At 65.0% G+C, this 112,497-nt stretch carries 112 protein-coding genes (2 of these 112 only partly in view); 72 read left to right on the plus strand and 40 right to left on the minus strand.

Annotated elements, in window-relative coordinates; translation table 11 throughout:
- Positions 1-1,282, minus strand: partial view of a flagellin gene (locus tag IB257_RS31800; RefSeq protein WP_192491745.1) — the 5' portion only. It extends 227 nt beyond the left edge of the window; the window shows 1,282 of its 1,509 coding nt (coding positions 1-1,282); its start codon is at positions 1,280-1,282; the stop codon falls past the left edge of the window.
- A gap of 423 nt (positions 1,283-1,705) precedes the next feature.
- A complete protein-coding gene (locus IB257_RS01230; RefSeq protein WP_088140089.1) occupies positions 1,706-2,461 on the minus strand; it encodes an RNA polymerase sigma factor FliA in 756 nt (251 codons plus the stop codon).
- 431 nt (positions 2,462-2,892) lie between these two features.
- Here IB257_RS01230 and flhD point away from each other — a divergent pair, with 431 nt between their 5' ends.
- The 16 genes from flhD (at position 2,893) to flhF (ending at position 21,732) form a co-directional block, all read left to right on the plus strand.
- Complete coding sequence (gene flhD / locus IB257_RS01235; RefSeq protein WP_013393369.1) at positions 2,893-3,216, plus strand: flagellar transcriptional regulator FlhD; 324 nt, start codon at positions 2,893-2,895, stop codon at positions 3,214-3,216.
- Between the two features lie 32 nt (positions 3,217-3,248).
- Positions 3,249-3,830, plus strand: a complete 582-nt coding sequence (flhC, locus tag IB257_RS01240; RefSeq protein WP_118934083.1) for a flagellar transcriptional regulator FlhC — start codon at positions 3,249-3,251, stop codon at positions 3,828-3,830.
- 118 nt (positions 3,831-3,948) lie between these two features.
- Entirely contained in the window at positions 3,949-4,824 is an 876-nt protein-coding gene (gene motA / locus IB257_RS01245) for a flagellar motor stator protein MotA (protein ID WP_054456657.1), read from the plus strand.
- A gap of 11 nt (positions 4,825-4,835) precedes the next feature.
- The gene (gene motB / locus IB257_RS01250; RefSeq protein ID WP_054456658.1) at positions 4,836-5,825 is read left to right on the plus strand and encodes a flagellar motor protein MotB; all 990 of its coding nucleotides are present in this window, start codon (positions 4,836-4,838) and stop codon (positions 5,823-5,825) included.
- A 2-nt stretch (positions 5,826-5,827) separates the two neighbouring features.
- Positions 5,828-6,208 carry a response regulator gene (locus IB257_RS01255; RefSeq protein ID WP_054456659.1) on the plus strand — a complete coding sequence of 127 codons (381 nt, stop codon included), beginning with the start codon at positions 5,828-5,830 and terminating at the stop codon, positions 6,206-6,208.
- Positions 6,209-6,237: 29 nt separating this feature from the next.
- Positions 6,238-8,358, plus strand: a complete 2,121-nt coding sequence (gene cheA, locus IB257_RS01260; RefSeq protein WP_119451935.1) for a chemotaxis protein CheA — start codon at positions 6,238-6,240, stop codon at positions 8,356-8,358.
- Between the two features lie 16 nt (positions 8,359-8,374).
- Positions 8,375-8,875, plus strand: coding sequence for a chemotaxis protein CheW (gene cheW, locus IB257_RS01265; RefSeq protein WP_056570175.1), 501 nt, complete (start codon positions 8,375-8,377; stop codon positions 8,873-8,875).
- Positions 8,876-8,965: 90 nt separating this feature from the next.
- Entirely contained in the window at positions 8,966-10,669 is a 1,704-nt protein-coding gene (locus IB257_RS01270) for a methyl-accepting chemotaxis protein (protein WP_192492140.1), read from the plus strand.
- 8 nt (positions 10,670-10,677) lie between these two features.
- Positions 10,678-11,535: a CheR family methyltransferase gene (locus IB257_RS01275; RefSeq protein ID WP_054456662.1), complete on the plus strand. Its 858-nt coding sequence runs from the start codon at positions 10,678-10,680 to the stop codon at positions 11,533-11,535.
- Between the two features lie 20 nt (positions 11,536-11,555).
- Positions 11,556-12,614, plus strand: coding sequence for a chemotaxis response regulator protein-glutamate methylesterase (locus IB257_RS01280; RefSeq protein WP_013393378.1), 1,059 nt, complete (start codon positions 11,556-11,558; stop codon positions 12,612-12,614).
- 50 nt (positions 12,615-12,664) lie between these two features.
- Positions 12,665-13,054 (plus strand): chemotaxis response regulator CheY, encoded by a 390-nt coding sequence (gene cheY, locus IB257_RS01285; RefSeq protein WP_013393379.1) that lies wholly within the window; start codon positions 12,665-12,667, stop codon positions 13,052-13,054.
- Between the two features lie 8 nt (positions 13,055-13,062).
- Positions 13,063-13,695, plus strand: a complete 633-nt coding sequence (gene cheZ, locus IB257_RS01290; protein WP_054456663.1) for a protein phosphatase CheZ — start codon at positions 13,063-13,065, stop codon at positions 13,693-13,695.
- Between the two features lie 220 nt (positions 13,696-13,915).
- Complete coding sequence (locus tag IB257_RS01295) at positions 13,916-15,463, plus strand: methyl-accepting chemotaxis protein (RefSeq protein WP_225588712.1); 1,548 nt, start codon at positions 13,916-13,918, stop codon at positions 15,461-15,463.
- A gap of 186 nt (positions 15,464-15,649) precedes the next feature.
- On the plus strand, positions 15,650-16,804 hold the full coding sequence (gene flhB, locus IB257_RS01300; RefSeq protein ID WP_054456664.1) for a flagellar biosynthesis protein FlhB: 1,155 nt from the start codon (positions 15,650-15,652) through the stop codon (positions 16,802-16,804).
- Positions 16,805-16,807: 3 nt separating this feature from the next.
- Complete coding sequence (flhA, locus tag IB257_RS01305; protein WP_192491746.1) at positions 16,808-18,928, plus strand: flagellar biosynthesis protein FlhA; 2,121 nt, start codon at positions 16,808-16,810, stop codon at positions 18,926-18,928.
- Positions 18,925-21,732, plus strand: coding sequence for a flagellar biosynthesis protein FlhF (flhF, locus tag IB257_RS01310; RefSeq protein ID WP_192491747.1), 2,808 nt, complete (start codon positions 18,925-18,927; stop codon positions 21,730-21,732). Before flhA ends, flhF begins: the two co-directional genes overlap by 4 nt.
- Positions 21,733-21,839: 107 nt before the next feature.
- Here flhF and IB257_RS01315 read toward each other — a convergent pair whose 3' ends face one another.
- From IB257_RS01315 to flgA, 3 genes are all read right to left on the minus strand, one after another.
- Complete coding sequence (locus IB257_RS01315) at positions 21,840-22,319, minus strand: flagella synthesis protein FlgN (protein ID WP_054456868.1); 480 nt, start codon at positions 22,317-22,319, stop codon at positions 21,840-21,842.
- Positions 22,320-22,350: 31 nt separating this feature from the next.
- Entirely contained in the window at positions 22,351-22,644 is a 294-nt protein-coding gene (gene flgM, locus IB257_RS01320) for a flagellar biosynthesis anti-sigma factor FlgM (protein WP_192491748.1), read from the minus strand.
- 129 nt (positions 22,645-22,773) lie between these two features.
- Positions 22,774-23,487 carry a flagellar basal body P-ring formation chaperone FlgA gene (flgA, locus tag IB257_RS01325; RefSeq protein ID WP_192491749.1) on the minus strand — a complete coding sequence of 238 codons (714 nt, stop codon included), beginning with the start codon at positions 23,485-23,487 and terminating at the stop codon, positions 22,774-22,776.
- 177 nt (positions 23,488-23,664) lie between these two features.
- Here flgA and flgB point away from each other — a divergent pair, with 177 nt between their 5' ends.
- From flgB to IB257_RS01405, 16 genes are all read left to right on the plus strand, one after another.
- The gene (flgB, locus tag IB257_RS01330; protein WP_054456668.1) at positions 23,665-24,072 is read left to right on the plus strand and encodes a flagellar basal body rod protein FlgB; all 408 of its coding nucleotides are present in this window, start codon (positions 23,665-23,667) and stop codon (positions 24,070-24,072) included.
- 23 nt (positions 24,073-24,095) lie between these two features.
- A complete protein-coding gene (gene flgC, locus IB257_RS01335) occupies positions 24,096-24,515 on the plus strand; it encodes a flagellar basal body rod protein FlgC (RefSeq protein WP_054456669.1) in 420 nt (139 codons plus the stop codon).
- A gap of 20 nt (positions 24,516-24,535) precedes the next feature.
- Positions 24,536-25,234: a flagellar hook capping FlgD N-terminal domain-containing protein gene (locus IB257_RS01340; protein ID WP_054456670.1), complete on the plus strand. Its 699-nt coding sequence runs from the start codon at positions 24,536-24,538 to the stop codon at positions 25,232-25,234.
- Between the two features lie 71 nt (positions 25,235-25,305).
- Positions 25,306-26,805, plus strand: a complete 1,500-nt coding sequence (locus IB257_RS01345; protein WP_054456671.1) for a flagellar hook-basal body complex protein — start codon at positions 25,306-25,308, stop codon at positions 26,803-26,805.
- Positions 26,806-26,842: 37 nt separating this feature from the next.
- Positions 26,843-27,607: a flagellar basal body rod protein FlgF gene (locus IB257_RS01350; RefSeq protein ID WP_054456672.1), complete on the plus strand. Its 765-nt coding sequence runs from the start codon at positions 26,843-26,845 to the stop codon at positions 27,605-27,607.
- A gap of 65 nt (positions 27,608-27,672) precedes the next feature.
- Positions 27,673-28,458, plus strand: a complete 786-nt coding sequence (flgG, locus tag IB257_RS01355; protein WP_054456673.1) for a flagellar basal-body rod protein FlgG — start codon at positions 27,673-27,675, stop codon at positions 28,456-28,458.
- A complete protein-coding gene (locus tag IB257_RS01360) occupies positions 28,458-29,147 on the plus strand; it encodes a flagellar basal body L-ring protein FlgH (RefSeq protein ID WP_119452089.1) in 690 nt (229 codons plus the stop codon). The genes flgG and IB257_RS01360 overlap by 1 nt, the downstream gene beginning before the upstream one ends.
- A gap of 2 nt (positions 29,148-29,149) precedes the next feature.
- Positions 29,150-30,286, plus strand: coding sequence for a flagellar basal body P-ring protein FlgI (locus IB257_RS01365; RefSeq protein ID WP_119452088.1), 1,137 nt, complete (start codon positions 29,150-29,152; stop codon positions 30,284-30,286).
- A 5-nt stretch (positions 30,287-30,291) separates the two neighbouring features.
- A complete protein-coding gene (gene flgJ, locus IB257_RS01370; protein WP_192491750.1) occupies positions 30,292-31,269 on the plus strand; it encodes a flagellar assembly peptidoglycan hydrolase FlgJ in 978 nt (325 codons plus the stop codon).
- Between the two features lie 70 nt (positions 31,270-31,339).
- Positions 31,340-33,007, plus strand: a complete 1,668-nt coding sequence (gene flgK / locus IB257_RS01375; protein ID WP_119452087.1) for a flagellar hook-associated protein FlgK — start codon at positions 31,340-31,342, stop codon at positions 33,005-33,007.
- Positions 33,008-33,054: 47 nt separating this feature from the next.
- The gene (gene flgL, locus IB257_RS01380) at positions 33,055-34,302 is read left to right on the plus strand and encodes a flagellar hook-associated protein FlgL (protein WP_175163434.1); all 1,248 of its coding nucleotides are present in this window, start codon (positions 33,055-33,057) and stop codon (positions 34,300-34,302) included.
- Positions 34,303-34,443: 141 nt separating this feature from the next.
- Positions 34,444-36,333 (plus strand): methyl-accepting chemotaxis protein, encoded by a 1,890-nt coding sequence (locus tag IB257_RS01385; protein ID WP_192491751.1) that lies wholly within the window; start codon positions 34,444-34,446, stop codon positions 36,331-36,333.
- 99 nt (positions 36,334-36,432) lie between these two features.
- A complete protein-coding gene (locus tag IB257_RS01390) occupies positions 36,433-38,283 on the plus strand; it encodes a methyl-accepting chemotaxis protein (protein WP_054456680.1) in 1,851 nt (616 codons plus the stop codon).
- A gap of 29 nt (positions 38,284-38,312) precedes the next feature.
- Positions 38,313-38,780, plus strand: coding sequence for a hypothetical protein (locus IB257_RS01395; protein WP_054456681.1), 468 nt, complete (start codon positions 38,313-38,315; stop codon positions 38,778-38,780).
- A 139-nt stretch (positions 38,781-38,919) separates the two neighbouring features.
- Positions 38,920-40,653, plus strand: coding sequence for a methyl-accepting chemotaxis protein (locus IB257_RS01400; RefSeq protein WP_054456682.1), 1,734 nt, complete (start codon positions 38,920-38,922; stop codon positions 40,651-40,653).
- Between the two features lie 293 nt (positions 40,654-40,946).
- Positions 40,947-42,542, plus strand: coding sequence for a PAS domain-containing methyl-accepting chemotaxis protein (locus tag IB257_RS01405; RefSeq protein WP_054456683.1), 1,596 nt, complete (start codon positions 40,947-40,949; stop codon positions 42,540-42,542).
- 54 nt (positions 42,543-42,596) lie between these two features.
- Here the strand turns inward: IB257_RS01405 and fliR are convergent, their stop codons facing one another.
- From fliR to fliF, 13 genes are all read right to left on the minus strand, one after another.
- Positions 42,597-43,385 (minus strand): flagellar biosynthetic protein FliR, encoded by a 789-nt coding sequence (gene fliR / locus IB257_RS01410; RefSeq protein WP_192491752.1) that lies wholly within the window; start codon positions 43,383-43,385, stop codon positions 42,597-42,599.
- Between the two features lie 34 nt (positions 43,386-43,419).
- Positions 43,420-43,689 (minus strand): flagellar biosynthesis protein FliQ, encoded by a 270-nt coding sequence (gene fliQ / locus IB257_RS01415; protein ID WP_008163193.1) that lies wholly within the window; start codon positions 43,687-43,689, stop codon positions 43,420-43,422.
- Positions 43,690-43,708: 19 nt separating this feature from the next.
- Entirely contained in the window at positions 43,709-44,500 is a 792-nt protein-coding gene (gene fliP, locus IB257_RS01420; RefSeq protein WP_175180792.1) for a flagellar type III secretion system pore protein FliP, read from the minus strand.
- Between the two features lie 27 nt (positions 44,501-44,527).
- Entirely contained in the window at positions 44,528-44,851 is a 324-nt protein-coding gene (gene fliO / locus IB257_RS01425) for a flagellar biosynthetic protein FliO (RefSeq protein WP_192491753.1), read from the minus strand.
- A gap of 10 nt (positions 44,852-44,861) precedes the next feature.
- Positions 44,862-45,404, minus strand: coding sequence for a flagellar motor switch protein FliN (gene fliN / locus IB257_RS01430; RefSeq protein ID WP_192491754.1), 543 nt, complete (start codon positions 45,402-45,404; stop codon positions 44,862-44,864).
- Positions 45,397-46,404 carry a flagellar motor switch protein FliM gene (fliM, locus tag IB257_RS01435; protein WP_192491755.1) on the minus strand — a complete coding sequence of 336 codons (1,008 nt, stop codon included), beginning with the start codon at positions 46,402-46,404 and terminating at the stop codon, positions 45,397-45,399. The genes fliN and fliM overlap by 8 nt, the downstream gene beginning before the upstream one ends.
- 2 nt (positions 46,405-46,406) lie before the next feature.
- Positions 46,407-47,033, minus strand: coding sequence for a flagellar basal body-associated protein FliL (gene fliL / locus IB257_RS01440; protein WP_054456689.1), 627 nt, complete (start codon positions 47,031-47,033; stop codon positions 46,407-46,409).
- Positions 47,034-47,203: 170 nt separating this feature from the next.
- Positions 47,204-48,598, minus strand: coding sequence for a flagellar hook-length control protein FliK (locus tag IB257_RS01445; RefSeq protein WP_192491756.1), 1,395 nt, complete (start codon positions 48,596-48,598; stop codon positions 47,204-47,206).
- A gap of 24 nt (positions 48,599-48,622) precedes the next feature.
- A complete protein-coding gene (gene fliJ, locus IB257_RS01450; protein ID WP_054456691.1) occupies positions 48,623-49,072 on the minus strand; it encodes a flagellar export protein FliJ in 450 nt (149 codons plus the stop codon).
- Complete coding sequence (gene fliI, locus IB257_RS01455; RefSeq protein ID WP_175163448.1) at positions 49,065-50,555, minus strand: flagellar protein export ATPase FliI; 1,491 nt, start codon at positions 50,553-50,555, stop codon at positions 49,065-49,067. The genes fliJ and fliI overlap by 8 nt, the downstream gene beginning before the upstream one ends.
- Complete coding sequence (gene fliH, locus IB257_RS01460; protein ID WP_192491757.1) at positions 50,552-51,295, minus strand: flagellar assembly protein FliH; 744 nt, start codon at positions 51,293-51,295, stop codon at positions 50,552-50,554. The genes fliI and fliH overlap by 4 nt, the downstream gene beginning before the upstream one ends.
- On the minus strand, positions 51,288-52,298 hold the full coding sequence (fliG, locus tag IB257_RS01465; RefSeq protein ID WP_192491758.1) for a flagellar motor switch protein FliG: 1,011 nt from the start codon (positions 52,296-52,298) through the stop codon (positions 51,288-51,290). Before fliG ends, fliH begins: the two co-directional genes overlap by 8 nt.
- A complete protein-coding gene (gene fliF, locus IB257_RS01470; RefSeq protein ID WP_192491759.1) occupies positions 52,288-53,949 on the minus strand; it encodes a flagellar basal-body MS-ring/collar protein FliF in 1,662 nt (553 codons plus the stop codon). Before fliF ends, fliG begins: the two co-directional genes overlap by 11 nt.
- Positions 53,950-54,280: 331 nt before the next feature.
- Here fliF and fliE point away from each other — a divergent pair, with 331 nt between their 5' ends.
- On the plus strand, positions 54,281-54,613 hold the full coding sequence (fliE, locus tag IB257_RS01475) for a flagellar hook-basal body complex protein FliE (protein WP_054456696.1): 333 nt from the start codon (positions 54,281-54,283) through the stop codon (positions 54,611-54,613).
- Positions 54,614-54,706: 93 nt separating this feature from the next.
- Here the strand turns inward: fliE and IB257_RS01480 are convergent, their stop codons facing one another.
- From IB257_RS01480 to IB257_RS01510, 7 genes are all read right to left on the minus strand, one after another.
- Positions 54,707-55,510: a flagellar brake protein gene (locus IB257_RS01480; protein ID WP_054456697.1), complete on the minus strand. Its 804-nt coding sequence runs from the start codon at positions 55,508-55,510 to the stop codon at positions 54,707-54,709.
- A gap of 24 nt (positions 55,511-55,534) precedes the next feature.
- A complete protein-coding gene (locus tag IB257_RS01485) occupies positions 55,535-55,852 on the minus strand; it encodes an EscU/YscU/HrcU family type III secretion system export apparatus switch protein (RefSeq protein ID WP_192491760.1) in 318 nt (105 codons plus the stop codon).
- Complete coding sequence (locus IB257_RS01490; RefSeq protein WP_192491761.1) at positions 55,852-57,234, minus strand: flagellar hook-length control protein FliK; 1,383 nt, start codon at positions 57,232-57,234, stop codon at positions 55,852-55,854. Before IB257_RS01490 ends, IB257_RS01485 begins: the two co-directional genes overlap by 1 nt.
- Positions 57,231-57,587, minus strand: coding sequence for a flagellar protein FliT (locus tag IB257_RS01495; protein WP_054456700.1), 357 nt, complete (start codon positions 57,585-57,587; stop codon positions 57,231-57,233). The genes IB257_RS01490 and IB257_RS01495 overlap by 4 nt, the downstream gene beginning before the upstream one ends.
- Before the next feature lie 46 nt (positions 57,588-57,633).
- The gene (fliS, locus tag IB257_RS01500; protein WP_175164525.1) at positions 57,634-58,062 is read right to left on the minus strand and encodes a flagellar export chaperone FliS; all 429 of its coding nucleotides are present in this window, start codon (positions 58,060-58,062) and stop codon (positions 57,634-57,636) included.
- A gap of 18 nt (positions 58,063-58,080) precedes the next feature.
- A complete protein-coding gene (gene fliD / locus IB257_RS01505; RefSeq protein ID WP_175164527.1) occupies positions 58,081-59,454 on the minus strand; it encodes a flagellar filament capping protein FliD in 1,374 nt (457 codons plus the stop codon).
- Positions 59,455-59,597: 143 nt separating this feature from the next.
- Positions 59,598-59,975 carry a flagellar protein FlaG gene (locus tag IB257_RS01510; RefSeq protein WP_125470849.1) on the minus strand — a complete coding sequence of 126 codons (378 nt, stop codon included), beginning with the start codon at positions 59,973-59,975 and terminating at the stop codon, positions 59,598-59,600.
- A gap of 142 nt (positions 59,976-60,117) precedes the next feature.
- On the opposite strand from IB257_RS01510, the gene IB257_RS01515 reads away from it, so the two are divergent.
- Positions 60,118-60,855, plus strand: coding sequence for an IclR family transcriptional regulator (locus IB257_RS01515; RefSeq protein WP_192491762.1), 738 nt, complete (start codon positions 60,118-60,120; stop codon positions 60,853-60,855).
- A gap of 34 nt (positions 60,856-60,889) precedes the next feature.
- Here the strand turns inward: IB257_RS01515 and IB257_RS01520 are convergent, their stop codons facing one another.
- The 4 genes from IB257_RS01520 to IB257_RS01535 form a co-directional block, all read right to left on the minus strand.
- Entirely contained in the window at positions 60,890-62,056 is a 1,167-nt protein-coding gene (locus IB257_RS01520; RefSeq protein WP_054456705.1) for an acyl-CoA dehydrogenase family protein, read from the minus strand.
- Entirely contained in the window at positions 62,056-63,285 is a 1,230-nt protein-coding gene (locus tag IB257_RS01525) for a CaiB/BaiF CoA-transferase family protein (protein ID WP_192491763.1), read from the minus strand. The genes IB257_RS01520 and IB257_RS01525 overlap by 1 nt, the downstream gene beginning before the upstream one ends.
- The gene (locus tag IB257_RS01530; protein WP_175164531.1) at positions 63,282-64,253 is read right to left on the minus strand and encodes a tripartite tricarboxylate transporter substrate binding protein; all 972 of its coding nucleotides are present in this window, start codon (positions 64,251-64,253) and stop codon (positions 63,282-63,284) included. Before IB257_RS01530 ends, IB257_RS01525 begins: the two co-directional genes overlap by 4 nt.
- Before the next feature lie 68 nt (positions 64,254-64,321).
- Positions 64,322-64,738, minus strand: coding sequence for a cupin domain-containing protein (locus tag IB257_RS01535; protein ID WP_175180803.1), 417 nt, complete (start codon positions 64,736-64,738; stop codon positions 64,322-64,324).
- 164 nt (positions 64,739-64,902) lie between these two features.
- Between IB257_RS01535 and folC the strand changes: the two genes are divergently transcribed.
- The 4 genes from folC to purF all read left to right on the plus strand — a co-directional run bounded on the left by folC (position 64,903) and on the right by purF (position 69,130).
- Positions 64,903-66,213, plus strand: coding sequence for a bifunctional tetrahydrofolate synthase/dihydrofolate synthase (folC, locus tag IB257_RS01540; protein ID WP_192491764.1), 1,311 nt, complete (start codon positions 64,903-64,905; stop codon positions 66,211-66,213).
- A gap of 62 nt (positions 66,214-66,275) precedes the next feature.
- A complete protein-coding gene (locus tag IB257_RS01545; protein ID WP_175213240.1) occupies positions 66,276-67,091 on the plus strand; it encodes an SPOR domain-containing protein in 816 nt (271 codons plus the stop codon).
- Positions 67,091-67,579 carry a CvpA family protein gene (locus tag IB257_RS01550; RefSeq protein ID WP_054456710.1) on the plus strand — a complete coding sequence of 163 codons (489 nt, stop codon included), beginning with the start codon at positions 67,091-67,093 and terminating at the stop codon, positions 67,577-67,579. Before IB257_RS01545 ends, IB257_RS01550 begins: the two co-directional genes overlap by 1 nt.
- A gap of 30 nt (positions 67,580-67,609) precedes the next feature.
- A complete protein-coding gene (purF, locus tag IB257_RS01555; RefSeq protein WP_054456711.1) occupies positions 67,610-69,130 on the plus strand; it encodes an amidophosphoribosyltransferase in 1,521 nt (506 codons plus the stop codon).
- Positions 69,131-69,213: 83 nt separating this feature from the next.
- Here the strand turns inward: purF and IB257_RS01560 are convergent, their stop codons facing one another.
- The 6 genes from IB257_RS01560 to map all read right to left on the minus strand — a co-directional run bounded on the left by IB257_RS01560 (position 69,214) and on the right by map (position 75,102).
- Positions 69,214-69,735 carry a M48 family metallopeptidase gene (locus IB257_RS01560; RefSeq protein WP_175180804.1) on the minus strand — a complete coding sequence of 174 codons (522 nt, stop codon included), beginning with the start codon at positions 69,733-69,735 and terminating at the stop codon, positions 69,214-69,216.
- A 2-nt stretch (positions 69,736-69,737) separates the two neighbouring features.
- On the minus strand, positions 69,738-70,325 hold the full coding sequence (locus tag IB257_RS01565; protein WP_175180805.1) for a nucleotidyltransferase family protein: 588 nt from the start codon (positions 70,323-70,325) through the stop codon (positions 69,738-69,740).
- Positions 70,326-70,329: 4 nt separating this feature from the next.
- A complete protein-coding gene (locus IB257_RS01570) occupies positions 70,330-70,815 on the minus strand; it encodes a disulfide bond formation protein B (protein ID WP_192491765.1) in 486 nt (161 codons plus the stop codon).
- A 51-nt stretch (positions 70,816-70,866) separates the two neighbouring features.
- A complete protein-coding gene (locus IB257_RS01575) occupies positions 70,867-71,580 on the minus strand; it encodes a MarC family protein (RefSeq protein WP_013393435.1) in 714 nt (237 codons plus the stop codon).
- A 75-nt stretch (positions 71,581-71,655) separates the two neighbouring features.
- Entirely contained in the window at positions 71,656-74,262 is a 2,607-nt protein-coding gene (locus tag IB257_RS01580; protein WP_192491766.1) for a [protein-PII] uridylyltransferase, read from the minus strand.
- A gap of 18 nt (positions 74,263-74,280) precedes the next feature.
- Entirely contained in the window at positions 74,281-75,102 is an 822-nt protein-coding gene (gene map / locus IB257_RS01585) for a type I methionyl aminopeptidase (protein WP_119451964.1), read from the minus strand.
- Positions 75,103-75,948: 846 nt separating this feature from the next.
- Here map and rpsB point away from each other — a divergent pair.
- The 18 genes from rpsB (at position 75,949) to IB257_RS01675 (ending at position 92,832) form a co-directional block, all read left to right on the plus strand.
- The gene (rpsB, locus tag IB257_RS01590; RefSeq protein ID WP_054456717.1) at positions 75,949-76,698 is read left to right on the plus strand and encodes a 30S ribosomal protein S2; all 750 of its coding nucleotides are present in this window, start codon (positions 75,949-75,951) and stop codon (positions 76,696-76,698) included.
- Between the two features lie 178 nt (positions 76,699-76,876).
- Positions 76,877-77,755 carry a translation elongation factor Ts gene (tsf, locus tag IB257_RS01595; protein WP_119451963.1) on the plus strand — a complete coding sequence of 293 codons (879 nt, stop codon included), beginning with the start codon at positions 76,877-76,879 and terminating at the stop codon, positions 77,753-77,755.
- Between the two features lie 97 nt (positions 77,756-77,852).
- Positions 77,853-78,569 (plus strand): UMP kinase, encoded by a 717-nt coding sequence (gene pyrH, locus IB257_RS01600; RefSeq protein WP_013393440.1) that lies wholly within the window; start codon positions 77,853-77,855, stop codon positions 78,567-78,569.
- Between the two features lie 15 nt (positions 78,570-78,584).
- Positions 78,585-79,145: a ribosome recycling factor gene (frr, locus tag IB257_RS01605; protein ID WP_054456719.1), complete on the plus strand. Its 561-nt coding sequence runs from the start codon at positions 78,585-78,587 to the stop codon at positions 79,143-79,145.
- 179 nt (positions 79,146-79,324) lie between these two features.
- Positions 79,325-80,089: a polyprenyl diphosphate synthase gene (uppS, locus tag IB257_RS01610; RefSeq protein WP_054456720.1), complete on the plus strand. Its 765-nt coding sequence runs from the start codon at positions 79,325-79,327 to the stop codon at positions 80,087-80,089.
- A gap of 53 nt (positions 80,090-80,142) precedes the next feature.
- Entirely contained in the window at positions 80,143-81,000 is an 858-nt protein-coding gene (locus tag IB257_RS01615; RefSeq protein WP_125470839.1) for a phosphatidate cytidylyltransferase, read from the plus strand.
- Positions 80,997-82,196, plus strand: a complete 1,200-nt coding sequence (locus IB257_RS01620; protein ID WP_054456722.1) for a 1-deoxy-D-xylulose-5-phosphate reductoisomerase — start codon at positions 80,997-80,999, stop codon at positions 82,194-82,196. The genes IB257_RS01615 and IB257_RS01620 overlap by 4 nt, the downstream gene beginning before the upstream one ends.
- A gap of 56 nt (positions 82,197-82,252) precedes the next feature.
- On the plus strand, positions 82,253-83,584 hold the full coding sequence (gene rseP / locus IB257_RS01625) for an RIP metalloprotease RseP (protein ID WP_054456723.1): 1,332 nt from the start codon (positions 82,253-82,255) through the stop codon (positions 83,582-83,584).
- A gap of 53 nt (positions 83,585-83,637) precedes the next feature.
- A complete protein-coding gene (bamA, locus tag IB257_RS01630) occupies positions 83,638-85,971 on the plus strand; it encodes an outer membrane protein assembly factor BamA (RefSeq protein ID WP_192327481.1) in 2,334 nt (777 codons plus the stop codon).
- A 109-nt stretch (positions 85,972-86,080) separates the two neighbouring features.
- Positions 86,081-86,641 carry an OmpH family outer membrane protein gene (locus IB257_RS01635; RefSeq protein ID WP_054456725.1) on the plus strand — a complete coding sequence of 187 codons (561 nt, stop codon included), beginning with the start codon at positions 86,081-86,083 and terminating at the stop codon, positions 86,639-86,641.
- 17 nt (positions 86,642-86,658) lie between these two features.
- Positions 86,659-87,756: a UDP-3-O-(3-hydroxymyristoyl)glucosamine N-acyltransferase gene (gene lpxD / locus IB257_RS01640; protein WP_118933669.1), complete on the plus strand. Its 1,098-nt coding sequence runs from the start codon at positions 86,659-86,661 to the stop codon at positions 87,754-87,756.
- Between the two features lie 70 nt (positions 87,757-87,826).
- The gene (gene fabZ / locus IB257_RS01645; protein WP_008167730.1) at positions 87,827-88,282 is read left to right on the plus strand and encodes a 3-hydroxyacyl-ACP dehydratase FabZ; all 456 of its coding nucleotides are present in this window, start codon (positions 87,827-87,829) and stop codon (positions 88,280-88,282) included.
- On the plus strand, positions 88,283-89,077 hold the full coding sequence (gene lpxA, locus IB257_RS01650) for an acyl-ACP--UDP-N-acetylglucosamine O-acyltransferase (RefSeq protein ID WP_192491767.1): 795 nt from the start codon (positions 88,283-88,285) through the stop codon (positions 89,075-89,077).
- Positions 89,074-90,270, plus strand: coding sequence for a lipid-A-disaccharide synthase (gene lpxB, locus IB257_RS01655; protein ID WP_192491768.1), 1,197 nt, complete (start codon positions 89,074-89,076; stop codon positions 90,268-90,270). Before lpxA ends, lpxB begins: the two co-directional genes overlap by 4 nt.
- On the plus strand, positions 90,257-90,865 hold the full coding sequence (rnhB, locus tag IB257_RS01660) for a ribonuclease HII (protein WP_370127902.1): 609 nt from the start codon (positions 90,257-90,259) through the stop codon (positions 90,863-90,865). Before lpxB ends, rnhB begins: the two co-directional genes overlap by 14 nt.
- On the plus strand, positions 90,862-91,650 hold the full coding sequence (locus IB257_RS01665) for an RNA methyltransferase (RefSeq protein ID WP_192491769.1): 789 nt from the start codon (positions 90,862-90,864) through the stop codon (positions 91,648-91,650). Before rnhB ends, IB257_RS01665 begins: the two co-directional genes overlap by 4 nt.
- A gap of 134 nt (positions 91,651-91,784) precedes the next feature.
- Entirely contained in the window at positions 91,785-92,255 is a 471-nt protein-coding gene (locus IB257_RS01670) for a DUF2846 domain-containing protein (RefSeq protein WP_054456731.1), read from the plus strand.
- 97 nt (positions 92,256-92,352) lie between these two features.
- Entirely contained in the window at positions 92,353-92,832 is a 480-nt protein-coding gene (locus IB257_RS01675) for a DUF2846 domain-containing protein (protein WP_054456732.1), read from the plus strand.
- Between the two features lie 51 nt (positions 92,833-92,883).
- Here the strand turns inward: IB257_RS01675 and IB257_RS01680 are convergent, their stop codons facing one another.
- A complete protein-coding gene (locus IB257_RS01680; protein WP_042793329.1) occupies positions 92,884-93,711 on the minus strand; it encodes a pyruvate, water dikinase regulatory protein in 828 nt (275 codons plus the stop codon).
- Between the two features lie 181 nt (positions 93,712-93,892).
- On the opposite strand from IB257_RS01680, the gene ppsA reads away from it, so the two are divergent.
- Complete coding sequence (gene ppsA / locus IB257_RS01685; RefSeq protein WP_054456733.1) at positions 93,893-96,259, plus strand: phosphoenolpyruvate synthase; 2,367 nt, start codon at positions 93,893-93,895, stop codon at positions 96,257-96,259.
- 72 nt (positions 96,260-96,331) lie between these two features.
- Here ppsA and IB257_RS01690 read toward each other — a convergent pair whose 3' ends face one another.
- Complete coding sequence (locus IB257_RS01690; RefSeq protein WP_054456734.1) at positions 96,332-97,174, minus strand: bifunctional transcriptional activator/DNA repair enzyme AdaA; 843 nt, start codon at positions 97,172-97,174, stop codon at positions 96,332-96,334.
- 101 nt (positions 97,175-97,275) lie between these two features.
- Complete coding sequence (locus IB257_RS01695) at positions 97,276-98,013, minus strand: glutamine amidotransferase (protein WP_054456735.1); 738 nt, start codon at positions 98,011-98,013, stop codon at positions 97,276-97,278.
- Positions 98,014-98,182: 169 nt separating this feature from the next.
- Here IB257_RS01695 and IB257_RS01700 point away from each other — a divergent pair, with 169 nt between their 5' ends.
- The 3 genes from IB257_RS01700 to IB257_RS01710 all read left to right on the plus strand — a co-directional run bounded on the left by IB257_RS01700 (position 98,183) and on the right by IB257_RS01710 (position 100,857).
- Positions 98,183-98,617: an NfeD family protein gene (locus IB257_RS01700; RefSeq protein WP_054456736.1), complete on the plus strand. Its 435-nt coding sequence runs from the start codon at positions 98,183-98,185 to the stop codon at positions 98,615-98,617.
- A gap of 100 nt (positions 98,618-98,717) precedes the next feature.
- The gene (locus IB257_RS01705) at positions 98,718-99,644 is read left to right on the plus strand and encodes an SPFH domain-containing protein (RefSeq protein WP_054456873.1); all 927 of its coding nucleotides are present in this window, start codon (positions 98,718-98,720) and stop codon (positions 99,642-99,644) included.
- A gap of 25 nt (positions 99,645-99,669) precedes the next feature.
- Complete coding sequence (locus IB257_RS01710; RefSeq protein ID WP_192491770.1) at positions 99,670-100,857, plus strand: GGDEF domain-containing protein; 1,188 nt, start codon at positions 99,670-99,672, stop codon at positions 100,855-100,857.
- Here IB257_RS01710 and smpB read toward each other — a convergent pair whose 3' ends face one another.
- Positions 100,858-101,331, minus strand: coding sequence for an SsrA-binding protein SmpB (gene smpB / locus IB257_RS01715; protein ID WP_054456738.1), 474 nt, complete (start codon positions 101,329-101,331; stop codon positions 100,858-100,860).
- A 104-nt stretch (positions 101,332-101,435) separates the two neighbouring features.
- Here smpB and IB257_RS01720 point away from each other — a divergent pair, with 104 nt between their 5' ends.
- The 7 genes from IB257_RS01720 (at position 101,436) to IB257_RS01750 (ending at position 106,920) form a co-directional block, all read left to right on the plus strand.
- Entirely contained in the window at positions 101,436-101,870 is a 435-nt protein-coding gene (locus IB257_RS01720) for a type II toxin-antitoxin system RatA family toxin (protein ID WP_042793335.1), read from the plus strand.
- Positions 101,860-102,204 (plus strand): RnfH family protein, encoded by a 345-nt coding sequence (locus IB257_RS01725; protein ID WP_054456739.1) that lies wholly within the window; start codon positions 101,860-101,862, stop codon positions 102,202-102,204. Before IB257_RS01720 ends, IB257_RS01725 begins: the two co-directional genes overlap by 11 nt.
- Positions 102,205-102,400: 196 nt before the next feature.
- Complete coding sequence (locus IB257_RS01730) at positions 102,401-103,555, plus strand: acyl-CoA dehydrogenase family protein (RefSeq protein WP_054456740.1); 1,155 nt, start codon at positions 102,401-102,403, stop codon at positions 103,553-103,555.
- Complete coding sequence (locus tag IB257_RS01735) at positions 103,552-104,727, plus strand: enoyl-CoA hydratase/isomerase family protein (protein WP_054456741.1); 1,176 nt, start codon at positions 103,552-103,554, stop codon at positions 104,725-104,727. The genes IB257_RS01730 and IB257_RS01735 overlap by 4 nt, the downstream gene beginning before the upstream one ends.
- A 100-nt stretch (positions 104,728-104,827) precedes the next feature.
- The gene (mmsB, locus tag IB257_RS01740; RefSeq protein ID WP_054456742.1) at positions 104,828-105,718 is read left to right on the plus strand and encodes a 3-hydroxyisobutyrate dehydrogenase; all 891 of its coding nucleotides are present in this window, start codon (positions 104,828-104,830) and stop codon (positions 105,716-105,718) included.
- A 1-nt stretch (position 105,719) separates the two neighbouring features.
- On the plus strand, positions 105,720-106,157 hold the full coding sequence (locus IB257_RS01745; protein ID WP_175213247.1) for a PaaI family thioesterase: 438 nt from the start codon (positions 105,720-105,722) through the stop codon (positions 106,155-106,157).
- Between the two features lie 73 nt (positions 106,158-106,230).
- Entirely contained in the window at positions 106,231-106,920 is a 690-nt protein-coding gene (locus IB257_RS01750) for a VIT family protein (RefSeq protein ID WP_054456744.1), read from the plus strand.
- A 63-nt stretch (positions 106,921-106,983) separates the two neighbouring features.
- Here IB257_RS01750 and IB257_RS01755 read toward each other — a convergent pair whose 3' ends face one another.
- The gene (locus tag IB257_RS01755) at positions 106,984-107,982 is read right to left on the minus strand and encodes a folate-binding protein YgfZ (protein ID WP_192491771.1); all 999 of its coding nucleotides are present in this window, start codon (positions 107,980-107,982) and stop codon (positions 106,984-106,986) included.
- A 152-nt stretch (positions 107,983-108,134) separates the two neighbouring features.
- Here IB257_RS01755 and mltG point away from each other — a divergent pair, with 152 nt between their 5' ends.
- The 5 genes from mltG to IB257_RS01780 form a co-directional block, all read left to right on the plus strand.
- Entirely contained in the window at positions 108,135-109,304 is a 1,170-nt protein-coding gene (mltG, locus tag IB257_RS01760; RefSeq protein WP_054456746.1) for an endolytic transglycosylase MltG, read from the plus strand.
- Entirely contained in the window at positions 109,301-109,924 is a 624-nt protein-coding gene (gene tmk / locus IB257_RS01765) for a dTMP kinase (RefSeq protein WP_054456747.1), read from the plus strand. The genes mltG and tmk overlap by 4 nt, the downstream gene beginning before the upstream one ends.
- Positions 109,921-111,012, plus strand: a complete 1,092-nt coding sequence (gene holB / locus IB257_RS01770; RefSeq protein ID WP_054456748.1) for a DNA polymerase III subunit delta' — start codon at positions 109,921-109,923, stop codon at positions 111,010-111,012. Before tmk ends, holB begins: the two co-directional genes overlap by 4 nt.
- 68 nt (positions 111,013-111,080) lie before the next feature.
- Positions 111,081-111,851 carry a TatD family hydrolase gene (locus IB257_RS01775; protein WP_054456749.1) on the plus strand — a complete coding sequence of 257 codons (771 nt, stop codon included), beginning with the start codon at positions 111,081-111,083 and terminating at the stop codon, positions 111,849-111,851.
- Positions 111,852-111,889: 38 nt separating this feature from the next.
- Positions 111,890-112,497: the 5' portion of an ankyrin repeat domain-containing protein gene (locus IB257_RS01780; protein WP_175213251.1), read on the plus strand. 295 nt of this gene lie beyond the right edge of the window; only the first 608 of its 903 coding nucleotides appear in the window; the start codon lies at positions 111,890-111,892; the stop codon falls past the right edge of the window.

The raw sequence follows: 112,497 nt of genomic DNA on the forward strand, positions 1-112,497 counted from the left end.
CGTCGACCTTCGACAGGGCCGAGTCCAGCGTCTTCAGCGGGTCGAGCGTCGATTGCTCCAGCTTGGCCTGGTCTTCGTTAATCAGGGTCTTGTTGCCGCTGGCCGTTTGCGACATGTACATGACCTTGTCAGTGGGAAGCGGAACGCCCGTCGCGCGCAGACGCACGTCGCCGTTCGTGTTGACGTCATAGGTCGCGCCGTTCAGCTTGAGCGTGCTGCCGGTGGCCGTGGCACCCTTGAGATCCAGGTCGGTCAGCGTTGCGGCTTTGTTGTTTTCTTGCGATTTGGTCGTCAAGCCGCCGTTGGTGGCGGACGTGAAGAGGGGGCTCGAGGTCGTAAGCGCTGCGCCAGTACCACCGGTGGTCGTGGAGCTGGCAATGGTGAAGTCGACTGAAGCGCCGTCAACATTGGCGGTGTAGACACCGTTACCGAAACCCAAACCGTCAGAATTGGCAGTCTTGACCGTATATTCGACGCCGTTGACGGAGAATTTCTCGTTTGCTGCCTTACCAACTGCGGCTGCGGCCAGGCTCGACTGGTCGGCGCCCGACATGGTGTATGCCGTGTTGTTGGTCGTGGAGGCCGTCACAAGATTCCCGGAGCCTGCTTGGACATACACGGCCGCGGCGGCACCTGTCGTGACGGCGCCGCTCTTGATGTCCACGTTGTAGGCCGTACCGCCGACATCATAATTGTTGGTGCCGGTTGCGCCGAAGTTCGAAATCAGATCGCCAGCCGTTGCCTTCTTGGCGCCGTTAACGTTGAAGCCGCTCAGACCCAGTGTTTGAGCGTCGATCTTTTGCAGGTCGATGCTGATGGTTTCGTTGTCGTTCGCGCCGACTTGGATCTTCAGCGTGTTATCGCCAGCGAGCACCTTGACGCCGTTGAACTGGGTCTGGCCCGAGACGCGGTCGATTTCGCCCAGGCGTTGCTGGATTTCGTCTTGAATCGACTTCAGGTCGGAGGACGAGTTCGTGCCGTTGACTGCCTGGTTGGTCAGTTGGCGCACGCGTTGCAGGTTGTTGTTGATTTCGTTCAGGGCGCCTTCGGTCGTCTGGGCAATCGAGATGCCGTCGTTGGCGTTGCGGGCAGCTTGCGTCAGGCCGTTGACGTTGGCGGTGAAGCGGTTGGCGATGGCTTGGCCAGCGGCGTCGTCCTTGGCGCTGTTGATGCGCAGGCCCGACGACAGGCGTTCAATGGCGGTGCCCAGGGTCGATTGCGACTTGCTCAGGTTGTTCTGAGCAACCAGCGAGAGGTAGTTGGTATTGATGACTGCAGCCATGTTCAGGCTCCCAAGAGAGAAAGGCTTCTTCAAACTGGGCAGCAAGGCCGCCCACTGGTGTTAACGGGAAAGTTCGTCGACTCTGTGTCTAGGAATCTCTCCGTTGCCAGGATTACGGCAGTCCAAAATCAATCTTTAGCGCTATTTCGCGAAAGTCGACATTTTTCTTCTGTCCGAAGGGATAGGGCGGTTGCCTGGCCTGAGGCCAGGCTGTTCAAGCCGCTGCGCTTATATAGTGCAAGGACGCCAGTCTTCATCGTCCCTACAGTCGGACGGATGTAGAGCGCGCGTGTCCGCGGTCTTTCATGTGTGGTCGGCGCGCAATGTAAAACGGACGCGAGGCGCGTCCGTCATGTTCAGGGGCCTTGGCGGCCAGGGCTGTCGCGGCAAAGGCGTTCCGGCGCGTGCCGAGTTTGCGCCTATCTATATCACCTGCGCAATCTGCCCGTCCTGGGGCAATTCCTGCCACGCCTGTTCCTTCAGCTTCGCCCGTATCCGCGCGGTCGCCTGCGACCTCAGTTGGCACACCCGCGCCTCGGTCACATTCAGGATCGCGCCGATTTCCTTCAGGTTCAGCCCCTGTTCGTAACAAAGCGACAACAGCAGCTTTTCACGCTCGGGGAGGGCGTCAATGGCGTGGATCAGCGCCTGGCGGAAATCGCCGGCCAGCAGCGAATCCAGCGGATTGCCGCCGGCGGCGCCATGGTTCAGCGTGGCGGCCCAGTCGGATTGGCCGCTGGCCGAGTCGGGTTCGGTGGTGAAGTCCTCGTAGTGCACGATCTGTACGCCCTGGGCATCGTGCAACAGTGATTGGTAGTCGCCCAGCGGCATGTCGAGCTGCTGCGCGATTTCGGCTTCGCTCGGGGCGCGCATCAAACGCTGTTCCAGCTGCTGGATGGCCTGCTCGATCTTGCGCGCCTTGGCGCGCACGCTCCGGGGCAGCCAGTCCTGGCCGCGGAGTTCGTCCAGCATCGCGCCGCGGATGCGGGTGGTGGCGTAGGTTTCGAATTGGGCGTCAGCGGTTTCCTGATAGCGGCGCACGGCGTCGAGCAGGCCGATCATGCCGGCCTGTATCAGGTCGTCGAGTTCTACGCTGGCGGGAAGCCGGGCGAGCAATTGCAGGGCCAGCTTCCGCACTAGCGGGGCATATTCGACCAGGCTGTCATCTGCGTGAGGCATTGCGGGAATGTCGGGCGGTGTCCATCGTTGCGCGTGGTCTGTTGTTGTCAATTTGCGACATTGTCGACAAACGCGCGGCTGCGCTAAAGCTGGGTGGATTTAGTGATCTGCAAGGTGCCATTGTCGGCAAACAACACCGTTTCATTCCTCAAAGTACGCAATGTTTTGAATGCTTATTTGCCAAATTGACGTAAATTCGTCTGAAATTTATATGTCAAGGTGTATCGGAAACGGTAAGTTGCGCAACATCAACAAAGTTTTGTCATATAAGTCATAGAAAATGACATCAGCTGTGGTAAATTTTACTTAAATTGCGAACAAATGATACATTTCGCATCAAAGCGGGATGTATCGAACGTAATGGCAACGGAATTCCGGTGCTTTTGCTTACACAAGCCCCCATCGGCGGGATAGGGAATAGGGAGTTGGGCGTGCAACAAGTCGAAAATTCATTGCTGACAGACATTCGCGAAGTGAATCTGTCCTATTTGTTACTGGCACAGCGCATGCTGCGCGACGACTACGCGGCGTCGATGTTCCGCCTGGGATTCAGCAATGAGGTTGCTGACATCCTCATGCGCCTTTCGCCGGCGCAATTGGTCAAGCTCGCAAGCTCCAGCTCGTTGCTGTGCCGCTTCCGCTTCGATGACTACAGCCTGTTGTCCGCGCTGACCCATGACGTTCTGGGTGGTGCGCTGCAGCAAGCGCACGCAACCATCCTGCTGGCCAAGCAGCCTGTCGAAGAATTGGCCTGACGGCCTGATCATTCCATCCGGAAGCACGTGTAATGGCCACCAAGAGCGTTTCGCAGGAAGCGGATGACATTCTGCTAGCCAGCTCCATGATCACTTTGGGAGCCCGGCTGCAGGTGCTGGAGGCTGAAACCAGCCTCAGCCACGACCGCCTGGCACGCTTGTACCGCGAAATCCGCGGCTGCTCGCCACCCAAGGGCATGCTGCCCTTTTCGGTTGACTGGTTCATGACCTGGCTGCCGAACATCCATTCCTCGCTCTTCTACAACGTGTATTCGTTCCTGAATACGCGCACCAGCAGCAAGGGCATACGCGCCACCATCGACGCCTATCGCCTCTATCTCGAAAACGCCGGCACCGATGCCGCCGAAGGCGCAGAGCCCGTCCTGAGCTTCACGCGCGCCTGGATGCTGGTGCGCTTTTTTGATAGCGGCATGCTGCAAATGTCCGCCTGCCGCCAATGCGGGGGGCATTTCATCGCCCATGCCCACGATCCCCAGTCGGATTTCGTGTGCGCGATCTGCCGGCCGCCACCCCGTGCCGGCAAGACCCGCGCTGCGGCCAAGGCGCGCTCCGGCACCCGCCCCGCACCCGTTGCGAATGCCGCCCGGCTCTGACCGGCGGTATTCAAATACATCAAAAGCCCTGGAAAACCCCCCGTAACCCGCCTTTTTGGGTCGGGGGGAACAGGGGATCATTGACGCCAGTTTTAGACTTCGTTGGCAGGGGCCTGATGTGTTGATTGTTATCGGTTTTCTCGTGGTGGCCGTGTCGGTCGTCGGCAGCTTCATAGCGCTGGGCGGCCATTTGGGCGCGCTATACCAGCCGTTCGAGCTCACGCTGATTTTCGGGGCGGCTTTTGGTGCCTTCCTCGCCAGCAACAGCAAGAAGTCGTTGATGTTGGTCAAGTCCGCCTTGCCCGACGCCTTGAAAAGCTCGCGCTACGGCAAGGACGTGTACATGGAGCTGATGGCGCTCTTGTACGTGCTGCTGAACAAGGCACGCCGCGAGGGCCTCATGGCCATCGAGTCGCATATCGAAGACCCGGAATCCAGTCCGATCTTCAGCGAGTACCCCCGCATCGCCAAAGACGCCAAGCTGATGGAGTTCATCACGGACTACCTGCGCATCATGATCAGCGGCAACATGAGCTCGTTCGAAATCGAGACGCTCATGGATGAGGAAATCGAAACCTACCGCCATGAGCGCGAAGTTCCTGTGCGCGCACTGCAGCAAATGGCCGATGGCCTGCCGGCCTTCGGTATCGTGGCCGCCGTGCTGGGCGTGATCAAGGCACTGGCCGCCGTGGACCAGCCTCCGGCGATCCTGGGCGACCTGATTTCCAAGGCCATGGTGGGCACGTTCCTGGGTATTTTGCTGGCCTACGGCTTCGTGGGGCCGCTGGCGTCGCGCATCGAGCGCCGCAGCGATGAGGCCACCAAGGTGCTGGAATGCATCAAGACCACGCTGCTGGCCAGCATGAACGGCTATCCGCCCCAGCTGGCCGTGGAGTTCGGCCGCAAGGTGCTGTTCTCCGCAGTGCGTCCGACCTTTGGTGAGCTGGAAGAGCACGTCCGGCAAGCCAAGTCCACCGCCACCGGCAAGGCCTGACGGAGCGGGCCATGAGCACGGTAAACAACCACCGTGTGGTGATCCGCCGCAAGAAGGTCCACGGCGGCGGGCACCACGGCGGCAGCTGGAAGATCGCGTACGCAGACTTCATCACGGCGATGATGGCGTTCTTCCTGGTGATGTGGCTGATCAGCGTGGTCCCGCGCGAAGAGCTCAAGGGCATTGCGGAGTACTTCCGCATGCCATTGCGCGTCGCCATTACGGGTGGGCCCAGCAGTTCGGCCGAGACCAGCGCGGTTCCAGGAGGCGGCAGGGATCCCTTGCGCAGCGAGGGCGATGTACGCCGCGCGCAGGGCAACCGCGTCGAGGCCCAGCCCATGGGCGACGCCGAACGCCGCGAACAGCATCGCCTGGAAAATCTGAAAAAGCGGCTCGAAAACGTCATCGAGACCAGTCCGGTGCTGAAGAGCTTCAGGCCGCAGTTGCTGATCGACCTGACTACGGAGGGTCTGCGCATCCAGATCATCGACAACCAGAACCGTCCGATGTTCGCCACCGGCCGCGCGGAAGTGCAGCCTTACATGCGCGACATCCTCAGGGAACTGGGGCCGGTCCTGAATGAATTGCCCAACAAGGTCAGCATCTCCGGCCACACCGACGCCTCGCAATACGCTCGCGGAGAGCGCGCCTATAGCAATTGGGAGCTGTCGGCCGACCGCGCCAATGCGTCGCGCCAGGAGCTGGTGGCGGGCGGAATGAACGAAAGCAAGGTCCTGCGCATCCAGGGGCTGTCGTCCAGCATGAGCCTGGTTAAAGATGACCCGTATGCGGCCGTTAATAGACGTATCAGCCTTGTGGTGCTCAACCAGAGCACCCAGCGGCGCATCGAAAGCGAGAACGCCGCGGCTGCGGACGTCAGCGCCAAGGATGCCCGAGAGGTAGGAACGGCGGTGGAAGCGGCGCAAGCCGCGGCCCAGGCCACGACGGCAACCAAACCAGGCGAGGCGGAGAGCAACCCGCCCGCGGAAGGGGTTCGATAGCAATGGCTGCAACGATTCTTGTGGCGGACGACTCGGCGACGATGCGCATGATCGTCCAGGCGACGTTGACGGGCGCGGGATGGAAAGTCCTGACGGCCGGCAATGGCCAGGAAGCGCTGGAATTGGCCAAGAGCCACCCGGTGGACCTGGTGGTCAGCGACTGGAACATGCCGGTCATGGGCGGTCTGGAGCTGATCCAGGGACTGCGCCAAGAGGACGAGTACCTGGACGTGCCGGTCTTGGTGTTGACCACCGAGGACGACGTGGACAGCAAGATGGCCGCCCGGGATCTGGGGGTCTGTGGCTGGCTTTCCAAGCCGGTCGACCCGGATGTGCTGGTGGAATTGGCGTCTGAACTGCTCGACGAGCAGGCCGGCGCGTAAGCAAGTTCATTTTTGAAGGCGTACGGGTCATGAGTTCTGGTTTGGACCTCAGTCAGTTTTACGAGACCTTTTTCGACGAGGCGGACGAGCTGCTCGCGCAGATGGAGCAGCTGCTGCTCGAGCTGGATGTGGGCGCGCCCGACATCGAACAGCTCAACGCGATCTTCCGCGCCGCCCACTCGATCAAGGGTGGGGCGGCCACCTTCGGCTGCTTCACTCAGCTGGCGGGCACGACCCATTTGCTGGAAAACCTCCTGGATGCGATCCGTCGCGGCGAAATGGCGCTGCGTACGGACATGATCGATATTTTCTTGGAAACGAAAGACGTGCTCAAAAGCCAACTGGATGCCTATCGGGCCTCCGAAGAGCCCGATGAAGCCGTGTTTGAGCGTATCTGCGCCGTACTGAGGCAGCTTGCGCTGGAGCATAAGGATCCCGCCGCGGCAGCCGCGCCGGCCGAGGCCCCTGCACCCGTGGCAGCGCCGGTTCCGGCCCCGGCTCCCGTGATCGCCCCGGCGCCTGCCCCCGAGCCCGCCGCGCAAGCGCCGGCAGCGGAAGCCGGCAGCTTGCCTCTGCGTGTGCGGATCACCAAGGTTTCGGACAAGGACGCCGCCTCCCTCCTCGAGGAAATGGGCAATCTCGGCAACGTCAAGGCCAGCGAACGCGCCGACGGCGCCCTGACCGTCTGGATGGACAGCACCTGCACGCCAGACGATATCGAGGCAGTATGCTGCTTCATCGTCGACGGCGACCAGCTGGAAATCAGCCGCGAAGCTGCTCCGGCGGGCGTAACGCAGGCTGCTGCTCCAATTGCGGCTGCGACGCCCGCGCCGGCTCCCGCACAGACGGCGCCCGAAGCGCCGGCCGTCGCCGAGTCGGCTGCGGCCGCCGAGGCCATCACACAGTCCACCCGCGCGGCCCGGCCCGCTGCGGCAGCTCCGGCGCACGCGGACAAGGAATCCACCTCGATCCGCGTCGGCGTCGAAAAGGTCGACCAGGTCATCAACTTGGTGGGCGAACTGGTCATTACCCAAGCCATGCTGGCCCAGACCGCATCCACGCTGGATCCGGTGCTGCACGACCGCCTGCTCAATGGCATGGAACAGCTTGAGCGCAATGCCCGCGACCTGCAGGAAGCGGTCATGTCCATCCGCATGATGCCGATGGATTACGTGTTCAGCCGCTTCCCACGCCTGGTGCGCGACATCGCCAGCAAGATGGGCAAGCAGATCGAACTGCAAACCCACGGCCGCGCAACGGAACTGGACAAGAGCCTGATCGAACGCATCATCGATCCGCTGACCCACCTGGTGCGCAACAGCCTGGACCACGGCATCGAGACGCCCGAAAAGCGCGTCGCCGCTGGCAAGGACCCCGTCGGACAGCTGGTGCTGTCGGCCCAGCACAACGGCGGCAACATCGTCATTGAAGTCAGCGACGACGGCGGCGGGCTGAACCGCGACAAGATCCTGAAGAAGGCGATCGCCCAGGGCCTGCCCGTCAACGAGAATTCGCCGGACGACGAAATCTGGCAGCTGATCTTTGCGCCGGGCTTTTCCACCGCCGAAAAGGTGACGGACATCTCCGGCCGAGGCGTGGGCATGGACGTGGTGCGCCGGAACATCCAGGACATGGGCGGCCACGTGCAGCTGTCGTGCGAGCCGGGCAACGGCACCACGACGCGCATCGTCCTGCCGCTGACGCTGGCCATTCTGGACGGCATGTCGGTGCGCGTCGGCGAGGAAACCTTCATCCTGCCGCTGAACCATGTAACCGAATCGCTGCAGCCCACCAATGACCAGATCTACTCGGTGGCGGGCAACGAGCGCGTGATGCACGTGCGCGGCGAGTACCTGCCGCTGGTCGAAATGCACCGGGTGTTCTCGGTCAGCGACGCCCAGACCGATCCCACGCAGGCCATCGCGGTCATCATGCAAGCCGAGGACCGCCGGTTTGCGTTGCTGGTGGATCACCTGATCGGCCAGCACCAGGTGGTGGTGAAGAATCTGGAATCGAATTACCGCAAGGTGCCGGGCATTTCCGCCGCCACCATCCTGGGCGATGGCAGCGTGGCCCTGATCGTCGACGTATTTGCGCTTGCGCGCGCCAACCGCGAGCGTTGGTCGCAGCCCGAAGCCATTCTGAATTGATGGAGAAATAAACCTCATGGCAGCCAAACCGCAAGCGCAAGCCGCGCGCAATGAAGATGTCGGCAGCGAGTTCCTGGTGTTCACGCTGGGCGACGAAGAGTACGGCATCGACATCCTGAAGGTGCAGGAGATCCGCGGCTACGACGCCGACACGGTCACCCGCATCGCGAATGTTCCGCCGTTCATCAAGGGCGTGACGAACCTGCGCGGCATCATCGTGCCCATCGTCGACCTGCGTATCAAGTTCAACCTGGGCCGCGTCGACTACAACGAGCAGACCGTGGTAATCATCCTGAACCTCGACCGCCGCGTCGTCGGTATCGTGGTGGATGGCGTGTCCGATGTGCTGATGCTCAATTCGGGCCAGGTCCGCCCGGCGCCGGAATTCGGCGCCACTTTGTCCACCGAGTACCTGACGGGCCTGGGCACGGTGGACGAACGCATGCTGATCCTGGTGGATATTGAAAAAATGATGACCAGCGACGAAATGGCGCTGGTGGAGAAGGTCGCGTCCTGATCGGAACGGCCTGCTGGGAGGTAAAAGCGCCATATTGAACCCAATGTGGCGCTTTCCTTTAACGACTTCAATCTGGGAGTGGTTCTTGTGATGCGCAAGTTCTTCGCAAACATGACGATACGCAGCAGCCTGTTGTGGGTGCTGGCGTTTTTCTCATTCATGTTGGTGATAGGGGCCGCGTTGGGCGTGCTGTCCCTGCGCATCAGCAATGGCACCCTGGCGCAGATCAAGCAATCGCAAGAGCTGGATGACGCGGTCGGCCGCGTGGTCTCCAGCTACAAGGACACCATGACTGGCCTGGGCCGCGCGGCCGCCGCCAACTATGCGGACATCGTGAAGAGCGTGGGGCAGCCCACCTTGCTGACCCAGGGCTTGTCCTCCGAGGCGGCTGGCCTGCTGGAGCGGGCCAAGGCCTCCATGAACAAGGGGCAGGCCGAGTACGAGTATTACAAGAGCCTGGCTCGGCCCGCCGAAGCGGCCGACGCCCTGAAAGAAATCGACGAATCCTATGACGCGCTGGTCCGGCAAGGGCTGACGCCGCTGGTGGCCGCCTTGGAAAAGGCGGACATGCCTGCCTACCAGAAGCAAGTCCAGACAGTACAGGACGCTCTCGAGGGGCGGTACGCGCGCGCCATCGAAGGCTTTGATTTCTGGCGCGCCAGCAAGACGCTGGATGCGCACGAAGTGGCACAGGTGCGCTACCAGTTCGTCCTGATGGCAGTCGCCGCCGGCGGCGTGATCGCTGCGCTGCTTGTGTTCGCCACCTATGTGTTCCTGCGTCGCCGCGTGCTGCTGCCGCTGAAGGAAGCCGGTCATCACTTCGACCGCATCGCCGGTGGCGACCTCACCGCCCGCGTGGACGCGCGCAATACCAACGAAATCGGCCAGCTGTTCGCCGCCTTGAAGCGCATGCAGGAAAGCCTGACCCGCACCGTGGCGTCAGTGCGCCGCGGCGTGGATGAGATCAACGTCGGTTCGCACGAGATCGCGGCGGGGAATACGGACCTGTCCAGCCGCACCGAGCAGCAAGCGGCCTCGCTGGAAGAAACCGCGGCTTCGATGGAAGAACTGGCCTCTACCGTCAAGCAGAACGCCGACAATGCGCGCCAGGCCAACCAGCTGGCGGCCAGCGCCTCGGACGTGGCAGAGCGCGGCGGTTCGGCGGTGTCGGAAGTGGTCCACACCATGCAGGAAATCTCGGCAAGTTCGCGCAAGATTTCCGAGATTGTTTCGGTGATCGACGGCATTGCCTTCCAGACCAACATCCTGGCGCTGAATGCAGCGGTGGAAGCAGCCCGAGCGGGCGAGCAGGGCAAAGGCTTTGCCGTGGTGGCAGGCGAAGTGCGCTCGTTGGCGCAACGCAGCGCCCAGGCGGCCAAGGAAATCAAGGGCCTGATCGAGGATTCCGTGACCAAGGTTGGCGCGGGATCGCAGCAGGTGGAGCGCGCCGGCTCGACGATGCAGGAGATCGTGGCCTCGGTGAAGCGCGTGACGGACATCATGGGCGAGATCTCGGCGGCGTCCGAAGAGCAGTCCAGCGGCATCGAGCAGGTCAACCGTGCCGTGTCGCAGATGGACGAGGTGACGCAGCAGAACGCGGCGCTGGTGGAAGAGGCTGCAGCAGCTGCGGGTTCTCTGCAGGAGCAGGCGCAGCGCCTGGCCGAAGCGGTGTCCGTGTTCAAAATCAACGTGGGTGAGGTCATCGAGGTTCCGGCCCAGCGCCTGTCGTCGGCGCGTTCCGCCGGTGACGACACCCGCTTGCAGGCGCCTGACTCGCTTGCGCTTGGGCACTGAGGATCGCAGTGGCTACAGCAGCGGCAACCCAGGCGCCGTCCATTTCGGTGGAACGCCAATTCGATTTTCGCGACGCGGACTTTTCGCGCGTGCGCAAGATGATTCACGCCTATGCGGGAATTTCGTTGGGCACGCACAAGCGCGAAATGGTCTACAGCCGGCTTGCCCGGCGCCTGCGCGCGCTGGGCATGCAGGATTTTGGCAGCTATCTGGACCAGCTTGAAAACGAACCGAATGCGGCCGAGTGGGAAGATTTCGTCAACGCATTGACGACCAACCTGACCGCCTTCTTCCGCGAATCGCATCACTTCCCCATCTTGGCTGACTTTGCCAAACGGCGCGGCGGCCCGGTGTCGGTGTGGTGCTGTGCGGCCTCCACCGGGGAAGAACCGTATTCCATCGCCATGACGCTGGTGGAAGCGCTGGGCCCTCGGGCCAGTGCAAGTTCGGTGCTGGCCACCGATATCGACACCAATGTGCTCACCCGTGCGCGCGCGGGGGTCTACCCGGCCGAGCGCGTGGACAAAATGGATAGCGAGCGTCTGCGGCGCTTCTTCTTGAAAGGCCGGGGCGCCAACGAAGGGCAGGTCCGGGTGCGTCCCGAGATCGCCGACATGGTCCGATACGAGACGCTGAACCTGTTGGCGCCGACGTGGCAAATCAACGAACAGTTTGATGTGATCTTCTGTCGCAACGTCATGATTTATTTCGACAAACCTACCCAGGCCAGGATCCTGGAACGGTTTGTGCCGCTGCTCAAGCCGGGTGGCTTGCTGTTTGCTGGCCATTCCGAGAACTTCACCTATATCAGCCGGGACTTTCGTCTGCGCGGGCAGACTGTCTATGAATGCGCGGGCAGGTCCTGAGCGGGCCGAGGCAGCAAAAAATGAAGAAAATTAGCGTTTTGTGTGTGGACGATTCGGCGTTGGTGCGTGGCCTGATGACCGAGATCATCAACAGCCAGCCGGACATGGAGGTGGTCGCAACCGCGCCCGATCCGCTGGTGGCACGCGAACTCATCAAGCGCCATAACCCCGACGTGCTGACGCTGGACGTGGAAATGCCCCGCATGGACGGGCTGGATTTCCTGGAAAAACTGATGCGCCTGCGGCCCATGCCGGTGGTGATGGTGTCGTCGCTGACCGAGCGAGGCGGCGAAATCACGTTGCGGGCCCTCGAACTGGGGGCCATCGACTTCGTCACCAAACCCAAACTGGGCATCCGCGACGGCCTGCTCGAATACACCGAGATCATCGCCGACAAGATACGCGCCGCCTCGCGCGCCAAGCTGCGCGCGCCAGCAGCGCACGCCGCGCCCGCCGCACCCGCGCCCATGTTGCGCCGTCCGCTGTCCAGCTCGGAAAAACTGGTCATCGTCGGCGCGTCCACGGGCGGCACGGAGGCGATCCGCGAGGTGCTGCAGCCGTTGCCGCCCGACAGCCCGGCCATCCTGATCACCCAACACATGCCGGCGGGCTTCACGCGCTCCTTTGCGCAACGCCTGGATGCCCTGTGTGCGGTGACGGTCCGTGAAGCCGTGCACGGCGACCGCGTGTTGCCCGGGCACGTTTATCTGGCGCCGGGCGGTGACATGCACATGCGTCTGGGCCGCAGCGGTGCCAACTACGTGATCGAGCTTGAAGCCAGCGAACCCGTCAACCGCCATCGCCCGTCGGTGGACGTGCTGTTCAACTCGGCGGCCGTCGCCGCGGGCAAGAACGCCATCGGCGTCATCCTGACCGGCATGGGCAAGGACGGCGCGGCCGGCATGCTGGCCATGCACCGCGCGGGCGCCCACACGATTGCGCAGGACGAGGCCAGCTGCGTCGTCTTCGGTATGCCCCGCGAAGCTATCGCCTTGGGCGCCGCGGATGAAGTGGTTTCGTTGTCGGCGATAAGCGAACGCATTCTGACTCGCCTGGGCGATCGCGGGCACCGCGTCTGACGCGCAAGGCTCCCCGATCGGTCCAAGCTAAATTTTTTCTGGAGTAGAAGATGGTAGACAAGGGCCTGAAGATTCTGGTGGTGGATGACTTCCCCACCATGCGGCGGATCATCCGCAACCTGCTCAAAGAGCTGGGTTTCGAGAACGTGGATGAGGCCGAAGACGGCGCCATCGGCCTGGAAAAGCTGCGCAATGGCGGTTTCCAGTTCGTGGTGTCGGACTGGAACATGCCCAATCTCGACGGCCTGGAGATGCTCAAGCAGATCCGCGCCGACGCGGCGCTGGCCTCGCTGCCCGTGCTGATGGTGACGGCCGAGGCCAAGAAGGAAAACATCGTTGCCGCGGCCCAGGCCGGCGCCAACGGTTATGTGGTCAAGCCTTTCACGGCGGCGACGCTGGAAGAGAAGCTCAACAAGATCTTCGAGAAAATCGCCGGTTGAGGTGAGCCATGAGCACGACGGAACATGAGAGCCCGGGCGAATCCCCCGACCTGATCCACCGCATCGCGTCGCTGACGCGCATGCTGCGCGACAGCATGCGCGAACTGGGGCTGGATCAGGCCATCAAGGACGCAGCCAACGCCATTCCCGATGCCCGCGACCGTCTGCGCTACGTGGCGCAGATGACGGAGCAGGCCGCCAACCGCGTCTTGAACGCCACCGAGCAGGCCGGCCCCATCCAGGATGGCCTGTCGCGCTCGGCGCAGGCGCTGGATGCGCGCTGGCAGCAGTGGTACGACCAGCCCCTGGAATTGCCCGAGGCGCGCGAGCTTGTGAAGGACACGCGCGCCTACCTGCAGGATGTGCCAAAGCAGGCGCAGCAGACGCAATCCCAGCTGATGGAAATCATCATGGCGCAGGATTTCCAGGACCTCACGGGCCAGGTCATCATGCGCATGATGGACGTGGTCGGCGCGATCGAGCGTGAACTGCTGCAGGTGCTGCTGGACAACGTCCCGCAAGAACGCCGCGACGAAGCCAACAGCCTGCTCAACGGGCCGCAGATCAGTCCGCAAGGCAAGACCGACGTAGTGACCAGCCAGGACCAGGTCGACGACCTGCTGGCCAGCCTGGGCTTCTAGCCGGGAGCCGCGCCGCCGGACAGGGACTCCGGCGGTGCATTTTCCGGGTGGTGCCGCCCGCGCATGAAGGTAGTCCCTAAGGGCGCAAAGCGCGCCTCGTGGATAGACTCCCCTCCAAAACAATAATCAGGGGCCGTGCAGCGTGAATCATGGCGCGCAATGCGCGCCAGGCAACGGATGCCCATAGAAGGCGATCCGGGCCGGCACAAGGAGATTGATCATGGCCAGATCCGTATTCCGCCTGGGCGGCATGTGGCGGTTGTTGCGGCGGCTCAATCGCGGCGACGCGACCCTGTCGGAACGTACGCTATCCATCAGCCCGGCCGTTTGGCCGCTGTACGGTTTCATGGCGCGCATACGCAGCCGCATCATGACCGTACGCCAATCCAGCATCGAAATCGCGCTGAACGCCGCCCGCACGCAGTTCCAGGCGGGCCATTGTTCGATCCTGGCACAGGAGCAGGCGCGGGCCGCGGAAGCGCTCGCGGCCAGCGGCGCGCAAATCGCCGCGTTGTCGACGTCAACCTCCACCCATGCGCGTGAGATTGCCGAGGTGTCAGGGCAAAATCTGCACGCGGCGCAGCAGGCGCTGGCCGAACTGTCCGACGTCAAGGCGCGGGTGGAGCGCATGACGCGGGAGATGGCTTCATTCACCGAGGTGGTCGGTCAACTGACAGACCGCGCCCACTCCGTTGGGGACATCAGCAAGCTGATCAAGGAGATCGCCTTGCAGACTCAACTCCTGGCCTTGAACGCCGGGGTCGAGGCGGCCCGGGCGGGGGATGCGGGGCGGGGATTCGCCGTGGTTGCCAGCGAGGTCGGGCGGCTGGCCGAGCGTGTGAACTCGGCTACCAGCGATATCGGCCGGCATACCGCCGAGATGTTGGAGCTGGTGGAGACGACCCAGCATCAGACCGGCACATTGCGCGAGGACGTCAACGCGTCCGGCGCAGTGCTGGATCGGACATGCTCCGGCTTTGAGCGTTTCGTGCGGGACTTCGACAGCATGAACCGCCAGGTCGGCGACGTTGTCCAGGCCATAGGCGAGGTGGACTCCACCAACCACGGTATGAGCGAGGAGGTGGGGCGGATAGCGGCGTTGAGCGCCGACGTGTTGAATCGCGTCGGCAACATGTCCAGCGAAATCGACCGCATCCGTCGCCAGACGGAGAGCGTGCAGGAGGTGCTGGCCGACATGCGCACCGGCAATACCGCCTTTGACGGCCTGTCCCAGGCTGTCGAAGCCTTCCGCGACGCCGCTGTCAACCTTTTGGAAGACGCCAGAAGCCGTGGTGCCGATGTGTTCGACCGCCATTACCGGCGCATTCCCGGCAGCGACCCTGCGCGCTACCACACCAGTTACGACCGGCAGATCGATGAGACCGTGACGCAGTTGCTTGATAGCGTGCTGGATGGCGTGCCGGGCGGGATCTACACGATCCTGGTGGACGGCCGGGGTTACGCGCCGGCCCACAATCGCCGCTTTTCGCAAGCGCCTACCGGGGATCCGAAGCAGGACATCCTGCGAGTGCGCAACAAGCGCATCTTCGATGATCCGGTGGGCTTGCGCCTGGCGACCAATACCGGCGGGATGCTGCTGCAGACCTATTCCCGCGATACGGGCGAAATCGTCAATGACATTTCCATCCCGGTCTATCTGGGGTCGGAACATTGGGGCGCGGTGCGGATCGGCCTGGACTTCAACCGCTTCCAGGCGGCGGCCGGAGAGGGCGAGGCAGACCGGCTGGCGGTCGCCACAGGCCACTGACGTGGCTGGCCTGCCCGGGCCTGGGGGCGTTCCGGGCGGGCCTGGAGCGCGCCGCCTGAAACGCATCCGGGAATAGCGCCGCTTTCCCCCCGTTTCTTGGCTTATCGCCAGACCCCGGGGCCTCCTAGAATCTCGGCGGGCAGCTCGTAATTCCAGAATCCGCGAGCCGCAACGACACCGCAGAGCATGGCCGAAGAAAGCGACCTCGAAAAAACCGAAGCCGCCTCTCCCAGGCGCCTGGAAAAGGCGCGCGAGGAGGGGCAGATTGCGCGTTCCCGCGAGTTGGGAACGTTCATGATGCTGGCGGCGGGCGTGGGCGCCATCTGGGTGGGCGGCAGCTCGCTCTACCGGACCCTGAGTGGCGTGTTGCGCAACGGCCTGGCGTTCGATCAGCGCATCGTTCTCGATCCCGGCGTGATGGTCGAGCGTGCGGTGGAGGGTTTCGGCCAGGCCCTGCTGGTGCTGTTGCCGATTTTCGGGCTGTTGGCTGTCATCGCCGTGTTGTCCAGCGTGCTTTTGGGCGGCATCGTCATCTCGGGCAAGCCCCTGCAGTTCAATTTCTCCAAGCTCAGCCCCATTTCCGGGGTGAAGCGGATGTTCTCGTCACAGACGGTGGTGGAGCTCATCAAGGCGCTGGCCAAGGCCGCGCTGGTCGGCGGCGTGGCGGTCTGGGTCATCTGGCGCTACCACGACGACATGCTCAGCCTGATGCACGTGGCGCCATCGGCGGCGCTGATCAAGGCGCTGACGCTGGTGGCGATGTGCTGCGCCTTCATCGTGGCGTCGCTGATGATCATTGTCATGCTGGACGTGCCGTGGCAGATCTGGAGCCACCTGAAGAAGCTGCGCATGTCCAAGGAAGACGTGCGCCAGGAACACAAGGAAAGCGAAGGCGACCCTCACGTGAAGGCGCGCATCCGGCAGCAGCAGCGCCAGGCGGCGCGCCGCCGCATGATGGCAGAGGTGCCGAAGGCGGACGTGGTGGTCACCAACCCCACGCACTACGCCGTGGCCCTGAAGTACGACGAGGAAAAGAGCGGCGCACCGCGGGTGCTGGCCAAGGGTACGGGCCTGATCGCAGCCAAGATCCGCGAGCTTGCCGCCGAGAACCGCATCCCCACATTGGAAGCGCCGCCCTTGGCGCGCGCATTGCATCAACACGTGGAGCTTGGGCAGGAAATCCCGTCCGAACTCTACACCGCGGTGGCAGAAGTGCTGGCGTGGGTCTTCCAGCTGCGCTCCTGGCGGGCCGGTTGGGGCGCCGAGCCGACGGCCCCGACCCGGTTGCCCGTGCCGGTCGAGCTGGACCCGCAAGCCAAAACCGCAGCACAAGGAGCTTAAGGAATGAGCGCTTTGCTCACCATGTTGAAAAGTAACGGGGCCACGCATGCGCGGCTGCTGGCAGGGCCCATCCTGATCGTGATGGTGCTGGGCATGATGGTTTTGCCCCTGCCCACGTTCCTGCTCGACCTGCTGTTCACCTTCAACATCGCGTTGTCCGTGATGATCCTGCTGGTGGCCATGTTTACGCGCAAGCCGCTGGATTTCGCGGCATTTCCGGCCGTGCTGCTGTTCGCCACGCTGCTGCGCCTGTCGTTGAACGTCGCTTCCACCCGCGTGGTGCTGCTCCATGGCCACACCGGGCCCGACGCCGCGGGCAAGGTCATCGAGGCCTTCGGCCACTTCCTGGTCGGCGGCAACTTCGCCGTGGGGATCATCGTCTTCGTGATCCTGACCATCATCAACTTCATCGTCATCACCAAGGGCGCGGGCCGTATCGCCGAGGTGGGCGCGCGCTTCACCCTGGACGCGATGCCGGGCAAGCAGATGGCGATCGACGCGGACCTGAACGCGGGCCTGATCGGCGAAGACGAGGCGCGCAAGCGCCGCGCGGAAGTCTCCCAGGAATCCGACTTCTTCGGCTCGATGGACGGCGCCAGCAAGTTTGTGCGCGGCGACGCCATCGCCGGCCTGCTGATCATGGCGATCAACATCATCGGCGGTTTGATCGTGGGCGTCGCCCAGCATGACATGTCGATGGGTGATTCGGCGCGCGTCTACACGCTGCTGACCATCGGCGACGGCCTGGTGGCCCAGATCCCGGCGCTGGTGATCTCGACCGCGGCGGGCGTGGTGGTGTCGCGCGTTTCGACCGACCAGGACATCGGCCAGCAGATTCTCAGCCAGCTGTTCTCCAACCCCAGCGTGCTGTTCCTGACCGCCGGTATCGTCGGCATCATGGGCCTGATCCCCAATATGCCGCACGTTGCATTCCTGACCCTGGCCGGCGCGCTGGCCTGGGGCGGCTGGATGCTGTACAAGCGACAAGCCGCGGCAGCGGCCGCGGCGGCCGAGGTGCCGCCACAGGCGATTACGCAGGCACAGGCCGCGGCGGCCGAGGCCAGTTGGGACGACGTGTCCATGGTGGACCAGCTAGGCCTTGAGGTCGGCTACCGCCTGATCCCGCTGGTGGACCACGCCCAGAATGGTGAACTGCTGCACCGCATCCGCAGCCTGCGCAAGAAATTCGCGCAGGACGTAGGCTTTTTGCCCCCGGTCGTGCATATCCGCGACAACCTGGAGCTCAAGCCCAACGATTACCGCATCCTGCTGTCCGGCGTGGAGGTCGGTCACGGCGTCGCCATGCCTGGCCAGTGGCTGGCCATCGACCCGGGCGGCGTGACCGTGCAGATCAAGGGCACGCCCACGACCGATCCCGCCTTCGGCTTGCCGGCGCTGTGGATCGACGGCAGTCTGCGCGATCAGGCGCAGGTGGCGGGCTACACAGTGGTTGATGCGGGTACCGTGGTCGCTACCCATCTGAATCACCTGATGCATCGTCACGGTTCCAATCTGCTGGGCCGCCAGGAAGTGCAGCAATTGTTGGACCGCATTGGACGCGATGCGCCCAAGCTGGTCGAAGATCTGGTGCCCAAGACCCTGTCGCTCACGGCATTGCAGAAGGTATTGCAGGGCCTGCTGTCGGAAGAGGTGCCGATCCGCGATATGCGCACCATCATCGACACCTTGTCCGAGCACGGTCCGCGCCTGGCGGCGCTGGCCGCGGGTACGGGCAGCCAGCCCGACATCAACGAACTGATCGCGCTGACGCGCCGTTCGCTGGGCCGCGCCATCACCCAGCAATGGTTCCCTGGAGAGGGCGAGCTGCGGGTGATTGGCCTGGACGTGAAGCTTGAGCGTGTGCTTTCGCAGGCGATGACGACCAGCGGCGGCCTGGAACCCGGGCTGGCAGATACCTTGCTGCGCGAAGCGCAGGCTGCGGTCGAACGCCAGGAATCGCAAGGCAACGCGCCGGTGCTGCTGGTGTCTCCGGTCTTGCGTGCGCCTTTGTCGCGCTTCCTGCGGCACCATCTGCCGCAGCTGGGCGTGTTGTCGAATACGGAAATACCCGATGAGCGCATGGTGCGTGTTACCGCGCTGATCGGCGGAGGTAATGGGGCATGAAGATAAGCCGATTTTTTGGGGCGAATAGCCGCGATGTGATGCGCCAGGTCCGGCAGGTGCTGGGCCCGGACGCGCTGATCGTGTCGAACCGCAGCGTCGATGGCGGCGTGGAGGTGCTGGCCACCGTCGAAGGCGCTTTTGACGATGCCGCCCATGAGGCCGCGCCGCGCCAGGACGCCGCGCCCGTCCGGCCGCCCGAAGCGCCGCCGCCTGCGGGCATGCGCTTCGATCTGCCTGAGCAGGCAGGGCGCGCGTCCACGCCTGTGATGCCGCCGAGCGGATATGCGGCGCCGTCGCGTTCGATCGCCGCATACCAGACCGCTTACGCTTCTTCGACACAGCCTGAAGATGAGACGCCCCAGGTTGCTCCGATAGCGCCCCAGCCGGTGGCGCCCGTGCGGGTTGAATTGCCATCGCTGCCGCCGTTGCGCCAGGTCCCCACAGATCAGTCCGCTGCATCCGCTGCCGCGCCTGGCGCTCCTGCCGCCGCATCCGCATATGCTGCCGCGCCGGCAGGGTTGGTCCCGGCGGCGCCTGTAGCCTATGCGGGCCAGCCGGCAAGCGCGGCTCCAGCGCCTGCGGCCTATACGCCGTCCACGCCCCAACCGGCACCCGCGCCTGCCATGGCCCGCATGCCGGACGCGCCGTTGCGTCAGCCGCCGGTTTTGCCGCCTGCGGCGATGCCGGCCGACGCCGCAGCCGGACTGCAGGACGCCATCAGCGCGCTGCGCGGCGCTTTGGAAAGCCGCATGGATGGCCTGCTCTGGGGCGGCCGCCAAGGGCCAGGTCGGGAACCCGCGGGCGCGGCTCTGTTCCGCAGCCTGCTGGATGCTGGGTTCAGCACCAAGCTGGTGCGCACGCTGGTGGAGCGCCTGCCGGAAGGAATGACGCCGGAAGCGGCGCTGAGCTGGGCCCGCAACGAACTGGTGACCCACCTGCCCGTGCTGCGTTCCGAGGATGAGTTCCTGGCTGGCGGCGTATATGCCCTGGTCGGTCCGACCGGTGTGGGCAAGACGACCACGCTGGCCAAGCTGGCCGCACGTTGCGTGGCGCGCGAGGGGCGCGAGCAGGTCGCGATGCTGACCACCGACAATTTCCGGATCGGCGCGCTGGAACAGCTGCAGATCTACGGACGCCTGATGGGCGTGCCCGCCCACTCCGTGCGCGACGCGGGCGAGTTGCGCCGCATCCTGGCTGAATTGGGCAGCCGCAAGATCGTGCTGATCGATACCACCGGCATCAGCCAGCGCGATCGCCAGGTGGCGGAACAGGCAGCCATGCTGTGCAACGCGGGCAAACCCGTGCGCCGGCTACTGGTGCTCAACGCGGCCAGTCAAGGCGACACGCTGGATGAAGTGGCGCATGCATATCGCAATGGCGTGGGCGAGGACGTCGCCGGTTGCATCATTACCAAGCTGGACGAGGCTACGCGCCTGGGCGCGGCGCTGGATACGGCCATCCGTCATCGCTTGCCCATCCATTACATGTCGGTCGGGCAGAAAGTGCCGGAACACATGGAGCTGGCCCGCGCCGACGTGCTGATCGACCGCGTCTTCTCGATGGTCGAGCGCGCCCGCGCGCTGTACACCCCTAGCGAGGCAGACCTCGCTACGCTGGTGTCCGCGTCGCGGGAGCCGGAAAGCGTGGATCCAGCGCGCAAGCGGCAATTGCTGGCGTCCGCCATCCTGCGTCCACAAGGCGGCGCGGGGTCCATCGAGGCCGCGCAGAACCTGGACGACGCGATCACCTGGCTGGAAAGCGATCCCGCCTGCGTACAGGCTCGCGCATCCTGGCGCGGCTATGTCGGCGACAGTTCGGGCGCGAGCGTAGCCGCCTTGGGCGATGACCCCTTGGCGATGGTGCGTCGAGAGTTTTCCGCGGTTTGCGGACGGCACCTGCTTGCCATGCATGGCAAAGCCGCCATGAAGGGGGAGGGCCTCCCGGGCGGGGCCTTGCTGGGCACGCTGCTGATGAGTGATCGCGGCACGGCTTTGGCGGCACCGGCGCAGCAATTGGTGCTGCCGCACGGCCTGTTGTCCTCCTTTGCGCCAGCGGCGCCGGCGCAGCCGGACGCGGCCCTGGCGCTACAGGCGCGAGTGGCCTGGCTGGCCGAGAAACTGGCGCGCGTCCCGGTCGTACACATGCTGGAAACCGGTACTTCCGCCTTGTGGCCAGCTTTGAACGAGCAGGGCGTTGCCTGGGTTGCGCGCAGCGCTGGCGGGCAGCGCGTCATCCAGGATGACTGCCCGACCAATTTGAATGCCGTGGGCAAGAGCGTGGGCTATCTGCCCGTCGGCCAACCTGGCGACATGCCGGGGCTGCACAGCGTCCAGGGCAGCAAGCGCGTGCCCCTGGCGTTGTGGGCCTCAGGTACGGAAGTGATCCTGCCGGGCCGCAACGGTGGCGAGCCCGTCCGGCTGGTCTGCGCCCGGCTGATCGACACGGTCAGTGGCGAGGTGGCCGGACAGTTGTTCGGCATGACCAATCTGCCCGCGTCCCAAGCGGATGCCGCCACCGTGGCGCGCTGGCTGGTGCTGCAGGATGAGGCCAAGGCGGGGTTCCGCTATATGGCGAATGCGTGGCAGGCTTTGCCGGCGGTGGACGGCGCTCATGCCTTGGCGCGCCAATCGCTAATGGCCGGCCAGATGGGCGCGGCATGTTGGCAGCTGGCGCATACGCCGGCAGCGGAAGTGCTGCGCGGCCCCCTGTCGGGCATCATGGGAACGGATCGCAAGCTGTCCGGGCGCATGTTGCCTGTGGCTTTGCTGAAGATGTATGCGATGTTGGAAATGACGGCGGGGTGACGACGGCCGTTGTTGCAGTGGCTTTGCGCAAATATGTGATGGGTTGCGCGCGATAGCGAGGTGGGATCTTGCGCGCGAACTGGCGCGCTTTACCCATCCTGCCAGGTTCAACCAGCCACGATGGGCTTGCGGCCCGGGCCGCTGCGTGCGCCACGCCCGCGGGCGTCGTAAGTGGACACGGTGCCACCCGCCGCGCCCAAGCCGCGCAGGGCGTCCAGCGACTGCTGCGTGTAGCGCAGGTGCACGTCGATGAGCGCGCCGTTGCGCAGGTTGATTTCGTTGGCGGATGCCGATTTACTGAGCAAAGCCTGCCAGACGCCGGACAGTTGCGGGTGCAGAACAGCCGCCTGCTCGGTGCCGGTGTGCCCGGCGGGCAGACCAATTTCCGCGAGCAGGGAGTCCCGGACCTGGCTCAGGTCCACAAGCTTGCGGGCGACGTCGCCCTTGCGCTCGGTGATTTCCTGCAGCGTGCCGACGCTTCCCAAGCCCACCAGCACCTCGGTCTCTTCTTCCAGAATGGCGGAGAACTCGGTGATCAGGGCATCTTCCTGGCGCATGCAGGATTGCAGGGATTCGACGGTGCTCATGGTCATGCTGTTGGACTCGGGAGATTCGGGGTTACTTCAGCAAATCGCGGGCGCTGGCAATCAGACTGTCCGCGATGCGGCCGGTGTCGATCTTCAACTGACCCGATGCGATTGCCGCACGGATGGCGGCGACGCGTTCAACGTTGATGTCATTGGAGCCGTCCTGCAGCGCCAACAGTTTGCGCGACGCCGAGCTCAGCGCCACCTGCGAGCTGCTGGAGCCGGTGGCGCTACTGGCGCCATAGGCCTGGGCAACCGCCGAGTCGGCGCGGGGCGCGACGGCGTCAGCCGATAGGGGGCGGTTGGTGGTCGAATTGATCTTCAAGATTTTCTCCGCAGGGCGTCCTGGGTCGGTTGTGCGACGGTTTCGCCTACTTATGCCTCAGTAACGGCAGGGCCGGACGGAACTTTAGGGGCAGGCGGCGTGTTGGTGCAATGCGACATGTAACAACAATTACAGTTGTATTTCGACCAGGCCGGCGTTGCGCACCACGCCGCTGACCACTTGGCCGCCTGCGGTGCGGACCTGCACGGTTGCGCCGGGTGCGGCGTTGTCGAGCGCCAGGCCTTCGCTGCTGACGACGAAGCCCTTCCCGCGCGCGTTGATGCGGACGTTGGCGCCGCGCACCACCGATTGTGCGTTGCGCAATCCGGAAGCCCGCACCGCTTGTCCCGCATTGATCCGGTGCACGGCCGACATGCCCACCACGGTTTGCGGATCTGTAATCGCGCCAGGGGGCAGGGAGACCAAATCGCCGTCTCTTGGGGCGAGGTCGTCCGGCGTCAGGGCCTGCCCCGCAGCAATCATGCGGGCGGCGACGTAGTAGTGGCCCGGCACGCTCACCGTCGCCTGGACATACGCCGTCCAGGGCTTGGGCGAGTTGCAGCGCACCCCGACCGTCATGCGTGAACGCAGTTTCATACCCGAGGGCATAAACGGGGACATGGCGTCGCAAGGCGCCAGGCGTTCCGCGCGCGGCGGGTCTATCGCGATCGAGGGCTGCCCTGGAAGGCCGGCCAGTTGATCCAGCAGATAGGTTTGCGCGGCAAGAGCGATCGCCTCGGGGGCCTGAACGGCGGCTTCCTGCCCCTGCGCGGCGGCCAGGGGCAGCAGCAGGGCTGCCAGGCAGCCTGCGCGCGCGCGGAGTCGGAGTGCGGATATTTTCATGATGGAGGAATTGTAGAAGTCCGCGGCATTCGGCAATACGTGAATTGGATGAGAAATGACGGGTTATTTGGCTGATTGTGTTGAGCGCCCGGCCCCTATGATGCCGTCATCCAATGGGATAACGGTCTGTCCGGCGTCCCTGGCTTTATCTGAATTGCAACGCACCAAGGCGCCCCGATGCTAGACAGGCTTAATGAAGATTTTCGGTTCTTCCAGCAGTCCCTGGGACTGCGCGCGCAACGCCAGGAAGTGCTGTCGTCGAACATCGCCAATGCCGATACGCCCAACTACAAGGCGCGCGATTTCGACTTCAAGACGGCCATGGCCAACGCCATGGAAGGCACGAAACGCCTGCCCGACACCGCGCTCACGCTGACTGCCGCTCGCCATATCCCGGCCAAGGCCGTATCGCAAGGTCCGACGGAACTCCTGTACCGCCTGCCGTACCAGCCGAGCATGGATGGCAACACGGTGGACATGGACATCGAACGCGTGCAGTTCGCGGATAACACCCTGCATTACCAAAGCACGATGCAGATGCTGTCTGGCCGTATCCGGACCATGATGGCCGCAATTCAGGAATGATTCTTTAAAGGGAGCGGCAGGCAATGTCCTTGTTGAGCATTTTCGATATCGCCGGTTCGGCGCTCAGCGCGCAATCGCAGCGCATGAACGTGGCGGCCAGCAACATGGCCAACGCCGACAGCGTGGTTGGCCCCGACGGCAAACCCTACCGCGCCCGTCAGGTCGTGTTCCAGGTGAATCCCCCGGCCGGCCAGGCGCTGGGCCAGGAAATCGGCGGCGTGCGCGTGGCTGGCGTGGTCGAAGACCAGTCCCCCTTGAAGCAGGTCTATGACCCGCAGCACCCCATGGCCGACGCGCAGGGTTACGTCAGCATGCCCAATGTCGACCCGGTGGCCGAAACCGTGAACATGATCGCAGCCTCGCGCTCTTACCAGGCAAACGTGGAAGTGCTCAACACCGCCAAGGCCCTGATGCAGAAGACCCTGACCATCGGCCAGTCCTAATTTCCGGAACCAGTTAATCCATGACCACTATCGACCAATCGACGAGCAAGACCGGCTTGGGCCTGGCTCAAACGGGCGCCAATAGCAGCAGCACGGCGCAAGGCCTGCAGGACCAGTTCCTGAAACTGCTGGTCACGCAGCTGCAGAACCAGGATCCCCTGAACCCGATGCAGAATGCCGAGCTGACCTCCCAGCTGGCGCAGATCTCCACGGTGGAAGGCATCACCAACCTGAAGAACACCATGCTCGCCATCAGCGGCCAGATCGACGTGTCGCAGTCGATGAATGCCGTGGCCATGATAGGCAAGGGCGTGCTGATTCCCGGCTCCAAGATCAAGTCTGGCGTGGATGCGGCAAATCCCGAGGCCCGCGTCGTCACGCCTTACGGTCTGGACCTGCAGGGCGATGCCCAGAAAGTGCAGATCCGCATTTCCGACGCCAATGGCGCGGTCGTGCGCACGATCGAAACGACAGACCAGAAGCCCGGCGTGTACACGCTGTCCTGGGATGGCAAGAACGATAACGGCATTGTGCTGGAACCGGGCGCGTACACCGTGTCCGTCCTGGCTACGGATGCCGATGGCAAGAAGGTGAATGCGGAAGTCCTGAGCTACGGCCAGGTCAAGAGCGTGGCGTACTCCACTGAAGGCCTGAGGCTGGATCTGGGCCTGGAAGGCCAGACCAGCATGCTGGACGTGCGCAAGGTGATCGGCGCCTGAAGCGGGCGCAATGTATCGGTGCCGGCGCAAGGGCGGCGGCTTCCCCTAGTTAAAGATTAGCGAGAACAAACATGGGTTTCGGACAAGGATTGAGCGGCTTGAACGCCGCAGCGCAGAACCTGGACGTCATCGGCAACAACATCGCCAACTCCGGCACGGTCGGCTTCAAGTCCGCCACCGCGTCGTTCGCCGACGTTTACGCCAGTTCGCGCGTCGGCCTGGGCGTGAAGGTTGCGGCCATCAACCAGCGCTTTACCGTGGGTACGGTGAACGGCGGCGGCGGCGAATACGACATCGCCATTGACGGCGCCAAGGGCATGTTCCGCGTAACCGACCAGAGCGGTGCGGTGATGTACACCCGCAACGGCGAATTCCTGGTCGACAAGAACAATTTCATCATCAACGCACAGGGCTATCGTCTGACGGGTTATCCGCCGGGCTCCGTGGGTGCGAATCCGGTGGAATTGCAGCTGCCTACTGCCAACGTGGCGCCGAAGGCGACTTCCACTGGCACCACCGTGGCCAACCTGGATGCCAACGCGAAAGTCATCTACGAAACGGATACGCAAACCAAGGCACCCGTCCTTGGAAGGGTCACGTTGGGCACGGCGCCCGCCACTGTGTACACCTTCAGCCGTGATGCTACGGGAACGGCAACGCTGGAGGATACCGTGCCGGCCGGTCTCGGGCTGCCGGCCCCGGGCTCCACCTTCACCGTCGGTACGGAAACGGTAACCGTGGGCGCGGGCGGCGTGATTACGGGTGGTGATCTGTCGAAGATGGGGGCGTTTACTGAGTACACGGCGGCTGTCGTCGAAACTGGCAAGCCGTTCGACCCGAAGCTGTCCAACTCCTATACCAACGCCTCGCCGATGACGGTGTTCGACTCGCTGGGCAATTCCCATCAGGTCATGCAGTACTTCGTGAAGCGCCCCGCAGCTACTGCGGATACCAGCACGTACGACGTTTACTACACGATCGACGGGCAGGCCATGGCGCCGACCACCGAAGCGGGCGGAGTCTGGGGCAACCCGCAGAAGTTCACCTTTAACAAGGCCGGCGTGATGACCAGCGCACCTGTCGTCAACCTGTCCTTCGCCAACCCGGGCGGCGGCACCACGCCCGCAGATCCGATCAACATTGCGATGAACTACGCCGGCACCACACAGTTCGGCAGCGCCTACAAGCTGGTAGCCAAGCCGGACGGATACGCTTCCGGCGAGTTCAGCGGCATCAACATCAGTGGTGACGGCAGCATAGTGGCGAGCTACACAAACGGCGAGACCCAGGTTGTCGGCACCATCGTGCTGGCTGACTTCTCCAACCTGCAGGGGCTGCAGCCCGTGGGCAACAACGCCTGGACGGAAACCTCCGCCTCCGGCCAGCCCATCCTGGGCCAGCCCGGCACCAACGGCCTCTCCAAGGTCGTGGGCCAGGCCACGGAGTCGTCCAACGTCGACATGAGCAAGGAACTGGTCAACATGATCATCGCCCAGCGCACGTACCAGGCCAACTCGCAGACCATCAAGACCCAGGACGAAATCATGCAAGTCCTGATGAATCTGAAGTAAGCCGGGCAGGCACGAGACGACACCGACGGAATAGGCAATGGACCGTATCATCTACACCGCCATGAATGGCGCGGCGCGCATCACTGAGCATCAGGCCGCGCTTTCCAACAACATGGCCAACGTGAACACGGCGGGTTTCCGCGAGCAGATCGCGCTGTACCGCTCCGTGCCGGTCACGGATGGGACGAGTCTGCCCACGCGTGTTTCGACGGTGGCGTCCACGCCGCGCAACAGCTTCCAGATGGGCAATATGCAGACCACGGGCCGGGACCTGGACGTGGCGCTGTCCAGCGAGCGTGGCTGGATCGCCGTGCAGACGCCGCAGGGCGAGGCGTACACCCGCGCCGGCAGCCTGCAGGTCGGCATCAATGGCTTGTTGCAGACCTCGTTGGGCCAACCCGTGTTGTCGGACCAGGGCGGCCCCATCGACGTGCCCGACCAGGCCGCGCTGACCATCACCGCGGACGGCACCATTACCGCCATCGGCGCAGGCGACGCGCCGAACAACATCCTGAACCTGGGCCGGATCAAACTGGCCAGCCCGCAGAACGAGCAGCTGGTGCACGGTGACGATGGCGTCTTCCGCATGGCGCCCGTCAATGGCCAACCCGCGCCTCCGGTGCCTGCCGACCCCAGCCTGCGGCTGTTGTCGGGCGTGCTGGAAGGCAGCAACACCAATCCGATGGCGGCGATGGTCGGCATGATCGCCAACGCCCGCCGCTTCGAGCAGCAGATGCAGGTGATCCAGCAGTCGGACCGCAACGCCGAGCGCGCCAACGGCATCCTGTCGGTAAGCGCGTGATACGGCAACTGAACTAGAAACATTTTTTGCGCGCGGCCGGGCCGCGGCACCAGGAGTACTTCATCATGATGCGTTCGTTGTGGATCGCCAAGACGGGTCTGGAAGGTCAGCAGACCTCCATGGACGTGATTTCGAACAACTTGGCCAACGTTTCGACCAATGGCTTCAAGCGTGGTCGCGCCGTGTTCCAGGACCTGATGTACCAGACGCTGCGTCAGCCTGGCGCCCAAGTCGGCGACGCTACCCAGCTGCCGTCGGGCCTGCAACTGGGTACCGGTGCGCGCGTGGCCGCGACCGAGCGCATCCACACCGCCGGCAATCTGAACAACACAGGCAGCGAGATGGATATCGCCATCAATGGCCGTGGTTTCCTGCAGGTCGAACTGCCTGACGGCACCCAGGCCTACACCCGCGACGGCGCACTGCAACGCGACCAGAACGGCCAGTTGACGACCGTCAGCGGCTACGTGATCCAGCCGCCGATGAACATCCCCGACAATGCGCTGTCGATCTCCATTGGTAACGACGGCATCGTTTCGGTGACGCAGCCCGGCGCCGCTGGCATCAACGTGCAGATCGGCCAGCTGCAGATCGCCACGTTCATCAACCCCACCGGCTTGCAGAGCGTCGGCGAGAACCTGTACCTGGAGACCGACGCTTCGGGACCCGCCAACCTGTTGCAGCCTGGCGTGGACGGCGCCGGTTCGATCATGCAGAAGTACGTTGAAACCTCCAACGTCAACGTCGCTGAAGAGCTGGTCAACATGATCACCACCCAGCGCGCCTACGAAATGAACAGCAAGGCCGTCAAGACCTCGGACGAAATGCTGGCCCGCCTGACCCAACTGTGATGCCCATGTCTGTCCTGCGCCTGGTATCGAGTGCGGCCCTGGCTATGCTGGTGGCCGGTTGCGCCATGATCCCGCCCGAGCCCATCGTGACCGGGCCGACGACGGCGGCGCCGCCGCCGCCGCCCACGCCCATGGCGCAGCCCACGGGCTCGATCTATCAGCCGACGACCTACGGCAACTATCCCTTGTTCGAGGACCGCCGGCCGCGCAACGTGGGCGATATCGTCACCATCGTCCTGAACGAAAAGACCAACGCTTCCAAGAACGTCGCCACCAACACCAACCGCAGCGGCAGCGCTTCCCTGGGCATCGCCGCCGCGCCGTCCTTCATGGATAGCTGGGCCAATGCCAACCTGAACACCGACGCCAAGGGCGGCAATGTGTCGCAGGGCAAGGGCGACAGCACGGCGAACAATGCCTTTACCGGCACCATCACGACCACGGTGGTGGGGGTGATGTCCAACGGCAACCTGCAGGTCGCGGGCGAAAAGCAGATCGCCATCAACCGGGGCAGCGAATTTGTGCGCTTCTCCGGCGTAGTCGATCCGCGCTCCATTACCGGCACCAACACCGTGTCGTCCACGCAGGTGGCCGACGCCCGCATCGAGTACCGCAGCAAAGGCGTCATGGACGAAGTCCAGACCATGGGCTGGCTGCAACGCTTCTTCCTGATCGCTTCGCCGTTCTGAACATGAAACAACCGAATCCGATATCCGCCTTGGTGTCCTTGTTGGCGCGCGTCTGCATTTCGGTCGGGCTGATGGCCGGCGCGGGTGCGGCGCACGCCGAACGGCTCAAGGACCTGGCGTCGATCCAGGGCGTGCGGGGCAACCAGCTGATCGGCTATGGCCTGGTCGTGGGTCTGGATGGCAGTGGCGACCAGGTGCGGCAGACGCCGTTCACGCAGCAAAGTCTGACCAATATGTTGTCGCAGCTGGGCATTACCGTTCCGCCCGGCAGCAATATGCAATTGAAGAACGTGGCCGCGGTCATGGTCACGACCACGCTGCCGGCTTTCGCCCGTCCGGGCCAGACGCTGGACGTGGTGGTTTCGTCCATGGGCAACGCCAAGAGCTTGCGCGGAGGCACATTGCTGATGACCCCGCTCAAGGGGGCCGATAGCCAGGTCTACGCGATCGCCCAGGGCAATATCCTGGTGGGCGGCGCAGGCGCCTCCGCCGGTGGCTCCAGCGTGCAGATCAACCAGTTGAATGGCGGGCGCATCAGCGCGGGCGCCATCGTAGAGCGCGGCGTGCCCACCACGTTCGCGCGTGACGGCTACGTTTATGTGGAACTGAACAATACCGATTTCGGCACGGCGCAGAATGTGGCCATGGCGTTGAACCGCAAGTTCGGCCAAGGCACCGCCACTGCGCTGGACGGTCGCGTGGTGCAGGTCCGCACTCCGATGGATCAGGCTTCGCAGGCGCGCTTCCTGTCGCAACTCGAAGACTTGCAGGTGGCGCGCGCGCCCACGGTGGCCAAGGTCATCATCAATGCGCGCACGGGTTCGGTCGTCATGAACCGCACCGTCATGATCGAAGAAGCCGCCGTGGCCCACGGCAATCTGTCGGTCATCATCAATCGCCAGAACCAGGTATCGCAGCCTGACACGCCTTTCACGGAAGGGCAGACGGTGGTGGTACCCAATACGCAGATCGAGGTGCGCCAGGAGAACGGTTCCCTGCAACGCGTGAGCACCAGCGCCAATCTGGCGGATGTGGTCAAGGGCTTGAACGCCCTGGGCGCCACGCCGCAGGACCTGCTGGCGATTCTGCAGGCCATGAAGACCGCCGGCGCCTTGCGCGCCGAACTGGAAATCATCTGACGGCCATGGCGTACACCAATGATGCGGCGCGCGGCGCCAGCCGGCAGGATTCGGTTTTCGACATGGGCCGCCTGTCTGACCTGAAGCGCGATGTCAAAAAGGATCCTGAGGGGACCGAGCAGCAGAAACAGGTTGCCAAGCAGTTCGAGGCCCTGTTCCTGCAGATGATGGTCAAGCGCATGCGCGAGGCGACGCCCAAGGAAGGGCTGTTCGACTCGCAGCAGACGCAGATGCTGCAGTCCATGGCGGACGAGCAGCTGGCCCTGCATCTGGCGTCGCCTGGCATCGGCCTGTCCGGCGCCATTCTGGCGCAGATGCAGCAGGGCAAGCCCGGCGAGTTGGGCGCGGATGCGGTCAAGCGCCTGGGAGAGGGCGCGGACCTCGATTTCCGCGCCGCTGGCTCGCGCGAAGTGTCGGCATTGCTGAATGTGATGCGCAATAACAGCGCGCAGAACCGGGCGCTGGCCGCTGCGGAAGGCGCGCCCGACCACGTGGTCGCCTTCGTGTCCAAGATGTCGCGCGCAGCCAATCTCGCTTCCCAGCAAAGCGGCGTGCCGGCCCGCCTCATCATGGGCCAGGCGGCGCTGGAGTCGGGCTGGGGCAAGCGCGAGATCAAGCACCAGGACGGCAGCACCAGCTACAACCTGTTCGGCATCAAGGCGGGATCCAGCTGGAAGGGGCAGGTTGTCAACGTACTGACTACTGAATACGAAGACGGCGTGGAGAAAAAGGTGACGCAACCTTTCCGCGCCTACGCGTCCTACGAGGAATCGTTCGCGGATTACGCCCGTCTGATCGGCAACAGCCCGCGCTACGAGGCCGTCACGCAGGCCCGCAACGAGATCGAGGCGGCGCGCCGGATCCAGGACGCGGGTTATGCAACGGATCCCCAGTATGCGCAAAAGTTGATCGGCGTGATGAGCCAGCTGCGGGGCGCGGCATCCAAGGTGGAAATTTCTCGCCAGATGTTGGAAGGACTCTAAATTCGGATCATCTCCTGCCGTTAATTGGATATCCAGGTATATCAGCGGTTAAATACGGGGCATTGTCAGCATGAATATGTATAAATTGGCGCTGGGCGGGCTGAACGCCGCTCAGGCAGGGCTGGCCACCACCAGCCACAATATCAACAATGCCACCACGGTCGGTTACAACCGCCAGCGCGTCATGGTTTCGACTGCCGGCGCCCAGGCGACCAGCAACGGCTACATAGGCCGAGGCGTGCAGGTCGACACGGTCGTGCGCAGCTACGACAGTTTCCTGTACAAGCAACTGGTCGGCGCTCAGGGCAGTGGCGCCCAGTTGCAGACGCAATACAACCAGGTCTCGGCAATCAACAACCTGTTCGCCGACCGCACCGTCGGCATCGCGCCAGGCCTGACCAATTTCTTCACCAGCATGAATGCGGTGGCCAGCAAGCCTGCCGACCCTGCCGCGCGCCAGGATTTGCTGGGCAAGGCCAATAGCCTGGCCACCCAGATCCGTTCGGCCTACACCGAGATGCAAAACCAGCGCATCGGCCTGAACACGCAGATCACCACGACGGTCGAGCAGGTCAACAGTTATCTGACGCGTATCGACGATCTGAACCAGCAAATCTCGCTGGCTACGGGCAAGGCGGGCGGCAGTCCTCCGAACGATCTCCTGGATCAGCGTGATCAGGCCGTCATGGAACTGAATCAGCTGGTAGGCATCACCACCTACGAACAAGGCGACAAGATCAACATTACGTTGGCCAACGGTGGCCAGGCGCTGCTATCCGGCAACACCATCTATCCGTTGCAAGCGGTGGCTGCCTCGAAGGATACGGGGCGTACCGCCATTGCCTACACGCTGCCGGCCGGCTCGGGTAAGACGGTCGCCGTGGAGCTGGACGATGCGGAAGTGACCGGCGGGTCGCTGGGCGGCCTGCTGCAGTTCCGCGCGACTTCGCTGGATGTCATGCAAAGCCAGCTGGGTCAGATGGCCGTCGGCCTGGCGCTGTCCTTCAACGAGCAGCACAAGCAGGGCCTGGACCAGAACGGCAATCCCGGCACGGACTTCTTTGGCATCGGTTCGCCGCAGGGCGTACCGAATGCGCAGAACAAGAGCAACGCGTCGCTTTCGGGTCAGTTCACGAACCTGAACAACATCAACGCCAAGGAATACGAGATTTCCTTCGACGGCACGAACTACCGCGTGCTGCGCATGCCGGAAGGTTCGCAGGTCTACAACGGTCCGGCCACCGGGACGCCGGGCACGCTGAATCTCGACAGCGAGATGGGTGTGACCCTGACCATCAGCGCGCCGCCCCAGGCTGGCGACAAATGGTCGCTGGCACCCACGCGCGATGCGGCACGCGATCTTACCGTTCTGATCTCCGATCCTTACAAGATCGCGGCGGCCGACTTAGAAGGCGGTGACGCCAACGGCAAGAACGCGCTGAAACTGGCTCAGCTGCAGAACAGCAAGGTGCTTGGTAACGGCACGATGAGCGTGAACGATATGTTCGGCCAGGTGGTGAATACGGTTGGGGTGCAAACCGCTCAACTCAAGTCCGCGGCGACCGCGCAGGCAAACCTGATCACGCAGAAGACTGCGGCGCAGCAGGCGGTCTCGGGCGTCAACCTGAACGAAGAATACGTCAGCCTGTCGCTGTACCAGGAACAGTATCAAGCCAGTGCTCGCATCATTGATGTGGCCAGCACCATGTTCGACACGCTGCTGGGTCTGCGCGGCTGATCGGATCGTTGAATCGTGACAAATAAAGAAAATTTCGGAGCTTCACCATGCGCCTGAGCACCTCGATGATGTACTCGAACGGCCTGAAGGGCGTTCTCTCTCAGGAATCCGATATGAACCGCCTGGTTGAGCAGGTGGGCAGCGGACGCAAGAACCTGACTCCGGCGGATGATCCTCTGGCCGCTGCGTTGGCCATTAGCGTGGCTCAGACGCAGAGCATGAATAATACGTATGGCATGAACCGCCAGACCGCCAGCACGAATCTGGGGCAGGAAAGCAATACGCTGACCGCTGTGACGAATGCCTTGCAGGAGGCGCGCACGCGTATCATCCAGGCCGGCGGCGTGCTGTCGGATAGCGACCGCCAAACCTTGTCCACGGCACTCAAAAGCACCCGCGATGCCTTGCTGGGGCTTGCGAACACGACGGACGGCAATGGTCAATATCTGTTCTCGGGCAATGATGGCAGTGTGATGCCGTACTCCAAGGACGCGACCGGCAAGATCGCTTATAGCAATTCTGTGGGTGAGCGGACCATTCAGGTTGACCAAAGCCGCCAATTGTCCTCCAGCGATCTGGGGAAGGACATCTTTGGGCGCGCAAACCCAGGTTCGCAAGCCTTTGTGGCTTCGACGCCCGATTCCAATACCGGCACTGCCGAGTTTGGTCCGGCATCCGTGGTGCCGGGTTCGGCAAACGCGGGCAAGAAGTTTGCCGTGCAGTTTGAGACCGACGCAGTCACCGGAGCGATCGGCTATCGCGTTACGACGACGAATCCAGACGGTTCCAGCGCGACCGTGCCGGCCGCAGGAGCTCCGGCAACCGCATACGCTGATGGAGCTACGGTCGATTTGGGCAGTGGCGTATCCGTATCGATTAAAGGCGCCCCGCAGGCTGGTGACGTGATAAATGTCGAAAGCGTCCAGTCCTCCGATATGGACGTGTTCGCTACCTTGGACGACGTGATTGCTGCGCTGGACGCGCCCAGCGCTGGCGACCCCGTCGCGACCGCCAAACTGAACAATGCACTAGCGACGGCCAACAAGAAGCTGGCGAACACCTACGACAACGTTCTCACGGTGCAGGCTTCGGTCGGCGCCAGGATGAACGAACTGGACGCACTGAACTCCACGGGTACGCAGAAAGGCCTGTCTTACTCGAAGTCTCTGTCTGATCTGGAAGAACTGGACTACTACCAAGGCGCCAGCCAGCTCGCGTTGCGCCAGGTCGCGCTGCAAGCGGCGTCGGCAGCATTCATGACCATCCAGGGATCAAGTCTGTTCAGCCGCAAGTAGCAATGCGGTAGGTTCAAAAGCGCGCCATCGGGTGCGTAGGGTTGCGCCTTTGCGGACGCTACTGGCCAGGGGCCGGGGCGTCCGTGTGTGCGTGCAGAGTAGGAAATAGTCGTTTCACATTGCTTAACGCTCGGATATTCCATGCTTGTCAACTTGAAAGTCCGCACCTGTCTCGTTCTGGTGTTGCTGCTCTTCACGGGCGCCATGTTCATCTCAAATGGCGTGGCGTGGATGGGGCTGAACTCGAGCAATGAGAAGCTGGAGCGGGTCAACGACGCCTATTCCACGCAGGCCTCGCAGCTGAACCGGGCCTACATCCTGTTCCTGCGCGGCCGCTTGCTGTTGGCGACGTCGCTGATGGATCTGCAGCAAGGAAAGACCGAACAGGCGACTTCGCAGGCCAAGCGCGCGGAAGGTTTGATGCAGGAAGGCGCTCAGGCGCTGGACGCATACCGCAAGGCACCGCGCCTGGAAGGCTCGGAGGCTTTGAATCAAAAGCTGGAAGGCGCCTACAAGCAGTTCAGCGACGTGGTCAGGCGTCAGGCGGCCGCGTTGTCGACCATGGCCGTGCAGGACTACCTGGATCTGAACGACGCGGGGAGCGCGGCGAACACGGCTCTGAGAGAGGCCGTCGGCGGCGTGCTGGCGCATATCGACTCCAGCACCGATGAGCTCGTGGTGCAGGCCGAAGCGTCCCACGGCGTTTCGCGCACGGTCACGATAGTCATGCTGGCGATCTCCCTGGCCTTGGCATTGGGCTGCTGGCTGTTCATCAGCCGGACCGTGCTGCGCCCGTTGCGGGAAGCGGGCGACCATTTTGAAAAGATCTCGGGCGGCGATTTCACCGGTCGCATCGACGTGCGCAGCACCAACGAGATTGGCCAATTGTTTGGCGCTATCAAGCGTATGCAGGAAAGCCTGACCCGCACCGTGGCGCTGGTGCGCCGTGGCGTGGACGAGATCAACGTGGGCTCGCGCGAGATTTCCGCCGGCAACACGGACCTGTCCAGCCGCACCGAGCAGCAGGCGGCCTCGCTGGAGGAAACCGCGGCGTCGATGGAAGAACTTGCGTCGACCGTGAAGCAGAACGCGGACAATGCGCGCCAGGCCAATCAGCTGGCGGCCAGCGCGTCCGATGTGGCCGAGCGCGGCGGTTCTGCGGTGTCGGAAGTGGTCAGCACGATGCAAGGCATTTCGGCCAGCTCGCGCAAGATCTCCGAGATCGTGTCGGTGATCGACGGCATTGCCTTCCAGACCAACATCCTGGCGCTGAATGCGGCGGTGGAAGCGGCGCGCGCGGGTGAGCAGGGCAAGGGCTTTGCCGTGGTGGCCGGCGAAGTGCGCTCGCTGGCGCAGCGCAGCGCCCAGGCGGCCAAGGAAATCAAGGGCCTGATCGAGGATTCCGTGACCAAGGTCAGCGCGGGCTCGCAGCAGGTGGAGCGCGCAGGGTCGACGATGCAGGAGATCGTGGCCTCGGTGAAGCGGGTGACCGACATCATGGGCGAGATCTCGGCGGCGTCCGAAGAACAGTCCAGCGGCATCGACCAGGTGAACCGCGCGGTGTCGCAGATGGACGAGGTGACGCAGCAGAACGCGGCGCTGGTGGAAGAGGCGGCCGCGGCCGCGGGTTCGCTGCAGGAACAGGCGCAGCGCCTGGCCGAAGCAGTGGCCGTGTTCAAGATCAATGCGGGCGAAGTGATCGAAGTCCCCGCGCAGCAATTGGCATCGCAACGCAGCGCGCCCCGCATGCCGGCGCCGCCCACACAGCCGCAGGCTGCGGCAGGCAAGGTGCCCGCCGAACCCGCTAACGCTGAAGCGCCTCAGCCGGCGGAACCTGCACCCAAGGCGGCGCCTGCGCCACGCCTGACTCAGGTCGCCCGGCCCAAGCCAGCGCCGGAAGCGGCCACCACCGTTCGTCCGCTACGCCGGCCAGCCAGTCGCCCGGCGAGCGCCAAGGATGCCGCGCCTGCGGCGCCAGCCTCCAGCCGGCGCCCAACGCCTGCGGCGGATGACGATTGGGAGTCTTTCTGACGGAGGGATCCGTCAGCGCAGCACAGGCAGTAAAGCTACCCCCCTATTTACGGCCTGGCGGCAAGAGTGCCGCCGGGACGACTACCGGAATATACGGAAATGTTTAGCAATCTGAAGGTGCGTACGGGCTTGATGCTTGCCCAGTTGGCCGTAGCGCTGGCCGCGCTGGTTTCCATCGTCCTGGGCTGGAACAGCATGCGTTCCAACTCCGAGGCGATCAATGCACTGGATAGCTTGAGCGTACAGCAGGCGAATCTGATCAAGGACGCTTACACGCAGATGCTGCGCGCGACCATACGCGCCGACATCGCTGCCGCGCAGCGGGCCACGGGCGACGCCAATGGCGCCAGCGAGAACACCCGTACGGTGCAACAGCTGGTCGCCGACGCCAAGAAGAAGATGGAGACCTTCAAGGCCATCCCGAAGACCACGGCGGTAGGCAAGAGCGCCGAGGGTGACCTTCTTTCCTCGTTCAACGGCTTCGCAGACGCATTGCAAGCCATGATGTCGGCCTTGGACAAGGGCGATTCGGCGGCTTACCTGGATTTGAAAAACACCAGGGCCGGCGCCGCGAGCGGGGCGTTCTCGAAACAACTGGGCGAATTCGCCAAAGACATTACCTCCTACAGCGAAGAGATGGTGTCGTCCTCGCGCTCGCAGGCGGCGACGATGGCCATTGTGTACGCCGCGTTGGCGGTGCTGATCGTGGCGGTATGGCTGGGCGCCTTCCTGTTCATGAATCGTGTCGTTCTGCGGCCTTTGCGCGCTGTCAGCGACAGCTTCGACAAGATCGCTGGCGGTGATCTGACCGTCCGCGTAGACGTGACCTCGACCAACGAGATCGGCACGTTGATGGCTGCGGTCAAGCGCATGCAGGAAAGCCTGACTCGTACCGTATCTGCGGTGCGCCGTGGCGTGGACGAGATCAACGTGGGCTCGCGCGAGATTTCCGCCGGCAATACGGACCTGTCCAGCCGCACGGAAGAACAGGCCGCTTCGCTTGAGGAAACTGCGGCTTCGATGGAGCAACTGGCATCGACCGTGAAGCAGAATGCGGACAACGCGCGCCAGGCCAACCAGCTGGCGGCCAGCGCGTCCGACGTGGCCGAGCGCGGCGGTTCGGCGGTGTCGGAAGTGGTCAATACCATGCAGGAAATCTCGGCCAGTTCGCGCAAGATCTCCGAGATCGTGTCGGTGATCGATGGCATTGCCTTCCAGACCAACATCCTGGCGCTGAATGCGGCGGTAGAAGCGGCCCGCGCGGGTGAGCAGGGCAAGGGTTTTGCCGTGGTGGCGGGCGAAGTGCGCTCGCTGGCGCAGCGCAGCGCGCAGGCGGCCAAGGAAATCAAGGGCCTGATCGAGGATTCCGTGTCCAAGGTCGGCGCGGGTTCGGAGCAGGTGGAGCGCGCCGGCTCGACGATGCAGGAGATCGTGGCCTCGGTGAAGCGCGTGACGGACATCATGGGCGAGATCTCGGCCGCTTCCGAGGAACAGTCCAGCGGCATCGACCAGGTCAACCGTGCCGTGTCGCAGATGGACGAGGTGACGCAGCAGAACGCGGCGCTGGTGGAAGAGGCTGCCGCGGCCGCGGGTTCGCTGCAGGAACAGGCGGAACGCCTGGCCGAAGCGGTGGCTGTGTTCAAGGTCAATGCGGGCGAAGTGATCGAAGTCCCCGCGCATCAGTTGGCGGCTCAACGTCCGGCGGCGCGCGTGGCTGCCCCGGTCGCGCCCGCAGCGCAGGCGGACGCACCCGCGGTGGAGGCCAAGGCAGTGCCAGCCGTGCGCTTGACGCATTCCACCCGGACCAAGCCGGCTGCGGCTGAAGGGGCGACAGCGGCGCGGCCGCTGCGCCGTCCCACGGTACGTCCGGCTGCTGCACCGGCGGCCAAGCCCGCCGCGACGGCTGGCCGCCGATCAGCGCCTGCGGATGACGACTGGGAATCTTTCTGACACCGGCGTTGCCGGTAAATGGGTAGGGTATGCGAGGCTATATACATCTTCTGGCGACGGCCGTGGTGGCGGTTCTTCTGGTCGGCTGCGCGGCGTCCGGGCACAATTTCGACCCGGACAAGCTGTCGACCTTGACCCCTGGGCAAACGACGCTGGAAGAGGCTTCACGTGCACTGACCGCCCCGCCCGACAAACTCTACAAGCAGACCGACGGTACGCTGCTCGCGCTCTGGGCCTTCAAAATCACCTTCGTCGCGGACGGCTTGTACAGCCGCAAGGAAGCGCTGCTGCAATTCGGTCCGGACGGCCGACTGCTGCGCCTCGTCGACAGCACCAATATCTTGCTGGAACCCTGGGAACGCCAGAAGCTGCTGGGACCCGCGCCTATGCCTGACCTGCGTCAGGACATGGCGCCGCCCGCCGCGGCCCCCGAGGTGCAGACCATCTACATACCGGGTCCGGGTGAACCGGCCGGATTGCAGCCTCAGGGCAAATAGCGCCCTGTAGTCCAGCGGGGAGCATCGCGGCGCGAGCCGCGATGTACGTCGCCCGGAGTGCATGTCTCGTGTAACAAGGCATGTCCATCGGGTGGTTTTTTATTTGGTCAGAGTAGTTCCTGAGGGATGGGGAAATAATATGGAAGCGAGTCTCGAGTCCGGTACGAAGTCCGGAAAGGTCGGCAAGAAGAAGGCCGCGCGCGCACCCAAGGTGAAGCGCAAGCTGCGGTTGCGCGATGCCCGCGTCGGCACCATGTTGCTGTGGGTCATGGCGTTCTTCGCCGTGTTGATCGCGGCGGTGGGCGGTCTGGCCGCGTATTTCCTGCAGAACAACTATGAGTCGATTCGCGAGGTCAATGCACTGACCGAACGTTCGAAGCAGGTCGAAGTGATCAACAGCGACATGTTGCGCGCGCGGGTTGCCTTGATGGTCGCCGCGCGCCACCTGCAGGAATCCGGCTGGGGCAGCGGCGAGAACTCGGCCCGCGATGCCGCGGCGGCCTTGAAGGGCGCCACGGACCTGCTGACCGGCGTGCGCAGCCGTTTCGCCGATTTCCAGAAGAACATGCTGCAGGACGATACGGGCCGCCAGCTGTCCATGAACCTGGTCCGTCGTTATCGTTCATACATCGACGATGGCGTGGATACCATGGTCGAAGCCCTGCGAAGCGAAGACTATTCCACCTTCTATATGGTGAACAACGAGTACGGCACGCCGCGCAGCGCAGCCTTCATCGAGGCGCTCAGCGAGTTTGGCAAGTACATCGGTGACCAGCAGCAAGCCACGATCGAAAAGGCCGAAGCCAATTTCAACCTCGCCATGGTGGCGGTGGGTGTCGCGGTCGGCCTGGCTGTGCTGCTGATGATTCTGGCGCGTCTGGTGTTCGGCCGCCTGGTGGTGCGCCCCTTGGTGGAAGCCGGCCAGCATTTCGACAAGATTGCAGCCGGAGACCTGACCAGCCGCGTGGAAGTGCGTTCGCACAATGAGATCGGCCAGTTGTTCGCCGCGCTCAAGCGCATGCAGGAAAGCCTGACCCGTACCGTATCCGCGGTGCGCAGCGGCGTGGACGAAATCACGGTGGGTTCGCGCGAAATCTCGGCCGGCAATACGGATCTGTCCAGCCGCACGGAAGAGCAGGCGGCTTCGCTGGAGGAAACCGCGGCTTCGATGGAAGAACTTGCGTCGACCGTGAAGCAGAACGCGGACAATGCGCGCCAGGCCAACCAGCTGGCGGCCAGCGCGTCCGATGTGGCCGAGCGCGGCGGTTCGGCGGTGTCGGAGGTGGTCAGCACGATGCAAGGCATTTCGGCAAGCTCGCGCAAGATCTCCGAGATCGTGTCGGTGATCGATGGCATTGCCTTCCAGACCAACATCCTGGCGCTGAATGCGGCGGTGGAAGCAGCGCGCGCGGGTGAGCAGGGCAAGGGCTTTGCCGTGGTGGCGGGCGAGGTTCGCTCGCTGGCGCAGCGCAGCGCCCAGGCGGCCAAGGAAATCAAGGGCCTGATCGAGGATTCGGTGAGCAAGGTCGGCGCGGGCTCGCAGCAGGTAGAGCGTGCGGGTGCGACGATGCAGGAGATCGTGGCCTCGGTGAAGCGGGTGACCGACATCATGGGCGAGATCTCGGCCGCTTCCGAAGAGCAGTCCAGCGGCATCGACCAGGTGAACCGTGCCGTGTCGCAGATGGACGAGGTGACGCAGCAGAACGCGGCGCTGGTGGAAGAGGCGGCCGCGGCCGCGGGTTCGCTGCAGGAGCAGGCCCAGCGCCTGGCCGAAGCAGTGGCCGTGTTCAAGATCAACACGGGCGAAGTGATCGAAGTTCCTGCGCACCAGTTGTCAGGCGGTTACGCCGCGCCGACGCTGACGCAGGCTTGATGCTCGTCGTCTGACGTCAGTAACAGGACCGCGGCCGCGCTGATGCGCGGCCGCGGTCCATATGCTTTGCGCCTTGGCGTGCGCAAATTCATGCGCACGTTAAGTTTTCGAAAATTTGGTCGTTAACAACAATAACGCCTGAAAAGGGCGGTGAACAGTGTTCGAAAATGCGGGGCCGTGCCGTCCCGGAGCCTGACGAACCTGGCGGGGGAACACGTCTATGCGGGGCGTCAGATCCGGTTTGCTCGCCGATATTCATTCGCTGCTCGACATGATGTATCCGGAGGCAAGCTGTGCGCGTCAACCTACCCGTCCACAATGTAGAAACCAAGCTGCGCGAGGATCAATACCTGATCTCGCGTACTGATACCAAGGGCCGGATCGTCTATGCGAACCCGGCTTTTGTCGAAGTCAGCGGTTTCTCCCGCGAAGAACTCATCGGCAAACCGCACAACATCGTGCGCCATCCCGACATGCCGCCCGAAGCCTACGAAGACCTGTGGGAAACGCTGCAGGCCGGAGAGTCGTGGCTGGGCCTGGTGAAGAATCGGCGCAAGGACGGCGGTTACTACTGGGTGCTGGCCAATGCAACGCCCATCGTCGAAAACGGCGAGGTCGTGGCGTATTCCTCGGTACGGGTGCGCCCCTCCGAAGAACAGATCGAAATGGCTGAGGATTTGTATGCCCGAATTCGCGAGGGCACGGCCAAGGGCGTGCGCATCCTGCGCGGGCGTCCCGTGCGGGCGGGCTGGCGGCGCGGCGTGGACGTGCTGGCATTTCCATTCCGGCGCAATGTCCGCAGCCGCATGCTGCGTCACGCGCTGCTGTCATCCGCAATCATGGCTGGCGCGGGCATTTACGGCCTGCGGGCCAATTGGGCGGAACTGGGCACCTTGGGCGCGAGCGTTGGCTGCGCGGCCATTGCGCTGGGCGTCATCGCCATCTTTGGCATGGGCTGGCGCCTGTCGCGCTCGCTGCTGGATCCGATGGTGGATGCCGCCAATATGGCGCGTCAGGTGGCCGCGGGCAATCTGACCACGCAGATCGTGGCGGATTCCGACGATGAAGTCGGAAGTTTGAAGTTCTCGCTGGAAGTGATGCGCAAGAGCCTGATCGGGATTGCACAGGACGTGTATCGCGGCATTGAAGGCACGACCCATGCCGCAGCGCATATCGCGCGCGGCAACCAGGAACTCGCGGGCCGTACCGAAGGCCAGGCGGCGTCCTTGCAGCAGACCGCGGCCAGCATGGAACAGCTGACCTCCACGGTGCGGCAGAACGCCGACAACGCGCGCCAGGCCAACCAGCTTGCGGCCAGCAGCATGGAAGTGGCGCGCAAGGGCGGCGTGGCGGTCGGGCAGGTGGTCAGCACCATGCACGGCATTTCGGACAGCTCCCGCAAGATCGCCGATATCGTCAGCATCATCGAAGGCATCGCGTTCCAGACCAACATCCTGGCCCTGAACGCCGCCGTGGAAGCGGCCCGCGCCGGGGAGTCCGGCAAGGGCTTCGCGGTGGTGGCAGGCGAGGTCCGCAGCCTGGCGCAGAAGAGCGCGCAGGCAGCCAAAGAGATCAAGGGCCTGATCGAAGACTCGGTGGAACGTGTGACCGAAGGCTCCCAGCAGGCCGAGCAGGCGGGAGCGACGATGCAGGACATCGTGGCCGCCGTGCATCGTGTCACCGACATCATCGGCGAGATCTCGCAGGCTTCGCAGGAACAGTCCAGCGGCATCGAGCAGGTGGATACGGCGGTGTCGCAGATGGACGTGATGACGGTGCAGAACACCGCGCTGGTTCAGGATCTGGGTGGTGCCGTGATGCAGCTGGGCAACCAATCCGGCGCGCTGCGCGAGACGATCCGGGTGTTCCGCCTTACCGGGCAGCAGTAAACGGAAACGGGCGGTGTCACCCACCGCCCGGCATCCACCACTACCAGTCCAGTCCTATTTGCCCGCCAGAGCGTCGGCGACCCGGCTCATCGCCGTGAGCCCAGATTCGAACAGCGATTCCAGGAAGGGCCCGGCGTGCGGCAGCACGACCGTCAGAATGGTGACGCCGATGATGAGCGTTACGGGAAAGCCGATAGAGAACACTGACAGCTGCTGCGCCGCACGATTCAGGATGCCCATCGCCAGGTTGATGGTCAGCAGCGCGCAGATCAAGGGCAGGGCCAGCAGCAGGCCCGATACGAAAATGGTCTTGCCCCATTCCACCACTACGCCAAAGCCGTTCTGGTGCAACTGGATCATGGCGACGGGCAAGGTGTCGAAGGAGCGGACCAGCGCGGCCAGGACCAGCAGATGGCCGTCCAAGGCTAGAAAAGTCAGCATCGCAATGATGTTGAACAGGCGCGACAGCACTGCGGTATTGGCGCCGGAACTCGGGTCGAAGAACGACGCGAACGACAGGCCCATCTGCAGGCCGACGAATTCGCCGGCGGTCTGCACCGCGGCGAATACCATGCGCATGGTGAAGCCCAACGCGATGCCGATCAGCACCTGCTGCATCACCATCCACAATCCGGCAAACGAGCCGGGAGCAATGGGCGGCACGGGGTCGAGCGCCGGACTGATCGCGACGGCCAGCACGAAGGAAAGTCCGACCTTGACCTTGATGGGAATCAGCGATTCGGAGAACAGCGGCGCGGTGCCCACGAGCGCCAGGATACGCACGAACGGCCAGAGGAACTGGCCGATCCAGCCGTTGAGCTGCTCGAGCGTGAAGGCGATCATGGGGGGAGGTCCGGTGCCTGGCGACGGCTGCCGTTCAGGACACCAGCATGGGAATCTGGCCGATCAGCTGCCGTATGTAGTCGACCATGACGCCGATAAGCCAGGGTCCCAGCAGCACGAGTACGCCGCACATGGCCAGCAGCTTCGGAATGAACGACAGCGTCATTTCGTTGATCTGCGTGGCGGCCTGGAAGATGCTGATGACCAGACCCACCACCAGCGTCACGAGCAGTAGCGGCCCGGCCATCGCCAGCACGATCTTCATCGCCTGGTAGGTCATGGTCATGACGGTTTCGGCGGTCATGGCGATTCTCCTCCAGGCGTTATTGGTAGAAGCTCTGGGCGAGCGAGCCCATGAGCAGGTTCCAGCCGTCGGCCAGCACGAAAAGCATCAGCTTGAAGGGCAGGGCCACTGTCACCGGCGGAACCATCATCATGCCCAGCGCCATCAGCACGCTGGCGACGACCAGGTCGATGATGAGGAAGGGGATGAAGATGGTGAAGCCGATCTGGAAGGCGGTCTTGAGTTCGCTGGTGATGAACGCCGGCACCAGGATGCGCAGGGGCACCTGAGTAGGGTCTTCCAGGGCGGGCTGCTTGGCCAGGTTGGCGAACAGCGACAGATCGTTCTCGCGCGTCTGGTGCAGCATGAAGGTGCGCAGCGGCGCGGCGGCGCGCTCGACCGCCGCCTCGAACTGGATCGAGCCTTCGGACAGCGGCTTGTAGGCGTCGGTGTAGATCTTGTCGAATACTGGCGACATCGTATAGAAGGTCAGGAACAGCGCCAGGCCGATCAGCACATGGTTGGGCGGCGACATGGCCGTGCCCATGGCGCTGCGCAGCAAGCCCAGCACGATGATGATGCGGGTGAAGCCCGTCATCATCAGCAGTGCGGCGGGCAGGAACGACAGCGACGTCATCAGCAGCAGGGTCTGCATGCTGAGCGAATAGGTTTCCGAACCGTTCGGGCCCGGCGTGGCTGTCAGCGCAGGCAAGGTTGCCTGCGCGACGACACCCGCGGGAAACAGGGCCAGGCCCAGCAGGGCGGCGGCGCCGAGCAGGTGCAGCGCGCCGGGCCGGGCGCGGACGGGTGTCGTGCTTGTGGGCAAACTCATGGGTGTCGCTTGGAGGGCGCGGCAGCGCTAGCGGCGCTTGAGCGCCTGGCCCAGCTTGGCCGCGAAGGCGGCCGCAGGCAAGGTCGAAGCCTCCGGCAACTGGCCGGCGGGCAGGGTATGCAGGGTATTGAGCTGGTTCGGGCCTACGCCCACCACCAGCCAGGTGTTTTCGACTTCCACCACCACGATGCTCTGGCGCGGGCCGACGGGCAGGCTTGCGACCTGCCGCAGCAGGTTGCCGCCGCCGCGTTGTGTCAGCCCGGCGCGGCGCGCCAGCCAAGCCGAAGCCAGGATGGCGGCCACGACCAGGATCAGGCCGACAACGACGCGCAGGAGAGCGGATTCGTCCATGACGCCCAGGTCAGCGGCGGTTGTTCAAGCGGTTGATCCGCTCGGACGGCGTGATGATGTCGGTCAGGCGGATACCGTACTTGTCTTCCACGACCACGACTTCGCCCTGGGCGATCAGGTAGCCGTTGACGAAGATGTCCATCGGTTCGCCTGCCAGACCGTCCAGTTCGACCACGGAACCCTGACCCAGCTGCAGCAGGTTCTTGATGGTCAGGCGGGTGCGGCCCAGCTCGACCGTCAGCTGGACGGGGACGTCCATGATCAGGTCGATGTCGGCGCCAGCGCCGCCGGCGGTGCCAGCCAGGGGCTTGAACACGGATTGCGCGGCGGATTGGGCGGCAGCAGCGGGAGCGGCAGGCGCCGCGGCAGCGGGAGCCGGCGCCGGTGCGGGCGCGGCTGCGCTGGTCTGCTCGGCCATCGCGGCGGCCCAGTCGTCCTGCGGCTTCAGGCCGTCGGCCTGGGTGGGCGGATTGGCGCGGGATTGTTCGGCGAGCGCGTCGGCCCAGTCGTCGGCCGGGGACGAGCCGGTACCGGGCTCGTTCTTGTCAGTCATGGTCAGAGGCCTCGTTGGATTCTGTATCGTGGGTAAACATGTTCTGTACGCGCAGGGCGTACTGGCCATTGAAGACGCCGTAGCCGCATTCCATCAGCGGCACGCCGTCGACGCTGGCGACTATGGTTTCGGGTACGGTCACGGGGAGGACGTCACCTACCTTCAGGCTCATCAGTTCGCGGATCGACGACGGGATGCGGGCAAATTCCGCCACCACGTCGATGTCGGCGCTGCGCACCTGGCGCGAGAGCTGTTGCGCCCAGCGCTGGTCCACTTCTTCGAGCGTGGTTTCCTGCAGCGGGCGCGTCAGCAGATCGCGCACCGGCTCGATCATGGAATAGGGCAGGCAGATGTTCAGGTCGCCGCCGGTCGCGCCGAATTCGATGTGGAACGAGGTGACGACCACCACTTCATTGTTGCCGGTGATGCTGGCGAACTTGGTGTGCATCTCCGAGCGCACGTACTCGAATTCGATCGGATAGACGGGGTCCCAGGACTTGCCGTAGCTTTCCAGGGTCAGGTTGAGCAGGCGCCGGATGATGCGCTGTTCGGTCGTGGTGAAGTCGCGGCCTTCGACGCGCGTGTGGTAGCGGCCATCGCCGCCGAACAGGCTGTCGATGACCAGGAACACCAGGTTCGGGTCATAGGTGAAGAGCGCCGTGCCGCGCAGGGGCTTCATCTGAATCATGTTCAGATTGCTCGGCACGGGCAGGTTGCGTTCGAAGTCCGCGTACTTCAGGATCTTGATCGAACCTACCGTGATGTCGGCGCTGCGGCGCATGAAGTTCAGCAGCACATGGCGCATCTGGCGGGCGAAACGCTCGTTGATGAGCTCCAGCGTCTGCATGCGGCGCCGCACGACGCGGTCCGGCGAACTCAGGTCGTACGCGCGGGCGCCGGCGTTCTGGTCCGCGGCGCTAGCTTTGCTGTCGCTTTCGCCGGTGACGCCCGCCAACAGCGCATCAACCTCGTCCTGCGAAAGAAATGCCTCGTAGGCCATGCTTATTGCACCACGAACGCCGTGTACAGTACGTCGGTGACATACTGGCCGTCCGGCAGGGGCGAGAAGGGGCGATTCACGGCCTGCTTGATGGCGTTGGCCATGTCGGTCTTGCCTTGTTGAGTCTGCACGCCGGTGGGCGATTGCGACGACAGCACCATCAGGATGCGGCTGCGCACTTCAGGCATGTACTTTTCGAGGCGCGTGCGGGTTTGTTCGTCGCTGACGCGCAACGTCAGGCCCACGTGCATGATGCGTTCCGTATCAGGGTTCTGCAGCGTGACGGTGAAGGGTTCGATCGGCACGAAGATCGGCGCGGGCACGGCGACCGGGTTGGCCGGCGGCGCGACAAAGGTGGTCGGGGCTGCTTGCGGGCCTTGTTCGGGTTGGCCGGGCTGACCGGGTTGGCCAGGTTGCCCTGCCGGCACCTGACCGACGCCGAGCTGCACGGTTGCGCTGTTCTGCGGCTGCATGCGTTGGGTGATGAACCAGGTTGCGCCGGCGCTGGCCGCGGCAACGATGAGCAGGACCAGGATTGCCAGCAAGGGGCGAAGAATACGGCCCATGCCGCCGGAGCGGGAAGAAGGCGCGCCGCGCGCAGGCATGGGTGAAGGTTTGGAAGTCGCCATCTCGGTGTCGATGCGTGTTTTGCCGCTGATGAAAACGGGTTCTTAGTGGATGAAAGCATTCTGCCCCAAATGCCGCTTCCGCTTGGAGGCGAAAAACAGGGCGAAAGCCGCGTATCTCAAGCTATTGCTGCACCGCCCGCAGCCGTGGCCGGGAGCGATGCGTTGCTTTGTCAGGCGAAGGTGTCCACCAGCGCGTTGGCGTTGCGCGGGGCCGTTACCGCAGCCGGTGCTTCAGCCACGGCTTCGGCGCCAGTCTGGGCGCCTCCGGCATGGCGTTGCGAGCTGTTGCCGCCTTGTTGCGCGAATTCTTGTTGGGCGGCTTGTTCACCCACGCTGGTCTGGCCCAGCGAGATGCCGGCCTGGGCCAGCGCCTGCTGCAGTTGCGGGATGGCGGTTTCGATCGCCTGGCGCACCGAGGCGTGGGCCGACACGAACGAAGCGCTGGCGACGCCGTCCGACAGGTTCAGGCTGACGCGCAGCGGGCCGAGATCGGGCGGATCGAGGCGCAGTTCGGCAGTTTGCATGCCTTGGCGCGCGTTGTGGCTCATCATGACGACCTGTTGGCCGAGCTCCGTGCCCCAGTGGGTGCCGCCGACGGGAGTGGCGACTTGCAGCACGACCGGCACGACCGGTGCGGCGACTGCTGCGGGGTTTGCAATGGGAGCGGCGGCAGGACGCTGCGCGGCTGCGGCAAGCGCCTGGGCCAGATGGCCCTGGGCCGAGGCGCCATGCTGGGGCGCCTGGAATTGCTGTTGCGCGCTGGCCAGGGCAGGGGTCTCGTCGGTCTGTTCTGGCATGGTGCCATGGTCCGCGGCGGGGCGTGCGTCGCGCGCGGGACGGGGCAGCGCGACCTCCGCAGCGAGTCGCGGCGTTTCGGCCTTGACGGGCGCGGTAGCGGCCGGGGTGCGGACCGGCGTTTGCGCGACGGCCGCGGCGTCAGTGCCGGGCTTGGCTGCCGCGGTGACCACCGGTACGGCGATTTCTGTCTCGCGGGCGGCCAACGCGGCGGCAGCCTCTGCCTGCGGAGCGGTCAGGCCGACAGCGCCAGAGGCTGCGATGGCAGCGGCCTGCGCCTGCGTCGCGGGTGCCGCGTCGGCGGCATTCAATGCGGCGGTCAGAACGGCGGCGCCGCTGCTCATCGCTGCGGCGGCAGCGGTGGCGTTGCCGCGCGCGAGCTGCACTTGTTCTGCGGCCTGGGCCGCGATTTCGAGGGCTTGCTGCGGGAGTATGACCGCGGGTTGAGCGGCCGCAACGGCGAGTGCGCCTGCCTCGGCCTGCGCGGCGGCTTGCACCGCCTCGTCGATGGCGCCGGCGGCGGCGCCTTCGGCGCGGGCGGCTGGGTCGCTGGATGTCTTGCCATCAGCCGGCGTCTTGGCGCCGTTGTTGGCGGGGCGCGAGTCGGCGGCCTGGTTGGGGCGTTGTTGCGCGGGACGCTGCTGGGCCAGCACGTCGGAGAAGCTGGGGCCCTTCTTGTTACTTGTAGGCGCGCTCTTGGCGCCGAGCGCGTCGGCGATCGACGAGGGTGCGGCGGGCGCGATGGAGGGCAGGGGCAGGGGAGCGTTCATCTGGGGCTTCCTGTTAGGTATTGCTTAATGCATGCCGGTCTGGCGCTGGACCAGACGGGCGGAATATTCATCGTTGGCGCGCTGTTCGCGGCGGGATTCCACCACGGCCTGGGCGCGCAGTTCGCGCTGCGCCAGGGCGTCGTAGGAGTTGAGCTTGCGCTTTTCCTGTTGCCAGTAGAGCCGGCCCTTGGCGAGGTTGTCGTCGGCTTGGCGCAACACGCCTTGTTGTTGGCTGATGGCGTCGTCCAGCGTGCTGATGAAGCGCTGGTAGTTATGGCAGTCGCTGGCGGACATTCCGCTGGTCATTGCCTGTTGCAACCGTTCCAGGTAGTCCTGACGGTAGTCGTGCAGCATGGACAGCTGGCGTTCGGCGTTGGTGCGTTCGGCGCTGAGCCTGCCGAGGAGGCGGGCGGCTTCGTCCGTGCTCTCTTTGGCCAGGTTGATCAGCATGTCCAAAGGCAATTGGCTAGGCATAAGCGTCCCTCAATTCGAAACTGGCGCGCAATTGGCTGACGGCGGCTTCATAGCCGACGTTTTCGCCGATGTCTTGTTGCAGGAAGGCTTCCAGGCGTGGATAGCGGGCGATGGCCTCGTCCAGCTGCGGATCGTTGCCGGCAGCGTAGGCGCCCACCGCGATCAGATCGCGGTTGCGCTGGTAGCGCGACAGGCTTTGCTTGAAGCGGCGCACCACGGCGAACTGCTCGGGCGTGATCAGCGAAGTCATGGCGCGCGAGATCGACGCTTCGATGTCGATGGCCGGGTAATGGCCTGCTTCGGCCAGGTGGCGCGACAGCACGACGTGGCCATCCAGGATGGCGCGAGCCGAATCGGCGATCGGATCCTGCTGGTCGTCGCCTTCGGCCAGCACGGTGTAGAAGGCGGTGATCGAGCCGGCCTTGCCGGATGGTCCAGGCGCGCCCATGCCGGCGCGCTCGACCAGCGTCGGCAGCTTGGCGAAGACCGAGGGCGGATAGCCCTTGGTTGCCGGCGGCTCGCCGATGGCCAGCGCGATCTCGCGCTGCGCCATGGCGTAGCGGGTCAGCGAATCCATGATCAGGAGCACGTCCAGGCCCTGATCGCGGAAGTGTTCGGCCAGGCGAGTGGCGTAGGCGGCGCCTTGCAGGCGCAGCAACGCCGACACGTCCGCCGGCGCAGCCACCACGACGGAGCGCGCCAGACCCTCCGGGCCCAGGTTGTGTTCGATGAATTCCTTGACTTCGCGGCCACGTTCGCCGATAAGGCCGACGACGATGACGTCGGCCTTGGTGTAACGGGCCATCATGCCGAGCAGCACGCTCTTGCCGACGCCAGACCCTGCGAACAGGCCCATGCGCTGTCCGCGGCCGACGGTGAGCAGGCCATTGATGGCGCGCACGCCGGTGTCGAGCACCGTATCGATGGGGGCGCGGGATAGCGGGTTGATCGGTTGGGCGGACAGGGGGGCCAGTTCGGCGCCCGTGAGCGGGCCCAGTCCGTCCAGCGGGCGGCCGGCGCCGTCCAGTACCCGGCCCAGCAAGGCGTTGCCCACCGGCAGGTGGCGGCCCAGCTGCGGCTTGGCGTTGCCGTTCAGTTCGGCCTTGCGCGGCAGGGGGATCTGGCGTTGCACGGGGGGCTCGCCAGGGACGACGCGTGCGCCGGGCGGCAGGCCCGAGATATCGGCCTGCGGCATCAGGTAGAGCGTGTGGCCGTCGAAACCCACGACTTCGGCATCCGCCCAGTGGTCGTGGCCGCGAGCGATTTCGATGCGGGCGGCTGCTCCGACGGGCAGACGCAGGCCGGTCGCGTGCAGCACCAGACCTGTGGCGCGCGTGATCTTGCCGCTGACGAGCCACGGATCGGTCGAGCCCGCGCGGATGGAGCCGATTTGCAGTTGGGTCTGCCAGCGGTCGATGACCGGAACCGTAGTAGCGGGCGCAGCCGGTTGGCCTGGCTGGAGGGAGGCCGGATTGGCGCTCACACCGGTTCCTCCCAGGATACGTTGCGGCCCAAGGAGGCCGCGACCCGGCGCCAGCGCGTCTGCAAGGTGGCGTCGATGTCACCAAAGGGCGTTTCGGCGCGGCAGCCTCCGCGCGAGATGGACTCGTCGGCCAGGACGCGCCAGTGGCCTTCCTTGAGCTCATCCGCCAGATGCAGGCGGATCAGTTCGATGTCTTCGGGGTTGGCCCACAGGCGCATCTGGCCACCGGCGGTGGGGTTGATGTGCAGCACTTCCCGCACCGCGTTGATAACGGTTTCCGGCTGGTCTGCGAGCGTGGTGCGCACTACCTGCTGGGCGATGTCCAGGGCGAGGGTCAGCAGGCCCTGGCCCATTTTTTCTTCGAGCGAACCGAGGGACGCGGCGCAGGCTTCGACCAGCGCGTGCAGGTGCTGGGCTTCCGCGGCGCCCTGTTCGCGCGCCTGGACGAGACCTTCCGCGTAGCCTTGTTCGCGGCCGGCGGCAAGGCCGGCTTCATAGCCTGCCTGTTGGCCAGCTTCCAGGCCTGCGGCATGGCCCAGCGCATGGCCTTCCTCGCGGCCTTCGGCAAGCGCCTGGGCGCGCAGCTGGGCCATCACCACTTCGGGATCCGGCCCCGGGTCGGGTTCGGGTTCCGGCTCCGCTTCGACGACCGCGGGCTCGTCGAACGACAGCATCTGCCAGCGCCGCCAGGCGGCGCTGCGCGAGATGAGCGCCGTGGCGCCGCTGTCCACTTCAGACATAGGTGTCGTCTCCCTGGTTGCCCAGGACGATCTGCCCGCTCTCGGCCAGGCGGCGCGCGATCTGCAGGATCTTCTTCTGCTCGGTCTCGACCTTGGACATGCGGATCGGACCTTGCGCGTCCAGGTCTTCGCGCAGCATTTCGGCGGCGCGGCTGGACATGTTGCGCAGGAACTTGGCGCGCAGCTCTTCCGGGGCGCCCTTGAGCGCAACCATGAGCGTGTCGTTGTCGATTTCCTTGAGGATGAGCTGGATGGCGCGATCCTCGACGTCGAGCAGGTTGTCGAAGACGAACATCTCGTCGATGATCTTCTGTGCCAGATCGTTGTCGCGCTCGCGCAGGCTGGCGACCACGGTTTCTTCCTGGGTCGAGTTCATCATGTTCAGGATCTCGGCCGCGGTGCGCACACCGCCCATCTTGCTGCGCTTTGCGCCCTGGCCGGCCAGGACCGAATTCAGGACTTCCGTGAGCTCGGACAGCGCTGCGGGTTGCACGCCGCCGAAGGTGGCGATGCGCAGCATCACGTCGTTGCGCAGGCGATCCGTCAGGAGCGCCAGCACGCCGGCGGCGCGGTCGCGCTCCAGGTGCACCAGGATGGTCGCGATGATCTGCGGGTGTTCGTCGCCGATCAGTTCGGCCACGGTGTTCGGATCCAGCCAGTTCAGCGCGTCGATGCCACTGCCGCCTTCGCCGGCTTCCAGGATGTCTTCGATCAGGCCGGCTGCGCGATCGCTGCCCAGGGCCTTGGTCAGCACGGTGCGGATGTAGTCGTCCGAGCCCAGCGTGACGGCCATGAATTGGTCGGCTTCCTGGCGGAACTCTTCCAGCACCACGGCCACGTCGCTGCGGGTGACCTGCTTCAGGCTGGCCATGGCGGCGCCGACCTGCTGGACTTCACGGGCGCTGAGGTACTTGAAGACCTCGGCCGCCGCGTCCTCGCCCAGCGACATCATCAGGACGGCGCTGCGCGTCATGCCGTCCAGCGGAGTGGAATCATTTTTCATCTTTGCTCATCCAGGTGCGCAGAACCATTGCAACGGCGCGCGGATCCTTGTTGGCCATCGTGCGGGCGCGTTCCAGGTTGTCCTGGTAGCGGTCCACTTCCTTGGCGCGGGCCGCGTCCTGGGCTTCGCGCGCGGCTTCGATGCGTTCGGCTTCAGCCTGTTCCGGGTCGACCGGCGGGTACAGGTAGTCACCCACCGTGCGGCGCAACACGCGATACAGCCACAGCGCCAGCACGCCACCGACCAGCCAGGCCAGGATCGTCTTGAACAGCGAGATCATTTCCGGATCGCGCCACATCGGCACCGGCGGCGGGCCGTCGTTGAACTGGCTGTTGACCAGGTTGAGCGAGTCGCCACGGGTCTCGGAGTAGCCCATGGCTTCGCGCACGAGGTTGGTCAGCTTGTTCAGTTCTTCCGGCGGCAGGGGCTGCAGTTCGCCGTCCTTGTCGCGCATGTAGTTGACGACCACGGCGACCGACAGGCGCTTGAGGTTGCCCACCGGCTGCTTGATGTGGCTGATCGTGCGGTCCACTTCGTAATTGGTGGTGGCGTCGCGGCGTTCGTTGAGGTTGCCGGTGACCGCTTGCGTGCTGGTCTGCTGCTGGGCGTTGGCCGGTTGCTGCGGCTGGCCGGGGCGGGGCGGCTGGGGTTGCGGCGGGTTGGCGATGGGGGCCTGGGGGTTGGCCGGCGCCTGGTTCGACAGCGCGCCGGGCACGCCTTGCGCGGGGTTGATGCCGCGCTGGGTCGAGTCGCTGGTTTGCTGGCTGCGCACGGCGGCCTGGCCGGGCTCCTGGTTCGGGCGGTAGACCTCGGACGTTTCTTCGCGGCGGGCGAAGTCGACGTCGGCGCTGGCCTGGGCGTGCACGTTGCCGGGACCAACCAGCGGATTGAGGATGGTGAGGATGCGTTCGACCGTGCGCTGTTCCATTTCGCGCACGAAGCGCATTTGGTCGGCGTCCATGCCGCGGCCTTCGCCCATCGGCGCCGACAGCAGGCGGCCGTTCTGGTCCACGATGGATACGTTCTCGGCGGTGAGTTCGGGGACGCTCGAGGCCACCAGCCAGGAAATCGCGGAGACCTGGGCGTCGCTCAGGCTGCGTCCCGGATGCATGTTCAGCAGCACCGAGGCGGTGGGCGCCTGGCGTTCGCGCACGAAGAGAGACTGGCGCGGCATGGCCAGGTGCACGCGGGCGTGCTGCACGGTGTGCATGGCTTCGATCGAACGCGCCAGCTCGCCTTCCAGGCCGCGCTGGTAGTTGATCTGTTCCGTGAACTGGCTGGCGCCGAAGCGGGCGTTGTCCATCAGTTCGAAACCGACGGAGCCGCCGCGCGGCAATCCCTGGGACGCCAATTGCAGACGCGCGTCGTACACGCGGTCGGCCGGAACCAGCACGGCGGTGCCGGTTTCGTTATAGCGGTAGGGCACGTTCATGGTCCCGAGCGCTGCCACGATGGCGCCGCCGTCGCGGTCGTCCAGGTTCGAGAAGAGCACCTTGTATTTGGGTTCGCTGCTCCACATCGCCACGGCGACGATGACCGCGACGAGAGCCGCCGCCGCGCCCAGCAGGACAGGCTTGGGCAGTGCGCGCACCTTCTCCAGCACGGGGAACTTCGTCAACAGCGACGAACTCAGGGTGGCCTGCTGGTTCATTGGCGGCCCCCGCTGGCCACGCGGAGCTGGAATTGGGACTTCATGTCTGGGTAGGGCAGATTACACATGCAACGTGCTTCTGGTCTGGGGAGAGCGTGGATTATTGCCCCTGAGACGTCCATCCCAATCGTTGAAAACAGCCGGTTTTTGGCGTTACTTATCTCCTATGTCCCCGACAACGCGAACCGAGCCGCCGTCGCCCTGGCTGCAAGCGGCTGCATTCGTGGAAATGTCGGGTTTTTTGGCGGTTCTTGTCAGCTATGAACCGGCGGGGTTGGCGTTACGCTGGGCGCACTATTGGTGTAATCCCAAACAGCAAGGAAATCAGGTAATGGCTGTATCAGGCTTGTCCGGCATCGAAAGCATGCTCCAACAGATGCGCGCGGTAGTGAGCAAGGCGGAGACCGGTAACCTCAGTGCGGGTGAAATGGTCGGTCAGCCGGATGGCTTCGCCGCGGAACTGCAACGTTCCATCCGTCGCGTCACTTCCGCCCAGAACGCCGCCACGGCCCAGGCCAAGGCGTTCGAGTTGGGGGCTCCCGATATTTCCCTCAACGACGTCATGATCGACATGCAGAAGGCCAGTATTGGCTTCCAGACGGCGGTGCAGGTGCGCAACAAGCTGGTTGCGGCTTACAAGGAAATTTCTTCGATGGCGGTCTGAGTCCCATCGCGGGAACTGCGCTTGCGTGCACGCCGCAAGCGCGGCAGGCATCAGGCGGGGCACTTGCAGCGCATGGCCCCGCCAAGCCAGGTATCAATTGCGCTGCGCGCCTCTTTCCAGGCGCCAGACCACCTGCTGCAGCCAGTTTTCCTGGCGCGCATCGAGATTCAGGAAGATGGCCCCCAGATGGCTGACCGGCGGCTCGCCAGTCAGCGAAACGTGCTTGGCCGGCGGTTCGTCCGGATTGGCGGACGAAACCATGGGCTGCCCCGAGACGGGATATACATTGCGCACTTCCAGGCTGGCGTTGAGCTTGCCATGGTCGCCAAAATCCAGTTGCACGTTTTCCATCACGGTACCGCGCTCCGGCAGGGCGGGAACCGCCAGCCCGGCACGCAGGCCTACGCCGTCCACCGAGATGTCGCGTATCGTGAACGAATAGGGCTTGTCGTTGAGGGTGGCTTGCCAACTGGCGCGGCATACGTTGGCGGCCGCGATCAGGGACGCGCGGAACATCTTGCGGCGCTGGATACGGGCCAGGCGTTCCGGGAACGGCGATACCAGCGCTGCGCTGCCGTCGTCGAAATGAATGATCTGGGGGCGCTGCACACGAAAGCGGATCTGCACGCCGCCGTAGGCGGTGGCATGGAAGTGGAAGGTGGTGCCGCTCAGCAAGCCCATGGAGTCGGACTGCTCGAAGTCTGCCCCGGCGTAATCGCGCGGCCTCCAGAAGAACTCGCCCGCCTGCTTGTCCACGCCGAGGATCAGCACGGCCATCTCCCGGTCCGCGGCGTCGCGCACCAGGATGTGGCTGTCAGGGTGCGTCAGCTCGAACAGGGCCGAACGCATCTCGTCAGGCCGGGTCAGCAGGAACTCCGGATCGCTGGCATCCAACACTTTGGTCTTCCTCAGGTAATAGGGTCAGGCGGGCGTAGCGGGTTCGGGGAACTCGCGCGATTCCAGGCGATAGAGCCAGGCCAGCAATTCTGCCACCGCTACATAGAGTTGGGGAGGAATATGTGCGTCCAGGTCCACCTGCATCAGCAGGCCGACCAGTTCACGCGACTCGTGGACGTAGAGGCCGTTTTCCTGCGCGGCCCGGACGATGGTGTCCGCCAACTGGCCGTAGCCCTTGGCGACGACGCGCGGAGCGCCGTCCTTTTCTTCGTACGAAATGGCTACCGCCGCGTTGCGGCCGGCGTTCGGATCCGATTCCGGTTGGGGGGGCAGGCGGCTCATCAGATATCGGCGGGAATGTCGGGGCGCGGTTCGACCACGCTCACCGTCAGATTGCTCAAGGTCAGGCCCGCGGCCAGCAGGCGAGAACGCAGCGTGTCCGAGGAGTCATTGATCTCGGCCGCGCTGTGCGGCGCAATGAGTTGCAGGACGATCTGATCGCCGGCCAGATTCAGTCGGGCATCGACCAGGCCCAGGCGGGGCAGGTCCAGCTTCAGGCGCGTGGCCCAGGTGGAAACTGCGGAGTCCGGGTCGCCGCCGTATGGGTCGCGCTCGACTTCCCATTCCATTGGCGTGCCGGGCCAGGCTTCACCTTGCCAGGTCAGCGTCTGGTTGGCCAGCACGTCCAGTTGTTGGCGAACGAGTACGGTCAGGTCCTGGTGTATGCCGGTGATGGGCGTGCCGGGAGCAGGCGTGCCGGAGGCGGGCGAGCTGGCGGAGCCTGCGCCGCCGGGTGTGGCGTCGACGCCGGTGCGGCCGCTGGGGGCTGCGCCCGCCCGCGGCCGCGAAGGCGCGGCCTCCTGCGCGGGCGGATTCTTGCCGAGCACCGCCTGCGGCTCGTTGCGCAATTGCTCGGGGTTGGCGCGGCCGAAGACCATGTCCGTCAGATGGGACTCGTAAAACAGGCCGCTGCCTTGGAGCGCCTGACGCAGAGCCTGTCCCAGCGCGCGCGCCGAAGGTCCGCCAGCCGCCAGGGCGACATGCGCGGCAGCGTCGGGTCCTTTGGCGGCGCTGGGATTGACGCCCGGTCCGGCCGGCCGGTCCTGTGTTGCACCGGTTGCCGGAGTGTCGCCGTCAAGCGCCGCCGCGGCCGAAGCCGCGAGCGCGCCGGCTTGCTGGGGAAGGGCCGGCGCCGGCGTTTGGCCAGGCAATGGCTGGGATGCTTGCGCAGTGGCCTGTGCCGTTTGTTGGCCTGCTTGCGCTGCCGGCAAGGGGCCGGCGCTAGCGCCACCGCCGGATTGGCCCGGCTGCGCATGCGCGGTCCATAAGGGGGCACGGCCCTGGACCGCAGGTGCGGCCTCTGGGAATTGGGCGAGCAAGGCAAGAATCGTACGCGCCGTCGTGCCCAGCGTGGTCGGGGCCGAGGCGGTGGTGTCGCTGCTGGTCACCAGGCCGCGGGCGGCCAGCGCCAGCGCTGCAGCGGTTTTGGGGTCGACGACAGTATTCGGACGGTCGCCGCGGGCGCCGCCGGGCTGTATGCCTTGCCGCGGGTCGCGTGTTGATCCATCCGAGGCGCCGGGCTTTTCCAGGCTGCCGGGCTGGCTGACTGCGTCGGGGCGGGCGCCGGATACCTGGTTGGCGCTGGCGGCGGACATCGTCGTGCCCAGCACGGCGTCCAGCCGCTGCACCAGGACGTTGCCGAGTGCGGCGGGACCTACGCTCATTCTTCAGGCGCCTGCTGGTAACCGTAGGCGGACAGCAGGGTCTGCTGGCGCTTCATGCGTCCCAGAAGGTCGCCCAGACGGGCCAGCTGCGGCAGCGCCAGATCCCGGGTGAGCGCGTCGTTTTCCAGGATGCGCACGAGCAGGTCGTATTTCATGGCGCGGCCGGCTTCGTCCAGTGGCGCCGAATGTTCGGTCTGGCGCAGTCGTTCCACCAGTTCGCAATATTGCTGTCCATGGACCATGGCGCCGTCCCAGTCGCCGGCTTGCGCCGCCACTAGCATTTCTCCCGTGATGAGAGCGATCTCCTGGTAGTGTTCCAGGATGGGGGAGGTGTACTGGGTCGTGGACGTCATGGAAATCTCGGGCGTTCGATGGCTGGCTGGGGCTTATGCGATGCCGTCAAGGCTGCACGCCCCCGGCAGGGCGATCAATGGATGTTTGCCAGGCCTCGGCCAGATCGGCCAAGAGGCGGTCAGCCGTTTCGAGCGCTTCCGCGTCTGCTTTAAGGTTAGCCATCAACAGCGTGCGGATGATGTAGTCGTACAGACGAGCGAGGTTCGCGGCGATTTCGCCGCCGGCCTCCATGTTCAGTCCGGTTTTTAGGCCTTCGTCGACGATCTTGATGGCTTTCGAGAGGGCGGCTCCCCGTTCTGTGGTTCTGCCCTCCTGTAGGTGCAGGCGCGCTTGCCCAATCGCCGCTCGGGCTCCCATGTACAGCAAGGAAATCAGCCGTTCAGGGCTGGCCCCCAGGACTTGGGTTTCCAGGCCGATGTCGGCGTAGGAGCGTACGGAGTTAGATCCGGAGGGGCGTCGGGCGGCGTAAGTCATTAATACATCTTCTGTAAATTACTTGGACTTGTTCATGGCCGCGAATTGCTGGGTCAGGTAGTTGGCCGTGACCGTCTGTTGCGATACGAACTTGTCCAACGCGACAAATTGCGCACGCATGGCAGCCATGGATGCGGCGCTGGACGCCTTAGCGCGCTCCAATTGGGCCTTCACATCCTTGATAGATTCAGTCAGCCCGTCCTGGCTGATCTTGATGGAGCCTTTGTCACCCAGTATGTTCTTGATCGCGGCGTCGAACTTCGCGGCAAGACCGTCGCTTGATCCCATGATGCGCTTGACATCGGCCGGGTTGGCCGTCAAGGCCTTTTCCAGATCTTTCAGCTCGAGCTTCAGTTGGCCGCTCTTGGGGTCCATGGATATGCCGAGATCAGCCAGAGACCGAAGCGAACCTTCCGACGTAATGACCTGCAAAGCGCTCGACATCGAAGATTGGATGCCACGAGTCGTGCTATCTCCAGTCAACGCCTGATTGGTGGCCGCAGTGATATCGAATGCAGTTAATTTCGTGATGGTGCTTTGCAATGCGTTGTAGGCATTAACGAAATCCTGGACTGCCTTGCTTGCGACACCCGTGTCACTCTGTAGTTTCAGGGTCACCACTTTGTCGGTTTCGGTTTTGGCGGTGAGGTTCAGAGTGATACCGTCAATGGCGGTGGAAACGTTATTGCTACCGCTCTTGACCGTGATGCCGTTGATTTCGACGACCGAGTCCGCGGCGGCGGTCTGTTGGGTCATCTGCGTACCCGCACCACTGTTGTAACTCAGGATGTCTTTAAGTTTTTGGTCGCCCGTAACGGTGATGGACTTTACCGAAGCCTGTACGCCGGTATCCTTGGCGCTGAGCATCAGGTAACTACCGTTCTCATTGGTGATGATCGTGGCGCGCACGCCGGCCTTGTCATCACTATTGATGGCCTTGGCAATACCATCTAGCGAGGTGTCGCCCTTGAGGTCGATGGAGTGCTTTTTGCCGTCCGTCAGTTCGATTTCGAATGAACCGGTGGCGCCATTGGGGAGTTTGCGGTCGGACACGATGCCAGACTGCAAGGTCTGGGCTGCTGCCAGATTTTTCACCTTGATGGTGTATTCGCCCATCGTGGCGCCGTTTTCACCGATAGTGGCGGTCAGGCCATCGCCAACGACATCAGCTTTCACGGCATCCAGCGTTGATGATTTGCCCAGTGTCGCGGCGGCTTTCTGCAAGGCTTCCACCGCGCTTTGTACCTGCCCGAACGCACTGACGCGAGCCTCATAGCTCGCTTGACGATTCGTGTACAAGCTCAGTTTTTTGTCCTCGGCCGCCTGTAAATCCGTCAGGATCTTTTCGAGGGGCAAGCCGGTCGTCGAGCCGAGGTTGGTGATAGAAGCCATGTGAAATTCCTTTCTAGCAATGCGATTCTGTCAAAAATATGGTGCCGGCGATTGGCCGGGTAAGGGCATAAGGCGGGCCTAATTCGACGCTTCCGGATCCTTGCTCACTGTGGATGATGATCTGACCCGATTGTGGGGCCGGATCAGGCAGAGGTCTTGATGCCGTTTCCTTGCATGTTCACTATCATTTTGGCGATTTTCAGCAGTGTTTCGCTGGGAATCGTGCGTATGACGTCGCCCGATTCCGCATCCACGACAGACACAACGACCTGATGCACGTTCGGGTCTATTTCGAACTTCAGCTGCGTCGACCAAGCCTTCATCTGGTCGTTGATTTCATCCAGAGCCTTGTCCAGGGGAAGCTTTTGCGAATCGGATTGATCCGATGTCGCGCTGTCTGAAGCTCCGCTGTTCGTTGCGGCAGCTGCGGGCGCCACACTCACGGATGGGTCCGGCGCAACCGGCGCGGCCGCGACCGGCGCTGGTGCAAACGATGCGGGGGCTAGGGGGGTTACGGCCATGATCACTCCAACGGCGATGTGGGCGTCTCGGAGGAACGCGCTGTTTTCAGGGAATTCTCAGCTACCATTACGGCAGGCCCGCAGGGAACTTTAGCCGCCGGCGAGCCAGATGTTTCACGTGCTAAACAGTTCGGACCAGGTAATGAGTGTCAAGACGGCGCTGCGAGTTATCGAAATCATCGAAACCTATGCCCGCGAAAAGCGCGCGCTGCCGCTATCGGAACTGGCCCGGCTGCTGGATGTGCCGGTGTCCAGCTGCCTGGCCCTGATCCGCACCCTGACCGGCCTGGGTTATCTGTATGAAACCGGCCGGCGCCAGGGCTACTACCCGACCGGCAGGCTATTGGCCATGGCGCAGCGCATCGCCCGCGCCGATCCAGTGCTGGACCGGGTCTATCCCAGCCTTACCGAATTAAGGGACGCCACCCGCGAAACGATTGTTTTCGCCAAGCTGAGCCAGGACGGCCGGGTGGTCTACCTGGATGTGCTGGATTCCCCGCATACGATCAGATACGCGCCGGTTGCGGGTGAGTTCAAGGACGTTCACGCGAATTCGCTTGGAAAGGCGCTGCTGTCCCTGTTGGAAACACCGGCCCGCGACGCCATGCTCGCGGACATGACCATGACCCGCCACAACGAGCGCACCCTGGTCACACGCGAGGCGCTGCTGGCGGACCTGGAGCTGTCGCGCCAGCGCGGCTGGTTCATGAACAGCGGCGAGTCCATTGCGGACGTGGGCGCCATCGCCTGGCCCGTTACGCTGTCCGGCGAACACTACGCGATTTCGGTGGGCGGGCCGATCTACCGGATCGAGCCGCAGCAGGAGGCCTACGCGCGCATCCTGCGCTCAGCCTGCACCGCGCTGGAGCAGCAGGCCTGACGGGCAGGCCTGGGCGCCTATCGAACGCCGTCGCTCAGTAGGACTTGGGCAGTCCCAGCACTTTCTCCGCGATGAAGCACATGATCAGCTGCGGACTGACCGGAGCGATGCGCGGAATGAAGCTTTCGCGCAGCAGGCGCTCCACATGGTATTCCTTGGCGTACCCCATGCCGCCCAGGGTCATGACCGCGGTCTGGCAGGCGTTATAGCCGGCCTCGGCCGCCAGGTATTTGGCCGAGTTGGCGTAGGGGCCGCAGGGCTTGCCCGCGTCATACAGGCTGGCGGCCTTGAATACCATAAGGTCGGCGGCTTCGAGCTGCATCCAGGCCTGGGCCAGGGGGTGCTGGATGCCTTGGTTCTGGCCGATGGGACGTCCGAATACGGTGCGTTCTCCAGCGTATTTCACCGCCCGGTCCAGGGCGGCTCGGCCGATGCCCACCGCCTCGGCCGCGATCAGGATGCGCTCGGGGTTCAGGCCGTGCAGGATGTACTCGAACCCCCGGCCTTCCTCGCCGATGCGGTCGGCCACGGGGATGCGCAGGCCGTCGATGAACAGCATGTTCGAGTCCACCGCCTTGCGGCCCATTTTCTCGATTTCGCGCACTTCTATCTTGCTGCGGTCCAGGTCTGTATAGAAGAGCGACAGGCCCTGCGTGGGCTTTTCGACGTCTGACAGCGGGGTGGTGCGGGCCAGCAGCAGCATCTTGTGGGCGACCTGGGCGGTCGAGATCCAGATCTTGCGGCCATGCACCACGTACTCGTCGCCCTGGCGCACCGCGCGGGTGCTGAGCTTGGTGGTGTCCAGTCCGGCGTCGGGTTCGGTGACGGCGAAGCAGGCCTTTTCGCGGCCCGCGATCAGGGGTGCAAGCCAGCGCTGGCGCTGCTCGTCGCTGCCGAAGACCACTACCGGGTTCAGGCCGAAGATATTCATGTGGACCGCCGAGGCGCCGGTGAAGCCCGCGCCGGAAGCCGCGATGGTCTGCATCATCAGCGCCGCTTCGGTCATGCCCAGACCCGCGCCGCCATATTCCTGCGGCATGGCGATGCCCAGCCAGCCGTCGCGCGCCAGATCGGCATGCAGGGGTTCCGGAAAGCCGCCTTCGCGGTCGCGTTCCAGCCAATATTCGTCCGGATAGCGTTCGCAGATGCGGGACACGGCGTCCCGCAGGGCCAACTGGTCGGGGGTGAATTCAAAGTCCATCAGTCGTTTCCATCCAGGGTGATGCCGCGGGCCGTCATGGCGTCGATCCGGGCAGGGTCATAGCCGGCTTCGGCCAGCACCTCGCGGCTGTGCTGGCCCAGCCTGGGGGCGGGGCGGCGTATCGAGGTGGGGGTGTTTTCGTATCTGCCCAACGGCGCGGTCGTGCGGATCCGGCCTTCGCTGGGGTGGTCCATGGGCGGGATGAAGCCGGTCGCGGCCAGGTGCTCGTCCTGCAGCAGATCGTCCACGGAATAGAGCGGCGAGGCGGGAATGTCTGCCCGCGCCAAGCCTTCCAGCCAGTCCTGGCTGCTCCGGGTGGCGATGACGTCGGCGACAAAGGCGTAGACCTCGCCGATATGGGCGGCGCGCGCGCCGTGGGTGCTGAAGCGCGAATCCCGCGACAATTCCGGGCGGCCGATCAGGTCGAAGAAGTTGCGCCAGTGTTTGTCGTTATAGATCAGCAGGCTGATATAGCCGTCGGCCGTGGCGTAAGGGCGGCGATGCGGCGCCAACAGGCGCGCGTAACCCGTGGGGCCGAGCGGGGGATCGAAGGTGGCGCCGCCGAGATGGTCCCCCAGCACGAGGTGGGCCATGCCCTCGAACATGGGGATTTCCACCTGCTGGCCTTGTCCCGTGCTGCGGGCGTGCAGCACCGCGGAGACGAGCGCGATGCCGACGTGCAGTCCGACCGCGCGGTCGGCCAGGGTCAGCGGCGCGTAGCGCGGCACATCTCCACTCTGCTGGGCGGAGAGGGCGGCGATGCCGGTCTGGCCCTGGATCAGGTCGTCATAGGCGGGACGGCCGGCGTACGGGCCGGCCTCGCCATAGCCGTAGGCGCCCAGGTAGACGATGCGCGGATTGCGCGCCGCGACCGTTTCGTAGGACAAGCCCAGCCGGGCCATCGCCTGCGGGCGGATGTTGTAGAGCAGGGCGTCGCAGCTTTCGGCCAGTTTCAGGCAGGCCTCAAGCCCCTCCGGCGTCTTCAGGTCCAGCACCACCGATCGCTTGTTGCGGTTCAGGTGCAGATAGATATGGCCCATGCCGGGGTTGCGCATGGGGCCGACGGCCCGCATGTTGTCGCCTGCCGGCGGCTCGACCTTGATGACGTCTGCCCCCAGGTCGGCCAGGACCTGGGTGGCATAGGGCCCCATCACGACGGTGCTCAGGTCCAGGATGCGCACGCCCGCCAGCGGGCCGCCGGGAATTTCGGATTGCGGCCGGTCGCTCATTGCTGCTCGATTCCCGCGTCGCGGATCAGTTTGCCCCACAGGTCCAGCTGCGAGCCGACGAACTGGGAAAAGGCCTCGGGCGTGCTGGAAAAGGCGTCGAAACCCAGGCCGGCCAAGCGCTTTTGCACGTCAGGCTTGGCGACGACCTGATTGATCGCGGCATTCAGCTTGGCCACGATCTCCGGGGGCATGCCCGCCGGGCCGAAGTAGCCGTTCCAGGAGTTCAGGTCGAAGTCCTGCACGCCGGATTCGGCCATGGACGGCAGGTCCGGGACGATGGCGCTGCGTTCGGCGGTCGACACGGCCAGCGCGCGCAGCTGGCCCGATTGCACGAAGGGCAGGCCGGAAGCCAGGTCGGTGAACATGAAATCGACCTGCCCGCCGACCACATCGGTCAGCCCTTGCGGCGTGCCTTTATAAGGTACGTGCAGGATGTCGATCTTGGCGCGGTTGGCCAGCGTGGCGCCGGCGACGATGCCCGTGCTGTTGCCGCTGGCGTAGGTGATGCGGCCGGGACGCTGGCGCGCGTCTGCCACCAGTTCGCCCACGGTCTTCCACGGGCGTTTCGGGTTCACGACCAGGATGAAGGGCAGGTTGCCGCCGCGGGCGATGGGGGTGAAGTCCTTGACCGGATCGTAGGGCACGTTCTTCATCAGCCAGGGCGCGGCCGAATGCGAGGTGTTGGTGGTGACGAAGAGCGTGTAGCCGTCGGGCTTGGCGCGCGCCACGTAGTTGGCGGCGATGGTGGCGTTGGCTCCGGGCTTGTTCTCCACCACGACCTGTTGGCCGAGGATGTTGCCCAGCTCGGCGCCGAAGATGCGGCCCACGGCGTCGGTGCCGGATCCGGCGGGAAAGGGGACGATCAGGGTGATGGGTTTCGCGGGATAGTCGGCGGCGTGGGCGGCGGGGCCGGCGAACAGCGCTGCGCCGCCGATGAGGGCGGCGCCCAGCAGGCTTAGGGGTCTCATGGGTTTGTCTCCTGTGTGCTTCGGGTCCAGGCGCGGTTTCTGCGTCCGCTGCCCGGGGCTGCGCCGCGTCAAGCGGCTGGGGATGGCGCCGGAAAGCCGCGTATCACGCGGTCTGGGGATTCTTCATAAGGGGGCGTATAGATCACCAGCAGGCGGGCGGGCTCGTCGCTGGTGACGGTGAAGACGTGCGGAATGTCCGGGGGGAAATAGCAGCAGTCGCCGGGTCCCATGTCGGCCCATTCGTCCTGCACCTGCGCGCGCGCCGTGCCGGACAGCAGATAGCAGACCTGCTCGATGCCGGGGTGGGCGTGCGGCAGGGCGCCCTTGCCCTTGTCGATCACGCCCAGCAGCACTTCCACGCCCCGGGAGCCGACGGTGTCCGGGCCGATCAGGCGCCGGTTCAGGGTGCCGGTGTGATTGGCGGGGTGGTAGCCGGGCACGTTGGCCTCGCGCACCAGCCAGGCGGGAGTCTTGCTTTGCGTCATGGTTGATCCGTTTAAATTTTCATACGTGAAATTATTTTTATGTATGAGAAAAATAGTGGCAAGCAGTTTTTCGCTGCGGATACCTTGCCGCTCCCTGGGGGATTAGGGAAAACACCGGGCGCGGACTGCTAAAATCGAAGGCTGATCTCACTACCGGCTTTGTCATGTCTTCTGCCCGCACGCCCGACGTTTCCGCCACCCTGTCCGATTGGCTGCAGTACCTGGAATCGATCCACGCCACCGCCATCGACATGGGTCTGGACCGGGTGCGCGAGGTGGCGGGGCGCCTGGGGCTGGAGCTGTCCGGCGTGAAGTTCGTCGTCGGCGGCACCAACGGCAAGGGTTCCACCTGTGCCATGCTGGAGGCAATCCTGCTTGCGGCCGGCTACAAGGTCGGGCTGTACACGTCCCCGCACCTGATCAATTTCAACGAACGCGCCCGCATCAATGGCCAGATCGCCACGGACGAGGCCTTGATCGCCCAGTTCCAGGCGGTCGAAGCCGCGCGCGGCGACGTGTCGCTGACGTACTTCGAGTTCACCACGCTGGCAATCCTGCGACTGTTCTCGCAGTCGAAACTGGACGCAGTGGTGCTGGAAGTCGGCCTGGGCGGACGGCTGGACGCCGTCAATATCGTCGATGCGGATTGCTCCGTCGTCACCAGCGTGGACCTGGACCACACCGACTGGCTGGGGGATACGCGCGAGAAAATCGGCTTCGAGAAAGCCCACATCTACCGCAGCGGCCGGCCGGCGATCTGCAGCGATCCCATGCCGCCGCAATCGCTGCTGGACCACGTCCAGGAAATCGGCGCGGACCTGTGGCTGTTCGGACGCGACTTCAACTATTCCGGCGACCGCCAGCAATGGGCCTATGGCGGCCGCGAACAGCGGCGCAACTCGCTGGCCTATCCGGCGCTGCGCGGCGCCAACCAGCTGCTGAACGCGTCGGCCGCGCTGGCCGCGCTGGAATCGGTGCGCGACCGCCTGCCGGTGCCGCAACAGGCCGTGCGCCTGGGCTTGCTGCAGGCGTCCCTGCCGGGCCGTTTCCAGATCCTGCCGGGCCAGCCCGCGGTCATCCTGGACGTGGCGCACAATCCGCATGCCGCGGCGGTGCTGGCGCAGAACCTGGACAACATGGGCTTTCATCCCTACACCCACGCGGTGTTCGGCATGCTCAACGACAAGGATCTGGCCGGCGTCATCGCCAAGCTCGGCACGCGCATCGACAACTGGTACTGCGCCGGCTTGCCGGGGCCGCGCGGCACCCCTGGAGACGCGCTGGCGGAGCAGGTCGCCGCCGCGCTGCCGCCCGCGCCGGCGGATGGCGAAAAACCAGGTATCTTCGCTTACCCGGATCCCGCCCAGGCCTTTGCGGCAGCGCGCGAACGGGCAGGGGAGAATGATAGAATCGTGGTGTTCGGCTCGTTTCTCACCGTAGCCTCGGTTTTGCAGGCTCTGGGTCGCAAGGCATAGGCAGCAGCGGGTCAGTCGCGTCCGGCGGCCCGCCGCCATATCGCCGCAAGGAATTCTCCTCCATGGGTTTTTTCAAACGCAAAGATCCTGCCGACCAGGCGCAGTCCTCCAAGCGGGCGGCTGTGCCCAGCGAGGTGCAGGCTGCGGAGCTGCGCGGTCGCGCGCGGCGCAGGCTGGCAGGCGCTGTCGCGCTGGTGCTGGCAGCCGTCATCATCCTTCCCATGGTGCTCGATTCGCAGCCCACGCCTGTGGACGACAACATTCCCATCAGGGTGCCGGAGCGCAATACGCCGTTCCAGCCGCAAGTGACCGAACCGCAAGTCGCCGCGCCGCAGACGCCCGCGCCGGGCAGTGCTGCGCCGACGGATCCTTCGGCCATCCCGACGCCGCCTCCCGTGACGTCCGTGCAGCCGCCGGCGACGACGACGCCTCCGGCCGCGCAACCTGCGACGCCGCCCGCGACGGCGGCCGTCACGCCGCCCAAGCCCGAGCCCAAGCCGGCTACGCCGCCCAAGCCGGACCCCAAGCCCGCGACGCCGGCCAAGCCCGATAACCGATCGGATGACGGCGCGCGCGCGCTGGCCTTGCTGGAAGGGCGTTCGGCGCCTGCGGCTTCGGCGCCCGCGCCCAAGCCCGCCGCCAAGGGCAATTTCGTGTTGCAGATCGCCGCCTATACGACCTCCGAGGACGCCCAGTCGCGGCGCGGCAAGCTGCACCAGGCCGGCGTCACCAACGCATTCGTGGAACAAGCCACCATCAATGGCAAACAGCAGTACCGTCTGCGGGTGGGGCCGTTCCCCTCGCGCGAGGCGGCGCAGGCGGCCCAGGCGCGGTTGCGCACCCTGGGCTATGACAATGGTTTCATCGCCGCCCAATAGTGACCGGCTTCGACTTCGTCGTGCTGGCCATCCTGGTGGTTTCGGGTGTGCTGGGCCTGGTGCGCGGCCTGCTCAAAGAGGTGCTGTCGCTGGTCGCCTATCTGCTGGCCTTCGTGGCGGCGATATGGTGGGGGCCCACGGTCTATGCCTGGCTGGAGCCCTATATTGAAACGACGCTGCTGCGCATGGGAGTCTCGTACGCCGCGGTGTTCATCATCGTGCTGCTCGGCGTGGGCTTGGTCAACATGACGCTTGCCGCCCTGATCCGCAGCACCGGACTGAGTCCCGCCGACCACGGCCTGGGCGGGATGTTCGGGCTGGCCCGTGGCCTGTTGATCGTGCTGGCGCTGGTCGCCGCCGCAGGCTACACGCCGCTGCCGCAGGAGCCGTGGTGGAAGGACGCCATGTTTTCGCATTCGGCCATCGAGGCCATCAAACATATCAAGACGTGGCTGCCGCCGTCCCTGGCGACGTGGCTGCCGTATTGATTAGCTTTAAATCAACCAGGAAATCTCACCATGTGTGGAATCGTAGGGGTCATCGGGCGCGGGCCGGTCAACCAGCTGCTCTATGACAGCTTGCTGCTGTTGCAGCATCGCGGGCAGGACGCCGCGGGCATCGCGACATCGCAAGGTAACCAATTCAATATGTACAAGGCTCACGGCCTGGTGCGCGACGTCTTCCGCACGCGCAACATGCGCGCGCTGCCGGGTACGTCGGGCGTCGGCCAGGTCCGCTATCCCACCGCGGGCTCCAGCGCCAGCGAGGAAGAGGCCCAGCCGTTCTACGTCAACGCGCCGTTCGGCATCATGTTGTCCCACAACGGCAACCTGACCAACTGGCGCGAACTGCGCGAATCGCTCTACCGCGTCGACCGCCGCCACATCAACACCAACTCCGATTCCGAAGTCCTGCTGAACGTGCTGGCGCACGAGCTGCAATCGGCGGCCAGCGGCGTGTCGCTGGACGACGACGCCATCTTCCGCGCCGTATCGGCCCTGCACAAGCGCGTGCGCGGCGCCTATGCCGTGGTGGCGCAGATTTCCGGTTACGGCCTGCTGGCCTTCCGTGATCCCAACGGCATCCGTCCGCTGTGCATCGGTCGCCAGGAAACCGAAGAGGGCGTGGAGTGGATGGTCGCGTCGGAATCGGTGGCGCTGGAAGGCAGCGGCTTTGCCTTCGTGCGCGACGTCGAGCCCGGCGAAGCCGTGTTCATCGACCTGGACGGCCGCTTCGTCAGCCGCCAGTGCGCCGACAATCCGCAACTGGTGCCCTGCATTTTCGAGTACGTGTACTTCGCGCGTCCGGACTCCCTGATCGACGGCGTGTCGGTGTATGACGCCCGTCTGCGCATGGGCGAGTACCTGGCCGACAAGGTCGCGCGCAACATGCGCCTGGGCGATATCGACGTGGTCATGCCGATTCCGGACTCCTCGCGTCCCGCAGCCATGCAGTTGGCCGCCCGCCTGAACCTGGACTACCGCGAAGGCCTGATCAAGAACCGCTACGTGGGCCGCACCTTCATCATGCCGGGCCAGGCCGTGCGCCGTAAGTCCGTGCGCCAGAAGCTCAATGCCATCGGCATGGAATTCAAGGGCAAGAACGTGCTGCTGGTGGACGACTCCATCGTGCGCGGCACGACTAGCCGCGAGATCGTGGACATGGCTCGCGCCGCAGGCGCCAACAAGGTCTACTTCGCCTCGGCTGCTCCCCCGGTGCGTTTCCCGAACGTCTACGGCATCGACATGCCTACGCAGAGCGAACTCATCGCCACCGGCCGCAGCGACGAGGAAATCGCCCGCGCCATCGGCGCCGACTCGCTGGTCTACCAGGACCTGCACGACATGCAGCAGGCAGTGCGGGACATCAACCCCAAGCTGTCGCGCTTCGAGGCTTCGTGCTTTGACGGCCAGTACGTCACGGGCGACATCACCCCTGAATACTTGGCTCGCCTGGGCCAGTCCCGTGGCGAACCGGGCGAGGAAGGCGGGGCCAGCGGCCTGCAGTTCAACATGGGCTACGCCGCCAGCGACGCCTGACGCGTTTGCCTGGTGGCAAGAAAAATGCCGTCCTCCGGGACGGCATTTTTTATTGCGGGGTACTGGGCGCCTGCACTGCGATATCAGGCCGCGGCCTTCCACAAGGTTTCGCGTGTCGCCTCCAGGTGCGTCAGATACAGCCGCAAGTCGAACTCATACTGGTGGTACTGCGGTTCCATGCGCAGGCACAGGTTGTAGAAGGCCTTGTTATGGTCCTTTTCCTTCAGGTGGGCCAGTTCATGCACCGTGATCATCTTCAGGAATTCCGCCGGCACGGTCTTGAACAATGTGGCCACCCGGATTTCGTGCTTGGCCTTCAGCTTGCCGCCCTGCACGCGCGAGATATACGTGTGTTGTCCCAGCGCGTGCTGGATCACATGGATCTTGCTGTCGAAGGCGACCTTGTTGATCTGGTCGCCGTTGCGCATGTAGCTGTTCTTCAGGTCCGTTACGTATTGGTAGAGCGCCCGGTCGGTGCGCACGTCGTGGGGACCGGCAGGGTAGCGCGCCAGCAGCGCCGGGCCCAGCTTGCCTTGGTCGAGCAGCTTTTGGGCCTGGGCGAGCAGGGATTCCGGGTATCCGGTCAGGTACTTCAAGGCAGGCATGATCAAGAGGGTATGACAATAAGCCGCGGCCAGGTGTCGGCATGGCGCTTGGTGGCCAGCCGCGAGGCGTAGGCCTGGCGATCCGCTGCGGGGCTGGGCCGCAGTACTAGTCCGAACAGGTCGGTCAGCCCATAGGGGGCAATGATATCCACCAGGCCATCCCGTGTCAGGCGCACGGCCACGCAAGTGGCGGTTTCGGGCCAGCTGGCGATGCCTGCGGCCAACGATGCCGCCGGGAGTGGCGCCTCGCCCGCACTGTCGCGATGCCACAAGTGCACGCGAGCCTGATTCACGACCTCCCAGGGGGCATCAGGCGCCGCTGCGCGCAAACGGTCAGCGACCCGGGCCTCGTGCTCGCGCGAGAGATCAGTGGGATCGTGATAGATGAAGTCGATGTCGGTCGGTGCGTGGCTGCCTATGGGATAGCCATGCAGGTGATTCCAGACCAGGGAGCGCACCGCGCCCGCGCCGATGTAGCCACCCGAGGGGCCATGGTCGCGGGCGACGCACAGCCAATGCACCAACGGTGCGTGTGCAAGGACCAGCCGGCGCAGCGCAGCGGCATGCGGATCCTCGGGCTGCGCCTGCACCGGCTTACTGCGATCCGCCGCGCCGGAACACGACCGGCAGCGCCATGAAGAAAATGATGACGAAGAGCGCCAGGCTCCACAGTGCATATTCGATGCCCAGCACCGGCACTTTGGCGTCCATACAAGTGGCATAGATGCCGAACAGCCACGGCACGGCGCTTTCCAGGCCGATGCCGGTCATGAAGCGGTCGGCGAAGGTCTGGTCGCAGGACAGCATGTTGGCCGCTACGCTGTACTGATACCAGGCCGCGGCGATACCGCCCAGGGACAATAGCGCGGTGAGCGCGCCGCACAGGCGCGTCAGGGCGCGTCCGCCGCCGAATCCGCCCACCAGCGCAATCACGCCGATCACCTGGTAGATCAGGCGCTGCATGACGCACCAGGCGCAGGGCGGCATGTCGAAGACGTGCTGGGAAACGAGGGCAAGGCCGACGGCGCCGAAGCAGAAGAGGGCGATCAGGCGGAGCAGGCGTTCTGAGCGAGAGGTCATTGTTGCTTTGCAAGGGTTGGAAAAGGGGCCGGACGCGGCCCCGAGCCAGGCTTAGGCCTTGGGAATCGGAATTGGTTGCATCACTTGCTGCAACACGCCCAGCAGCAGTTCGCGCGAGCCTTCCCAGAAGATCTGTACGCCGAGGCACAGCATGATGAAGGCCGAGAGGCGCATGAACACGGCGGTGCCATTGTCGCCCAGGCGGTGCAGCATTTGCGCGGCAAAGCGCAGGCAGATGTAGAGCGTGACCGATACGACGATGATGCCCGGAATGGATCCGCCCAGCCGCACCAGGCTCAGCACGTGATTCTGATCGCGCAGCGACACCCCCACGGTGATGGCCGCGGCGATGGATCCGGGACCGCAACTGATGGGGAAGGTCAGCGGATAGAACGCGCGGGCCTTGGCCATCTCCGGGGTGAAGGACTCGGCCATGCGCGCCACGCGCTCGGTATCGGCATCGGGCGAATTCACCAGCCGCCAGGCGCTGGCGATCACGAGCATGCCGCCGCCGACCCGCACGATGGACAGCGAAATGCCGAAGAAACTAAGCAGCACGTTGCCCGCGACCATGGCGACGATCAGCATCAGGCAGACATTGATGGCCACGCGCTTGGCCAGCACCATCCGGGTGGATGATGACGCGCCCTCGGTCAGCGACAGGAAGATCGGCGCGATCGCGGGCGGGTTCAGAAAGGGCAGCAGGGTGGCCAGCGCGAAAAAGAAGCTGGTGCCGAAAACGCGCAGATAATCGTTTAGCTCCATGGGGAGGGTATCGCCTGGCCGAAAACCGGGATTGTATGCGGTCCCGGCGGCGCTGGCGATGCCAGGCGCCCGTGATCAGGCGGCGCGCTGCTGGGCTTCCTCGCCCGCCAGGGCGTCCAGGACGTCGCGTTCGAACTGCATCTGGCTGCGCGGCCGCGTCAGCGCCGAACCGTCGACGATGAATACGTCCTCGACCCGGTCCCCCAGCGTCATGATCTTGGCCATCAGCAGGTTCACTTCGTGCCCGGCGAAGACGCGCGCCAGCGCGTGCAGCAAGCCGGGGCGGTCGGTCGCGGTTACCGACAGGCGCCAGGAGGTGCTGCGCTCGTCGGGCTGCAGTTCGGCCTGCGGCATGACCGGGAACACCCGTGACACGCGGGACTGCCGGCCGCGGCCGTAGTAGCCGCCGCGCGCGGGCTGTTGCAAGGCGGCGGCGTGCGGGTCCTTGAGGCGTTCGGCCAGCTCGTGTTCGACCAGGGTGGCCTGGGCGCGCAGGTCGCTGGCGCCTTCCGGCAACAGCACGATGAAGCTGTCCAGCGCCCAGCCGTGGCGCGTGGTGTGGATGCGCGCATCCTGAATGGATAGCGATTTGGCGTCGAAATAGCCGCAGATCGCCACGAACAGGTCGGGCGCATCGCGGGTGTACACCATGATCTGCAGGCCTTCGCCATGTTCGGTGGGGCGGGCCTTGACCACAGCCTGCGCTGGCGCGACCTGATGATAAAGATGGCGCGTGTGCCAGGCGATGTCCGAGGCGTCGTGGCGCAGGAAATACGCCACGTCGAGCTGGTTCCAGAAGGCTTCCCGGGCATCGTCGCGCAGGCCCGCCAGTCGGGTCAGGCGGGCGGCTTCTTCCTTGCGCTCGGTCAGGACGGTGTGGGCGTCGGCGTGGGCGCCGCCCAGGGCGGCCAGCGTCAGCTTGTACAGGTCTTCCAGCAACTTGCCTTTCCAGGCATTCCAGACCTTGGGGCTGGTGCCGCGGATATCGGCGACCGTCAGCAGGTACAGGGCGGTCAGGTGGCGTTCGTCCTTCACGGTGGCGGCGAAGTCCTGCGCCACGGCCGGATCGGACAGGTCGCGCTTCTGCGCCACGGCCGACATCAGCAGGTGCTGGCGGACCAGGAATTCGACCAGCTTGGCGTCCTCGGGCTCCATGCCGTGGTCTTGGGCGAACTTGCGCACTTCGCGCGCGCCCAGTTCGGAATGGTCGCCGCCGCGGCCCTTGGCAATGTCGTGGAACAGCGCGGCCACATACAGCAGCCAGTGCCGGTCCAGGCCGGCGATCAGCTGGCTGGCCAGCGGATATTCCTGGGCATGCTCCGGCATGGTGAAGCGGCGCAGGTTGCGCACCACCGCCAGCGTGTGCTGATCCACCGTATAGGCGTGGAACAGGTCATGCTGCATCTGGCCGACGATGCGGCGGAATACCGGCAGATAGCGCGGCAGGATGTTCAGCATGGTCATGCGCCGCAGCTCATGCACTATGCCGCGCGGCTGCTGCAGGATCTGCAGGAACAGCTTGCGGTTGACCGGGTTGCGGCGGAATTGCGCGTCGATGCGGTGGCGCGAATGCCAGATGGCGCGCAGCGTGCGCGCCGACATGCCGGTCAGTTCCGGATGCTGTTGCATCACCAGGAAGGCCCGCAGCAGCAGGGTGGGATTGCGCTCGAAACCGTCGTCGCGAATGATGTCCAGGCGGTCGCGCAGATTGCGGAAGTCGTCGTCGATGTCGCGCGCGTCGCTGTCCGGACGCGGGAACAGCCGTTCCTCGATGTTCTGCACCAGGATGCCGTTCAGCTGGGTCACCAGCCGCGCCGCCCAGTAGTAGCGCTGCATCAGCAGCTCGCTGCCGCGGCGGGTGGCGGTGGCATGGATGCCATAGACTTCGGCCAGGGCGGGCTGCAGGTCGAACAGCACGCGGTCTTCGCGCCGGTTCGCCAGCAGGTGCAATTCGATGCGCAGGCGCTTGAAGGCTTGTTCTGCTTTGCGCAGGTCGCGCGCCTCGGACGAGGTCAGCAGGCCGGCTTGCGCCACGGAGCGCCAGCTGTTGCCAAAGCCGGCTGCCCGGGCCATCCACAGGATGACCTGCAGGTCGCGCAGTCCGCCCGGCGACTCCTTGCAGTTCGGCTCCAGCGCATAGGGCGTGTCCTGGTAGCGCGCGTGGCGCTGCTGCATTTCGACGCGCTTGGCGCGAAAGAACGCGCGCGGGTCCAGGCGCGACTTGGTCGCGGCTTCGAAGGCCTTCATCAGCGTGCGGCTGCCCGCCAGCCAGCGGGATTCCAGCAAAGCCGTTTCCACGGTGATATCGGCGTCCGCCTCGCGTTCGCAGTCCTCGATGGTGCGCACGCTATGGCCCGGCTCCAGGCCCAGGTCCCACAGCGAGGCCACCAGCTTTTCGATGGCCGACTCGTCCTCGGGCGTGGGAGCGTGCGGCAGCAGGATCAGCAGGTCCACGTCGGAGTGCGGGTAAAGCTCGCCCCGGCCATAGCCGCCCACGGCCGCCAGCGTGGCGCCGGCGGGCAGGGGGCAATGCTTGATCAGGTCGCGCAGCGCGGCGTCGACGATGCGGCGCAGCTCGGACAGTAGGGTGTCTGGCCGCAGGTGCGTGCGGAATTGCGCCACCGCGGTCCGCCGGGCTTCCTGGATGCGTTCGCGCAGGGCGCTGAGAATGGCGGCGGTCATGGTGGCTAAGGTTGTGTGTCAGACGGCTGGGATGACCAGGGGTTCGGTGACGAAGGCGGGCGGCTTGGGCATCCCCGGCGACAGGGTCAACACTTCGTAGCCGGTCTCGGTGACACAGACAGCATGCTCCCATTGGGCCGACAGGCTGTGGTCGCGGGTGACGACCGTCCAGCCGTCGGACAGCTGGCGGATCTCACGGCGGCCCGCATTGATCATCGGTTCAATGGTGAACAGCATGCCCGTCGTCAGCTTCACGCCCGTACCCGGCTTGCCATAGTGCAGCACCTGCGGGTCTTCGTGGAAGCGCTGGCCGATGCCGTGGCCGCAGAACTCGCGCACCACCGAAAAGCCGTTGGCCTCGGCGTGCTTCTGGATCGCGTTGCCGATGTCGCCCAACGTGGCCCCGTTTTTCACCTGCTGGATGCCCTTCCACATGCACTCGAAGGTGATCTCGGTCAGGCGGCGCGACAATATGGATTGTTCGCCCACTGCGTACATGCGGCTGGTGTCGCCGAACCAGCCATCCTTGATGATGGTGACGTCGATATTCAGCGAATCGCCGTTTTTCAACACCTTGTCGCCCGGGATGCCATGGCAGACCTGGTGGTTGACCGAGGTACAGATGGCGCCGGGGAAGGGCGGGTAGCCCGGGGGCGCATAGCCCACCGTGGCCGATTTCACGCCCAGCTCATCGGTCAGGTACTCCAGGCAGAGGCGGTCCAGCTCTCCGGTGGTGACCCCAGGCTTGACGTGCGGCGTGATGAAATCGAGGACTTTGGCCGCATCCTGGCAGGCGGCGCGCATCTTGGCCAGGTCGGCTTGATTGGTGATAGTGCCCATGGAATAGCTTGGCGATGTCTCGCTTGAATGTCTGCTTGAAAGAATAGTAGAATTATAGGCTTCCCTAAAATTTTGGGGAGCAATCGGGTTACGGCAAAGGCCGAACCCGGCGGGTGCAGGCAGCGGAACCGATGTCACGCAAACCCGGCAGGTAGTCTGGCAGCAGGTCCTTTCATAGTGATCGGCGGCGCGCCCTGAAGTTTCACCGCAAGCGAAGGTTGTGGAGCGAAATCGGGCAGGTCGTTGGTTCCGTGGGTGGGCACGCAGGCAGGAAACCAGTCGGGCGGGCGGAGCGGCGGCAAATTCGATGCAGGCGCCAGGCTGGGGACGCGGCGTGCTTGTAAGCCCGGTCATGTTTTAGAGCGGCGATGCAGGCTCAGGGTTTGGACTCGGTATGGATGTCGGCTTAAGTTCTTGAAAACGTTCGCGTTTTCTTAAGAAATGCCCCGATGGTCTGATGCGCGGTCGAACTGAAGCTAGGGTGTGACAACCCCGCGCTTGAACGCGAAGAGCTGGATTTTCCAGAGCTGGATTTCGCCGCCAACAAAACAGGTCCGGGTGCGCTTTCGGGAAACCGCCGGAAACTTCCAGGAAATTCCTGGTGGGTCTGGAAAAGCGCCTGCAAGCATGCGGTGCAAGGCTCTTGGTCGTGGCGGCCGTCTGGGTTTATCGCGGCAGCGTAGTAGAAGGCGCCCCAGGGCGTCGCAGTTATTGCGGCAGTGATCGGTCGGCCCGGTTAAAATTTTGTCATCCCGCATTTGCGGGAAATCGCGCGCAACACCACCCAGGGTGTCAGCCAGAGGCTGATGCAGGTGCGGCGCAAGAAATCAACCCTTGGAGAAAGTTATGTCTTTGATGCGCGAAATGCTGGAAGCGGGTGTCCACTTTGGTCACCAGACCCGCTACTGGAACCCCAAGATGGCCCCCTTCATCTTCGGCCATCGCAACAAGATTCACATCATCAACCTGGAAAAGACGGTTGATAAGTACCAGGAAGCCACCAAGTTCGTGAAGCAGCTGGCTGCTCGCGGCGGCAACATCCTGTTCGTCGGCACCAAGCGCGCTGCTCGCGAGCTGGTCGCCGCTGAAGCCTCCCGTTGCGGCATGCCCTTCGTCGACGCCCGCTGGCTCGGCGGCATGCTGACCAACTTCAAGACGGTCAAGACCTCGGTCAAGCGCCTGAAGGACATGGAAGCCGTGGTCGCCGAAGGCGGCGCCGAGCGCATGATCAAGAAGGAAGGCCTGCTGTTCCAGCGCGAACTGGAAAAGCTGAACAAGTCGATCGGCGGCATCAAGGACATGAACGGTCTGCCTGACGCCATTTTCGTGATCGACGTCGGCTACCACAAGATCGCCATCGCCGAAGCCAAGACCCTGGGTATCCCCGTGGTCGCCGTGGTTGACACCAACCACTCGCCCGAAGGCATCGACTACGTCATCCCCGGCAACGACGACTCGGCCAAGGCCATCGCGCTGTACGCCAAGGGCATCGCCGACGCCGTGCTGGAAGGCCGCGAACAGAACCTGAACGGTCTGGTCGAAGAACTGGGCGAAGGCCAGGAAGAGTTCGTCGAAGTGCAGGACAACCAGGCCTAAGCCTGTTGTCATGTCCGGCGGTTAGCGTCTGGGAGCGGTGCCGAAATCGGTCCGCTCCCGCCTCGCCGGCAATGCGAAGGTGGGCTCCCATCTTCCTGATCCGCTAGTCGCGGATGTCCCATCGAATCAAACCACTGTCCCGGTTTCCCGGGGCATGTTCTAGCAAATTGGAGCAAACATGGCTGAAATTACCGCTGCCCTGGTCAAGGAACTGCGCGAAAAGACCGACGCGCCCATGATGGAGTGCAAGAAGGCCTTGACGGAAGCCGAGGGTGACCTGGCCCGCGCCGAGGAAATCCTGCGCGTCAAGCTGGGCAACAAAGCCAGCAAGGCTGCCGCCCGCGTCACCGCTGAAGGCCTGATCGGTCTGTTCATCTCCGCCGACGCCAAGAAGGGCGCCGTCATCGAAATCAACTGCGAAACCGACTTCGTCGCCAAGAACGACGACTTCGTCGGCTTCGTGAACAAGCTGGCCGAGCTGGTCGCCACGCAGAACCCCGCCACCGTGGAAGCCCTGTCGGCGCTGCCCTACGGCGACGGCACGGTCGAAAGCACCCGCACCGCCCTGATCGGCAAGATCGGCGAAAACATCTCGATCCGCCGCTTCGAGCGCATCGAGACCCCGAACTCGCTGGCCAGCTACGTGCACGGCGGCAAGATCGGCGTGCTGGTCGAATACACCGGCGCGGAAGAAGTGGGCAAGGACCTGGCGATGCACATCGCCGCCACCAAGCCCAAGGCCCTGAACGCCGACGGCGTGAACCCCGCCGACATCGCCGCCGAACGCTCGGTCGCCGAACAGAAGGCTGCCGAATCGGGCAAGCCGGCTGACATCGTCGCCAAGATGGTCGAAGGCTCGGTCGCCAAGTTCCTGAAGGAAGTCACCCTGCTGTCGCAGCCGTTCGTCAAGAGCGACAAGCACAGCGTTGAGCAGATGCTCAAGGAAAAGGGCGCTTCGATCAGCAAGTTCGTGCTGTTCGTTGTCGGCGAAGGTATCGAGAAGAAGACCAGCGATTTCGCCGCTGAGGTCGCCGCTGCCGCCGCCGGCCGCGCCTGACCCAGGGTAGTGCTTAAGGGCCGGCGCTAGATTAAATTCTAGTCCGGCCTATTTCTTGTCTTACACTTTCGTCGGATTGTTCTTCGGGATATCACCTATGAGCAGCAGAGCATACAAACGGGTTCTTCTCAAACTTTCCGGCGAGGCGCTGATGGGCGACGATGCATTTGGCATCAACCGCTCCACCATCGTCCGCATGACCGATGAGGTCGCTGAAGTCGCCGCCACGGGCGTCGAGCTGGCCATCGTCATCGGCGGGGGCAATATTTTCCGTGGCGTCGCCCCGGGCGCGCAGGGCATGGACCGCGCAACCGCCGACTACATGGGCATGATGGCCACCATCATGAACGCGCTTGCGCTGCAAGACGCGCTCAAGCACAAGGGTGTCGACACCCGCGTGCAATCGGCCTTGAACATCGATCAGGTCGTCGAGCCGTACATCCGTCCGAAGGCGCTGCGCTACCTCGAAGAGGGCAAGGTCGTCATCTTCGCGGCAGGTACCGGCAACCCCTTCTTCACCACGGACACGGCCGCTGCGTTGCGCGGCGCCGAGATCGGGGCGGAGATCGTGCTGAAGGCCACCAAGGTCGACGGCATCTACAGCGCGGATCCCAACAAGGATCCCACCGCCACGCGTTACTCGCGCATCAGCTTCGACGAAGCGATCGTCCGCCGGCTGGAAGTCATGGACGCCACCGCCTTTGCGCTGTGCCGTGACCAGAAGCTGCCGATCAAAGTGTTTTCGATCAATAAGTCCGGCGCCCTCAAGCGGGTCGTCAGCGGCGAAGACGAAGGCACCTTGGTACACGTCTAAAGAAAAGGAAATTCCATGAGCGTCGCAGAAATCCGCAAATCCGCCGAAGCCAGGATGGCCAAGTCGCTTGACACGCTCAAGACCAACCTGGCCAAGATCCGCACGGGCCGCGCCCATACCGGCATCCTGGACCACGTGCAGGTCGAGTACTACGGCTCGCCCGTGCCGATCAGCCAGGTTGGCAACGTGAACCTCGTGGACGCCCGCACCATCAGCGTGCAGCCCTACGAGAAGAGCATGGCCTCCGCGATCGAAAAGGCGATCCGCGAATCGGACCTGGGCCTGAACCCCATGTCGATGGGCGACACCATCCGCGTGCCGATGCCCGCGCTGACCGAAGAGCGCCGCCGCGACCTGACCAAGGTTGTCCGCAGCGAAGGCGAGGACGCCAAGGTGGCCGTGCGCAACCTGCGCCGGGAAGCCAACGAAGCGCTGAAGAAGCTGGTCAAGGACAAGGAAATCTCCGAGGACGACGAACGCCGTTCGCAGGACGACGTCCAGAAACTGACCGATCGCAGCGTGGCCGAAATCGACAAGATGGTTACGCAGAAAGAAGCGGAAATCATGACCGTATAATTCCTGGATGCCGCCAGGGTGATAGGCTAGTGCGTATCCCCCTGGCAACCAGGATATCCTGCCTGAGCGCCGTCCTGTCCATTGGTTCGCAGCATTGCTGCTTAGCGGTGGAACGACGGCGCAGGCTTTTCTTCACGTAGTTCCGTTTTCGCCGTTTCACCGCGCGCAACCCCAGACCAATGGCAACCAGTTCGACCCAGGCGGTTCCCGCTACCCGCGACATTCCCGAGCACGTCGCCATCATCATGGATGGCAATGGCCGGTGGGCGACGAGGCGGCTGCTTCCGCGCACTGCGGGCCATGCCAAGGGCGTGCAGGCGGTGCGGCGCGTGGTCGAGGCGTGCGGGCGCGCCGGCGTGCGCTATCTGACGCTGTTCGCCTTCAGTTCCGAGAACTGGCGCCGCCCGGCCGAGGAAGTGTCGCTGCTCATGCGCCTGTTCGTGCAGGCGCTGGAGCGCGAGATCGGCAAGCTGGAAGAGCAGGGCGTGCGTCTGCACGTCATCGGCGACCTGTCGGCCTTCGAGCCCCGTTTGCAAGAGCTGATCTTCGCGGCGCAGGAGCGCACGGCCCACAACGACCGCCTGCACCTGACGGTTGCCGCCAACTATGGCGGACGCTGGGACATCCTTCAGGCCACCCGCGCCATGCTGGCCGCCGAGCCCGCATTGGCCACTCAGCCCCAGTTGGTGGACGAGGAGCGCCTGGCGCGCCATCTGTCCATGGCCTGGGCGCCAGAACCCGACCTGTTCATCCGCACCGGCGGCGAACAGCGCATTTCCAATTTCCTGATCTGGCAGATGGCTTACGCGGAGTTCTACTTCACGGACCGCTACTGGCCGGATTTCGGCGCCGCCGAGCTCGCGGCCGCCTTTGACTGGTACCGCACGCGCGAACGCCGTTTCGGCCGTACCAGCGCGCAACTCAGCGAAAACGGCGCGAAATAAAACGGACGGCGACTAGCGCGTCTTTCCAGGGCTGTACACGAGGAGACCGTCATATGTTGGGCCAGCGTATCGTTACCGCAGTCGTTCTGTTGGCCGTTCTGGCTGCCGCGATGATCAGCGCGAACCCGTGGTGGTTCGTTGCGCTTCTGGCTCTGGCGGCCGCCTGCGCCAATTGGGAGTGGCTCCGCCTGACCTTGCCGCAACCGCCTTCCCCTCTCATTGCCGTCGGCGTTGCCGTCCTGCTGTTCGCGGGCATGCTGGCGTTGGCCTCCGCATGGCTCGCGGGACAGAATGCCGGAATCACAGATCCCGTCTGGGTGCTGCGCTACGTAGTGCCGGCGGTGGCCGCGGTCTGGCTGTTCGGCGGCCTGACGGCGGTGGTGCGCGGGCGTTCCGATGCGCCTCCCGCCAGTGTGGGCTGGTCGATTTTCTCCGTGCCCGCGGCGTTTGCCGCCTGGGCCGTGCTGGCGCAGATGTTCGTGGCGCATGGCGCCGGTTTCGTAGTGTCGCTGCTGGCGCTGGTCTGGGTCGCCGATATTGCCGCTTATTTTGCCGGCAGAGCCTTCGGCAAGCGTAAACTGGCCCCGCGGGTCAGCCCGGGCAAAACGATCGCAGGCGCGGTCGCTGGCGTCCTGGGGGCGGTGGTCTGGATCGGTCTTTCCAGCCTGTGGGAAGGCACGTACGGCCACGCGCTGGTCGAACGCTGGACCTTCTGGCTGGCGCTGCCCATTGCCGCCGTGCTTGGCGTGCTGTCGATCGTGGGCGACCTGTTCGAATCGCTGCTCAAGCGGCGCGCCGGACGCAAGGATTCCAGCACGCTGCTGCCTGGCCACGGCGGGGTCTATGACCGCATCGACGCGATTCTCCCGGTCGCGCCGTTTGCGCTACTTTTGTCTGGAGTGTTGTTTTGACGGCTTTTCAACGCGTCGTCGTGCTGGGATCGACCGGTTCGATCGGTGAAAGCACGCTGGATGTGATCGCCCGCCACCCCGAGCGCCTGGCGGTTTATGCGCTATCGGCGTACAGCCAGATGACGCGCCTGGCGGAGCAGGCACAGGCCAGCCGCGCCGCGGTCGTGGTGGTGCCCGACTCTGCGGCGCGCGAGAAATTCATTGCTGCATGGGCTGGCGGCCAGTCCATGCCGGAAATCCGCGTCGGCGCCCAGGCGCTGGCCGATACCGCCGCCGATCCCCAATGCGACTCCGTCATGGCGGCCATCGTGGGGGCCGCGGGCCTGCCCGCCGCCCTGGCGGCTGCCCGCAGCGGCAAGCGCGTCTTGCTGGCCAACAAGGAGGCGCTGGTTGCGGCCGGCTCGCTTTTCATGCAGGCCATACGTGACAACGGCGCCGAACTGCTGCCTATCGACAGCGAACATAACGCCATTTTCCAATGTCTGCCTCACGGCGGACGAGCCGTCGCGCCGGATAGCCCCGCACCCGGCGTGCGCCGGCTGCTGTTGACCGCTTCCGGCGGTCCGTTCCGCGGGCGCGACCTGGAAGACCTGCACGACGTGACGCCGGCCCAGGCTTGCGCCCACCCGAACTGGAGCATGGGCCGCAAGATTTCGGTCGATTCCGCCACCATGCTCAACAAGGGGCTCGAGGTGATCGAGGCGCATTGGCTGTTCGCCATGCCTGCTGATCGCATCGAGGTGGTGGTGCACCCCCAGAGCGTGGTGCACTCCATGGTCGAGTACGACGACGGCTCCGTGCTGGCGCAGCTCGGCCAGCCCGACATGCGCACGCCCATTGCCTATGGCCTGGGCTTTCCCGAACGCCTGGACAGCGGCGTCGGCCCGCTGGATCTGACGCGGCTGGGGCGTCTGGACTTCGAGAAGCCCGATCTGGCGCGTTTTCCGTGCCTGGCCTTGTCGTTTGCGGCGCTGCGAGCCGGGCAGGGGGCCTGCGTGGCATTGAATGCCGCCAACGAGATCGCCGTGGAGGCCTTCCTGAGCGGCCGGCTGCCCTATACCTGGATTCCGCGGGTAATCGAGGCTTCCCTGGAGTGGCAGGCACGGCAAGCATCTGTTACGCTCAACAGTCTTGACGACGTGCTCGCGCTGGATTCTGACGCGCGCGTCTTCGCTGGCAACCTGGGCCTGGCCTGATGCGGGCTCGGTCGCCCGTCCGCCGGCCTCTGATTTCCTAGATTTCTTCGATTCCGATGCTTTTCACCCTGCTGGCCTTTGCGGTTGCGCTTGGCACCCTGATCATCTTCCATGAACTGGGGCACTATTGGGTGGCCCGCCTGTGTGGCGTGAAAGTGCTGCGCTTCTCGGTGGGGTTCGGCAAGGTCATCCTGCGGCGCACCGACCGCCACGGCACGGAATGGGCGGTCTCGGCGCTGCCGCTGGGCGGCTACGTCAAGATGCAGGACGATCCCCCCGCCGGCGCGAGCCCGGCGGAAGTGGCAGGGGCCTTCAATAGCAAGCCCGTCGGCCAGCGTATCGCCATCGTTGCCGCCGGCCCCATTTTCAACCTGATACTCGCGGTCTTCCTCTATGCCGGCCTGAACATGGCCGGCACCGAGGAGCCCGTGGCTGTCATCGCCCAGCCCGCGGCGGACACGCCTGCCGCGCGCGCCGGCCTGCTCTCTGGCGACCGCATCCTGGCCATCGACGGCGAAGAGGTCGCTTCCTGGTCCGACGCGCGCTGGCGCCTGATGGACGTCATGGCTACTGGCGGCAGCGCCAGGATCGAGGTCAAGACCCCTGCGGGCGCCGTCCAGCAGCGTGAACTGGTCCTGCCGTCCAACACCATGGATCCGGCCGGCGGCGACCCGCTGGCCGCGGCCGGCGTGCGCCTGGCTCAGCCCAAGCCCGCAGTGCGTGTCGTCAATGATGGCGGCGAAGGGCAGGCGGCCGGGCTGCGGACGGGCGACCTCATCCTGGCCGTGAACGGCGTTCCCACCCCGGATACCGGCGCGCTGGTGCGGCAGATTCAAGAAAGCGCCGGCAAGACCCTGGCACTGACGCTGGCGCGCGACGGCGCCAATATCTCCCTGAACGCCACGCCCCGCGCCGAGACCGTCAACGGCCAGGTGATCGGCCGCCTGGGCGTCCAGCTGGGTGGCGACGTTCCCATGGTGACCGTGCGCTATGGCGTATTCGAAAGCCTGTGGAAGGGCGCCGTGCGCACCTGGGATACCGCCTGGTTCTCGCTGCGCATGATGGGGCGCATGATCACGGGCGACGTTTCCTGGCGCAATGTCAGCGGCCCCGTGACCATCGCGGACTACGCCGGCCAGACCGCCAGAATCGGAATTGTTGCGTATATCGCTTATATCGCCTTGATCAGCATCAGCCTGGGCGTACTAAATTTGCTGCCTATTCCCATGCTGGACGGTGGCCATCTGCTGTACTATCTCGTCGAAATTGTGCGGGGTAGCCCGCCGCCAGCAAGGTGGATCGATATCGGACAGCGCGCCGGCATAGGTTTATTGGCAAGCCTGATGGGGCTTGCGCTGTTCAATGATTTCACGCGTTTGTTCACTTGAACGCGATTTAGCATAAAATCCCCCGCCATTTGCACGACCGAGGATACTCAAGGATGTCTTTTCGCCGGATGTTTCATCACAAAAAGGGTGTACTGCCGGGTTTGATCGCCGCACTGCTGGTTCCGGCCATCGCCCACGCCTTCGACCCTTTTGTCGTGCGGGATATCCGCGTAGAGGGTATTCAACGAACTGACGCCGGCACCGTCTTCGGCTATCTCCCCGTCAAAGTGGGCGAAAAGTTCACCGAAGAAGAAGCCACTGAAGCCATCCGCCGCTTGTACGGCACCGGCTTCTTCACCGACGTACAGATCCAGACGGACAACAACGTCGTCGTGGTGGTCGTGCAGGAACGCCCCACGATCGCGTCGGTGAACTTCAACGGCATGCGCGAGTTCGACTCCAAGGCCATCACCACGTCGCTGGCCCAAGTGGGCTTCGCCGAAGGCCGCATCTTCGACCGCTCCATGCTCGAGCGCGCCGAATACGAACTGAAGCAGCAGTACCTGTCCAAGGGCAAGTACGGCATCGAAGTGACCTCCACCGTGACCCCGCTGCCGCGCAACCGCGTGGGCGTGAGCTTCGACGTGTTCGAAGGCTCGGTCGCGCGGATCCAGGAAATCCGCTTCGTGGGCAACAAGGCTTTCTCGGAGAGCGACCTGCTCGACGAATTCAAGCTGACCACGCCTGGCTGGTTGACCTGGTATACCGATACCGACAAGTACTCGCGCGAAAAGCTCGAGGGCGACCTGGAGCGCCTGCGCTCCTTCTACCTGGACCAGGGCTACCTCGAATTCTCGGTCGAGCCGCCCCAGGTCACGATTTCGCCCGACCGCAAGGACATCCGGATCACGATTACCGTGCACGAAGGCGAGCCCTACAAGGTGCGCAGCGTGAAGCTGGCCGGCAATCTGCTGGGCCTGGACAAGGAAATCAACGCGCTGGTGGAAATCAAGCCGGACGAAACGTTCTCGGCCGCCAAGGCCAACGGTTCGGCCAAGGCCATCACCGACTACCTGGGCGAACTGGGCTACGCGTTTGCCAACGTCAACCCGAACCCGCAGCTGGACCGCGCCAAGCATGAGGCCGACCTGACGTTCTACGTCGATCCCAGCCGCCGCGTGTACGTGCGCCGCATCCAGATCGGCGGCAATACCCGCACGCGCGACGAAGTCGTTCGCCGCGAAATGCGCCAGCAGGAAGCCGCCTGGTACGACGCCAAGGACATCAAGGCCTCGCGCGACCGTGTCGACCGCCTGGGCTATTTCAGCGACGTCAACGTCAAGACCGATCCGGTTCCGGGTTCGCCCGACCAGGTCGACGTCAACGTCGACGTCAAGGAAAAGCCCACCGGCATGATCAACTTGGGCGTGGGTTATGGCTCGTCCGAAAAGGCCATTCTGTCTGCCGGTATCAGCGAAGACAACGTCTTTGGCAGCGGTACCAACCTGACCCTGCAACTGAACACCAGCAAGACCAACCGCGCCATCGTGCTGTCGCATACCGATCCGTACTGGACCAAGGACGGCATCAGCCGCACCACGTCCGCCTACTATCGCGTGACCGAGCCCTGGAACAACAACGACGGCGACTACCGCGTCAAGGCCATGGGCCTGGGCATGAACTTCGGCGTGCCGATCTCGGAATACGACCGGATCATGCTGGGCGCGAACGTCGAACGTAACCAGATCGACCTTTTCAACAACTCGCCGGCGGCCTACGAGAAGTTCGTCAAGGACTATGGCGACGCTACCAACTCGGTGATCTTCACCACCGGCTGGACCAAGGACACCCGCGACAGCGGCCTGGCGCCGACCAAGGGCGGGTACACCCGCCTGAAGGCCGACCTGTCGACCATCGATCTGCAGTACACGATGCTGACGGCCCAGCAGCAGTATTTCGTGCCGCTGGGCGGCTCCTACACCCTGGCCTTGAACGGCATGGTCGACTGGGGGCAGGGCTACGGCAGCAAGGATTACCCGATCATCAAGAACGTCTATGCCGGCGGTATTGGCACGGTACGCGGCTACGAGGGCTCGTCGCTGGGCCCGCGCGATACCAAGACGGGCGACTACCTGGGCGGCACGCGGCGCGTCATCGCGAACGCGCAGCTCTATCTGCCGTTCCCGGGCGCGTCGAAGGACCGCACCCTGCGCTGGTTCATTTTCTCGGACGCGGGCCAGGTTTCGGCCGGCAGCGGCCAGAGCTGCACCGGCGGCAAGCCTGGCAGCGAGGTCGAGGATCCGTGCGGCTGGCGCTTCTCGGCCGGTATCGGTCTGTCGTGGCAGTCGCCGATGGGGCCGCTGCAGCTGTCCTATGCCCGTCCGCTCAATTCGAAGTCGGGCGACGACAAGCAGAGCTTCCAGTTCCAGATCGGGACTGGTTTCTAAGCGCGCCGTTACGCTTGAAAACAAGGGAGAAGGGCGCACGGCCGGCTCCCTTGCTGTTTAGTGGCACAATACACACTTTGGCTTTGCCTTACTGGAAGGTGAGATTTTCATGATGTCTGATTCCGCACTTAAAACCTCGAAATCGCTGCGCACCACGCGCCGCGGCAAACTGGGCGGCTCCATTGCCCTGGTAGGTGCGCTCATTCTCGGTTCGGCTGCTGCGATTCCCGCGCAGGCCCAAGGCACGAAGATCGGTTTCGTCAATACCGAGCGGATCCTGCGCGAGTCGGGTCCGGCCAAGGCAGCGCAAAGCAAGATCGAAGCTGAATTCAAGAAGCGCGACGACGAGCTTCAGCGCCTGAACAACAGCCTGCGTTCGCAAGCCGAGAAGTTCGACAAGGACGCGCCTGTCCTGTCGGAGTCCGATCGCGTCAAGCGCCAGCGTGAACTGTCCAACCTGGATACCGACCTGCAGCGCAAGCGCCGCGAGTTCCAGGAAGACTTCAACCGCCGCCGCAACGAAGAATTCTCGGGCATCGTGACGAAGGCCAACGACGCCATCAAGCGCATCGCCGAGCAGGAAAACTACGACCTGATCATCCAGGACGCAGTGACCGTCAACCCGCGCATCGACATCACCGACAAGGTGATCCAGAGCCTGGGCAAGTAAGCAGCACCCGTCACGTTATGCCGGTTCTACTGGATCTTGCCCGCGCGCCAACGCTGGAAACACTGTTGAGCGCCGCCAACACCCAGGGGATGGACTGGCGCATCAGCGCGGTTCCCGGCGCGGACCCCATGCGGGTCTGCGGCATCGGAACCCTGTCATCGGCGGGTCGGCAGGAAATCGCTTTCCTGGCCAACCCCCGCTACCAGAGCCAGCTAGGCGCCACGCAGGCTGGCGCCGTCATCGTCTCGCCGGACGTGGCGCAGGCTCTGGAGGCCGAGGGCAACGCCCGGCCGCCGTTCGCGCTGGTCGTCTGTCAGCATCCCTATCTGCTTTACGCCCGCGTGGCGCAATGGTTCGATGCCGCGAGACGGCCCGAGTTGCCCGCGTCCACGCATCCTTCCGCGGTGGTCGCCGCTGACGCCATCATCGAAGAAGGCGTGCGCATCGGCCCGAATTGCGTCGTCGAATCCGGCGCCCGCATCGGCCGCGATACCGTGCTCGGACCTGGCTGCGTCATTGGCGCAGGCTCGTCCGTCGGCCCTGGCAGCCGGCTGTACGCCCACGTCACGCTGTACGACGGCGTCAAGGTGGGCGCACGCGCCATCATTCATAGCGGCGCTGTGCTGGGCGCGGATGGTTTCGGTTTCGCGCCGGATCCCACGCTGGGCAAGGGCGCCTGGGGCAAGATTCCCCAGCTCGGCGGCGTGACGGTCGGTGACGACGTCGAAATCGGCGCCAACACCACCGTCGACCGGGGCGCGCTGGAAGACACCGTCCTGGCCGATGGCGTCAAGCTGGACAACCAGATCATGGTGGCCCACAACTGCCGGATCGGCGCGCATACCGCGATTGCGGCCTGCGTGGGCGTGGCTGGCTCGACCACCATCGGCGAGCGCTGCACCATAGGCGGAGCGGCCATGCTGTCCGGACACCTCACGCTGGGCGACGATGTGCATGTCTCCGGCGGCACCGCGGTGACGTCCAGCATCTCGAAGCCTGGCCGCTACACCGGGGTCTTCCCGTACGCGGAACATGGCGAATGGCAGCGCAACGCCGCCGTGATACAACAGTTGGCGCAATTGCGCCGGCGCGTGCGGACGCTGGAAAAAGACTAGGGCGGCGCATCGCCGCCCCTGGCGCGTCCGCGCCGCACAATTACTTTACTTCGCAGGAAAGCATAGAAAAATGGAACTCGACATCAAGGGGATCATGGAGAGGCTGCCGCATCGTTATCCGATGCTGCTGATTGACCGCGTCGTCGAAATGGTGCCTGGCAAGTCCATCGTGGCCATCAAGAACGTCTCGATCAATGAACCGTTTTTCAACGGCCATTTCCCGCACCACCCGGTGATGCCGGGCGTGCTCATCGTGGAAGCCATGGCTCAGGCCTCCGCCCTGTTCTCGTTCACCGACGAGAATGGCGGCCTGAAGTGCGAAGGTTCCAAGACCGCGTATTACCTGGTCGGCATCGACGGCGCGCGTTTCCGCCGCCCCGTGGTGCCGGGCGACCAGTTGCGCATCGAGGTCGAAGCCGAACGCCTGAGCCGCAGCATCTGTAAGTATCAAGCGCGCGCGACGGTGGATGGCCAGGAAGTCGCTTCGGCCAAGCTGATGTGCGCGATTCGCAGCCTGGAAGAGTAAATGGCAGGAAACATTCACCCCACCGCCGTCGTTGATCCGGCGGCAAAGCTCGACCCGACCGTCGTGGTCGGTCCGTTCGCGACCATCGGTCCCAACGTGACCATAGGCGCGGGCACCGAGATCGGCCCGTACTGCATGGTGGACGGGGTGACGACCATCGGGCGCGACAACCGTTTCTACCGGTACTGCTCGATTGGCGGCATGCCGCAGGACAAGAAGTACCAGGGCGAGCCTACCCGCCTGGAAATCGGCGACCGCAATACGTTCCGGGAATTCGTCACGCTCAACACGGGCACCGTGCAGGACGGCGGCGTTACGACGATTGCCGACGACAACTGGGTCATGGCGTACGTGCACGTTGCACACGATTGCCACATCGGCAGCAACACCATCCTGGCCAATTCGGTGCAGCTGGGCGGCCACGTCCACGTTGGCGATTGGGCCATCGTGGGCGGCCTGACCGGCGTGCACCAGTTTTCGCGCATCGGCGCGCACAGCATGACGGGCGGCAACAGCTCCCTGATGCAGGACACGCCGCCGTTCGTGCTGGCTGCGGGCAATCCGTGCCGTCCGGTGGGCATCAACGTCGAAGGTCTGAAGCGCCGCGGCTTTACGGCCGCCGACATTGCGGCGCTGCGCGACGCCTACAAGATCATCTACCGCCGGGGCCTGTCCCTGGACGCGGCGCGGGCCGAACTGCGCGCCCGCCAGCAGGCGGAGCCCGAGGTCGCCCCGCACCTGCAGACCATGCTCGACTTCCTGGACGTCGCTAGCCGCGGCATCATCCGTCCATGAACGCTCGGATCGGCATGGTGGCCGGCGAGCCTTCGGGCGACCTGCTGGCCGGTCGCATCATTGCCGGTCTGCAAGCGCGCGACGCCGGCGTGCGCTGCGAGGGTATCGGCGGGCCGCAAATGCAGGCCCGCGGCTTCGATACCTGGTACCCCATGCATGCCTTGACCGTGTTCGGCTATGTCGACGCGCTCAAGCGCCTGCCCAGCCTGCTTGGCACCTATCGCGACGTCAAGCGGCGCTGGTTGGCGCAGCCGCCCGCCGTGTTCGTCGGTATCGATGCGCCGGACTTCAATCTGCGGCTGGAACACCAGTTGCGCCAGGCGGGCACGCCCACCGTGCATTTCGTCGGACCGTCGATCTGGGCCTGGCGCTATGAGCGGATCCATAAGATCCGCGAGTCGGTGTCGCACATGCTGGTGCTGTTCCCGTTCGAGGAAGAGATCTACCGCAAGGAAGGCATTCCGGTCACCTATGTGGGCCATCCGCTGGCTGGCGCCGTGCCCATGCAGCCCGACCGCGCCGCGGCGCGCGAGCGCCTGGGCATCGACCAGAATGCGCGCGTGCTGGCGATCCTGCCGGGTAGCCGCTCGTCGGAGATCCGTCTGCTGGCGCCGCGCTTCCTGCAAGCCGCGCAGATCCTGCAGAAGAAGGATCCGGCCCTGCAATGCGTCGTCCCCATGGTCAACGACCAGCGGCGCGCGGAGTTCCAGGCCATCCTGGCCCAATACCCCGTGCCTGGACTGCGCTGCGTCACCGCGAACGATCTGCACGGTGAGGGCGGAGAGCGCCAGGCGCCCGTGGCCTGGTCCGTCATGGAAGCGGCCACGGCAGTGCTGGTGGCCAGCGGCACCGCCACCCTGGAAACGGCGCTGTACAAGCGGCCCATGGTGATTTCCTACGTGCTGTCGCCCTGGATGCGCCGCATCATGGCCTGGAAGTCCGGCCAGCAGCGTCCCTACCTGCCCTGGGTGGGGTTGCCGAACGTACTGCTGCGCGATTTTGCCGTGCCGGAGCTGCTGCAGGACGACGCCACGCCCGAGAAACTCGCGGAGGCGACCTGGACGTCCCTGACCGACGACGCGGGCAGGGCGCGCATCGAAGCCCGCTTTACCGCCCTGCATCAGGAGCTGCTGCGCGACACGCCCGCGCTGGCTGCGCAGGCGATCCTGGAGGTGGCCGGTGGAGCAGCCTGACCTGTTCGCGGCTCCTGAACAGCCCGTCATGATCACGGCAGGCGTGGACGAGGCGGGCCGCGGCCCGCTGGCGGGCGCCGTGTACGCGGCGGCGGTCATTCTGGATCCGGCGCGGCCCATCGCGGGCCTGGCGGATTCCAAGGTGCTCAAGGCTGCCACGCGCGAGGCGCTGGCGCTCGAGATCCAGGAATTTGCCGTGGCCTGGTGCATCGCCAGCGCCAGCGTGGCCGAGATCGACAGCATGAACATCCTGCGCGCCACGATGCTGGCGATGCAGCGCGCGGTGCAGGGCTTGTCCACCTTGCCGCAGCTGGCGCTGGTGGATGGCAACCAGGCTCCCAAGCTCGGCTGCACCGTGCAGACCGTCATCAAGGGCGACGCCCTGGTGCCCGCGATTTCCGCGGCTTCCATTCTTGCCAAGACCGCGCGCGATGCAGACCTGCTGCGCCTGCATGCCCTCTATCCCCAATATGCCTTCGATCAGCACAAGGGTTATGGCACCCCGCTGCATCTGGAGATGCTGCGCGAGCACGGCCCCTGCGCCGAACACCGGCGCAGCTTCGCCCCCATCAAGGCCTTCGGCCTGACTTCATGAAGCACATCAGTTCTCGCGACAATCCCGCGGTCAAGGCGCTGGCCAAGCTGGCCGGCACGGCGGGCAAGCGCGGCGCGCCGGTGCTGCTGGATGGCGTCCACCTGTGCCAGGCCTGGTTGCAGCATCACGGCGCGCCCGATCAGGCCATCTTCGATGTGGAGCGCTTGTCCCAGCCCGACATAGCGGCGCTTGCGGCCGCTGTGCCGGACCGCGACTGCCTGGCCCTGGGCGCGCGCTTGATGCAGTCCCTGGCAGCCGTGGAAAGCGGGCAGGGCGTGGCCTTTCAGGTGACGCCGCCGGTTCTGGACTTGCCCGACGCTGTGGACGAGAACTGCGTGCTGTTCGACCGCATCCAGGATCCCGGCAATGTCGGCACGTTGCTGCGCACCTGCGCCGCAGCGGGCGTGAAGCGCGTCTTCCTGGCCACGGGCACGGCCGCGGCCTGGTCTCCCAAGGTGCTGCGCAGCGGCCAGGGCGCCCATTTCGCCTTGGCCATCCACGAACACGTGGATCTGGCTGCCTTGCTGCCGCGGCTGAAGGTGCCGCTGGTGGCGACCGCGCTGGACGGCGCGCGCGATCTGTACGAAGGCTTGTTGCCGGAACGTTGCGCCTGGGTGTTCGGCCACGAAGGCCAGGGCGTGGCAGCGGAGCTGATTGCCGCCGCCAGCCTCAAGGTGCGTATTCCGCACGACATGGTGGCGGTGGAATCGCTCAATGTGGGCGCCGCAGCCGCGATCTGCCTTTTCGAGCAGCGGCGCCAGGCTTTGCGCGGCAAGCCGGACTGAACGCCGATCTGCCCTTCGTTTCGCCGCTTTTCCGCGGATTGCGGGCACCGTCCCCTGTTTATACTGCCCCGTTTGCCCGAGCCGGAGCGGTCCTGAGCCGCGTCTGGCGGCCGGGATCCGATCAAGGACGGGACATGAAAAGCTGGATCAAATCGAGTCTTGCCGCGCTGGGCGCGGCGGTGTTGCTTTCTGCGTGCGCCGGTCCCCGGTATGGCGATGTGGCGGACCGCATCCCGGCGCTGGAGGCTGCGGAAGGCCGGATTTACTTCTACCAGCCCGTGACGTCCAACGGCGACAAGGTCGCGCAGCCCGCGATCCTGGTCGACGGCCGCAAGGTGGGGCGCTCCAAATCCGGTCGTTTCTTCTTCGTGGACCGCGCGCCCGGCGAGGTGGAAGTGATCACCGCCACTGACCGCAAGGAGCGCAAGGACGCGCTCAAGGTTCCGCTGGCCGCCGGGCAGACCCAATACGTGCGCGTCGATATTGCGGGCGGCAGGCAGGTCCTGAGATTGGAGGGCTCCGCTGACGTAGCCGTGCAGGCGATGTCTGACCTGCGCTATTGGGGTGCGGGACGCCGCGAGCGCGAGCCGCTGCGCTATGAGTAAAATTACAATATGTAGTGTTTAAATTCATTCACATACTTTCGCGCCTGGACCCATCATGTTGGGTGGCCAGCGGGATCGGCAAATCGGAGAAGACGGAATGAAGCGCAGGTTCAAGATGGTGGCTGCCGCCGTGCTGGGCGCGGCCTTGTTGGCAGGTTGCGGCGGACCCCGGTACAAGGACGTCGCCAGCACCATCCCCATGATGGTGCCGGAAACGGGGCGGATCTACTTCTACCAGCCGCCGGCGCCGGTTGGCGTGGTGTCGGCCCAGCCATACCTGCGCGTGAACGGCGTCAAGGTCGGCCGTTCCAAGCCGGGCAGCTTCTTTTACGTGAACCGGCCTGCCGGCCAGTACGTGGTCGACACCTTGCGCGACGACGAACAACTGTCGTTCACGCTGGCCCCGGGCCAGACCCGTTACGTGCGCTTGAGCATCGAAGGCGTGAGCGGCAATTCGTCCAATATGGGTCGCCAGGACATGCGCCTGGAAGACTCGGAGGCGACCGCCCAACAGGAAATGGGACCGCTGAAGTACTGGGGCGCGGGCTCGCGCGAACGCGTCAAGCTGCGTCCCTGATCCGGAGCACGTTGCAGGAAAGGGCGCGCCATGGGCGCGCCCTTGACGTTTTCAGCCCCGGTCCAGGCCGACTTCCTGCAGCACCGTGGTGGCGATCTCCTCGATCGATTTGGTGGTGCTGGACAGCCAGGAAATGCCCTCGCGGCGCATCATGCGTTCGGCCTCGGCCACTTCGTAGCGGCATTGCTCCAGCTGCGCGTAGCGGCTATTGGGGCGGCGCTCGTTGCGGACTTCGGCCAGGCGCTCGGGCTGGATCGACAGGCCGAACAGCTTGCCGCGGTGCGGGGCGATGGTCGAGGGCAGGGTGCCGCGCTCGAAATCGTCCGGCGTCAGCGGGAAGTTGGCGGCCTTGATGGCGTATTGCATGGCCAGGTACAGGCTGGTGGGCGTCTTGCCGCAGCGCGATACGCCGACCAGGATCACGTCCGCCTGGTCCAGCTGGTTGACGAACTGGCCGTCGTCATGCGCCAGGCTGAAGTTGATGGCGTCGATGCGGTTGCGGTATTTTTCCGAATTGGCCTGCATGTGCGAGCGGCCGATGGAATGGCTGGACTTCAGGCCCAGCGCCTGCTCGATGTGGCTGACGAAAGTGCCAAACAGGTCCAGGAAAACGCCGTTCGCCTGGCGAACGCGTGCCAGGATGTCCGGATTGACCAGGGTGCTGAACACGATCGGGGGAACACCGGCCTCCTGGGCGCTGCGATCGATGCGCATGGCCACTTCCGCGGCCTTTTCCAGCGTGTCGACAAAGGGCAGGCGGACAGGCTTGAAATTGACCTCTTCAAACTGCGAAAGCACTGACTGGCTGAAGGTTTCTGCGGTGATGCCGGTACTGTCGGAAACGATGTATACCGTGCGTACGATCGGGGTAGATGTCATGTGTAAAAAATTCCAACCAGGCAGATGGCCGGACGCACTCCACCGAGTACAATCAGGCCCCTATAAGTCACCCCAAGGGCGGTCCAAGGCCAGTTTGGTCAGCGCGTAAATCGGGGCTGTGATCCAGCTTTCCGACGCATTGACCAAACTCGCTTTCATTCCATTGTAAAAGGTGACTTCAATGTCGTACGTTGTTTTGTTCGAGCAGCTCCGCATGACGGACGTGGACTCGGTAGGAGGCAAGAACGCATCACTAGGTGAAATGATCAGCCAGCTGTCTGGCGCGGGTGTCCGCGTGCCGGGCGGCTTTGCCACGACCGCTGATGCTTTCCGCGACTTCCTCAAGGCCTCCGGCCTGGACAAGCGCATCGCCGAACGCCTGACCACGCTGAACCCCGAAGACGTGCGCGAACTGGCCAACGCCGGCTCGCAGATCCGTCAATGGATCATCGACGCGCCGTTCTCGCCCGAGTTCGAATCGCAGATCCGTACCGCCTTTGCCAAGCTCGACGCTGATGGCAAGGGCTCGTTCGCCGTGCGCTCCTCCGCCACCGCCGAAGACCTGCCCGACGCTTCGTTCGCCGGCCAGCAGGAAACCTTCCTGAACGTCGTCGGCATCGACGACGTGCTGGACAAGATCCGCCACGTGTTCGCGTCGCTGTACAACGACCGCGCCATTTCCTATCGCGTGCACAAGGGCTACGCCCACGCCGACGTCGCGCTGTCGGCCGGCATCCAGCGCATGGTGCGTTCCGACAAGGGCAGCGCCGGCGTCATGTTCACCATCGACACGGAATCGGGTTTCCAGGACGTGGTCTTCATCACCTCGTCCTACGGCCTGGGCGAAACGGTGGTGCAGGGCGCGGTCAACCCCGACGAGTTCTACGTCTTCAAGCCGACGCTGGCCCAGGGCCACTACCCGATCGTGGGCCGTCGCATCGGCTCCAAGCTGATCAAGATGGAGTTCGATCCCGAGCGTCCCGAAGGCCGCGCCGTGCGCACGGTCGACGTGCCGGTGTCCGAGCGCAACCGCTATTCGCTGACCGACGACGAGGTCAACGAGCTGGCTCGCTACGCCGTCATCATTGAAAAGCACTACGGCCGCCCGATGGACATCGAGTGGGGCCGCGACGGCATCGACGGCAAGATCTACATCCTGCAGGCGCGTCCGGAAACGGTGAAGTCGCAGCAGGGCGCCAACGACGTGCAGCAGCGCTACCGCCTGAAGGCCACCGGCCAGGTCCTGATCACCGGCCGCGCGATCGGCCAGAAGATCGGCGCGGGTCCGGTGCGCGTGGTCGGCGACATCTCCGACATGGACAAGGTCCAGCCCGGCGACGTTTTGGTCACCGACATGACGGATCCCAACTGGGAGCCCGTGATGAAGCGCGCCTCGGCCATCGTCACCAACCGCGGCGGCCGCACCTGCCACGCGGCGATCATCGCGCGCGAGCTGGGCATTCCGGCAGTCGTGGGCTGCGGCAACGCGACCGACCTGCTCAAGGAAGGCCAGGCCGTGACCGTGTCTTGCGCCGAGGGCGACGAAGGCCGCATCTATGACGGCCTGATCGAAACCGAAGTGGAAGAAGTGCGTCGCGGCGACATGCCCCCCATCGATCTGAAGATCATGATGAACGTGGGCAACCCGCAGCTGGCTTTCGACTTCGCGCAGATCCCCAACGGCGGCGTGGGCCTGGCCCGCCTGGAATTCATCATCAACAACAACATCGGCATCCACCCCAAGGCGGTGCTGGACTACCCGAACGTTGATGGCGAACTGAAGAAGGCCGTGGAATCGGCCGCTCGCGGCCATGCCAGCCCGCGCGCCTTCTTCGTCGAGAAGATGGCCGAAGGCGTGGCGACCATCGCCGCCGCCTTCTACCCCAAGCCCGTCATCGTGCGCATGTCGGACTTCAAGTCCAACGAGTACCGCAAGCTGGTCGGCGGTTCGCGCTACGAGCCCGAGGAAGAAAACCCCATGCTGGGCTTCCGCGGCGCGTCGCGCTACATCGCCGAGGACTTCGCCGAGTGCTTCCGCATGGAATGCGAAGCGCTCAAGAAGGTGCGCGATGAAATGGGCCTGACCAACGTCGAGATCATGGTGCCCTTCGTGCGCACCCTGGGCCAGGCGGCCAAGGTCGTGGACCTGCTGGCCAAGCACGGCCTGGCGCGCGGCGAAAACGGCCTGAAGCTCATCATGATGTGCGAAGTGCCGTCCAACGCCATCCTGGCCGACGAATTCCTGCAGTACTTCGACGGCTTCTCGATCGGTTCGAACGACATGACCCAGCTGACGCTGGGCCTGGATCGCGATTCGGGCATGGAGCTGCTGGCCGCCGACTTCGACGAACGCGACGAGGCCGTGAAGTTCATGCTGCGCCGCGCGATCAAGGCTTGCCTGGCCGCCAACAAGTACGTGGGCATCTGCGGCCAAGGCCCCAGCGATCACCCGGACTTCGCGCAATGGCTGAAGGAAGAGGGCATCCTGTCGATGTCGCTCAACCCGGACACCGTTGTCGATACCTGGCAGCGCCTGGCCAAGAGCTGATCGGTTTGCCGATGTGAAAACCCCGCGCCTGCAAGGGCGCGGGGTTTTTTTATGCGTGCAGGCGGGAAAGGGCTACGCCGCCAGCGCTTCGCGCGCAATCAGTTCGCGCTTGCGGTCTATGCCCCAGCGGTAGCCAGCCAGCGAGCCATCCGTGCGCACCACCCGGTGGCAGGGAATGGCCAGCGCGATGTTGTTGGTGGCGCAGGCGCGGGCCACGGCGCGCACGGCGCGCGGGGAGCCGATGCGTTCGGCGATGTCGGTATAGGTGGCGGTTTCACCCACGGGGATCTCGCGCAGGGCTTGCCATACCTGGCGCTGGAAGGCCGTGCCGCGCACATCCAGGGGCAGGTCCAGGCCGCGAGAGGGGTCTTCGACGAAGCCCACCACGGCCGCCACCCAGCCTTCGAATTGCGCGTCCGCGCCGATCAGGCGGGCGGCCTTGAAGCGGTCCTGCAGGTTGCGCACCAATTGTTCCGGGTCTTCGTGCAGCGCGATTTCACAGATGCCGGTATCGCTTGCCGCCACCAGCAGCGCGCCCAGGGAGCATTGCGCCACCGCGAAGCGGATATCCACGCCCTCGCCACTCTTGCGAAAGGCGGTGGGCGTCATGCCCAGGATGGCGGGAGCGGCTTCGTAGAAGCGGCCGCTGGAATTGAAGCCGGCGTCGTACATGGCGTCCGTGACGCTCGCGCTCTGCTTCAGATGCTGGCGGGCGCGGCTGGCGCGCAGGGCGTCGGCGTAGGCCTTGGGGGTGATGCCGGTGGCCGCCTTGAAGACGCGGTGGAAATGGAAGCGGCTCATGCCGGCCTGTTCGGCCAGGGTGGACAGATCCGGCGGCTGCTCGGCTTCCAGGGCGCGGCAGGCGCGCTCGATGGCGGCGGCGTGCTGTTTGCTCAGGGCGGCGGCTTGGTTCATGAAAAAGCTCCTGTTGCGCGTGGATTCGCGCGCTTGGACCCATCGTCTCAAAAGCCTTCCGCCGCCGCACTCCGTATATTGCGCGGTGGCCGCGCAGGGCGCTACGCGGGTGCGTAGGCGTCCAGAAAGCGCCGCAGGAGACCGCCCGCGACGGGCGTGGCGCGGACATTGGCGGACAGCCCCGGGACGTCGAGATTTTCAGCCGCATAGCGGCGGCCGAAGCGTTCCAGATGGGCGCGGATGAAGTCAGGGCCGAATTCGGGATGGAACTGGGTCGAGAACACGTTGCGGCCGATGCGGATCATCTGGTGTTCGTCCAGGTCCGAGCGCGCCAGCACGGCGGCGCCAGGCGGCGGCTGCAGCACGGTCTGCGCATGCAGCATCTGGGCGGGGAAGGTGGACGGCAGTCCGGCCAGCAGCTTGTCGCCGGCCGCGGGCGGCAGCAGTTCCACGGTCTGGGTGCCGACTTCGCGCCCGGCGGGGTTGTAGCCGACCTTGCCGCCCAGCGCGTAGGCCAGCAACTGATGGCCGTAGCAGACGCCGAACATGGGCAGGCCGGCTGCGGCGGCTTCGCGCAGCCAGGCGGCGGTGTCCTCGCTCCAGGGTTCCTTGTCGGTCACCATGGCGGGCGAACCCGTGATCAGCGCGGCGCGATAACGGGCGGGAGCCTGCGGCCGCTTGCCTTCATGGACGGGCACGATTTCCATGGCCTCGGCGGTCAGGCCGGCGGCCTGCGCGAGTTGTTCGGCATAGCCGCCGAACTGGCTTTTGAGCGTGTCGTCCGGATCGCCGGTGTGCAGGATCAGGACGGGGAGAGCGGTGGGTATTGCAGCGGTCATTGGGGGCTTGTGCGTAAAGGATGCGGGCGCCGGGTTCCAGGGGGAGATCCACCGCCAGCGCACATCATAATCCAGCCCTCCGATCCGTGATGAAAGGCGCTTTTCCGTTCCGTCCCGGAAATACGTACAATTCCGCTCAGAGACTCATCCTTTCGGGCGAACGAAGACTATGTGGATTTGGCTGGGATTGGCTGCGCTGGCCCTGATCGGGGAATTGGCGACCGGCACTTTCTATCTGCTGCTGGTGGCCCTGGGGCTGGCGGCGGGGGGCGTGGCCGCATGGTTCGGCGCAGGCCTGGAATGGCAACTGGTAGGCTGCGGCATCGTGCTGCTGCTGGGTTTGCTGGTGCTGCGCAAGACCCGCGTGCTGAAAAAGCGCGAGGTCGATTCCGCCCGCAACGCCGACGTCAACCTGGACATCGGCCAGACGGTGTCGGTAGAAGCCTGGTCCGACCAGGGCACCGCGCGCGTCTGGTACCGCGGCGCGCACTGGCAGGCAGAGCTGGCCCAGGGCCAGCCGCCCGTGGCCGGAGAACAAACCATCATCGAAATGCGCGGCTCGATCCTGGTGCTGGCCCCCAGGGGCGTGCCGGGTTCGGTCTGACGAAGGCCATCCCGCCGCGGGCGGGACCGGCTGCGGGCGTCCGCAAGGTCCGGACGTTTCCCGCATATGTATTTACCAGAAGGAGAGGCTCCGAATCATGATGATCGATACATCCACCATCGTCCTGCTCGTCATCGTCGCGCTGGCGATACTGATAGTCATCAAGGCGATCGCCATCGTGCCTCAGCAGCACGCCTGGGTGGTCGAGCGCCTGGGCAAGTTCGACCGGGTCCTGTCGCCCGGCGCGGGCTTCGTCATTCCGTTCATCGAGCGCGTGTCGTACAAGCACTCGCTCAAGGAAATCCCGCTGGACGTGCCCAGCCAGGTCTGCATCACGCGCGACAACACGCAGCTGCAGGTCGACGGCGTGCTGTATTTCCAGGTGACCGATCCGATGCGCGCGTCGTATGGCTCGTCGAACTACATCTCGGCCATTACCCAGCTGGCGCAGACGACCCTGCGTTCGGTCATCGGCAAGATGGAACTGGACCGCACCTTCGAAGAGCGCGACTCCATCAACAGCAACATCGTCTCTTCGCTGGACGAGGCGGCGCTGAATTGGGGCGTGAAGGTGCTGCGCTACGAGATCAAGGACTTGACGCCGCCCAACGAGATCCTGCGCGCGATGCAGGCGCAGATCACCGCCGAACGTGAAAAGCGCGCGCTGATCGCGGCCTCGGAAGGCCGCCGCCAGGAACAGATCAATATCGCCACCGGCGAGCGCGAAGCCGCCATCGCCCGTTCCGAAGGCGAGAAGCAGGCCCAGATCAACCAGGCCCAGGGCGAGGCCGCCGCGGTGCTGGCGATCGCCGAGGCCACCGCCAAGGCCATCACCCAGGTGGCGGACTCCGTGCGCCAGCCGGGCGGCATGGAAGCGGTGAACCTGAAGGTGGCCGAGCGCTACGTCGAGGCCTTCGGCAATGTCGCCAAGGAAGGCAACACCTTGATCCTGCCGGCGAACCTGGCGGACGTGGGCGGCATGATCGCCTCCGCCATGACCATCGTGAAGTCCACCCGCAACAGCTGATAACCGCGCCTGGCGGCGCCTGACGATGATCGCTCCCGTTAACTTGCTTTTGATAGCAGCATTGGCGGGAGTGCTTGCGCTGTGCGTGCTGGGGTCGCTGGCCCGCAGCGGCATGGCGGGCATCAAGGAGGCGATACGCGCCAACCTGCTGACGCTGGCGGCTTTCGGGCTTTACGCCTTCCAGGTCACCGAGGCGCCGCTGTGGGTGTCGGTGATGGCGGCGAACACCGCCGTTGCCCTGGCGCTTTGCGCCTACTACACGGGCTTGCGCCGGCTGGTCGGCCTGACCGTGCCCAAGCGTCTCATGGCGCTGGCTTCCTGTACGGCGCTGCTGGCGCTGGCGTACTACACCTATATCGATCCCCAGGTCGGGCCGCGCATGGTGGTCATGTCCTGGCTGATGTTCGGGTTCATGGTGGCCATCGCCATGACGGTCAAGCGCGGCATGCCGATGAACCGGTCGCGCTACAGCTACCATTTCGTGCGCGTGGTGGCCCTGATCTCCGCGCTGGTGTGCGCAACGCGGGCCGTCGTCTACATGTTCGACATCGCCATCGCGCAGGCCCTGCTGCTGCCCACGGCATGGAACGTCGCGTTCATGACGCTGGGCGTGCTGACGATGCCATGCCTGACCCTGGGCACGATCATGATCATCCACGACCGCATGCTGGCCGACCGCGAACAGGAGGCCAGCACCGACTTCCTGACGGGCCTGATGTCGCGCAAGGCGTGGTGGCTGCAGGCCGAGCGCTATTGCGCCCAGGCGCTGCGCACGCGGCGGCCGCTGACGCTGCTGTTGCTGGACATCGACTATTTCAAGCGCATCAACGATACCCATGGCCACGCGGCCGGGGATGCGGTGCTGCGCCATTTCGGCCTGCTGGCGACCGCCACGCTGCGCACTGGCGACCACGTCGGGCGCGTCGGCGGCGAGGAGTTCGCGGTGCTGTTTCCGGACATGCGCAGCGATGCGGTGATGGATGTGGCGGAGCGGCTGCTGGATTCGGTGCGGCGCACGCCCTGTGCGCACGGCGGCAGCACCATTTCCTATACGTTCAGCGCCGGAGTCGCGGACTGGATGCCCGGAGAGAGCCTGCAGGCGTTTTTCGAGCGGGCCGACCGCAAGCTGTATGCGTCCAAGTCGGCCGGGCGCAACCGCATCACGGGACCGGGGCAGGAGGCCGAGCGCCAGGCGCTGCCCGAGGCCGCCTGATCAGTCGTCCTTGCCCTTGCGCGGGGCGCGGGTGTCGTGCTTCATCATGCGCTCTTTCTCGCGCTGCCAGTCTTTCTCGCGCGCGGTATCGCGCTTGTCGAACAGCTTCTTGCCGCGGCCCAGCGCGAAGTCCAGCTTGATGCGCCCGTTCTTGTAATGCAGGTTGAGCGGCACCAGCGTGTAGCCGCGTTGCTCGACCTTGCCGATGAGCTTGCTGATTTCCTCGGCCTTGAGCAGCAGCTTGCGCGTGCGCATGGCGTCGGGGTGGATATGGGTGGAGGCCGTGGGCAGGGGGCTGACGTGCATGCCCAGCAGGTAGAGCTCGCCGTCGCGCACGATGACGTAGCTTTCCTTGAGCTGCACGCGGCCATCGCGGATCGCCTTGACTTCCCAGCCTTGCAGCACCAGGCCGGCCTCGTAGCGGTCTTCGATGAAATAGTCGTGCGTGGCCTTGCGATTGTCGATAATGCTCATAAAGCCCTTGTGCCTGGGTGCCGCGGGCCCGCGCTAGGCGTATTTTGGCCCCAGGTCGTGTTGTGCCGGTAAAATCGTGCCATTCTAGCCATTTGCGATAGTCGATGCACAAAGTACAACGATCCGTCCTGGTGCCTTACAGCGCCGCCCAGATGTTCGATCTGGTCGCCGACGTGGAGAAGTACCCCGAGTTCATGCCCTGGTGCGGCGGCGCCGAGGTGCAGACCCGCGACGAGCACGGCATGCAGGCCTCCATCCTGATCAGCTTCGCGGGCATGAAGCAGCGCTTCACCACCCGCAACACCCATGCCTATCCCGACCGGATCGACCTGGAACTGGTCGACGGCCCGTTCTCCAGCCTGGTCGGGCACTGGGAGTTCCAGCCGCTGGCCGAGGACGCCTGCAAGGTCCTGTTCACCATGGAGTACGCGTTTTCCAACCGCGCGCTGGAAATGGTGGTGGGCCCGGTGTTCAACCGCATCGCCACCAGCTTCATCGATTCCTTCACCAAGCGCGCGCAGGCCAAGTATGGCGAATGAGCCGTCCGCGGCGCAGATCGGCGTCAGCGTCTGTTATGCCCTGCCGGGCCATGTCTGGCTGCGTGAATTGCGCCTGCCCGACGGCGCCACGGTGGCCGACGCGCTCGCGGCCAGCGGCTTTGCCCAGGCTTTTCCGGTGGTGCAGCCCTGGAGCCGGGGCGTGGGTATTTTCGGACGCGCCACCGAGCCGCAGGCCAGGCTGGCCGATGGCGACCGGGTGGAAATCTACCGCGGCCTGAGTTTCGATCCCAAGGAATCGCGGCGCCGCCGCGCCGAACACCGCCGCGCCAAGACGGCCAAGAACGGCAGGGTGCGCCCGGCCGGGCTGCTGTAGGGAAGCGCTCCGAGGGGCGCGCGCGCCGCCCCGCACAATGTCGCAAATAGGACAAATTCCTTTGCCGCTTCCGGCGTAACATAGGCACCGTCACGCATTTACGTTTACGTCAACGTCATGTCAAAATCGACGAGCTGGCGTTCACGAGACGGCAGCAACGCCAACAGACAATACTCAGTACAACAGGAGACAGGCTGTGGACTTGGAACTGACCGACGAGCAACGCGCTTTTGCGCAGGCGGCGCGCGACTACGCCGAGGGCGAACTGGCGCCCAACGCGGCGCGCTGGGACGCCGAAGGCATCTTCCCGCGCGAGGCCTTCGCCCGTGCGGGCGAAATGGGTTTTTGCGCCATCTATGCCAGCGAGGACATCGGCGGGCTGGGCCTGCCGCGCCTGGATGCCACCCTGGTGTTCGAGGAAATGGCGGCGGTCGACCCGTCGACCACGGCCTTTCTCACGATCCACAACATGGCCACCTGGATGGTCGGCAAGTGGGGCCAGCCCGCGCTGCGCGAAGCCTGGGGGCCGTTGCTGGCCAGCGGCCAGAAGTTGGCGTCCTATTGCCTGACCGAGCCGGGCGCCGGTTCGGACGCCGCATCGCTGTCGACCCGGGCGCAGCGCCAGGGCGATGACTACATCGTCAACGGCGCCAAGGCCTTCATTTCGGGCGGCGGCGACACAGACCTGCTGGTGGTCATGGCGCGCACCGGCGGCGAGGGCGCGGGCGGCATCAGCGCGTTCGCCATTCCGGCCGACAGCGAGGGCATAGGCTATGGCCGCAAGGAAGAGAAGATGGGCTGGAACAGCCAGTCCACGCGCCCCATCACCTTCGAGAACGTGCGCGTGCCGGCGGCCAACATGCTGGGCCAGGAGGGCGAGGGGTTCAAGATCGCCATGAAGGGCCTGGACGGCGGACGCATCAACATCGGCACCTGCTCGGTCGGCGCGGCGCAAGGCGCGCTCGATGCCGCCCGGCGCTACATGGACGAACGGCGGCAGTTCAACCGCCGCCTGGCCGAGTTCCAGGCGCTGCAATTCAAGCTGGCCGACATGGCGACGCACCTGGTGGCGGCGCGCCAGATGGTGCGCCTGGCGGCCTGCAAGCTGGATGCGGGGGCGCCGGACGCGGCGACCTACTGCGCCATGGCCAAGCGCTTCGCCACCGACATGGGTTTCCAGATCTGCCTGGACGCGCAACAGATCCACGGCGGCTACGGATACCTGCGGGACTATCCCTTGGAGCGTCTGGTGCGCGATACTCGCGTTCATCAGATTCTGGAGGGGACCAACGAGATCATGCGCGTGATCATCGCCCGCCAATTGTTGGAAAAAGGAGCCGACATAAGATGAATGCACCGGTGCTGTTCGAAGAAAAAACCGCTGCCAATGGAGTACGGTTCGGGATCGCGACGCTGAATTCGCCGCAGACCCTGAACGGCCTGTCGCTGGAAATGGTGGACCTGCTGGCCGAACGGCTGGACGCCTGGGCCCGCGATCCCGGCGTGGCCCTGGTGGTCCTGCAGGGTGCGGGCGACAAGGCCTTCTGCGCGGGCGGAGACCTGCATGGCCTGTACCGCAGCATGACGGAAAACGCCGGCAAGCCGGGCTGGAACAACGCCTACGCGCGCCGCTTCTTCGAGCACGAGTACCGGCTGGACTACCGCATCCACACCTATCCCAAGCCGGTGCTGTGCTGGGGCCATGGCATCGTCATGGGCGGCGGCATCGGCCTGATGATGGGCGCCAGCCACCGCGTGGTCAGCGAGACCTCGCGCCTGGCGATGCCGGAGGTCACGATCGGCCTGTTTCCGGACGTGGGCGGCAGCTGGCTGCTGAACCGCATGTCAGGCAGGATCGGACTGTTCCTGGCCTTGACCGGCGCGCAGCTGGGCACGTCGGACGCTTTCTTCGCGGGCCTGGCGGACTTCCGCCTGGATCACGCGGATTGGCCCAAGCTGCTGGCTTCGCTGGAAGAGCAGCCCTGGGCCGGCCAGGCGGCCGGCGCGGCGGAGGATGCCATTCCTCCGCGCGCGATCAACGACGGCCTGCTGCGCCGCGCCCTGACGGCGCTGGAGCCCAAGACGCCGCTGGCGCCGGGCAACTTGCGGCAGCACTCGTTCCTGATCAACAGCCTGTGCAGCGGCAATCGCCTGGACGACATCTACGAAGAACTGGCCGCGCTGAAGGACCACGAGGATCCGTGGCTGGCGCGCGCGGCGCAGACGATGCTGGCCGGCTCGCCTGGATCGGTGCGCCTGTCGTTCGCGCTGCAGCAGCGGCTGCGCCTGCGCTCGCTGGACGACGTTTTCCGTGCCGAGTACATCGCGGCGCTGGCCTGCACCGCCCATGGCGATTTCGCCGAGGGCATCCGCGCCTTGCTGATCGACAAGGACAAGAAGCCGCGCTGGAATCCCGCCGTCATCGACATGGCGACCGACGCCTGGGTGCAGAAATTCTTTGACGAACCCTGGCCCGAGGGCGAGCCCCACCCGTTGGCGGACCTGGGCCAGGAAGGCCGCTAGGCGCCACGCGGCGGCGGACCGGCCGCCGCCCGCCGGCGCGGCAACGCTAGTACCACGATGGTTTCACACCTATAGCAATAGCAACAGGAGACAAGACATCATGAGCAGCATCGCGTTTATCGGTTTGGGCAATATGGGCGCGCCCATGGCATTGAATCTGGTCAAGGCCGGACATAGCGTGACGGTTTTCGATCTGGTGCCGGCAGCGGTGAAGACCCTGACGGACGCCGGCGCCCGCGCCGCCGCGTCCGCTTCGGAAGCCGTCAAGGGCGCCGAGGTGGTGGTTTCGATGCTGCCCGCCAGCAAGCACGTCGAAGGGCTGTACCTGGGCGAGGACCTGCTGGGCAAGATCCCGTCCAGCGCGCTGGTCATCGAATGCAGCACCATCGCGCCGGACTCGGCGCGTAAGGTGGCGCAGGCGGCCGAGGTGCGCGGCATCGCCATGATCGACGCGCCGGTGTCCGGCGGCACGGGTGGCGCAGCAGCCGGCACGCTGACCTTCATCGTCGGCGGCCAGGCCGCGGCGCTGGAGCGCGCCCGTCCGGTGCTGGAAAAAATGGGCAAGAACATTTTCCACGCAGGCCCGGCCGGCGCCGGCCAGGTGGCCAAGATCTGCAACAACATGCTGTTGGGCATCCTGATGGCGGGCACCTCCGAAGCCCTGGCCCTGGGCGTGGCCAACGGGCTGGATCCCAAGGTGCTGTCGGACATCATCGCCAAGAGCTCCGGGCGCAACTGGGCCACGGAACTCTACAACCCCTGGCCCGGCGTGATGGAGCACGCGCCGGCCTCCAAGGGCTACGCCGGCGGCTTCGGCGTGGACCTGATGCTCAAGGACCTGGGCCTGGCGGCCGAGGCCGCCCTGTCGGCGCGCGCCTCGATCCCGCTGGGCGAGCTGGCGCGCAACCTGTATTCGCTGCATAGCTCCGGCGGTTCGGGCAAGCTGGACTTCTCCAGCATCGTCAACCTGGTCAAGCGCGAGCAGGACTGACATGGCGTCATCGCAAACGCCGCTGGACCCGGCCGCCAGGGTCCAGGAGAGCTTCGCCCGGCAAAGCATCATGACATTGCTGGGTGCGCAACTGGACGTGGTCGAGCCGGGCAGGGTGGACATCGTGCTGCCTTACCGAGCCGACCTGTGCCAGCAGAACGGCTTTCTGCACGCCGGCATTTCCACGACCATCGCCGACAGCGCCGGCGGCTATGCCGCCTACACGCTGTTTGGGCCTGGCGAGGACGTGCTGACCTCGGAGTTCAAGATGAACTTCCTGGCGCCCGCCAAGGGTAGCCGCTACGTGGCCAGCGGCCGCGTGGTCAAGCCGGGCAAGCGCCTGTCCGTCTGCCAGGTCGAGGTGCATGCGTACGACGGCGAGCAAGCCACGCTTTGCGTGATAGGCTTGCTTACCGCGGTGCGCGTGACGCCGCGCTGAATCCCGCGCGTGGCGGGTCCTGCGCAAGCCGGACCCGCCACGCGTTCATCGCGCGGCGCATGGGTTTCTGGCAATGCCTTCAAAAGAACATCATCGGATTTTCCGCAGCAACTGGCTGCGCGCGGCCGTCCTGGGCGCCAACGACGGGATCGTGTCCACCGCCAGCCTTATTACCGGCGTGGCGGCGGCCCAGGTCACGCATGACGCCATCCTGACCTCGGGCGTGGCCGGACTGGTGGCGGGGGCGCTGTCGATGGCGGCGGGCGAATATGTGTCGGTGCGGTCGCAGGCCGATACCGAGGCCGCCGACCTGCGCATGGAGCAGCGCTCGCTCAAGCGCAATTCCGGCGAGGAACTGGCCGAACTGATCGACATCTATGTGGCGCGCGGCCTGACCCGCGACCTGGCCGAGCAGGTGGCGCGGCAATTGACCAGCCACGATGCGCTGGACGCGCATGCCCGCGACGAGCTGGGTATCTCCATCCATAACCGCGCCCGTCCGGTGCAGGCCGCGGTGGCGTCCGCGGCCTCGTTTGCGGGCGGCGCGGCCTTGCCGCTGGCCGTGGCGGCGACAGCGCCTTTGCCGCAATTGATTGTGTGGGTCATCGGCGCATCGGTCGCCTGTCTGGCCGGCCTGGGCGCTCTGGCTGCGGGCGCAGGCGGCGCGCCCAAGGGGCCGGCCGCGTTGCGGGTGACGATCCTGGGCGGCCTGGCGATGGCGGTGACGGCGGGGGTGGGCGCGCTGTTCGGCGTGGCGGTGTAAGGGCCGGCTTGGGAGCGTCCGGCCCGGCGCAACCGCGCCGGCTCAGGCGCGGCGGCCTTTGGTTTACGGCGTGATGGAGTAGGGCAGCGCAGCGGCCGCAATGCGCGGACCGTCCGCGGCTCCCAGCCGCAGGTCGCCTTCCGGCAAGGCCGCCAGCGTGGTTTCAAATAGCACCGAGACAGCGCCTTGCGCGCTGGCCGCGTCCACGATCCGTCCGGTGGGTTCGCCGGGCTGGCTGGCGTCATAGACATCCATGCCGGCCAGCGCCTGGCCTTGGATTGCGGCGTCGGCAATGGTGCCGTATGCCATGCGCCGCTTGACCGTGCCGCGGTAGTGGCTGCGCGCCACCACTTCCTGGCCCGGATAACAACCTTTGGTGAAACTGACGCCCTGGATCAGGTCCAGATTGACCGTTTGCGGGATGAAGACGTCCTGCGTGGCCGCAGTGATCCACGGGATGCCTGCGGCCAGGTCGGCGGCGTGCCATTGCGCGGCCGGCGCCAGGCCTAGCGCGCCTGCCAGCGCGGCGGACTGTTCCAGTTGTTCGTCGGACGCGATCCACCACCAGCGCAGGCGCGCGTCGGCGGACGGCGCGGCGATCCAGGTGCCGGACGGCAGGTCGGCGCGCTGCCAGGGTTCGCGCGGCAGCGCGCCGGCGGCGGCTTCCAGCGCGGCCACGTCCGTGGCCGAAGCCGTCACGCCCGCCACATGCAGCGGCGTGGCGGCGAGCTTGGCCTTGGCGCGCAGCACGAACATAGACAGGCGCTTGAGCAGCGCCTGCGCCAGATCCTGGCGCACCAAGCCATAGAGCTGGGGCGCGTCGTCCGCGCCGGGGGCGGCGCGCCACATCACCAGGGTGGCCAGCAGGCGGCCCTTGGCGGTGCAGTAGCCGGCCAGGCGGGCGGCGTCCCGGGGCAGGCCGGTGACGTCCTGCGTGAGCTGGCCGTGCAGGAAGCCGAGGGCGTCCGCGCCGGATGCGGAAAAGACCAGGAAGTCGTCCAGCGGCGCAATTTGCGCGCAACCTTCCGCGCGGGCGGGAATCGAAGAATGGAAAGCGTGCATGGAGGCGGTGTTATCGCGTCATCAAAGTGCTGATGATAGCCGTGTTCCCCTCAGGGCTGGGCCATGTCCCCGCGGCGCGCAGGGCCGCGCGCTACGTTCCGCCCCTCTTTAGCCGCAACAGGTCCGCGCGATCAATTAAACTTCCGACACTTATGAAGAAGCGACTCTTTTTTTTCGTCCTGTGGTTTTTCCTGTTGATCGCGCTGGCTGCCGCCGCAGCCGTGGGCGGCGCCTGGTATTGGGCGCACAAGCCCATGCAGCTGAAGGCCGACAGGATAGATTTCGTGGTGGATCCGGGCAGCAGCCCGCGCACGGTGGCGCGGGTGCTCAACGATGCCGGCGTGCCGGTCTGGGAGCCTGGCTTCATCTGGATGGCGCGCTTGTCCGAGCTCGACAAGCAGATGAAGGCGGGCGGCTACCAGGCCATCAACGGCGACTCGCCCTGGAAGTTGCTGGAACGCCTGGCGCGCGGCGACATGACGCAGCGGCAGATCACCTTCCTGGAGGGCTGGACCTACCGCCAGATCCGCCAGGCGCTGCGCGCGAATCCCGACGTCAAGCAGACGCTGGGCGAAACCACCGATGAAGAACTGATGGAACGCCTGGGCTCGGAAATCAAGCAGCCGGAAGGGCTGTTCTTCCCGGACACCTATATCTTCACGCCCGGCAGCACCGATTACGACCTGCTGCGCCGCGCCTACCAGGAAGGCCAGCGCATCCTGCAGGACACCTGGGCCAAGCGCCAGCCGGACCTGCCGGTGACCACGCCCTACGAGGCCCTGGTGCTCGCATCGATCGTTGAAAAGGAAACCGGCCATGGGCCGGATCGCCGCCGCGTGGCCGGCGTATTCACCAACCGGCTCAAGATCGGCATGCTGCTGCAGACCGATCCCACCGTGATCTACGGCATGGGCGACGCCTACCAGGGGCGCATCCGCAAGCGCGACCTGCAGACCGACACGCCCTGGAACACCTATACGCGTCCGGGCCTGCCGCCCACGCCGATCGCGGCGCCTGGCCGCGCGGCGCTGTTGGCCGCGGTGCAGCCGGAGCAGCACAAGTTCCTCTTTTTCGTTTCCCGCGGCAACGGCACCAGCGAGTTCTCGGTCAACCTGAACGAGCACAACCGCAACGTTTCCCGCTATATCCTGGGCCAGGGCCAAAGCCAGAATGCCGCGCCCGGCCCGGCTTCGAGCCGCGGCGCAGCGACTGGCAACCAGGCCAACGGCACGCCCGCAGCCGCGCCCAGCGCCAGCCCGGCGCCGGACGCCGCGCCCGAGCCGGATCAGGGACAGGCACAAGTACAAGGACAAGACCAATGACCACGCGCGGACGCTTTATCACGCTGGAAGGCGTGGACGGCGCGGGCAAGAGCACGCACACCGTCTGGATCGCCGATTTCCTGCGCGCGCAGGGGCTGGACGTGGTGTCCACCCGCGAACCCGGCGGCACGCCCTTGGGCGAGAAGTTGCGCGCCTTGCTGCTGACCGACCCCATGGGGCTGGACACCGAGACGCTCCTGATGTTCGCCGCACGCTGCGAACATCTGCACCAGGTCATCGAACCCGCGCTGGCGCGCGGCGCCTGGGTGGTCTGCGACCGCTACACCGATGCCACCTATGCCTACCAGGGCGGCGGGCGCGGCCTGGGCGCGGCGCGCGTGGCCGCGCTGGAAGCCTGGATGCAGGCGGGCCAGCCCGACCGCACCTGGCTCTTCGACGTGCCGCTGGAAGTGGCGCGCGCCCGGTTGGCCGACGCGCGCGAGCCGGACCGCTTCGAGCGCGAGGGCGCGGCCTTTTTCGAACGCACCCGCGAGGCCTACCACGCCCGCGCCGAGGCTGATCCGAAGCGCATCCGCATTGTCGATTCCACCCAATCCATTGCCCAGATCCGCACCGGCCTGGAGGCGGGACTGCGTGAATTGCTGGGGCAGGCGGCATGAACGCGACCCGCGCCGCCAAAGATGAGGACGCCACGGCTTCCAACGCGCCGCAGTTCCTGCCCTGGCAGGCCGAGACGGCGCGCAACTGGCTGGGCAACCGCGACCGCTTCGCCCACGCCTGGCTGATCCATGGGTTGGCCGGCATCGGCAAGCTGGACTTCGCGGTCGCCGCGGCGGCCAGCCTGCTGTGCGAAACCCCGGACAACGGCCTGGCCTGCGGCCGTTGCGCCGCCTGTGCCTGGTTCGCCAGCGGCAATCATCCCGACTTGCGCCGCATCCGGCCCGAAGCCGTGGCGGTGGAAGAGGGGGCGGACGCCGCCGAGCCCTCTGAGGACGCCGAACCTGCCACGGGCGCAGCCAAGCGCGCGCCGTCCAAGGAAATACGCATAGACCAGATCCGCTCCCTGGAGTCCTGGTTCAACACCGCCACGCACCGCGGCGGCTGGCGCGTGGCGCTGCTGTACCCGGCCCATGCGCTGAACGTGGTGTCGTCCAACGCCTTGCTCAAGGTGCTGGAAGAACCGCCGCCGCACACGGTGTTCCTGCTGGTCGCGGACGCGCCGGACCGCCTTTTGCCCACGCTGGTGTCGCGCTGTCGCCGCCTGCCGCTGCCGGCGCCCGACCCGGACACCGCGCTGCAATGGTTGCGCGAGCAAAACGTGGAACCGGCCCGCGAATGGCTGGCGGCCGCCGGCGGCGCGCCGCTGGCGGCGTTGAGGCTTGCCCAGTCTAACGAGGCCGCTTGTCCGCCCTGGCTGACCCAGCTGGTCGGGCCGCTGTCCAAGGGCCAGTCGCCCGACGTGGGCACGCTGGCCGAGGCCCTGGAAAAGGTGGCGGCCACTGAGTGGATCGACGCCTTGCAGCGCCTGTACACCGACCTGATGCTGGCCAGCGCGGGGGCGCCGTCGCGCTACTTCCCGGCCCTGGGCAGCGCGGTCGCGCAGGTTGCCGCGCGCATGAATCCGGCCAAGGTCGCCGAGGCCGCGCGCTGGCTGACGCGCCAGCGCGCGCTGGCCACCCATCCTTTGAACGCCAAGCTCTTCGCCCACGCGACCCTGCAGCGCGTGGTGCTATCCTGCCTGGCGTAAGCCCTTGATCCGGCGGCGCTTCGTCCGGCAAAGGGCGCAGCGCCGCGGCACTTGTATCCAGACTCATCATGTACGTCGATTCCCACTGCCATTTGAACTTCCCGGAACTGGCGGCCGACCTGCCGGCCATTCTTGACCGGATGGCCGCCAACCAGGTCACCCACGCGCTGGTCGTCAGCGTCAACATGCCGGAATGGCCGGGCCTGATGTCGCTGGTCGAACCGCAGGCCAATCTGTGGGCCTCGGTCGGCGTGCATCCCGATTACGAAGACACTCCGGACCCCACGCCCGAAGAGCTGGCGCGCCTGTCCGAGCATCCCAAGGTGGTGGCCATCGGCGAGACCGGGCTGGACTACTACCGTCTGTCCGAACCGCTGGACTGGCAGCGCGAGCGTTTTCGCCGCCACATTCGTGCCGCCCGCGACACGGGCCTGCCCCTGATCGTGCACACGCGCTCGTCCGCCGAGGACACCGTGCGCATGCTGCGGGAAGAGCGCGCGGCCGAGGTCGGCGGCGTGATGCATTGCTTTACCGAAAATTGGGAAGTGGCACAGGCTGCGCTGGACCAGAACTTCTATATTTCCCTGTCCGGCATCGTGACCTTCAAGAATGCGCAGATCGTGCATGAAGTGGCCGCCAAGGTGCCGCTGGACCGCTTGCTGATCGAAACCGATTCGCCGTATCTGGCGCCGGTGCCGTACCGCGGCAAGCTGAACGATCCGTCCAAGGTGATCCACGTGGCCGAGAAGATCGCGGATCTCAGGGGCATACCCGTGGCCGAAGTGGCGCGTGCATCAACCGAAAATTTCTTCCGTCTTTTCAACAAGATAAAGAAATAATCTAATCTAATTTATTTAAAGTGATTTATAGGAAATCCATGGCTGCCCGCAACGCTTCCGTCCAGAACGCCTTCTTGTCGTGTTGCCGTGGAGCGCTGCTGGCGCTGGCCGTGGGCATGGCGGTTCCCGCTGCGGCGCAGGCCGCCAATCCCGGCGATTGGTGGGTCTACGTCGCCAATGACTACCCGGACGACATCAAGGAACTGCTGGCGCGCGGCGAAGATCCCAACGTGCGCTACAAGAATGGCCAGCCCGCGCTGATGCGCGCGGTGGTGGACGGCGCCTGGAAGGTGTTCGACGTAATCGCCGCCGACAAGCGCACCGACGTCAACGCCGAGAACCCGGCGGGCGAGACGCCGCTGATGTACCTGGCCATCGCCGGCCAGACCGAACGCGCCAAGAAGCTGATCGCGCGCGGCGCCCAGGTCAACCGCCTGGGCTGGACGCCGCTGCATTACGCGGCCTCGAAGGGCCAGCTGGAAATGGCGCGCCTGCTGCTGGCGCACAAGGCCATGGTCAACGCGCCCGCGCCCAATGGCGAAACGCCGCTGATGATGGCGGCACTGTCGGGCCGCAAGCCCATGGTGGACCTGTTGCTCAAGGCGGGGGCGGACGTGGGGTCGCGCGATACCAAGGGCCAGACCCC

Origin of the sequence: Achromobacter sp. ACM03 (assembly GCF_014851665.1) — a bacterium.
GTDB classification, from domain to species: domain Bacteria; phylum Pseudomonadota; class Gammaproteobacteria; order Burkholderiales; family Burkholderiaceae_B; genus Achromobacter; species Achromobacter aegrifaciens.

Bases quoted from the DNA above. Each gene is read 5' to 3' on its own strand.
- IB257_RS01230 (WP_088140089.1), bottom strand. From the start codon at position 2,461: ATGCCTCACGCAGATGACAGCCTGGTCGAATATGCCCCGCTAGTGCGG.
- flhC (WP_118934083.1), top strand. From the start codon at position 3,249: ATGGCCACCAAGAGCGTTTCGCAGGAAGCGGATGACATTCTGCTAGCC.
- motB (WP_054456658.1), top strand. From the start codon at position 4,836: ATGAGCACGGTAAACAACCACCGTGTGGTGATCCGCCGCAAGAAGGTC.
- IB257_RS01255 (WP_054456659.1), top strand. From the start codon at position 5,828: ATGGCTGCAACGATTCTTGTGGCGGACGACTCGGCGACGATGCGCATG.
- cheA (WP_119451935.1), top strand. From the start codon at position 6,238: ATGAGTTCTGGTTTGGACCTCAGTCAGTTTTACGAGACCTTTTTCGAC.
- cheW (WP_056570175.1), top strand. From the start codon at position 8,375: ATGGCAGCCAAACCGCAAGCGCAAGCCGCGCGCAATGAAGATGTCGGC.
- IB257_RS01270 (WP_192492140.1), top strand. From the start codon at position 8,966: ATGCGCAAGTTCTTCGCAAACATGACGATACGCAGCAGCCTGTTGTGG.
- IB257_RS01280 (WP_013393378.1), top strand. From the start codon at position 11,556: ATGAAGAAAATTAGCGTTTTGTGTGTGGACGATTCGGCGTTGGTGCGT.
- cheY (WP_013393379.1), top strand. From the start codon at position 12,665: ATGGTAGACAAGGGCCTGAAGATTCTGGTGGTGGATGACTTCCCCACC.
- cheZ (WP_054456663.1), top strand. From the start codon at position 13,063: ATGAGCACGACGGAACATGAGAGCCCGGGCGAATCCCCCGACCTGATC.
- IB257_RS01295 (WP_225588712.1), top strand. From the start codon at position 13,916: ATGGCCAGATCCGTATTCCGCCTGGGCGGCATGTGGCGGTTGTTGCGG.
- flhB (WP_054456664.1), top strand. From the start codon at position 15,650: ATGGCCGAAGAAAGCGACCTCGAAAAAACCGAAGCCGCCTCTCCCAGG.
- flhA (WP_192491746.1), top strand. From the start codon at position 16,808: ATGAGCGCTTTGCTCACCATGTTGAAAAGTAACGGGGCCACGCATGCG.
- flhF (WP_192491747.1), top strand. From the start codon at position 18,925: ATGAAGATAAGCCGATTTTTTGGGGCGAATAGCCGCGATGTGATGCGC.
- IB257_RS01315 (WP_054456868.1), bottom strand. From the start codon at position 22,319: ATGAGCACCGTCGAATCCCTGCAATCCTGCATGCGCCAGGAAGATGCC.
- flgA (WP_192491749.1), bottom strand. From the start codon at position 23,487: ATGAAAATATCCGCACTCCGACTCCGCGCGCGCGCAGGCTGCCTGGCA.
- flgB (WP_054456668.1), top strand. From the start codon at position 23,665: ATGCTAGACAGGCTTAATGAAGATTTTCGGTTCTTCCAGCAGTCCCTG.
- flgC (WP_054456669.1), top strand. From the start codon at position 24,096: ATGTCCTTGTTGAGCATTTTCGATATCGCCGGTTCGGCGCTCAGCGCG.
- IB257_RS01340 (WP_054456670.1), top strand. From the start codon at position 24,536: ATGACCACTATCGACCAATCGACGAGCAAGACCGGCTTGGGCCTGGCT.
- IB257_RS01345 (WP_054456671.1), top strand. From the start codon at position 25,306: ATGGGTTTCGGACAAGGATTGAGCGGCTTGAACGCCGCAGCGCAGAAC.
- IB257_RS01350 (WP_054456672.1), top strand. From the start codon at position 26,843: ATGGACCGTATCATCTACACCGCCATGAATGGCGCGGCGCGCATCACT.
- flgG (WP_054456673.1), top strand. From the start codon at position 27,673: ATGATGCGTTCGTTGTGGATCGCCAAGACGGGTCTGGAAGGTCAGCAG.
- IB257_RS01360 (WP_119452089.1), top strand. From the start codon at position 28,458: ATGCCCATGTCTGTCCTGCGCCTGGTATCGAGTGCGGCCCTGGCTATG.
- IB257_RS01365 (WP_119452088.1), top strand. From the start codon at position 29,150: ATGAAACAACCGAATCCGATATCCGCCTTGGTGTCCTTGTTGGCGCGC.
- flgJ (WP_192491750.1), top strand. From the start codon at position 30,292: ATGGCGTACACCAATGATGCGGCGCGCGGCGCCAGCCGGCAGGATTCG.
- flgK (WP_119452087.1), top strand. From the start codon at position 31,340: ATGAATATGTATAAATTGGCGCTGGGCGGGCTGAACGCCGCTCAGGCA.
- flgL (WP_175163434.1), top strand. From the start codon at position 33,055: ATGCGCCTGAGCACCTCGATGATGTACTCGAACGGCCTGAAGGGCGTT.
- IB257_RS01385 (WP_192491751.1), top strand. From the start codon at position 34,444: ATGCTTGTCAACTTGAAAGTCCGCACCTGTCTCGTTCTGGTGTTGCTG.
- IB257_RS01390 (WP_054456680.1), top strand. From the start codon at position 36,433: ATGTTTAGCAATCTGAAGGTGCGTACGGGCTTGATGCTTGCCCAGTTG.
- IB257_RS01395 (WP_054456681.1), top strand. From the start codon at position 38,313: ATGCGAGGCTATATACATCTTCTGGCGACGGCCGTGGTGGCGGTTCTT.
- IB257_RS01400 (WP_054456682.1), top strand. From the start codon at position 38,920: ATGGAAGCGAGTCTCGAGTCCGGTACGAAGTCCGGAAAGGTCGGCAAG.
- fliR (WP_192491752.1), bottom strand. From the start codon at position 43,385: ATGATCGCCTTCACGCTCGAGCAGCTCAACGGCTGGATCGGCCAGTTC.
- fliQ (WP_008163193.1), bottom strand. From the start codon at position 43,689: ATGACCGCCGAAACCGTCATGACCATGACCTACCAGGCGATGAAGATC.
- fliP (WP_175180792.1), bottom strand. From the start codon at position 44,500: ATGAGTTTGCCCACAAGCACGACACCCGTCCGCGCCCGGCCCGGCGCG.
- fliO (WP_192491753.1), bottom strand. From the start codon at position 44,851: ATGGACGAATCCGCTCTCCTGCGCGTCGTTGTCGGCCTGATCCTGGTC.
- fliN (WP_192491754.1), bottom strand. From the start codon at position 45,404: ATGACTGACAAGAACGAGCCCGGTACCGGCTCGTCCCCGGCCGACGAC.
- fliM (WP_192491755.1), bottom strand. From the start codon at position 46,404: ATGGCCTACGAGGCATTTCTTTCGCAGGACGAGGTTGATGCGCTGTTG.
- fliL (WP_054456689.1), bottom strand. From the start codon at position 47,033: ATGGCGACTTCCAAACCTTCACCCATGCCTGCGCGCGGCGCGCCTTCT.
- IB257_RS01445 (WP_192491756.1), bottom strand. From the start codon at position 48,598: ATGAACGCTCCCCTGCCCCTGCCCTCCATCGCGCCCGCCGCACCCTCG.
- fliJ (WP_054456691.1), bottom strand. From the start codon at position 49,072: ATGCCTAGCCAATTGCCTTTGGACATGCTGATCAACCTGGCCAAAGAG.
- fliH (WP_192491757.1), bottom strand. From the start codon at position 51,295: ATGTCTGAAGTGGACAGCGGCGCCACGGCGCTCATCTCGCGCAGCGCC.
- fliG (WP_192491758.1), bottom strand. From the start codon at position 52,298: ATGAAAAATGATTCCACTCCGCTGGACGGCATGACGCGCAGCGCCGTC.
- fliF (WP_192491759.1), bottom strand. From the start codon at position 53,949: ATGAACCAGCAGGCCACCCTGAGTTCGTCGCTGTTGACGAAGTTCCCC.
- fliE (WP_054456696.1), top strand. From the start codon at position 54,281: ATGGCTGTATCAGGCTTGTCCGGCATCGAAAGCATGCTCCAACAGATG.
- IB257_RS01485 (WP_192491760.1), bottom strand. From the start codon at position 55,852: ATGAGCCGCCTGCCCCCCCAACCGGAATCGGATCCGAACGCCGGCCGC.
- IB257_RS01490 (WP_192491761.1), bottom strand. From the start codon at position 57,234: ATGAGCGTAGGTCCCGCCGCACTCGGCAACGTCCTGGTGCAGCGGCTG.
- IB257_RS01495 (WP_054456700.1), bottom strand. From the start codon at position 57,587: ATGACGTCCACGACCCAGTACACCTCCCCCATCCTGGAACACTACCAG.
- fliS (WP_175164525.1), bottom strand. From the start codon at position 58,062: ATGACTTACGCCGCCCGACGCCCCTCCGGATCTAACTCCGTACGCTCC.
- fliD (WP_175164527.1), bottom strand. From the start codon at position 59,454: ATGGCTTCTATCACCAACCTCGGCTCGACGACCGGCTTGCCCCTCGAA.
- IB257_RS01510 (WP_125470849.1), bottom strand. From the start codon at position 59,975: ATGGCCGTAACCCCCCTAGCCCCCGCATCGTTTGCACCAGCGCCGGTC.
- IB257_RS01515 (WP_192491762.1), top strand. From the start codon at position 60,118: ATGAGTGTCAAGACGGCGCTGCGAGTTATCGAAATCATCGAAACCTAT.
- IB257_RS01520 (WP_054456705.1), bottom strand. From the start codon at position 62,056: ATGGACTTTGAATTCACCCCCGACCAGTTGGCCCTGCGGGACGCCGTG.
- IB257_RS01525 (WP_192491763.1), bottom strand. From the start codon at position 63,285: ATGAGCGACCGGCCGCAATCCGAAATTCCCGGCGGCCCGCTGGCGGGC.
- IB257_RS01530 (WP_175164531.1), bottom strand. From the start codon at position 64,253: ATGAGACCCCTAAGCCTGCTGGGCGCCGCCCTCATCGGCGGCGCAGCG.
- IB257_RS01535 (WP_175180803.1), bottom strand. From the start codon at position 64,738: ATGACGCAAAGCAAGACTCCCGCCTGGCTGGTGCGCGAGGCCAACGTG.
- folC (WP_192491764.1), top strand. From the start codon at position 64,903: ATGTCTTCTGCCCGCACGCCCGACGTTTCCGCCACCCTGTCCGATTGG.
- IB257_RS01545 (WP_175213240.1), top strand. From the start codon at position 66,276: ATGGGTTTTTTCAAACGCAAAGATCCTGCCGACCAGGCGCAGTCCTCC.
- purF (WP_054456711.1), top strand. From the start codon at position 67,610: ATGTGTGGAATCGTAGGGGTCATCGGGCGCGGGCCGGTCAACCAGCTG.
- IB257_RS01560 (WP_175180804.1), bottom strand. From the start codon at position 69,735: ATGCCTGCCTTGAAGTACCTGACCGGATACCCGGAATCCCTGCTCGCC.
- IB257_RS01570 (WP_192491765.1), bottom strand. From the start codon at position 70,815: ATGACCTCTCGCTCAGAACGCCTGCTCCGCCTGATCGCCCTCTTCTGC.
- IB257_RS01575 (WP_013393435.1), bottom strand. From the start codon at position 71,580: ATGGAGCTAAACGATTATCTGCGCGTTTTCGGCACCAGCTTCTTTTTC.
- IB257_RS01580 (WP_192491766.1), bottom strand. From the start codon at position 74,262: ATGACCGCCGCCATTCTCAGCGCCCTGCGCGAACGCATCCAGGAAGCC.
- map (WP_119451964.1), bottom strand. From the start codon at position 75,102: ATGGGCACTATCACCAATCAAGCCGACCTGGCCAAGATGCGCGCCGCC.
- rpsB (WP_054456717.1), top strand. From the start codon at position 75,949: ATGTCTTTGATGCGCGAAATGCTGGAAGCGGGTGTCCACTTTGGTCAC.
- tsf (WP_119451963.1), top strand. From the start codon at position 76,877: ATGGCTGAAATTACCGCTGCCCTGGTCAAGGAACTGCGCGAAAAGACC.
- pyrH (WP_013393440.1), top strand. From the start codon at position 77,853: ATGAGCAGCAGAGCATACAAACGGGTTCTTCTCAAACTTTCCGGCGAG.
- frr (WP_054456719.1), top strand. From the start codon at position 78,585: ATGAGCGTCGCAGAAATCCGCAAATCCGCCGAAGCCAGGATGGCCAAG.
- uppS (WP_054456720.1), top strand. From the start codon at position 79,325: ATGGCAACCAGTTCGACCCAGGCGGTTCCCGCTACCCGCGACATTCCC.
- IB257_RS01615 (WP_125470839.1), top strand. From the start codon at position 80,143: ATGTTGGGCCAGCGTATCGTTACCGCAGTCGTTCTGTTGGCCGTTCTG.
- rseP (WP_054456723.1), top strand. From the start codon at position 82,253: ATGCTTTTCACCCTGCTGGCCTTTGCGGTTGCGCTTGGCACCCTGATC.
- bamA (WP_192327481.1), top strand. From the start codon at position 83,638: ATGTCTTTTCGCCGGATGTTTCATCACAAAAAGGGTGTACTGCCGGGT.
- IB257_RS01635 (WP_054456725.1), top strand. From the start codon at position 86,081: ATGATGTCTGATTCCGCACTTAAAACCTCGAAATCGCTGCGCACCACG.
- lpxD (WP_118933669.1), top strand. From the start codon at position 86,659: ATGCCGGTTCTACTGGATCTTGCCCGCGCGCCAACGCTGGAAACACTG.
- fabZ (WP_008167730.1), top strand. From the start codon at position 87,827: ATGGAACTCGACATCAAGGGGATCATGGAGAGGCTGCCGCATCGTTAT.
- lpxA (WP_192491767.1), top strand. From the start codon at position 88,283: ATGGCAGGAAACATTCACCCCACCGCCGTCGTTGATCCGGCGGCAAAG.
- lpxB (WP_192491768.1), top strand. From the start codon at position 89,074: ATGAACGCTCGGATCGGCATGGTGGCCGGCGAGCCTTCGGGCGACCTG.
- IB257_RS01665 (WP_192491769.1), top strand. From the start codon at position 90,862: ATGAAGCACATCAGTTCTCGCGACAATCCCGCGGTCAAGGCGCTGGCC.
- IB257_RS01670 (WP_054456731.1), top strand. From the start codon at position 91,785: ATGAAAAGCTGGATCAAATCGAGTCTTGCCGCGCTGGGCGCGGCGGTG.
- IB257_RS01675 (WP_054456732.1), top strand. From the start codon at position 92,353: ATGAAGCGCAGGTTCAAGATGGTGGCTGCCGCCGTGCTGGGCGCGGCC.
- IB257_RS01680 (WP_042793329.1), bottom strand. From the start codon at position 93,711: ATGACATCTACCCCGATCGTACGCACGGTATACATCGTTTCCGACAGT.
- ppsA (WP_054456733.1), top strand. From the start codon at position 93,893: ATGTCGTACGTTGTTTTGTTCGAGCAGCTCCGCATGACGGACGTGGAC.
- IB257_RS01690 (WP_054456734.1), bottom strand. From the start codon at position 97,174: ATGAACCAAGCCGCCGCCCTGAGCAAACAGCACGCCGCCGCCATCGAG.
- IB257_RS01695 (WP_054456735.1), bottom strand. From the start codon at position 98,013: ATGACCGCTGCAATACCCACCGCTCTCCCCGTCCTGATCCTGCACACC.
- IB257_RS01700 (WP_054456736.1), top strand. From the start codon at position 98,183: ATGTGGATTTGGCTGGGATTGGCTGCGCTGGCCCTGATCGGGGAATTG.
- IB257_RS01705 (WP_054456873.1), top strand. From the start codon at position 98,718: ATGATCGATACATCCACCATCGTCCTGCTCGTCATCGTCGCGCTGGCG.
- IB257_RS01710 (WP_192491770.1), top strand. From the start codon at position 99,670: ATGATCGCTCCCGTTAACTTGCTTTTGATAGCAGCATTGGCGGGAGTG.
- smpB (WP_054456738.1), bottom strand. From the start codon at position 101,331: ATGAGCATTATCGACAATCGCAAGGCCACGCACGACTATTTCATCGAA.
- IB257_RS01720 (WP_042793335.1), top strand. From the start codon at position 101,436: ATGCACAAAGTACAACGATCCGTCCTGGTGCCTTACAGCGCCGCCCAG.
- IB257_RS01725 (WP_054456739.1), top strand. From the start codon at position 101,860: ATGGCGAATGAGCCGTCCGCGGCGCAGATCGGCGTCAGCGTCTGTTAT.
- IB257_RS01735 (WP_054456741.1), top strand. From the start codon at position 103,552: ATGAATGCACCGGTGCTGTTCGAAGAAAAAACCGCTGCCAATGGAGTA.
- mmsB (WP_054456742.1), top strand. From the start codon at position 104,828: ATGAGCAGCATCGCGTTTATCGGTTTGGGCAATATGGGCGCGCCCATG.
- IB257_RS01745 (WP_175213247.1), top strand. From the start codon at position 105,720: ATGGCGTCATCGCAAACGCCGCTGGACCCGGCCGCCAGGGTCCAGGAG.
- IB257_RS01750 (WP_054456744.1), top strand. From the start codon at position 106,231: ATGCCTTCAAAAGAACATCATCGGATTTTCCGCAGCAACTGGCTGCGC.
- IB257_RS01755 (WP_192491771.1), bottom strand. From the start codon at position 107,982: ATGCACGCTTTCCATTCTTCGATTCCCGCCCGCGCGGAAGGTTGCGCG.
- mltG (WP_054456746.1), top strand. From the start codon at position 108,135: ATGAAGAAGCGACTCTTTTTTTTCGTCCTGTGGTTTTTCCTGTTGATC.
- tmk (WP_054456747.1), top strand. From the start codon at position 109,301: ATGACCACGCGCGGACGCTTTATCACGCTGGAAGGCGTGGACGGCGCG.
- holB (WP_054456748.1), top strand. From the start codon at position 109,921: ATGAACGCGACCCGCGCCGCCAAAGATGAGGACGCCACGGCTTCCAAC.
- IB257_RS01775 (WP_054456749.1), top strand. From the start codon at position 111,081: ATGTACGTCGATTCCCACTGCCATTTGAACTTCCCGGAACTGGCGGCC.